Source organism: Pseudomonas sp. SWRI81 (genome assembly GCF_014268545.1).
GTDB lineage: Bacteria > Pseudomonadota > Gammaproteobacteria > Pseudomonadales > Pseudomonadaceae > Aquipseudomonas > Aquipseudomonas hamedanensis.
The window spans coordinates 1-115343 of sequence record NZ_JABWQS010000009.1 but is presented as its reverse complement, the minus strand read 5'-3'; the positions used below and the strand labels follow the sequence as shown (position 1 = coordinate 115343).

Below are 115343 nucleotides of genomic sequence, written 5' to 3'. Positions count from 1 at the left end.
ATCATCGGCATCTTCGCGCTGCTCGCAGCGCACGACTCCACCAAACCGAAAGACAGCCACAAAAGTCTTGAGGCGTTGCTGAGCCAGCCGTTCGGCTATGTACTTGTGGGTCTGGTGGTCGCCGGGCTTCTTGCCTTCGCCGCCTGGCGTGCATTACAGGCTATTCGCGACATTGATCACCACGGCAACGAACTCAAGGGCCTGGTCATTCGTGCTGGTTTGCTGGCCGGTGGTCTGGTCAATGCGGCACTGGCCTTCTTTGCCTTGAGCCTGCTGGTGAGTGGCGTTAGAAGTTCCGGCGGTTCCGGGGATGGCAAGACCAAGGATCTACTGGCGCAGTTGTTGTCGTTCGAGCACTCGAACATGCTGATTTACCTGATCGCGCTGATCCCGCTGGGTGTGGGAATCGCGCACATCATTAAAGGCTGGAAGGCCTCGTTCGAGAAGTATTTCGAGGCGGATGATGAAGTGATGCGCTATGTGCGCCCAGTGTCGCGGTTTGGGCTGATCGCCCGCGGCGTGGTGTTTATCGAGATTGCCCTGCTGATGGCTGTCAGTGGCTCGATATACCAAGCGACCCATCCTCCCGGCATGAAGGAAGCGCTTGATGCACTGCAGAATCTGCCGGCAGGCGGTGTGCTGCTGATGCTAATGGCGTTGGGCTTGATCGCGTTCTCGGTTTACAGTTTTTCCGAAGCCGCCTGGCGCAGGATCAACATGGATGTGCCGTTGTAAGCGGCGCCATTCGAGGGGGCGTACCCCCTCGACATCCAGTTATCAGGTAAACAGATCAACACCCAGTTGGAAGGCGACCCAAAGCGCCAGTCCGGTGGCAAACAGCAGCGCGATGTTTTCAAACAGGTTGTTGCGATATTGCTTGTCCAGCAGCGACTTCTGGTTGGACATGATCAGCAAGCCCAGGGAAATCACCGGCAAGCCAATGATGTTCAACGCGCTGACACCAATGGTCAGTGTCACGAAGTCCGGCATGCCCGGCAACGACCAGATCAGCGGTGTGACCAGGATGAACAGCATGAACCACTTGTGCATCGGGTCGTGATGGAACTCTTTGCCGTACTTCTCGCGACGCTCAGGGCGCACGTGCTGGAAGGCATCGGTGATCAGCATCGGGAACGCCGTGGTCTTGCCTGAAATGCTGGCAAACAACGTCGCGAACACACCGATGAAAAACACGTACCAGCCGATCGGGCCGAAGAAGATTTCCAGTGCCTTGCCCAGGTCGCCCAGGGTTCTCACCTCGATACCGTTGGGCCGCAGGATTTCCGCACCAACGATCCAGATGGCCAGGTTGATGATGATCCCGACGAATACGGCAAACAGCAGGTCGTTGCGCTGAATGCGCTTGTGCTGCGGTCCGATCCAGCCTTTCTGGCGCATGACATAGGGGTGAACGAAGTTTGCGATAGAGCCTGCAACCGCACCGATCACCGAGACGGCCACCAGCAATGCGCCATGCACACCTTCGTCAGGCGGAATGCTGAAGCCGATAGTACCTTTGATGATGCCGGTGACATCCGGGCCCGACATCACCGCCAGGGCGATGAACGCCAGGGTCATGATCGCCAGCAGCAGCTTCATCACGCCTTCGATCATTGTGTAGATGTTGCGACCCACCAACATCCAGACCGCCAGCACCACGGCCACCGAGCACAGTAATGGCTGATCGATCTTGAACAGCATCGCCAGCGACTCCCCTGCTCCCTTGATCATGTAGGCATTCATCAGATGCCCCATCAACAAGGCATAAACGAGCATGAACCAGGCAAACACCGGGTTGAGCTGGGCGTAGCCCTGGAGAATGGTCATGCCCTGGTTATTGCACAGCTGGAAGCGGGCAATGATGTTGACGATCAGGTACCTCAACAACAACGAAACCGCCAGCACCCACATCATGGCGTAGCCGTAATTCGCACCGGCCACGGAGGACGTGATCAGATCCCCGGCACCGAGCCACGACAGCACGGCGATAATGCCGGGGCCCAACAGTTTAAGCATGCGCATGAAACGGTTTTGCGGTTTCGCAGCGGCCTGATGATCGAGTGAAGGCATGCTCGTCATAGGGGTATCTCCGTTATTGTTTTTGTGAGAACGATTGCAGCTCGGCACATTAGGTACGATGTCGTACAACAACGCTAATGGGAGAGTATGTAAAAATGTTTCAAGCGTCCCTGGCCGTCGCCCTCCCCGATCATTTCTCCCAGACCAACTCAGTCACCTTATCGTTATCGCTCGAACGCAGCGGCGCGGACGGCCGACAAAATAAGCGTTGAGACATCCGTTAATCACTCATAGGATGACTGATCACAAAAACAACAAGGCTGAAATTGATGAACAAAATCGCCGTTATCGCCGCGGCTGTCGCCTCCGGTCTGTGCCTGTCTGCCAATGCGGCTACCTATGCTTACGTCTCAAGCCCCGGCGACGGTCTGATCTCGCAGTACCGCCTCGATCAGGACAACGGCGCACTCACCCTCGTGGAACAGACTCAGGCTGGTGACCAGGTCAATCCCATGGCCATCACCCCTGACGGCAAGGTGCTGTTTGCAGCCTTGCGCGTCAAACCCTTCCAGGTTCTGGGCTACCGGATCGATTCGAAGAGCGGTCACCTGACGCCATTTACCCAGGCGCCTCTGGCAGAGAGCATGGCCTATCTGTCTACCGACCGAAAGGGACGCTATCTGCTCGCTGCGTCCTACGGCGCCGATCTCGTCAGCATTCAGAAGATCGCTAAGGATTATCAACCTTCCGCCAATGTCCTCCGCTACAAGACCGGCCTGCATGCGCATTCGATCCGTACCGAGCCGAGCAATCGCTTCGCCTACGCCGGTAATCTTGGGACAGACAAGGTTCTGCAATATCGCCTGGATGCGCAGACTGGTGAACTCAGCCCGATTGGCAGCGGCTACGTCAGTGTTCCAGACAAAACCGGGCCTCGGCATCTGGCGTTCTCGCCGAACGGAAAATTCCTCTACGTGGTCGGCGAAATGAGCGGCACCGTGACCGCGTTTTCAATCGACGACACTACCGGCGCGTTGACGCAGATTGCCGATGCCAACGGCATTCCTGCGCGCTTGAAACTGGCCCACGGCGAAGTTCGTGATGCGCGCAACAACGATTTGAAAGACGACCCCACTCCGCGCATCTGGGCCGCTGACCTGCGCATGTCCCCGGATGGAAAACTTCTGTTGATGAGCGAGCGCACCAGTAGCAGCGTCTCTGCATTTGCCGTTGACCCGTCTACGGGAGGACTTGAGTTTCTCGACAACTACCCGGTACAGGAACAGCAACCGCGCAATATCGCCTTTTCCCCCGACGGTCGCTGGTTGCTGGTGACCGGCGAAAAAAGCGCCAAAGTCGGCACTTACGCCGTCAGTAAAGACGGCGCCCTGAAGCGTGTCGGTGAAGCGGCATCCGGCAAAGGCGCGTTATGGATAGAGATTCTGCAAACGCCTGATGCCTGACTATTTGCGCAGCAGCCACTGCTCTGTGCGCCGCATTTGTATCACTGTGTAGCGTTGGCTGGCGCAGATACATTCGCATGCGAAGTTCAGCCGCGCGAACACATATCTGGCACATTTAGCGCGCTAAATACCACTGTCGCTTCCATTCCTCCTTTACTCACCGACAGGACATCACCATGAACAAAGTATTCGCAACCCTCGCCCTCACTGCCGCCATGTTCGGTGCCAGCGCCGCGTTCGCCGCACAGGACAAACCCACTGTGGTGTTGGTACACGGTGCGTTCGCCGATTCGAGCAGTTGGAACGGCGTGGTCAAGATTCTGGAGAAGGATGGCTATCCGGTAATTGCCGCCGCCAACCCGCTGCGCTCGGTCAAAAGTGACGCGCAGTCGGTGGCGGATGTGCTGGCCAGCGTGAAAACCCCGGTGGTGCTGGTCGGTCATTCCTACGGTGGCCCGGTGATCAGCGCAGCCGCTTATGGCAATGCCAACGTGAAAGCTCTGGTGTACGTCGCCGCTTTTGCGCCAGAAGCCGGTGAAACGGCGGCTGAACTGTCCGGGCGTTTCCCCGGCGGCACCCTCGGCCCGACGCTCGCGGCCCCGGTTGCTTTGGCCGACGGCGGCAAGGACTTGTACATCCAGCAGGACAAATTCCATGCTCAATTCGCTGCCGACGTTTCCCCGGCTGATGCGAAGTTGATGGCCGCGACTCAACGCCCGGTGACCGTCGCCGCGCTCAATGAAGCCGCGACCGAACCCGCATGGAAAACCGTGCCGTCGTACTTCGTCTACGGCGATCAGGACAAGAACATCCCGGCGCAAGCCCTGGCGTTCATGGCCGAGCGGGCTCACGCGAAGAAGACCGTGGTGGTCAAAGGCGCGTCGCACGTGGTGATGGTGTCCAACCCGAAAGTCGTCGCCAACCTGATCGAAACCGCTGCGACGACGCAATGACCGATGGATGGGAGCGATCCTGCTCCCTTCCTTGAATTCACCGCAGAGATCATTTCACCGACTGAAACAATGGATTGCGATTTCTGGCCATTCCCTCCAAACCGACTGAAGGTCAACATGAGCTCAACTTTGGGTTTACAGCCCTTGGCAGCTCACCGGCCCGTTGCACACGAGGAGAATCAAAATGGACACAGTGTCGAAATCAGCGTCCTCGCCCTGGCACGAAGGTGAGCTGACTCTGCAGCGTGCTGTCGGCGCCGTGGACATGATGGCGGGCGTTGGCCAGCGGCAACTGGCCCGCGACTGGATGCCGGATCAGCACCGTGAGTTCTACGCGCAACTGCCCTTCGTGGTGCTCGGCGCGGTCGACAGCCAGGGCGATCCATGGACAACGATCCGCACCGGCCAGCCCGGTTTCATGGAGTCGCCGTCTCCGCAAACCCTCACGATCAGACTCGACGATCAGCCCAACGATCCGGCTCAGCCAGGTTTGCAGCCCGGCGACGCGATCGGCATGCTCGGCATCGAATTGCATACGCGTCGGCGCAATCGCATGAACGGTACGATCAGCCGTCGCGATGGCAACAGCCTTGAGATCGGCGTAACGCAGGCTTACGGCAACTGCCCGCGCTACATCAATCTGCGCCAGTACGCGTTCGTCGACGAGACCACCGACACCGCGCTCGACTTGACCGTCAGCGAACCCCTCGTGCGCGACATGATCACCGCTGCCGACTCGTTCTACGTCGCCACCTACGTTGTGCGCGACGGCCAGCGACAAGTCGATGCCTCGCATCGCGGCGGCAAATCCGGATTCGTCCATATGGATGACGACGGCACGCTCACCATCCCGGATTTCTCTGGAAATCTGTTCTTCAATACCTTGGGTAACATTCTGCTCAATCCGCGTGCCGGGCTGACCTTCATCGACTTCGAAAGCGGCGACCTGTTGCAAATGACCGGCACCGCAGAGGTGTTGCTCGACGACCCGCAAATAGCCGCCTTCCAAGGGGCCGAGCGTCTGTGGCGGTTCAAGCCGCAGCGCATCGTTTATCGTCAGGCCGCGCTGCCGTTGCGTTGGATCGATCAGCCCGAGGGCGATTCGCCCAACTCGCAAATGACCGGCAGTTGGGAGCAGACCCGCGAGCGCTTGCAGGCGCAAGCCCTGCGTAATCAATGGCGGTCATTGCAGGTGACGCGGGTTGTCGATGAGAGTCCGCAGATCCGCTCTTTTTACCTGCAAGCCAACGATGGCTTCGGCCTGCCCCGCTTCGAACCGGGGCAGCATGTGCCGATCAAGGTTTTGCTGGACGGACACGCCGCCGCGTCGATCCGCACCTACAGTGTTTCCAGCGCGCCGTCGGATGAGTTTGTGCGCATCAGCGTCAAACGCGACGGCTCGGTGTCTGCGCACTTGCACGACCGCGTTCAGGCGTTGGATCTGATCGAAGCTCGCGCGCCACAAGGCGATTTTACTGTCGATGCGACGGAGCGGCGCCCTTTGGTGTTGTTGGCGGCCGGGGTCGGGGTGACGCCGTTGCTGTCGATGCTGCGCGAAGTGGTCTATCAGGGCAAACGCATCAGCCGCATGCGCCCGACCTGGCTGATACAAAGCAGTCGCACCGTCGAAGATCTGGCCTTTCGTGAGGAAATCGATGATTTGGCAGCGCGTGCAGGCGACAAAGTGCGTGTGCTGCGGGTGGTCAGCCAGCCACCCGTCGGTACTCCTCCGCAGGGCTACGACCACGCCGGGCGCATCGACATCGCTTTATTGAAAAGCCTGCTGCCGCTGGATGACTACGACTTCTACTTGTGCGGCCCGGGCAGTTTCACCCAGGCGCTGTACGACGGTCTGCGCAAAATGCGCATCCCCGACGATCGCATTCACGCCGAGACCTTCGGCCCGTCGACATTGTTGCGCGATGTTGAAGTCAGCACCCCGGCACCGCCGCAAGCCCCCATCGCTGCGGAACCGGTCAAGGTGCTGTTCGCCGCCTCCGGCAAGGAAGCACGCTGGGCACCGGGTTCCGGCACGTTGCTGGAACTGGCCGAGGCCCGCGGTCTGAACCCTGAGTTCAGCTGTCGCGGCGGTTCGTGCGGCACCTGCAAAACCCGCTTGAGTAGCGGCCAGGTGCATTACCTCAGCCCGCCGGCCATACGCCTGGCGGACGACGAAGTGCTGATCTGCTGCGCCGCGCCGGCGCAGGGCAGCGAAACGTTGGTGCTGGATGTCTGAGTCAGCGCCAGGCTGACTAGGGTTTCGCTACCGCTACCACCCTGCCCGCCGAGCCATGCTGACGGGCAGTGACCAGACCGACGAAGGAAATAACCAGCGCCAGGCCAATGGTCGAGGACACTTCAAGCCGATGCGCCGGGGTGAACATCATCACAGCGAGGGCCGTGCAAATAAACGCGATCACCAGCCAGGTCAGCCAGGGAAACAGCCACATGCGCAAGGTCAGTTCGACCTTCTCCCTTTCCAGCCGACGGCGCATACGCAACTGCGAAATCGCGATCACCAGGTACACCAGCAAGGCAATCGCGCCGGAACTGGCGAGCAGGAACTGAAACAGCCCGGCCGGCATGAAGTAGCTGAGCAGCGTGACGCCGGCGCCGATCACCGTACTGGCAATCACCGCCGCTCTTGGCACGCCGGCCGCCGAGGTCACTTTCAGCGCGGGCGGTGCGTCACCGCGTCGGCCCAGCGAATAAAGCATGCGCGAAGAAATGTAGATCGACGAGTTCATGCAACTGGCCACGGCGATCAACACCACCACGTCGACGAGAAACTTGGCGTGAGGAATGTTCATCAGTTCGAGGGCGCGCTGGTAAGAGCCCACCGAGGCGAGCAGCGGGTCATTCCACGGCACCACGGAAATTACCACGAAGATCGAGAGTAAATAGAAAATGCCGATGCGCCAGATCACCGAACGTGTGGCCTTGGCGATGTTCTGCGCGGGATTGTTCGATTCTGCTGCGGCGATGGTCACCGCCTCAGTGCCTATGAAACTGAACATGATGGTGATGAATGCGCCGACCACGGCGGACAAGCCGTTGGGGGCGAAACCACCGTGCTGCGCCATCAGCGAACTCAAGCCACTGGCTTCCCGCTCGGGAATCCAGCCCATCAACACCGCAAAACCCAGGCCGATGAAACCGATGATCGCGATGACCTTGGCCATCGCAAACCAGAACTCGAACTCACCGTATTTCGACACGCTGAACAGGTTGGTAATCACCAACAAGACGATCGACAGCAAGGCAAACAGCCACGCGTCGACTTGGGGAAACCATTGGTTGAGCACATGCCCGGCGGCCAGCGCCTCGATCGGTATCACCAGCACCCAGAACCACCAGTAAAGCCATCCGATGGTGAACCCGGCCCAGCGACCGATCGCCTGATCAGCGTAGGTCGAAAACGAACCGGTGTCGGGATGCGCCACGGCCATTTCGCCGAGCATGCGCATGACCAATACCACCAACAGTCCGGAAAACAGATAGGCCAGCAAAACGGCTGGCCCGGCGGCGGCGATAGCGTGTCCTGAGCCGACGAAAAGTCCTGCGCCGATGATGCCTGCGATGGAGAGCATGGTGACGTGACGCGGTTTGAAACCTTGCGCCAACTGACCGGTAGAGTCCTTGGGGTTCAGGCTATTCATGGGTTCTTATTGTTCTCATGATCGACGTTTCGGGCCACTGACTGAGCGTCAGGCGATCATCATTGCTCGCCGTCGAGACCGGCGAAAGCAGCGGCGCAGACGCTTCGGCGAGGAAATGATGCGTCACCTTACGTGGCCAGGCCGCACGCTCACTAGCCTGTATGCGGCATGTCGATGCCTGATCTCGACATGCCACAGTCAGGCCATCATGGCCCAGAAGCGACAGCTAAGCCGGGTTTACAGCGTGTAGGAAATCCCCACCTGTACGGTTCTCGGTGCGCCCGGATAGGCGTAGACGTTGCCGAACGCGCCCTCTTCGTAATCACTGTCGAACAGGTTTTTTACGTCGAGATTAATCCGCACGTTGTCGTTGACCTTGTAGAAACTCAGCAGATCGACCACGGTGTAGCTGCCCATCGAAAATGCTGTGTTGGCAGTCTGCCCGGCGCGCTCGTCGACGTATTTCACACCAGTGCCCAGGCCAAGGCCTTTGAGGGTGCCGTCCTGGAATTCATAAACGTTGAGCAGGCTGAAGCTGTTCTGCGGAATGTTCAGCAAACGCGTGCCGGAACGCAACGTGTTGTCCTTGGTCACCTCGGCATCGACGTAGGCGTAACCGCCGATCACTCGCCACTCGGGGGTGAGATTGCCGGTGACATTGAGGTCCAGGCCACGGCTGCGCACCTCGCCGGCCGCCACGTTAAACGTCGAATCCACCGGATCGGTGGTCAGCACGTTGCGTTTTTCGATCTGATAGATCGCCGCCTCGACACTCAACTGCTGGTCCAGCGCCTCCCACTTCAGGCCCATTTCGTAGGACTTGCCTTTCTCCGGGGCGAAGCCACCGCCAGTGCGGCTGGCGCCGGTGTTGGGCTTGAACGAGCGTGCGGTGTTGGCGTAGACCGCCAGCGTCTCGGTCAAATCGTAGGTCACGCCGAGGCGCGGGGTTACCGCGTTGTCGCTGGCTTGCCAATTCTTGCCGCCTGGTACGTAGGTTTCGTAGTCATGTTCGAAGCGTTCGAAACGCGCCCCGGCCAGCACTTTCAGTTTGTCGGTCAACGCAACCTGATCCTGGACGAACGCAGCGTAAGTCTTCAGGTTTTCCTTGTCGTGAGTCGGCGTACGGGTCAGTGCCGGGCGTGGCTGACCGTAGACCGGATTGAAGATGTCGATCGGATAGGCCCCGACCGCGCCGCTGGAGCGCTGGATGATCGATTTGTAGTCGTAATCTTCGTATTCGATGCCGGTGAGTAAGGTGTGCTGCAAGGCCCCGGTGCTGAAATGCCCGGTGAGGTTGAGCTGGGTGTCCTTGTCGGTCCATTCCAGTTTGCGATAGTTGAAGTTGCGCCCCAGCGTGCGGCCGTCAGCGGCAATGCCGTTGGCCTCGATCGCGTCGCCCTTGAGCGAGCCGTCGAGCCACTGGAAACCGCCGCCCAGGGTCCAGTCATCATTGAGCATGTGCTCAAAACGCAGCTGCGCCATGTTGTTGTCGTTGTGCAGCTTGCCGACGTCTTTCTCACCGAAGAACGTGTCGCGCGAGGCCGTGCCAATCTGCTTCGGATAGCGCGTCAGGCCTCGGTCCAGCGGCGCGTTGTTGCGCATGAAATCGCCTTCGAATATCAGCTTGGTCGCGTCCGATGCCTGCCAGGTCAGCACCGGCGTAATGCCGTAGCGTTCGGTCTCGACGTGATCGCGAAAGGTGTCGCCGCCCTCGCCCACCACGTTCAGTCGGTACGCCAGTCGGCCTTCTTCATCAAGCGGGCCGGAGGCGTCCAGCGTGCCGCGCTTCATGCCCTGGTCGGTCAACTGACTGCCAAGAGTGACGCTGCGCTCGGGCAATGGCTGCTTGGACACCACGTTGAAGGTACCGCCCGGATCGCCACGACCATAGAGCATGGTGGCCGGGCCGCGCAGGACTTCCAGCCGTTCGATGGTGTTGGCATCTGGCATGTTCGGGTAGCCACGATTGATCGGGAAACCGTTGCGGTAGAACTCGCCAGTGGTAAAACCGCGCACGGTGAACGTGGTCAGCCCCTGCCCGCCGAAATTGTTCGCCCGCCCGACGCCGCCGGCGTAATCCAGTGCGTCCTGCAAGCGGGTGGCGCCGATGTCTTCAACGGCGTCCTTGGTCACGACGCTGATCGATTGTGCGGTTTCGTGAATCGACGTATCGGTGCGCGTCGCACTGGCCGAACGTGTCGCCCGATAACCCTGCACCGGGCCGTCTGCCCGCTCGTAATCCGCCGTGCCGACGACGTCGGTGGCCTCCAGCTCCAGCGTTGATGAGGACTTGGTTTGCTCGGCCCATGAAGTTGAAGACAACGCCTGCAGCACACAAATGGAAAGCAGAGTACGACGCATGAAGTGAAAACCTTTACGAATAGGCCAAAACGAAGGGCAAAGCCGCCAGTGAAAACGCGGCGCATGGTATACCGGCGTATTCGTAATTGAAACGTATTCTTATTTGTCATGTTGGTCAGGGTGTGCGATCACGAAGTGCCGTGTCAGGCCACTGACGCGTTGAATGACAGATCGCTTTCGCGAGCAGGCTCGCTCCCACAGAAATCGGGGAGTGAATAAATATCAATGGTTCGCCGCTATACAGTGTAGGAGTGAGCCTGCTCGCGAAGGCGGCGGGTCAGTTGATACATGAGTTGGCTGACCCACCGTTATCGCGAGCAGGCTCACTCCTACAGGGATTTCGGACACGCCGCATGATCCCTGACCTGTTACATATCCACTGTGGGAGGGGGCTTGCTCCCGAAGGCGGTGGGTCAGCTTGGACATTCATTTGCTGACAGGACGCCTTCGCGAGCAGGCTCACGCCTACAGGGGTCGCAGTGACAGGTTCAAACCCGCAACAATTGTCGGGTCATCGCCATCGAGGTCTCCAGCGACTGCCCGGTGCGTTGCAATTTGTTCAACAGACTGGCGCCGAGCCACAGCTGATACAAGGTCTCGGCCAGATGCCGCGCATCGCCCTCGGGCAGACTTTTGTCGGCCTGGCCTTGTTCGATGCACACCGTGATGCGCGCGATAATGCGTTCGGCGCCATCGCGCAGGGTCAGGCGCATCGACTCGGACAAGTCGGCGACTTCGGCGCTGAGTTTCACCACCAGGCATTCGTCGCCGTGGCCTTCCAGGGTGCAGCGGTTCTGCCAGCCCTGCCAATAATCCATCAACCGCTCGAACGCGCTCAGCCCGGGCAGCGTCAGGCGCCGCTCCATGTCTGCGAGGTAGTCGACAAAGTAATCTTCGAGCAGCGCCTGACCGTACAACTCCTTGGATTTGAAGTAGTGGTAGAACGAGCCTTTGGGCACACCGGCGGTTTGCAGGATCTCGTTGAGGCCGACACTGGTGAAGCCCTTCTCGGCCATCATCCGGTGGCCGGTGTCGAGCAGGTGTTGGCGCGTGTCGTCAAAGGTCGGCTTCATGGTGCGAATAATTCCAGGCAATAGACCAGTCGTATAATTTTTACGAACGGGAGTTTGCCATATCCATCGACCAAAAACATTTCCTGAAAAAATTACTAGACGACTGGTCTAATTGGAAACTATGCTGCGCTCCGACACACCAAATTCATGCGGTGTCGACGCCGAGCGAATCCTTCGCCTCGTGCCGATGCCTGACCAACCCAGGGTGCACTATGAAAATCTTGATGGTTTTGACTTCTCACGATCAACTCGGCAACACCGGCAAAAAAACCGGCTTCTGGCTGGAAGAGTTTGCCGCTCCCTACTACGCCTTCAAGGACGCCGGCGCCGACGTCACGCTGGTTTCGCCCGCTGGCGGCCAGCCACCGCTCGATCCGAAAAGCGATGAGCCCGGTGCCCAGACTGCGGAGACGGATCGCTTCCGCGCTGATCCCGCCGCACAACAGGCACTGGCAAACACCGGCCGCCTGGCGGATGTCCGCGCTGACGATTTCGATGCAGTGTTTTACCCGGGTGGCCACGGCCCGCTGTGGGATCTGGCCGAAGACAAAGCTTCGATTGCGCTGATCGAAGCGTTCGACCGCGCCAACAAGCCCCACGGTTTCGTCTGCCATGCGCCGGGTGTGTTGCGCCATGTTGTGCGAGCTGACGGCCAGCCAATCGTCAAAGACCGCGACGTCACCGGTTTCACCAACGCCGAAGAAGCCGCTGTCGGCCTGACTGATGTAGTGCCGTTCCTGATCGAAGACGAGTTCCAGCGTCTCGGCGGGCGCTATTCGAAAGTCGCTGACTGGCAGGTGCATGTAGTGGCCGATGGTCAATTGGTCACGGGCCAGAACCCGGCCAGTTCCGCCGCCGTGGCTGAGAGACTGCTGAAGTTGCTGGGCTGAATGCCCCCCGCTGAACCGTAGCCAACGCCGAGTGCGCAGCGCCCGGCGTTGTTTTTTTGTCTCTTTACTAGTCGACCGGTCTAATCAGGCCCGAAACAAGGTACTCCATGAATAACAGCGCTTTCTTCACGCCTGCCAAACTGGGCAGTCTCACCTTGAAAAACCGCATCGTCCTGCCGCCCCTCACCCGCCAGCGCAGCACGCAGCCGGGCAACGTCGCCAACGAACTCATGGCCGCGTATTACCAACAGCGCGCCGGTGCCGGTTTGCTGATTACCGAAGGCACGCAGATCGAACCGCGCGGCCAGGGTTACGCGTGGACACCGGGCATTCATACCCCTGAGCAAATCGCCGGATGGCGCAAAGTCACCGAGGCCGTACACGCGGTTGACGGCGTGATCTTCGCTCAGCTCTGGCACGTCGGGCGTGTCTCCCACACGGCCCTGCAACCCAACGGCGCGGCGCCGGTGTCGGCCTCTGCCGTGGCGACCGATCGGGTCAGCGTGTTTATCGAAACTGCGCCTGGCGCCGGTGAACTGGTGCCGCCGTCCGCACCGCGCGCGCTGAGCACCGATGAAGTGCAGGCATTGGTTCAGCTGTATATCCAGGCCGCACGCAACGCGATGGAGGCCGGTTTCGATGGCATCGAGCTGCACTGCGCCAATGGTTATCTGGTCAACCAGTTCATCTCGGCGCACAGCAACCGGCGCACCGATCAATACGGCGGCTCGCTGGACAATCGCCTGCGCTTCCTGCGTGAGGTGGTGGCCGGGGTCGCTGAGTGCATCGGCAAGGACAAGGTTGGCGTGCGTTTCGCGCCGCTGTTCACCACAACCGATGAAGCGCGGACTTACCTGGGCATGGTCGAAGATGATCCGCACACCACCTACATCGAAGCGATCAAGGTGTTGGAAAATGCCGGCATTGCCTACCTGTCCATCGCCGAGGCTGACTGGGACAACGCACCACAGATGCCGACGACGTTTCGCCAGGCCGTGCGCGAGACGTTCACTGGCGCGATCATTTACGCCGGTCGCTACACCGCTGAAACAGGCGCGCAACTGCTCGAATCGGGCCTGGCCGATCTCGTCGCGTTCGGCCGGCCGTTCATGGCCAATCCGGACCTGCCAGCACGGATCGCCAATGGCTGGCCGCTGAATCCGCTGAACCCGGCGACGGTGTATGGCGGTGGTGCCGAAGGCTATATCGATTACCCGACGTACCTCGCCCAAGAATCCAACACAACCTCCGTGTAGGAGTGAGCCTGCTCGCGAACGCGTCCTGTCAGCCAACGAATATTCAAGGTGACCCACCGCATTCGGGAGCAAGCCCCCTCCCACAGTGGATATGAGGCAGGTCAGGGATCATGCGGCGTGTCCGAAATCTCTGTAAGAGTGCATGGCCATGATTACAGAAACCTAGACCGCATGGCGCTGGCCAAACAAGATGTGCTGTGGCAGCGCGGGCAACGGCTGCTGGATAAACTCGATAACGGTGAGGCGTTCTGAAATGCCTCAGGCGTCTGCAGCCAAGCGATTTCGCCCTCCCGCTTTGGCGCGGTACAGCGCCTGATCGGCTGCCTCGATCATCGCAGGCACTCCGTTCAGTTGCATGCCTGAAGCTGCAGCAACACCAATGCTCACACTCACCTGGCCAAAGGGACTGCCCGGATGGGCAATGTTCGCCTGCCGCAAACGTTCGAGCATCAGTTGCGCCACCACCGTCGCGCCGGCGCTGTCGGTGGCCGGCATGATCACGGCCATTTCCTCACCGCCATAACGCGCGACCAGATCCGACGGGCGCCGCACGCAGCTTTCAAGGATCTTGCTGACCGCTTGCAGACAGGCATCGCCGGCGACGTGGCCCAAGGCGTCGTTGAATAATTTGAAGTGGTCGATATCGATCATCAGCAAGGCCAGCGAGGTTGCGTCACGCTGTGCCCGCCGCGCTTCAACCGCCAGCGTTTCATCGAAGCAGCGTCGGTTGGCCAAGCCCGTCAGCGCGTCCTTCATCGCCAGCAATTCCAGCTGTCGATTGGAGGCGAGCAACTGCTGCTGAGCATCGCGCAGCGCCTCCTCCGCCTCGGTACGCCGACGTATATCGAGGATCAAAAACCAGCCGATCAACCCGGTCAGTCCCAATAGCCCGACCACCACCACCGCCGACAACGCTGCCTCGATGCGCCACGCTGCCAGGGCTTCGTCCTTGCCCAGCGCAACGGTGGTAATCAGCGGCAGGCTTTCGCTTTTGCGGAAGGCGTAGAGCCGCTCGACGCCGTCCAGGCTGGAGGTGTACGAGGCGGTGCCGACCGAGCGGTCGACAAGGTATTTAGCGTAAATCGGCGATTTGGAAAAGTTGCGGCCCATGTCCTGCTCGCGGAACGGATAGCGCACCAGCAGCGTGCCGTCGGTGTACGACAGACCGATCGCGCCGTCCTGGCCGACGTCGAGTTTACCGAACACACGGAGAAAGTTTTCCACCCCCAGCGTCACCGAGACGACGCCGGCAAACTGTCCCTCGGCGTCGCTGAAACGACGGCTGATCGTCACAACCCATTCGAGATTGGAACGGCTCTGGATCGGCGGTCCAATGAACGGCTCGCGGCTCGGGTCGTCACGATGGTGGATGAAATAGGCGCGGTCGCTGCTGTTGGCGCCTGCGGGAATCGGCCGGTTGGAAGACATCAGCCAGTGCCCATGCCGGTCATAAATGGTGATGCCGCTGAGCTGCGGCATCAATGACTGCTGGCTGTCGATCAGGGTCTTGATGCGCTGGATCTGCGCCGGGCCGTTGCCCTCCGCTTCCAGGCGTTCGACCAGCCCGAGCAACAGCAGTGAGCTTTGCCGGACGATGCCTTCGGTGTAGGTGTTGAGCGCCTGGGTCAGGTTCAGGCCATGCACATTGACCTCGGCCAGCGCGCGCTCACGCGAGGACCAGACCTTCCAGATCGTCAGCGAAGTCAGGGAGCAGCCAATGACCAACAGCAGGAGCATTACAAGACGGGTATCACGCTTCACGACAGTACCTTAAGGAAGTCCGGTTTCCATTCCAGCCATCAATCGAACATCGGCACTGACCGCGGCCACGTGTTCCGTGGCGCAAGCATACAAGCAGTCTGAAGCGGCTGCAGCAACAGAGTGTGCAGCGGGCTGGCCGGCGCTATGCGGCGGGTGTGGCCGGGGCCGCGGGATTGAGGATTTCCACCAGGAAATCGATGAATACGTTGATTCGGCTGGAGCCACGGTGGTTGGGCAAATACAGTGCGTTGATGCAACTGCTGGCGCTGCCGGGATTGACCTCGTAGTGCTCAAGCAAGCGAGTGAGGCGCCCGGCGGCAACATCGTCGCGCACCAGCCAGTCAGCCAACAGCGTCACCCCGCCGCCACCGATGGCGGCTTCGCGCAGGATGTCGGCGTTGTTGCTTTGCAGACGCCCATGGACGTTGAGTTGAATGGGCGCTTCGTCACTCTGGAAGGTCCAGTGGTGATGACTGCCGCCGTAATCGAAACGCAGGCATTGGTGTTCGAGCAGATCCCGGGGATGAACCAATACGGCGCTGCGTGCCAGGTAATCCGGGCTGGCGACGACCCAGCGCTGGAAATGCCCGACGCGCTTGCTGACGATGTCCTCGCTGACCACCGACGAACCCAGGCGCACTGACACATCGATCTGCTCGCTGAGCAAATCGCTGACTTGATCGCTCAACGACAGGCTGATCTCCAGCCCCGGATGGCGCTCGAGCAAGCGGCTCAGGTGCGGCGCGATAAGTCGGCGACCGAACTCCACTGGCACGCTGATGCGCAATCGACCCTGTGCGTCGCTGCCGCGGTCAGCCACTACCGCATCGGCTTCATCGATGGCATCGAGAATCGCCACGGCCTTCTCGAAATAGGTCTGGCCAGCGACGGTCACGCTGGTATTGCGTGTGGTGCGATTGAGCAGGCTGGCGCCCAACTCGTGTTCCAGCCCCGCCACTTGCCGTGTCACTGAAGACGTCGAGATCCCGAGTTTGCGCGCCGCCGAGGAATAACCCCCGCAGCGCACGGTTTCAACAAACATCTTCAAGGCCAGCAACTTGTCCATAAGCGGAATCCGGTGGTGAGGGAGCACCGGTGATTGTGCATCAGCGTTGGCCACACGTCTTGTACCGTCGTGCTTGGCGGCGTCTGGCGCCATCCTGGTATACCTCAAACCTGTGGGAGCGGGCTTGCTCGCGAAGGCGGTGTGTCAGTCAACAAATGTGCCAGCTGACCCACCGCGTTCGGGAGCAAGCTCCCTCCCACAGTGGTTGTGTGGTGGGACGCGAGCAGGCGGTGCACTCGCCCCCCCTGTAGGAGTGAGCCTGCTCGCGATAGCAATCTGTCAGTTGATACGGAATTGACTGACACTCCGCCATCGCGAGCAGGCTCACTCCTACATGGGTCTTGTGCAGTTCTTGAAATTCAAGTCCGGTCAGCCTTGCGGCCCAGGAACAACGCCAGCGCCAGCGCCGGCAGCACCGCCACCAACACGGCCGACAGGTTCCAGCCAAAATGCTCGTACAGCGGACTGGCGATCAGGGAGCCGAGGGCGCCGCCGACGAAGATGCTGGTCATGTACACCGCGTTGAGGCGTGCACGGCTGTGCGGATCGAGCGCATACACCTCACGCTGGCCAAGCACCATGTTCAGTTGCACGGCAAAATCCAGCAGCACCGCACACACCACCAGCCAGACATAGCCGCTGCCCGGAAGCGCCGCGATCAACAGCGATACGGGCGCCAGCAGCAGCGCCACCAGCGTCCCGCGACGAGCATGCCCGGCATCGGCCAGACGCCCGGCAATCGGCGCCGCAATCGCCCCGACCGCACCGACCAGAGCAAAGATCGCCACCTGCGCCTGGGTAAAACCGTGATGGCGCATCAGCTCAATCGGCGCGAGGGTCCAGAACAGACTGAAGCTGGCAAACAGCAAACCCTGATACAGCGAACGCTGACGCAACAGCGGATAGCGCCGGGCCAGGGCGAACACCGAACCGATCAACGCGACGTAGGTGGCTTTGTGCGTCGGCACCCGACGCGGCAGCGCCACAGCGGTAATCAATGCGATAACGGCCATCAGTGCCGCGGCGCTGTAAAACACCCCGCGCCAGCCGAACACTTCAACCAGCAGGCTCGACAGTGGCCGCGACAACAGAATCCCCAGCAACAGGCCGCTCATGATATTGCCGACGACTCGGCCACGGCTGGCTTCCGGCGCCAGATGCGCGGCCAGCGGCACAAGAATCTGCACGGCGACCGAGGTCAGGCCGATCAGCAACGACAACAGCAGAAACAGCGACGGCGAATGGGTCAGGCCGGCGCACAACAGCGTGACGCTCGCGGCCAGGGTGAAGCCCACCACCAGACGGCGGTTCTCCATCAGATCGGCCAGCGGCACCAGTAGCAACAAACCCAGCGCATAGCCGAACTGCGTCAGCGAAACGATCAGGCTGGCATTGGCGCTGGACAGGCCGATCTGTGGCGCGATCAGTTCGACGATGGGCTGCGCGTAATACAGATTGGCCACAACCGCGCCGCAGCAGAAGGCCAGAAACGCGACCATCAGGCCGGAGAGTGAAGCAGGCTGTTCGGCCGGGGCCGCAACGGCAGGATTGCCCGTAAGCATGGTGACACCTCGTTGAGTTCGGGAAAGTTGCGCCAAGGCTACGGTCAGCCGACGGCAACGAGAATCCGTGCGCCGGGCAACGCACTGATGCGCCAGGCGCAACGTTGCTTTCGACGCAACACGCTGTTGCGTGGACCGGTGATTCTCCGCCGCAAGTGTCTTCTCTACGCTTTGGCCCCAGGCGCAGACGTCTACGTCGGTGCCCTTCCCCGGCTGCTACAAGGAGCGTTTCCATGACCCGTACTTCACTCGTCCTGCCACTGCCCGCCGCGTTTTCCTGCCGACCATGAACAGTCATTTGCTCAAATCCAGAACCCTGTGGATCAGCGTCGCCGTGCTCGCGGTGATCGGCCTGATCGGCGCCGTCGCGCTGATGTGGCGCCCGGCGATCGCACCGATCAAACGCCCTACCTCATTCGAGGCTGCACAATTGCAACGCGGCGCGCGGGTGGTCGAGGCCGGTGATTGCGCGGTGTGCCATACCCGTCCCGGCGGCGAATACCTGGCCGGCGGGCTGCCGTTGGTGACGCCGTTCGGCACGCTGTACAGCACCAACATCACCCCGGATGCGCAGACGGGTATTGGCGAGTGGTCGCTGCCGGCCTTCGAACGAGCGATGCGTCAGGGTATTGCCCGCGACGGCCATTTTCTCTATCCGGCCTTTCCCTATGTGCACTACCGGCGCATGAGCGCAGCGGACATCGCCGACGCCTACGCCTACTTGATGAGCGGCCCCGCCGTACACGCTCCGGCGCGGCAGAACCAGATGAATTTCCCGATGAACATTCGTCCGCTGGTGTCGTTCTGGAACCTGCTGTTTCTGCATGGCGAACCGTTGACGCCGATGGCCGAACACAGCGCGGCGTGGAATCGCGGACGCTATCTGGTCGACGGCCCGGGTCACTGCGCCGGCTGCCATTCGCCGCTGAACCTGATCGGCGCGGAGAAATCCTCGGAGTATCTTCAGGGCGGCAGCGTCGATGGCTGGAACGCGCCGCCGCTGGTCGGTCTGGGCCAACGCGCCAACCCGTGGAACCCTGAGCAATTGGTCGGCTACCTGCGCGCCGACGTGGTCGATGGCCACGGCACGCCGGCCGGTCCGATGCGTCCGGTCAGCCTGAGCCTGGCGCGTCTGCCGGCCAGTGAAGCCGAGGCGATTGCCGAGTATCTGCTGAGCCTGCAAAGCCCTCACGCAGTAACGGAAACCACCGCGAAAAAGCAGCCCAGTAGCCCAGCGGATCACACAACCGGCGCCCAGCTCTTCAGCAGCGCCTGCGCCGGATGCCACGCCCCCGCCGCGCCAATGCGTGAGATCGACGGACGCCCGGGCCTGCAAGACACCTCGGCGTTGCAAGCCGCCAGTTCGCGCAACTTCCTCAAGACCGTGCTCGAAGGTGTGCCCGCCATTCCCGGCTCGCCCGGCCCGGTGATGCCGCCGTTCGCCGCCAGCCTCGACAACGCCCAACTCGCCGCCCTCGCCGCTTACCTGCGCCAGCAAGCCAGAGCCGATCAGCCGTGGGCCGACCTCTCTTCCACTATTGAAGCGTTACGTCAGGAGACGAAATGAGCCAGATCACTCTCAACGTCAATGGAGCCACCCAAGCGCTGGAGCTGGAGCCGGACATGCCGCTGCTCTACGCGCTGCGCAATCACTTGAACCTCAACGGTGCCAAGTACGGCTGCGGCCTGGGCCAGTGCGGCGCCTGCACGGTGATCGTCGACGATCAACCGGTGTTCGCCTGCCTGACGCCGTGCGCAGGTCTTGAAGGCAAAAAGATTCGGACCGTGGAAAGCCTCGGCAGCGCAGAAAAACCCGGCGCATTGCAAGCGGCGTTCATCGACAAGCAGGCGGCGCAATGCGGCTACTGCATCGCCGGCATGTTGATGCGCGCACAGTCGTTGCTTGAACGCGATCCGCATCCGGATGAGCCAACCATCCGCGAGCACATGGCCGGCAATCTGTGCCGCTGCGGTACACATCTGCGCATCATCGAGGCGATCAAACAGGTGGCCGGGCACAACGGGAGCCTGTCATGAGCGAATCAAACGGCTTGAACCCCAGCCGCCGAGCCTTCCTGCGCGGTGGCGCGTTGCTCATGGCGTTCACTCTGACGCCAGTGGCGCGGCGTGCTTTGGCCGACAGCGAGGTCGACACCCTCGGCACCGTGGTGCTGGCCCCCGATCTGCCCGGCAGCCTGCGCACCAACCCATACCTCGACGCCTGGATTCGCATCGGCGCCGACGGTATCACCGTGTACACCGGCAAGGTTGAACTGGGCACCGGTGTGAAAACCGCGCTGCTGCAAATCGCCGCTGAACGTTTGCAAGTGCCCGCGAGCGCGATCAACTTGCTCACCGCCGACACCGCGCTGACGCCCAACGAAGGTTACACCGCCGGTAGCCACAGCATTTTCGACAGCGGCACCGCGCTGTACAACGCCGCCGCGCAGGTGCGCGAAATGCTCGTCGATGCCGCCGCACGCAATTGGCAAATCGATGCAGCATTGCTGAACACCCGCGACGGCGTGATCGAAGGCCCGGCCGGGCAACGGATGACTTACGCCGACGCGGTCGGCCATGTCGATGTGCACCAATACGCCAAGGCGCAGTCACCGACGATGGCGGCGGCCGACTTCAAACTGATCGGGCATAACTTGCCGCGTCTGGACATCCCGGGCAAAGTCAGCGGCGGCGCGGCATTCGTGCAGGACATGCGCTTGCCGGGCATACTGCATGCGCGGGTGATCCGCCCGCCGCGCCCGGGCTGCACGCTGCAAGCATTCGATGCAGCGCCCATCGAAGCGCTGAACGGCGTAGTCAAGGTGATCCGCGATGGCAACTATCTGGCCGTGGTCGCCCGTGATGAATGGCAAGCGATCAAGGCCATGCGCAGCGGCATTGAAAGTGCCAAGTGGAGCGGCGGCGAAGTCATTCCCGAGGCCTCCGGGATTCATGATTTGCTCAAGCGCTTGCCCTCCAAGCGCTATCCGATCAGCCATAGCGGTTCGCCCAATGGCGTGGCCGATGTGCGATTCAAGGCCCGGGTGACCAAACAATACCTGATGCACGGTTCGATCGGCCCGTCCTGCGCGGTGGCCTGGTTCAAGGACGGCGTGCTCACGGTCTGGACCCACACCCAGGGCGTCTATCCGCTGCGCGCAGGCATCGCCGAAATGCTCCGCCTGCCGCCAGAACGCGTGCGCTGCATTCATACCGAAGGCTCAGGCTGTTACGGCCACAACGGCGCCGATGATGCCGCCGCTGATGCCGCATTAATCGCCATGCGCCTGCCCGGCACGCCAGTGCGCGTGCAATGGATGCGCGAGCAGGAAAATCTCTGGGAGCCGTACAGTTCGGCGATGGTCACGGAGGTCGACGCCGGCCTCAGCCAGGGCCGTTTGCAGGATTGGAACTACGAGCTATGGACCACCCCGCACAACGAACGCATCGTCAATGCCGGGCGCCTGTTGCCAGCGCGCTTGTTGGCCAAACCATTCGCCTCGGCGCCCTCGGTGCCGATCGCCCAGCCCGAAGGTGACGGCGATCGCAACGCGGTGCCGCTGTACGATCTGGGTTCAACGCAGATCAACATGAACTTCGTCACCGAAATGCCCTTTCGCACCTCGGCCATGCGCTCGCTGGGCGCGCACATCAATATCTTCGCTATCGAGGCAAGTATCGATGAGTTGGCGATCAAGGCCGGCATCGATCCGCTGGCGTTGCGTCTCGCGCACCTGAGCGACCCGCGCGCCCGTGCGGTGATCGAGCGTGTGCGTGACGAAATCGGCTGGCCGCACAAAAGCAGCGAGCCCGGCGCCGGGATCGGTTTCGCCTTCGCCCGCTACAAAAACATCATGGGTTACTGCGCTATCGCGGTGAAGCTGTGGGTGCATCCGCAGACTGGCGACATCCGGGTCGATCATGTGGTGACGGCGGTGGACGTCGGCCAGATCGTCAGCCCCGATGGCCTGCGCAATCAGGTCGAGGGTGGCATCGTGCAGTCGGCGAGCTGGACGCTCTATGAAAAAGTCGCCTACGACGCCGGCGGCATTCGCAGCTACGACTGGAGCGGCTACCCGATTTTGCGCTTCACGCAGTTGCCGAAAAAAGTCGACGTGCACTTGCTCGATCAACCGGGACAACCCTTTCTCGGCGCCGCAGAAATCGTTCAAGGACCGATGGCCGCCGCCCTCGGCAATGCGGTTGCCAACGCCACGGGCCGGCGCTGGCTGAACCTGCCGTTGACCCGCTCCAGCCAACCCGCCTGAAGCGCGCCCGCGTTCATCGCCGATGAGCGCGGGCGCCGTTGCGCGGCGCGCAAAACAGCGTAGCGCCGGCCACGGATTATCAGCCCCGCGCCCCCCGGTTAAGTTACCTGCACTGCGAGCGGCACCTGGCTGCCGCGCTTGAACCCAACTCATCGAAATCCGGAGCTACCCATGACCCGTCGCCTGTTTCAACCGATCGCACTCGGCCCTTACACCCTTGCCCACCGCGTGGCGATGGCGCCGCTGACCCGCTCGCGCGCCGGCCAGCCGGGCGACGTGCCGACCTCGATGAACGCCGAGTATTACCGCCAACGCGCCAGTGCCGCACTGATCATCACCGAGGCCACGCAGATTTCCCAACAAGGCCAGGGCTACGCGTGGACGCCGGGCATCTACACCGATGCGCAAGTTCAGGCATGGCGTGACGTCAGCACAGCGGTGCATGAGGCGCACGGTCTGATCTTCATGCAGCTGTGGCACGTCGGCCGCGTATCGCATCCGAGTTTCCAGCCGGACGCCGGTCTGCCCGTTGCACCGAGCGCACTGCCAGTGCCGGGCAAGACCTTTATCGTCGACGACGAAGGCCATGGCGTCTGGGGCGATGTACCGGTGCCACGTGCGCTAGAAACAGCGGAAATCGCCGACATTGTCGAAGACTATCGCCGCGCCGCACGCAATGCGATGAACGCCGGGATGGACGGCGTGGAAATCCATGCCGGTAACGGTTATCTGCTCGATCAATTTCTCAACAGCAACAGCAACCAGCGCAACGATAGTTATGGCGGCAGCGTGGAGAACCGCGCGCGCTTTCTGCTCGACGTGGTTGCAGCCGTCGCTGACGAAGTCGGTGCCGAGCGCGTTGGCGTGCGCCTGACGCCGATGGGCCGCTTTATGGGCATGGGCGATGACACGCCCGAAGCGACATTCGGTTATCTGGTCGAAGCGCTCAATCAGTGGAATCTGGCGTACCTGCACCTGGTCGAGCCGGCCATGGTCGGCACGGTCAAGGACGAACACTTCGATCCGCGCTGGGACGCAATCATCGCCCAGTTGCGCAATACCTGGAACGGCGTGCTGATCCTCGCTGGCGGGTATGACGCAGCGTCCGCCGAGCAGGCGCTGATCGCCAATCGCGCCGACCTGATTGCCTTCGGCCGACCGTTTCTGGCCAATCCGGACCTGCCGCGTCGTCTGCGCGATGGCCTTGAGCTGAACACGCCGGATCCGAGCAGTTTCTTCGGCGGCGCTGAGCGCGGTTACGTCGATTACCCGTTCCACGCCTGAGGTCCGGCCTTCATAACTTTTAAGGTTTGTTTAAGGACTTTAAATGTCGCCCGCGGCCAGACTTTCCCCATCGATCAGGAGAGCCGCCATGAACCCGCAATCGGAGAAGTCAGACCCGCCCTGCCACCTGGCGCGCCCATTGGGCGCGCTGTCCGGCTGGCAGGAGCGTCGTGCCAAGGCCTACATGCTGCGCGACTTGAGCCGCAGCTTGCGCGTCAGCGAAATCGCTGAACATTGCAATCTGTCGCGCAGTCATTTTTCCCGGGCGTTCAAGATTGTCACCGGCAGCTCGCCGCAGGAATGGATGCTGAGGATGAAAATCGACAAGGCGAAGGCTTTGTTGCTGACCTCGATGGCGATTACCGACATTGTTTATGAGTGCGGTTTTTCCGATCACTCGCACTTCACGCGCACGTTCGGGCGGTTGGTGGGAATGCCGCCGAAGGTTTGGCGTCAGGCCGTGTGTAATGCGCGGCTGGCGGTGGTTGATGCCGATACGTGGCGGCTCGACGAGGGTTTGCTCAATTCGACGGTCTTGAAGCATTCGACGGAACTGCGGCCTTGATTTGATCTTCAAAGCGTTTTGTTCACTCCTCCCTTTTGGGCCGCGTTACCGCGGCCTTTTTTTTCGCTAGTCAGCCAGCACGTGCGTCGGGAGAGACTAGCGGCGTTCGAGCCTGGCACCCGATGCGAGCGGCAGCCTGAAACAAATCCGCGCACCCGCCTCGCTGTCCTCCACGCGCAACGTCCCGCCATGGGCGCCAATCACCGTCCGGCAAATCGCCAGGCCCATGCCCATTCCACTGCCCTTGGTGGTGAAGAACGCATCAAAAATCTCCTCACGCTGATGCTCGGCGATTCCCGGTCCACTGTCCTGAAAGCACACGCAGACCTGCCCATCGCTGATCGTCGATTCGATACTCAAGCGTCCGTCAGCAACGCCCTGCCCGGCCATCGCCTCCAGTGCGTTAACGATCAGGTTATAAATCACCTGCTGAATCTGCACCCGATCCCCCAACACCGGCTCAGCAGCATTGAGTTGCGTGTGCAAGGTGACGCTACGGTTGTGCACGTCGCTGGCCGTCAGTTGCACGACCTCACCAATCAACGCATCAATCGACACTGGCAGCCGCTGCAACGGCGCCTGTTTGGCCAACGCACGCAAGGCCTGAACGATCTCGGTGGCCCGCGCGCTGTCGGAACGGATGTCCTCCAGGCCCTGAATCGCTTCGGTCAGATCCGGCGTGTCGCGCTTGAGCCAGCGCAAGCTCGCCGAGGCATTGGAAGAAATCCCCAGCAGCGGCTGGCTGATTTCGTGGGCAATCGAGGCCGACAACTCGCCCATCATTTTCAGGTGCGAGTTACGCGCCAGTTCCGCCCGCGAACTGCGCAAGTCGGCTTCCATTTGCGCGCGCAAGCGGTTGTCTTCGACCAGTTGCGCGTAGAGACGCGCGGTTTGCAGCGACACCGCTGCCTGCGAGGCGAGGATTTCCAGCATGGTCAGGCGTTCGGCACCGAACAGCTTGGGCACCAGACTGTTTTCCAGGTAAACCAGGCCAATCAGCGCACCTTGCTTGAGCAGCGGCAGGCACATCATCGAGCGCGTCTGCCGCTGCTGCAGGTCGGCGCTGTAGGCTTCGGGGCAATCGGTGCGGGCATCGTCGAGCACCAGCGGCGTGCGGGTGCGCATGGTGGCGTTGAGCACTGAAACCGGCGCAATGTGCTCCAGTGAGCGGTCGTTGTCCTGACTGACCCGCACATTGCCTGCTTCCACGTGCGCAGCGGCGGCCAGTTGCAGCTCACCCTCGGCGACCAGCAGCAACGCGCCCTGATCGGCGCCGGCCTGGATCATCAAGTGATTCATCAGGGTTTCGACCAGCCGATCCAGCAACACTTCTTGCGAAACCGCGCGGGCCGCTTCAATCCCGACTTCCAGATCAAGGCGCCCGCGCGTCACCGGCGTTACGGTTTCCAGCGAGTGCTCGCGGGCGAGAAACGGGTGCAGTGCTTCGAGCTGCCGAGCCTTGGCTTCAGCCCCCCACAGTCCATAGCAATCGCGGGCGACACGCAGGTGATGATGCATACCGGAGACCAGGCCATTGAATCGGCAGACCTCGGCCAGTTGTTCATGGGCCAGTGCTTGCTCATGGATAAACCCGGCGGCGGCCGCGGCAATCTGCGACTGGTCGAAGCAGCGAATGGCAACCAGCCCCTCACCGCGAACGCGGGCCATTGCACCTTCGATCAGCAGCAGTTTGTTGCTGAATGTCGATGGATTGAGCTCAACCCACGGCAAAAAGCGCTGACGTTGCTGCGCGAGTTTCTCCAGCTTTTCGGCAACAGAACCCGGTGCCTCGGGACTGGCCAGCGCCAGGCTGTAAAACAGGTAGTATTGGGCCAGATCGATGTGCGCCGGCAACGACCAGGTCAGCGCCTCGGCGGCTTCAAAGCGTCGCAACGCATAGCGCACATCGCCGAAATAGAACGCCGACATGCCTGAGTACAACCACCGCCAGAACAGCGTGGGCTGCGAAACACGCTCACGATCGAGCGGGCCGAAGCGGTCATGTTCCAAGGTATCCAGTTCGCTGATCGAGCGAGGCTCAGGTCCGTTGCGCAAGTCACTGGCGAACGTCTGTTGCGCCAACAGAATGCGCTCAATGTCGATGTAGTGAAACTGCCGCACCCAGCGCAGGCCGAGGTCCAGCTCGTTCACCACACTGTGCAGCGGTTCGCCCATGAACAGCAGATCCGAGCCGATGTGATTACAGGCATAACACGACATGCCCAGGTCGCCACCGGCCTGGCCGCACTCAAACGCGGCGAAGGCTTTTTGCCGGGCATAGGTCATTGGCCGGGTCCACGGGCTGACCTGATCAAGCGCCACCAGCGTGCCGGCGCGCCCGGCTTCATAGCCGTGCAGGTCGGTGAGTGCCAAGGCCAGTTCGGCGAAAGCGACGCCGTCGACGTACTCGCCATAGCGGTCGGCGATCATCACGCCGTACCAGGCAAAACCATAGCCGCTACTCGGCGTGGTGCCGTGCAGCAAGGTCAGTTCGACCATCTTCGCCAAGTGCAGAAAGGCAATATCGTCCTGTACGAAGAATGAAGCGATCAGCGTGCTCAGCAGCTGCATTGCCACTTCGATTTGCGGGTCGCACGCCTTGGGCAGCGCGGTCAGGTCAGCAATGCGCCGTGCGCCGACCAATTGCCGAACCCGCTCGAACGCTTCGCCCACTTGCGCCTTCGATGGCCGACGCTGCAAGGCAATGCCCAGCAGTGCGAGCCCGTCCAGCGCTTCGCTGATCGCACCATGATAATCGGAGTCCAAGGTGCGCAGGGTCGCCCGCAGACGATAGGTTTTGGCTTGGTCCAGCGCGGTACCGGCGTGGCACAGACAGTCATCAAGGCGTTGTTGCGCACCCGGCAGATCCGCCAGCAACATCGCGCATTCGGCCGCCAGCCAGCGCGCGGCGAAGGCTTGCGGGTAGAGCTGCGACCATCCCGCGGCGCCCAACAAGCGCTCGGCAGTGCGCAAATAATCCACGGCCTGCTCGACAGCCGCGGTGTCGCGGGCGCGCTCGGCGGCCTCGACCAACAACTGAATGAAATCGGCGCGCCGGGGTTCTTGCAGCCCATCAACCTGACTGCGCTGAATCTGACTGGCAATGTCGAACACCCGCGCCTGACGCTGCTCGCCCCAGTGATCGAGCATGGCGCCGGCAATGCGCGCATGCTCGGCGGCGCGCCCCGCCGGTGCTGTCAGGGCGGCGGCCGCCTCCAGCACGCGGTCGTGGGGAAAGACCAGTTGGCCCGGTTCGCGTAGAAGAAACCCGGTGCCGACCAGATAGTCCACGTCACGCGCCCATTGCGCGGGATCGCCCGGCAGCAAACGGCGCAACAGTGCGTCGTCACAGCGGCCACCGACATAACCCGCCGTGCGCAGCACTTCCCGGGCACTGGCCGGCAGACGCTGCAAGCGCTGCACCATCAACTCGGCGACATTATCGGCGTAGCGGTAGCCGTCCACGTCACCCTGATTCCAGACCCAGTGCCGCGTCCCGGCATCAAAACGCAGCAGGCGCTCATCGACCAAGGCGCGCGCCACCTGACTGACGAACAACGGATTGCCCGCGGTTTTGAAATGCACGACAGAGGCCAGCGCCGGGAGGTTGTCGACGTCGGCATCGAGTTCGACAGCCATCAGTTGCGCGACGGCCTGCACCGACAGCGGGCCTAACTCAAGGTCGGTGACTGGCAACGCCGGGGCTGCGCGCAGCTGATCAAGCCATCCGCCCTCGCCGTTCGGCAACTCGCCTTCGCGATACGCGAGAATCAGCAGTAAATGCCGCGTTGGCCGGGCAATGAAAGCTTGGAGAAACGCCTGGGTCGAGTCGTCAGCCCACTGCACATCATCGATGAACAGCAACAGCGGATGCCCCGGTTGGGCGAAGACCTCCAGCACATCGAGCAGCGCCCGATTGACCCGATCGAGGGCATGACGCGCCGGCATGTTCGGCAGTTCGGTGGTGGCGCCGATCAGCAATTCGGCTTCTGGCGCCAGGTCCACCAGCAAACGGCCACGGCCCTTGAGGGTTTCACTCAGTTGCTCGCTGAGGGCCTGCAAGGCCAGCCCGGGCTTGGCCAACACCTGGCTGATCAGCGAGCGGAAAATCTGTGCCAGTGGCGCAAAAGGCCGGTTGTTCTGCGCCAGATCCATTTTGCCGCTGGCCCAGTAACCGGGCGCGTGCGTGCGCAGGCCTTGCTGGATCAGCGCCGACTTGCCCGCCCCCGGCGCGCCGGCAACCAGCAGCACGCGAGCAATGCCGTCGCTGCGCACGCGCTGGATCTGTTCCAGCAGTTGCGCGCGTTCGCCATCGCGGCCAAACAGCACGTCACCGCGCGTGGCCGCCGCCCGCGCATCGAAGGCACCGAGGCGGAACGGCTCGATCTGGCCCTTTCGCTGCCACTGGCGTAGACACCAGTTGAGGTCAGCGGCCAGCGATTCGAGACTCTGATAACGCGCGTCAGGCTCCTTGGCCAAGCCTTTGAGCAACACATGGCAAATGCCTTGCGGCAGTTCGGGAATATAGTCGGCCGGCGACAACGGCTCGACGGCGGCGTGCACATGCAGCCATTGCGACGCATCGCGAGCGGTCAGCGGCGGGCGACCGGTCAGGGCCTCATAGAGGATGGCCGAGAGCGCATACACATCGCTGCGCTCATCGACGTTGACGCCATCGCGCTGCAGCTGTTCCGGCGCCAGATAAGGCCAGTGCTCGGGACTTGGCAGTTCAGCGACCGGCGTTTCCTGCGCCTGAATGTGGAAGCCCATCAGCCGGACGCTGTCGTCCGCGCCGACCATCAGATGCCACGGCAATAGAAATCCCTGTGGGAGCGAGCCTGCTCGCGAAGCGGTCATTTGAGCCGACATCTCTGTTGCCAAATCCACCGCTTTCACGAGCAGGCTCGCTCCCACAGGGTTTTGCGGGGGGCCGGGATGGCGAGTGTGGGCCAGAGCAGTGGCGGCAGCGACGGCGATATTCAGCACTCGACCGAGCGGCAGCCCAGCGGCGTCGATCAGTCCAGCCAGCGGCGTGCCCCAGTGCGGATATACCAACACGGGACCGTCGGCCGAACGAACAAGCGCCAATGGGTTGATCGCCCACTGCGAGGGCAACTGCACATGGAGACCGCGCTCCAGCCGCTTGCACAGCGCCGGTCGTTGAATCGGCGCGCGCACGGCGAACCACGCCTCGCCCGAGCGGCTGTCCTGAAGGGTGAACCAGGTCAGCTCATGGTCGCGGCGCAACAGGCTGAACCGGCAACCTTCAAGCCACGCTTCATCGAGCGCCGGGGCATCGTTAGCGCAGGAAACCGCTGGCAAGGAGGTCTGGCCGGGCATACACATTCACCGCTGGAAATGGAATTCAGGCTGGTGACGAAGTATACGCAGCGGTTTTTGCAAAAGGGCCAGCCGCTGCGCCGATGTCCGTCGACGGCCTCAAGATGGCCGTCCAGAGCCTTGCACCGGTTCACGTGGTGCTCTGAAAGCGCGCGTCTTATCCCTCGGGATAATTGCTTTATCGCAAGCCGTCCCCTAGCGTACGAGCCAGATAACCCGGCGCCCCGCCTTCTCCTTTTCACCGCGACGCAGAGGCCTGCATGATCCGACTCGGCCAAGCCACGATTTCCCTGGAACGGCGCGAAGCCTTTCTCGATGGCCGGCCCCTGCGCGTGGGCGGGCGGGCGTTTGAAATACTTACGGTGCTGATGCAGGCCGACGGGCGGATCGTCAGCAAAAACGAACTGATCAATCAGGTTTGGCCGGACATCGTCGTCGAAGAGAACAATCTGCAGGTGCAGATTTCCTCGCTGCGCAAACTGCTCGGGGAAAAAGAAATCATCCAGACGGTTCCCCGTCGAGGTTACCGATTATTGAAAGACCACGAACCCAAACTGCCCGTGTTCACTGCCCTGGCCTCGGCGCCGATCGTGGCGCAGCCGCCGCCGGTCGAGGCGCACTCGGTGCCGGTATTTGTCGTCGACGATGAGGCCTGCGTGCGCACCGCGCTGAGCCGGTTGTTGCGCGCCGAAGGCATCGAGCACCGGATTTTCCAGTCGGCCGAAGAACTGCTCGAGGCCAACCTCGACAATGGCCCGGCGTGCCTGCTGCTCGACGTCAGTTTGCCCGACACCACAGGTTTGCAGTTGCAGGCGGCACTGAACGAGCGCGGCCATCCGTGGCCGGTGATCTTCATGACCGGCCACGGCACCATTCCGATGTCGGTGCAGGCCATGAAGGCCGGCGCTGTGGAGTTTCTGACCAAGCCGTTCAACGACGATGAACTGCTAGGTGTTTTGCGCAGCACCCGTCAGCATGCAGCGACGGCGTTCGATCAGTGGCAACGGGTTCAACACGTCCGGCAACTGGCGGCGCAACTGACGCCGCGTGAACGTGAGGTGCTGCCGCTGATCGTCGGCGGTCTGTCGAACAAACAGATCGCCAACCAGTTGGGCACCAGTGAAGTGACCGCCAAGGTTCATCGCAAGCACATCATGGCGAAGATGCAGACCCGCTCGCTGGTCAATCTCGTCGAACTCTACGGACTGATCAGCGCTGCGCCTTCGCCTGGCCCATCGAGCCTGTCGTGAGCGGCGTGGCAGGTCGCCCGACGGCGGCCGACAGCGCCCGCCCGACCATCGTCTGTATCGTTGACGACGACGCTTCCGTGCGCAAAAGCCTGTCGAACCTGCTGCGTTCGGTCGGCTACCGCGCGCAGGTCTATGCCAGTGGCGAAGCGTTTCTGGCTGAAGCCGATCTGGCTGACATCGCTTGCCTGCTGCTGGATCTGCGCATGCCCGGTCTTTCCGGCATCGAGGTGATGCGCGCGTTGCTCGGCCGGCCCCGACAGTTTCCGGTGATCTGTATGTCGGCCCATTGGGATGAGGCAGCACTCGCCGAGACCGGGCATTACCGGGCGTTCGAGTGTCTGTGCAAACCCTTTGACGAAGAGCTGCTGCTGGCGGCCCTCGACAGGGCACTGCATCGCCCGCACTGAAACCATCAGCTGTCTTGTGTGGCGTCTGGCGGCGATTCGACGGCCCGCAACGAAGCCGTCATTGCGGCGTGACACACCGCGAGGATTTCATCGGCCAGCGCTGAGTCGTCCGGGCACGCCCGCGAGAGCATGATCGCGCCGACTGCGCGGGCCAGCAGGTCGATCATTCTGGCTCTGCCCTCGCCTGCCGGCGCATCCGTTGCATTCGGATATTTGTCGCCGAGTGTCTGCAACGTGCGCTCGATGCCGTCGGCGAAGGCTGACTTCAAATCGCCCGACTGACGCGCCGCGTCGCCACACAGTGCCGCCATGGTGCAACCGGTGGCGCGGCCGTCACGATGCTCACGCGACACGTACATATCGATGAAATCCTGCACACTCAACGCCTCGGCGCTGGTCAGTGACCGCGCCAGGCTATTGGCCGACGCTTCGGCCATCAGATCGGCCTTGGAGCCGAAATGTTTGTAGAAACCGCCATGGGTGAAGCCAGCGGCCGCCATCAGGTCAGCCACGCCGACCCCGTCATAACCGCGTTCGCGGAACATCACTGAAGCCGTTTCGACAATGTGCTCCCGATTGGCCTGGGCCTGAGCCTTGGATACGCGCATGTTGGATACCTCGCCAGCGCTGAAAAATCATGCGTCGATGATACATAGATGTTGGCCATAATCAAAATCATTGACAGTTTAGATTTCGGTCATCATCCTAAAAGCCAGCCACATCACTTCACTCCCATGGCCGGAACAAAAACACATGAGCGACCTGAGTCTGTTTTCTTCGTACACCCTCGGCAGCCTGACACTGGTCAACCGCGCAGTCCTCGCGCCGCTGACGCGCAACCGTGCCGGCGCAGGTTTTGTACCGAGCGAATTTGCCGCGACCTATTACAGCCAGCGTGCCAGCGCCGGTCTGCTGATCAGCGAGGCCACACAGATTTCGCAGCAGGGCCAGGGCTATCAGGACACCCCGGGCATCTACACCCAGGCGCAAATCGATGGCTGGCGCAGCGTCACCGATGCGGTGCACGCCAAGGGCGGGAAGATTTTCCTGCAACTCTGGCATGTCGGCCGGGTGTCTCATGTCGACCTGCAACCGGACGGCCAAGCGCCGGTCGCTCCGTCCTCGCTGCGAGCGGCCACCAAAGTGTTCGTCAACAATCGCTTCGAGGATGTGTCCGAACCGCGCGCGCTGGAAACCGCGGAGCTGCCGGGCATCGTCAATGATTTTCGTCAGGCGGCGGTGAACGCGACGGCGGCAGGCTTTGACGGCGTGGAAATCCACGGCGCTAATGGCTATCTGCTCGATCAGTTCATCAAGGACGGGTCCAACCAGCGCACCGATGCCTACGGCGGCTCGATCGAAAACCGCGCACGTCTGCTGCTGGAAGTAACCGCCGCCGTGGTCGCCGAGATCGGCGCCGATCGCACCGGCATTCGCTTGTCTCCAGTGTCGCCGGCCAATGGCGTGTCGAGCAGCGGCCCGCAAGCGCAGTTCGACTACATCGTTGACCAACTCAACGCACTGGACATCGTTTACCTGCACGTTGTCGAAGGCGCCACCGGCGGGCCACGCGACATAGCCGCGTTTGATTTTGAATCCCTGCGCCAGCGTTTCCAGAACACCTACATCGCCAACAACGGCTATGACCTCGATCTGGCCAATTCGCGCATCGCTCAGGACAAGGCTGACCTGATCGCCTTCGGCCGTCCGTTCATTGGCAACCCGGATCTGGTCGAACGCCTGCAAATCGGCGCGCCGCTGGCCGCTTTCGACCCCGCCACACTCTACGGCGGCGGCGCGGCGGGCTATATCGACTACCCGACACTCGCTGAATCCAACGCTCGCTGAACCTGCTGTTTCCCTATCCCCTGAAAAAGAGCTGACATCATGACTACCCGCCCTACTGTTCTGATCACTGGCGCTTCCACCGGCATCGGCGCGGTCTATGCCGCACGTTTCGCCCAACGCGGTCACGATCTGGTGCTGGTCGCCCGCGACCAGTCGCGACTGGACACACTCGCCGCCGGCCTGCGCGCCGAGCACAACGTCAACGTTGAAGTGCTGCCGGCCGACCTGACCCAACTCAGCGACCTGCACACCGTCGAAGCGCGTCTGCGCGATGACGCGCGCATCGGCATCCTCGTCAACAATGCCGGCGCGGCGCAGTCCGGAACGTTCATCGAACAAAGCACCGACAGCGTGGCGCAACTGGTGGCACTCAACACCACCGCGCTGGTGCGTCTGGCCAGTGCCATTGCCCCGCGTCTGGCCAGGGCTGGTGACGGCGCGATCATCAACATCGGCTCGGTGGTGGGCCTGGCACCAGAGTTCGGCATGTCGGTGTATGGCGCGACCAAAGCGTTCGTGCTGTTCCTTTCCCAAGGCCTGAGCCTGGAGCTGTCGCCACAGGGCGTATATGTGCAAGCCGTACTGCCCGCCGCGACCCGCACGGAAATCTGGGACCGCGCTGGCATCGACATCAACACCCTGAGCGACATCATGGAGGTCGACGATCTGGTCGATGCCGCGCTGGTCGGTTTCGACCGTCGCGAAGTCGTGACCATTCCGCCGCTGCACGAAGGCGAGCGCTGGGACGCTTTGCAAACTGCGCGTCAGGGCCTGTTGGGGCAGATTCGTCAGTCGGCCGTCGCGCAACGTTATCTGACTCAAGCCTGACCTTATCCGGACCCGCCGATATCGCGGCGGGTTCCAACCGACAAGAGCCTGTGCAATGAAAGCATTTTTTATCGAGCGCTACGGCAAGCAGAACGGCCGGATTGGCGACCTGCCCGACCCGACGGTCGGAGCGCATGACGTATTGATTCAGGTGCACGCCAGCAGTGTGAACCCGCTGGACCTGAAGATTCGCACTGGCGAATTCAAGATGATCCTGCCGTACCAAATGCCCTTGGTATTGGGCAACGATGTAGCCGGAGTGGTGGTCAGCACCGGTACAGCGGTCACGCGTTTCAAGCCGGGTGACGAGGTTTATGCGCGCCCGCCGGAATCGCGGATCGGTACGTTTGCCGAACGCATTGCCGTCGACGAAAACGCCCTCGCGCTGAAGCCTTCCAACCTGGACATGAAAGAAGCGGCGTGTATGCCTTTGGTTTCGTTGACCGCATGGCAGGCGCTGGTGGAGATCGCTCAGGTAAAGAAGGGCCAGAAGGTTTTGATTCACGCCGGCTCCGGTGGCGTCGGCACCGTCGCAATCCAGCTTGCCAAACACCTCGGCGCCTTCGTCGCGACCACCACCAGCACGGCGAATGTCGAGTGGGTCAAAGCGTTGGGCGCTGATGTCGTGGTCGATTATAAGCAGCAGGATTTCGCCAACGAACTGCGCGACTACGACGTGGTGCTCAACAGCCTCGGTGGCGATGTGCTGGAAAAATCGCTGAAGGTGCTGAGACCGGGTGGGCTGTTGATTTCCCTGTCCGGGCCGCCGACCGCGCAGTTTGCTCAGGAGCAGGGTTTATCTTGGGTGCTCGGGCTGATCATGCGCCTGCTGAGCAGCGGCATTCGTCGCCAAGCGCGCAAACACGGGGTGCGTTACAGTTTTTTGTTCATGCGCGCCGATGGCATTCAATTGCAGAAAATCACCGCGTTGATCGAGGCTGAGCTGATCAAGCCAGTGATCGACCGCAGCTTTTCCTTTGACCAGATCGCCGAGGCATTGCGCTACGTCGAACAGGGTCGAGCCAAAGGCAAGGTCGCCGTCACGCTCGGCCAGGCATCGTAAGCAATGCCAGCCGATGAAGCCCGGGCGGACGAACAACTGCCTCGCGAGACCGAAGCCGATCCGCCACCCGCGAATGATCCGCAGCCGCTGCAACCTCCGCTGATCGAATGGCGCCCCCTGTTGCTGGAGCCGTGACAAGTCCCGTTCCGACTTGCGTTTTGCTCATCCTGCACCACGCTTGATTCTCAGAAGTGCACGGTTTCATGGCAAAACTGCGGTTAACTGAATGGTTAGTTACCGCTATAATCCCGCGCTTCATTCAAACGGGACTTTCAATGTGAACCACAGTCAACGCGTCTCAGGCGTTTCAACGTTCATTCTGGTCGGTCTTGGCGTGGTCATCGCCCTGCTCGGTCTCGCGCTCGCGGCCGGCGGTGTGAAGCTGGTCAGCCTGGGCGGTTCCTGGTACTTCCTGATCGGCGGTCTGGCGATGACCGTTGCCGGTCTGCTGATCGCGCTGAAGAAAACTGCCGGCGCCTGGCTGTTCGCCGCGTTTCTCGTGGCCACCGCGATCTGGGCGGTGGTTGACGCCGGTCTGGTGTTCTGGCCGGTTTTCTCGCGGTTGTTCATGTTCAGCGCAATCGGTCTGGTCGTCGCACTGGTTTATCCACTGCTGGCCCGCGCCAATGGCCGCGCTGCCGGTCGTGGCGCCTATGCGGTCGCGGCAGTACTGGCGGTCGGTCTGGCGGTTGCTGCCGGCAACATGTTCGTCGCGCATCCAACGGTTGCCTCCACTGGCACTGGCCCGGGCCTGACCCCGGTCGAGCCGGCCAAGGCGCAGAAAGACTGGGCGCATTATGGCAACACCGAAGGTGGCAGCCGCTTCGCCGCGCTCGATCAGATCAACCGCAACAACGTCGACAAGTTGAAAGTCGCGTGGACTTACCACACCGGTGACGTCGCCGAAAGCGATGGCAACGGCGCCGAAGACCAGCTCACCCCGCTGCAGGTTGGCAACAAGGTGTTCATCTGCACCCCGCACAACAACCTGATCGCCCTCGATGCCGACACCGGCAAAGAGCTGTGGAAGAACGCGATCAACGCACAATCGAAAGTCTGGCAGCGATGCCGTGGCATGGCTTATTTCGACGCCACCGCCACCATCGCTCAGCCGAGCAACTCTTCGATCATCGAAGCCAAACCGGCTCCGGCCGCCAACTGCCAGCGTCGCCTGCTGACTAACACCATTGATGCGCGCCTGATCGCAGTCGATGCTGACACCGGCGAGTTCTGCCAGGGTTTTGGCAACAACGGCCAGGTCGATCTGAAGGCTGGTCTCGGTGACGTCCCGGACAGCTACTATCAATTGTCGTCCGCGCCGTTGATGGCCGGCACCACCGTTGTGGTGGGCGGTCGCGTCGCTGACAACGTGCAGAGCGACATGCCTGGCGGCGTGATTCGTGGTTTTGACGTGATCACCGGTGCCATGCGCTGGGCATTCGATCCGGGCAATCCGCAGGATCGCAACGCGCCGGCTGACGGCAGCACCTACGTACGCAGCACGCCAAATAGCTGGGCGCCAATGTCCTACGACGCGGCGACCAACACGGTGTTTCTGCCGATGGGCAGTTCGTCCACCGACATCTATGGTGTCGAGCGCAGCGAACTGGACCACAAATACGGCGCCTCGATTCTCGCGCTGGACGCCAGCACGGGTGAAGAACGCTGGGTGTTCCAGACCGTGCACAACGATCTGTGGGACTTCGACCTGCCGATGCAGCCGAGCCTGATCGACTTCGACAAGGACGGCCAAAGCGTTCCGGCGCTGGTCATCGGCACCAAGGCCGGGCAGATCTACGTGCTCGACCGCGCTACTGGCAAACCGTTGACCGAGGTTAAAGAAGTACCGGTCAAAGCGGCCAACATCCCTAACGAGCCGTACTCGCCGACCCAACCGAAATCCGTGGGCATGCCGCAGATTGGCGCGCAACACCTGACCGAATCCGACATGTGGGGCGCCACGCCGTACGATCAATTGCTCTGCCGCATCGACTTCAAGAGCATGCGTTACGACGGTCTGTACACCGCGCCGGGTACTGACAAGTCGCTGAGCTTCCCGGGTTCGCTGGGCGGCATGAACTGGGGCAGCATCTCCACTGACCCGGTGCACGGTTTCATCTTCGTCAACGACATGCGTCTGGGCCTGTGGATCCAGATGATCCCGTCGCAGAACAAAGGCCAGGCCGCTGGCGGTGGCGAGGCGTTGAACACCGGCATGGGCGCTGTACCGCTCAAGGGCACGCCGTACGCAGTGAACAAGAACCGCTTCCTCTCGGTGGCCGGCATTCCGTGCCAGGCGCCGCCGTTCGGCACTCTGACCGCGATCGACATGAAGACTCAGAAAGTCGCGTGGCAGGTTCCGGTTGGCACCGTTGAAGACACCGGTCCCCTGGGCATTCGCATGCACCTGCCGATCAAGATTGGTCTGCCGACCCTCGGCGGCACCCTGTCGACTCAAGGTGGCCTGATCTTTATCGCCGGCACTCAGGATTTCTACCTGCGTGCGTTCAACAGCGGCAACGGTGAAGAAGTCTGGAAAGCGCGTCTGCCGGTCGGCAGCCAGGGCGGCCCGATGACTTACGTTTCGCCGAAGACCGGCAAGCAGTACATCGTCGTCACCGCGGGCGGCGCTCGTCAGTCGACCGATCGCGGCGATTACGTGATGGCGTACGCCTTGCCGTAAATCGCTTCGTTTACTCAGTCAGCAACCCCATGCGCGCGGTGCCTCAGGGCACCGCGTCGTTGTTTTATCGCGTTGAAGATTTCAGCAGGAAGGATTCACATGTTATCGGCTGTTCGCTTTTCCCGTTCCGGGCTTTTCACCGGCCTGCTGTTGGGCCTGTGCTGTATCACCGCCCTCCCCGCGCTGGCCGCCAGCGACTCCGATCCGCTGACACGCAGCACCCTCACCGGCGACTGGGGCGGCTTGCGTCATCAGCTCAATGAAGACGGCATCAAGTTCACCGGCGATTACAGCGGCGAAACCGCTTACAACGCTGACGGCGGCCTGCACCGTTCGGCGCGCTACTCGCAGAACATCAAGCTCGGCGTGCAGTTTGATCTGAGCAAACTGTATGGCGTCGACAATGCCGGCAAGGTCCAGTTGACGATCAACGACCGGCGCGGCAACAGCGCCTCGCAAGACCTGGTCGGCAACCGCTTGCCGATTCAGGAAAATTACGGCGGGCTGTACACACGCCTGACCGAGCTGAGTTATGAGCGCAGCCTGTTCACCCCGGCGCTGAATGTGAAGCTCGGTTACATGGCCATGGGCAACGATCTCGGTGGCCTCGACGGCGGCATTTTGTGCAACTTCATGAACGCTGGTTTCTGTGGGCATCCGCTGAACATGTCCGGTGGCAGTGGCTGGACCAATTACCCGAATGCGCATTTGGGTGTGCGGGTGAAATACGACCTGTCGCCGTCCTGGCAACTGCGTGTGGCGGCGTTCAACGTCGACCCCGAGAGCAACGGCAATTCCAGCCGCGCCTGGCATCTGGGGCCGAAACACACCACCGGCACCGTGGTGCCGATCGAACTGGTGTACAAGCACGCCGGCGAGCTGCCCGGCGAGTACAAGGTTGGCTATTACTACGACAGTTCAGATGTGCAGCGCATTGGCAGCGACGATGAAGTGTCCGGTCGCGGCGGCCATTATCTGCTGGTCGATCAGGCCGTTTGGCGCTCGCCGACTTCCGAGGGCCGTAGCCTGCATGCGTTCGGCCAGTATTCGGCCGCCAGTCAAGCGGCTTCGCCGTTCAGCAAGTGGTACGGCACCGGGTTGGTGCTGTACAAACCGTTCGAAGGCCGCCCGCACGACACCCTCGCTCTGGGCTATGGGCGCGCCGTCCCCAACCCGCGCAGCCGCGACGTGCAGCCGGACGCCGCGCTCGCCAATGGCGCAGCGTTCCCCAACCTGGACAGCGCCGAACAACTGATCGAGTTTGGCTACGGCTATCAGGCAACCCCGTGGCTGACCCTGCGCCCGAATGTGCAATACATCATCGAACCGGGCGCGTTTTCCGGGCAGGACATCGACAATGCCCTGGTCCTGGGCCTGCAAGTCAAAGCCTCACTCTGACCGACGCCTGCTCGCGAAGGCGCCGGGTCAGTGAAATCGATGCTGACTGACCCACTGCCTTCGGGAGCAAGCCCCCTCCCACAATTGGTTTTGTGGCAGGCAGTAATAACTCTGATGTACCCCAAACCTGTGGGAGCGAGCCTGCTCGCGAAGGCGCCGGTCAGTGAAATCAATGCTGACTGACCCACCGCCTTCGGGAGCAAGCTCCCTCGCACAATTGGTCTTGTGGTGGTCAGTAATAACTCTGGTGTACCCCAAACCTGTGGGAGCGGGCTTGCTCGCGAATGCGCCAGTCCAGGCACAGCAATCCTCAATGCTTTACCGCCAACTCCACCAGATGATCCTCAACTTCCTGCGGCTTGAGCACCAGCACATCGCTTTCCAGCGCATCCAGTACCGCTTCGGCGGTGTTGCCGATCAATGCGCCTGACAAGCCGCTGCGTGCCACTGTGCCTATCACCGTTACCGCCGCCTGCAGTTTGTGCGCTATGAACGGAATCAACACATCGGCCGGGCCTTCCTCGATGTGCAAGTGTTCGTCATCGACATCAAATTCTGCCTGGAACGCCCGGCATTGCTCGCGATAACGCGCCTGGATGGTTTCCTTGAGCTGAAACGTCGGGTCCGCTGCCGACAGCATCGGCGAGGGATGCGCGGTGATGACGTGCAAATGCGCCTTGGCCAGGCTCGCTATGTCGTAGCCATGATCGATGATGGTGGTATGCAGATGCCGGTGCTCGCCGTCGGCATTGCCGACATCGACGGCGGCGAGGATCACCTTGTCTTTCCACGACCCCGAGGTTTTCACCAGCAGCACCGGAGTAGGGCAATGGCGCAGCAGTTTCCAGTCGGCCGGGGTCAGCAGGGCTTTTTTCAGCGAACTGTCGGGAAAGTGCTGTTTGATCACCAGCCCGCAACCTTCGGCCTGCTGCACGTCGATGATGGTTTCGTGGAGGCTGTCGTTCCACGCCTGTTCGGTGGTCACGCTGTAACCCTCGGCAAGCAACGCGGCCTTGAGCACGCTGAGCAGGCCGGCGTGGTCGTGCTTTTTGTCGCACACCAACAGATGCAGATGGGCCTGGGTCACGCCCGCGATCAATTTGGCCCGCTTGAGCGCCAGGCTCTCCGAATGTTCGGGGTCGATAACCACCAGAATGCTGCGAATGGCTTGCATGAGCGGAGTCTCCAGCAAAGAAAAGGCACGGCGTTGCACAACTATAGTTGCTGCGCGATCAATCGTGACTTGATACATATCAACGCTGGCGACTGGTGGTCTGCGGGCAGGCCGGTATAATCGGCGCCCTTCGCTCGAACACCTTTACCGTGAGCCCCATGATCCTTCCCGAAATCCACGAATTCCTCGGCTGCCGCACGCCCGACGCCTGGGTCCAGGCGGCACTGGCCAATCAGGAAACCCTGCTGATCGACCACAAGAACTGCGAGTTCAAGGCCGCCAGCACCGCGCTGAGCCTGATTGCCAAGTACCATTCCCACGTCGACCTGATCAACATGATGTCGCGTCTGGCCCGGGAAGAGCTGGTGCACCACGAGCAGGTCATGCGCATCATGAAACGCCGCAAGATCGAGCTGCGCCAGCTTCACGCGGGGCGTTATGCCTCGGGCCTGCGCAAGGTGGTGCGCAGCCATGAGCCGGTGAAACTGGTGGATACGCTGGTGGTCGGCGCGTTTATCGAAGCGCGCAGTTGCGAGCGCTTCGAAGCGCTGGTGCCGCACCTGGACGAAGAGTTGGGCAAGTTCTATTTCGGCCTGCTGAAAAGCGAGGCGCGGCACTTTCAGGGCTATCTGAAACTGGCTTATCAATATGGTGAGGCGAAGGATGTCGCTCAGGTGATCGAGCGCGTCCGCGCCGCCGAGCAGGCGCTGATCGAGTCGCCTGACGAGGAGTTCCGCTTCCACAGCGGTGTCCCGGCCGCCGCATGATCGGGTAGGCGCTGCATCGCAAATCCAGTCCTTAATGTCTGATTGTTAAAAACTCTTGTGAGTATGAAAGTTCTCCGAAAACGGTCCGAGGGCAGGCTCGCCCCCGTGGTTTTTCGGACGAGGCCGTCCATCCGTCGACTGCGCTGAACCTCCTCGCGGCTGATTCTTTCTATCGGGTATGTCCTTCAGGAGATACCCCTATGTCCGATCAGCTAAAAAAGGCGTTACTGGCGGCCTGGCGCAAACGGGCAGGGCAAACCGAGGCCGACGTCGATCCGGAAGATCAATATGACGAACTGCTCAAGGCTGCCGACCACATGGAAGAGCAAGGGCTGATCACCAGTGCCGAGTGGCGTCAATTGGTGCGCGAAGCCGGCAATCTGTTCACCCTGAACGAACAGCAGCCCCACCGCTGAACACTGCCTACGGAGGAATAGCCCATGCTCAGTTATCTGTTTATCGGTGCCAACGACGTGGAGCGTTCGGCGGCTTTCTATCACGCAATCCTGACCCCGCTGGGTTATCAACACGACCGCGAAGAGCACGACTGTTTCTATCTGCCCGGTACCGCGGACAAGTCCAACGGCCCCGGCAGCGTTCACATCGCTAAACCGTTCAATGGCCAGCCGGCAACCGCGGGTAACGGCATGATGCCGGCGTTTCGCGCCGAGTCCCGGCAGCAGGTCGATCAGGTGCATAAAGCCGGGCTAAGCCATGGCGGCACCGACGAAGGTCCACCCGGCACCCGCGAGGCGTACACGCCGGATTTCTACGTGGCCTATCTGCGCGACCCCGAAGGCAACAAGCTTGCGGTGTTCTTCAGCGGCTGAATGCCTGCATGGAGCCCGTCGATTCCGCCCTGATGGCGGCGCGCGCGCAGTTCGCGATCACGATCAGTTTTCATATCGTGCTGGCGGCGTTCAGCATCGGTCTGGCGAACTTCCTCATGGTGCTGGAAGCGTTGTGGTTGAAGAGCGGGAGACAGGTCTATCTGGATGTTTATCGCTACTGGCTGAAAGTGTTCGCGCTTAATGTGGCGGTGGGGACGGCCTCCGGGTTGATTCTGGAATACCAGTTCGGCCTGAACTGGTCGCGGCTGGCGGTGCAGGCCGGCGATATTCTCGGTCCGTTGATGTTCTACGAGGTGCTGGCGGCGTTTTTCATCGAAGCGGGGTTTCTCGGCATCATGCTGTTCGGGCAGAAAAAGGTCGGCCCGCGTTTGCATTTCTTCGCCACCTGCGCGGTGGCGGTGGGGTCGCTGATCAGCGCGTTCTGGATTCTCTCGGCCAACTCGTGGATGCACACGCCCGTCGGCTATTCGGTGGGCGCCGACGGGCGTTTTATCGCCGAGGATTGGTGGGCGATCATCTTCAATCCATCGTTTCCCTATCGCCTGGCGCACATGACTTTGGCGGTGTTGCTTGGCACTGCCAGTCTGGTCGCGGGCATCAGTGCCTGGCAGTTGCGCAAGGCCTCTGACAACCCACGGGCACGCCTGCAATTTTCCATGGCGCTTTGGGTGATTGTCGTGTTGGTGCCGGTGCAGATGCTGGTCGGCGATTTGCACGGTCGGCACACCCTGCACAGCCAGCCGGCGAAAGTCGCCGCCATCGAAGGTTCGTGGACCCGCCCTGCCGAGGGCGCGGGGGAGCCGTTGCGCCTGTTTGCCTGGCCGGACAACGAGGCGCGCGGCAATCATTGGGAAGTCGCGATTCCACGGCTCGGTTCGTTGTACCTGCATCACGACTTGACCAGCACCATCGCCGCACTCGATGAATTCCCCGCGCAGAACATTCCCCCGGTGGCGCCGGTGTTTTTCGCGTTCCGGCTGATGGTCGGGCTGGGGCTACTGATGCTGGGGCAGGGCGTGCTCAGCCTGATCCTGCGACGGCGCCAACGCCTGTACAGCGCGCGCTGGTGGCTGGGCGGCTGCGTGCTGCTGGCCCCGGCGGGTTTTCTGGCGATGCTCAGCGGCTGGGTCGTCACTGAAATAGGGCGCCAGCCGTTTACCGTGTATGGATTGATGCGTACGGCGGACAGTCTGTCGTCGGTTTCCAAGGCTCAAGTCGTCGGATCGACCTGGCTGATTTTGCTGTTTTATCTGCTGATTTTCGGGATCGGCCTGTGGGTGTTGCTGCGCCTCTTGCGTGAGCCGCCGCAGCAGGATCAAGCGGGGCCGCAGCCGACGCTGGCCGACGAGACCGGGCACTGAGCAATGGCCGGCATGGACACCGATTGGCTGACCCTGCTGTGTGCCGCTGCGCTGGTCTTCTCGGTGCTCAATTACGTATTGCTCGACGGCACTGATCTGGGTGTGGGCATGCTTATGGGCCTGACGAACTGCAGCCAGCAGCGCCGGGCCATGGCGGTTACGATTTTGCCTGTCTGGGACGCCAACGAAACCTGGCTGGTGCTCGGCGGCGGTGGACTGCTTGCGATGTTTCCGCTGGCGTACGCCATCCTGCTGCCGGCGCTGTATGTGCCGTTCATTGTGATGTTTCTGGCATTGATCGCACGCGCCATGGCCTTGGAGTTTCGCGATTACGCCGCGAACGAGCAGCGCAAGCGCGCCGTCGATAGCGTGTTGGCGCTTGCTTCGCTGGTCAGCGGATTTGTGCAAGGCATGGTACTCGGCACGCTGGTTCAGGGCGTTGCGCATCAGGGCGGTCAGTACCACGGCGACGGTCGCGACTGGCTAAGCCCGTTCCCGTTGTTCTGCGGTCTGCTGCTGGTGCTCGGCTACGTTTGGCTGGGCACGTGCTGGCTGTATTGGCGCACCCTGGATGAGTTGCAGCGGCGCGCCGCCCGCCAGGCGCGTGGCTTGGCGCTGGTTATCGTGGTGTTGCTGCTGGTGCTGATTGCCTGGACGGCGACGTTGCAGCCGCAATACGCCCGGCGGCTTATGGATGTTCGGCTAGGATTGCCGGCGGGATTGTTGCTTGGCGTTTTAGCAGCGGTATTCGCTAGAGGTTTTCGCCGCCGCGTCGACTGTGTGCCGCTGTTCGCCGCGCTGGGCGTATTCGTGCTGGCGTTTGCCGTGATGCTGGTCGCCGTGTATCCCTACATCATCCCGCCAAACTTGACCTTGGGCGAAGCAGCCGCCAGCCCGAACAGTCAGATCTTCATGCTGGTCGGTTTCGCGGTGTTGGTACCGATCACGCTGGCTTACAACACCTTCGGTTTCCGGGTCTTCAGCGGCAAGGTACGTGTGGGCAAACACACCTGAAGGTCATGTCACCCGACCCTTTTTGCCCGCCGCTGACAAGCGCGAAGCCCGCAACAAGTCGGCGAAGGCTGCCTTGTCGATCGGCCGGCTCATGAAATAACCCTGCACCTCGTTGCATTGATCCTTGCCGAGAATCGCCAGTTGCTCTTCGGTCTCGACCCCTTCAGCGGTAACCGTCAGGCCCATGGCTTTGCCCAGACCGATGATCGCTTGCACCACGGCACGGTCATTGGTGCCGCTGCTGATCGAGGCGATGAAACGTTTGTCGATCTTGATCCCGTCGAACGGATAGGCGCGCAGATAACCGAGGGACGAATAGCCGGTGCCAAAGTCGTCCATGTTCAGGCGCACGCCGAGTTCTTTCAGCGAATTCATGGTAGTCAGCGCACCGTCGGTGTCGTTGAGCATGACGTTTTCGGTGATTTCCAGTTCCAGTCGACTGGCCGGGAAACGCGTTTGCACCAGCACATCACGAACATCCTCGACCACGTCACTCAAGGCAAATTGCGCGGGGGACAGATTGACCGAGAGCAGAACATCCTGCGGCCACTCCAGCGCGGTTTCGCAGGCCTCGCGCAGCACCCAGCGGCCGAGCGGGACGATCAGGTCGGTCTGCTCGGCCAGCGGAATAAACACGTCCGGCCCGAGCAAACCCTGGGTCGGGTGTTGCCAGCGCACCAGAGCCTCGACCGAAACGATCTGTTTGCCATCGACCTTGTAGCGCGGCTGATAGTGCAGGACGAACTCGTTGTGTTTGAGCGCACGGCGCAGATCATCCTCCATCTGCCGCCGGGTCTGGATCTGGTCGCTCATGTGCGCTTCGAAATAGCACCAGGTGTTCTTGCCGTCGGACTTGGCCTGATACAACGCGATGTCGGCGTAGCGGATCAGGTCGCTGGCGACAAAGCCGTGACGGCGGCTGAGGGCGATGCCGACACTGGCGCCGATGTGCAGCGGATGCTGTTCGTAGAGGACGGGCTGATGCAGGCTGTCGATCAGGCGGGTGCAGAACTTGTCGATCTCGTGGTGGCTGTCCATGCCGTTGAGCACCACGACGAATTCATCGCCACCGAGGCGGGCGACGATGTCATGTTCACGTGTGCATTCGCGCAGGCGCGCGGCGACTTCTTGCAGTACGGCGTCGCCGGCCGGGTGCCCGAGGGAATCGTTGATCGGTTTGAAATTATCGAGATCGATCATCAGCAGCGACAGCGCCGGCGCGTGTTCCTTGAGTTGCAATGCGTCGTCCAGGTAACGCGCCAGCTTATTGCGATTGGGCAGGCCGGTCAGGGCATCGTGCATGGACAGGTGCTGAATCTGCGCGTGGGCGGCGACTTCATCGGTGATGTCGCTGGCGGTGCCGCGATAGCCGATAACGCGATGCCTGTCGAAGATCGGCCGAGCAGAAAGCCGGCAGTGCCGGGGCTGCCCGGACTGGTCACGATAGGTGCAGCGCAGATCGCTGCTATTGGCTTCTTCGGTGAGTTTCTTCAGCCACAGCTCAAGGGGCGTGGTGTCGCAGGACAGCAACGCACCGATCGCTTTGCCCAGCCACAGGGCTTGCGGGTAACCGGTGACCTCGCTGAAACGCGCCGACAGATAAGTCAGCGACAAGTCGCCATCGACTTCCCAGATCCAGTCCGAAGCCGCCTCGGCGACAGCCCGGAAACGCTCCTCACTGGCCTCGAGCGCATGGTTGGCCGCTTCAAGCGCCAGATTCGACGCTTGCATCGCGTGGATGCTGTTGTCGACGTATTGCGAGGAGCGCAACGCGTGGCGGAAAAAGTACGCGGTCAGCAGCATCAGCACGACCATCGTCGCGCCGAGTGGCGGAACCAGTGACCACAACAGTTGCTGGCCGGGCCGCTGCAGATCGGCGATCAGGCTGTAGCCGGTGCTGTCGAGCGGCACCCGTGGCTGCGCGGCGTCAATGGTGTCGTCCGGGGCCAGGGTCAGATTCGTCAGGCCATAGCCGCTACCGATCTTGCGCAGTTTGGTCGGCGTCAGCTTGTCGACGAACACCAGCACTGAAGCGTTTTTCAGCTCATCCAGCGGGCGATCATCATTGGGAATGATCGCGGCGGCAGTGATCAGCGCCGGCCAGCCTTCGAACAGTGAATAAGTGGCGACAGGTTTGGTCAGGTCGGGCTGGCTCAGCACTGGGTCCAACAGCGCGGCGGCGGGCACCTGGAGCACCGCAGAGACATCGGTTTGCACCATTTGCCCGCGTATCACCGCGTATTTGGTGGCATTGCGGTCCAGCACAAACACGCCGTCGTAACCGTCGCTGGTGAACAAGGTCTTGCCCATGTTCTGCTCGGTGTAGGCCCAGTTGATGTCGACTGGCCCGCTCAGTGCCTCATAGGCGGTGGTCCAGTAGGCGTAACTGGTGATGTAGTTCTTCGAGGTGGTAATGCGATTTTCCAAGGCACGCGCCGAATAGAAGCGGTTTTGCTCGACATCCTGGCTGTCCAGCTGACTGGCGATGCTCAGCAGGGCGCTGATGGCGGCGATGACCCCGGCGACGAACAGTGCGCCGACTGCAATGGCCAGGCGTCGGGTGACTGCGCGTTGCGGGCTGGGCTGGGGTGGCGCGGAAACGGAATCGGCCATGTGCTCGTCCTTGATCCGGTGTCTACTGAATCTAGAACAATGGCGCGGGCACAATGTTCAGATTGATGTCGGGATCGCGTGGTCTGCAATTGATCGAAGTGTAGCGAATTTGCCGAAAATCCCAGCGGCACCGGCCGGCGGTCATTCCCGAAAGGGCGAGACTTCCCGCGCAAAAACCGGATAATGGCCGCCATTCGTTTAGCCGTATTCTGGTAATCCCGCATGGAAATCAAGGTCAACTTTCTCGACAACCTTCGACTTGAAGCCAAGTTCGACGACTTCACGGTGATCGCCGATCAGCCCATCCGTTACAAGGGCGATGGCTCGGCGCCGGGGCCGTTCGACTACTTCCTCGCGTCGTCGGCCTTGTGCGCGGCTTACTTCGTCAAGTTGTACTGCGACACACGCAACATCCCGACAGAGAACATTCGCCTGTCGCAAAACAACATCGTCGACCCGGAAAACCGCTACAACCAGATCTTCAAGATCCAGGTCGAATTGCCCGCCGATATCTCCGACAAGGATCGCCAGGGCATCCTGCGTTCGATCGACCGTTGCACCGTGAAGAAGGTGGTGCAGACCGGCCCCGAGTTCATCATCGAAGAAGTCGACAACCTCGACGCCGACGCCCAGGCGCTGCTGATGCCGCACTCCGGTTCGGAGGGGGGCACCTTCATCGCCGGCAAGGACCTGCCGCTGGAGCAGACCATCGCCAACATGTCGGGGATTCTTGCCGACCTCGGGATGAAGATCGAAATCGCCTCGTGGCGCAACATCGTGCCTAACGTCTGGTCGCTGCATATTCGCGATGCGCATTCGCCGATGTGCTTCACCAACGGCAAGGGCGCCACCAAGGAAGGCGCGCTGGCCTCGGCGCTGGGCGAGTTCATCGAGCGCCTGAACTGCAACTTCTTCTACAACGACCAGTTCTGGGGCGAGGAAATCGCCAACGCCGAATTCGTCCATTACCCGGACGAAAAATGGTTCAAGCCGGGGCCGAAGGACGAATTGCCAAGCGAAATCCTCGACGACTACACCCTCGGCATTTACAACCGCGACGGCGAACTGCGTGGCTCGCACCTGTTCGACACTAACTCGGGCAACACCCAGCGCGGCATTTGCTCGCTGCCGTTCGTGCGCCAGTCGGACGGTGAAGTGGTGTACTTCCCGTCGAATCTGATCGAAAACCTCTACCTGAGCAACGGCATGAGCGCCGGCAACACGTTGGCCGAAGCGCAGGTGCAGTGTTTGTCGGAAATCTTCGAACGTGCGGTCAAGCGCGAAATCCTCGAAGGCGAAATGGCCCTGCCGGACGTACCGCAGGAAGTGCTGGAGAAATACCCGAGCATCCTCGCCGGCATCAAAGGCCTGGAAGAGCAGGGCTTCCCGGTCCTGGTCAAGGACGCCTCGCTGGGCGGTGAATTCCCGGTGATGTGCGTGACCCTGATGAACCCGCGCACCGGCGGCGTCTTCGCCTCGTTCGGCGCCCACCCGAGCCTGGAAGTCGCCCTGGAACGCAGCCTGACCGAACTGTTGCAGGGCCGCAGTTTCGAAGGTTTGAACGACTTGCCGCAGCCAACCTTCTCCGGTCAGGCCGTCACCGAGCCGAACAACTTCGTCGAGCACTTCATCGACTCCAGTGGGGTGGTGTCATGGCGCTTCTTCAGCGCCAAAGCGGACTTCGAATTCGTCGAGTGGGATTTCTCCGGCGAGGGCGAAAACTCCAATGCCGAAGAGGCCGCGACCCTGTTCGGCATCCTCGAAGACATGGGCAAAGAAGTCTACATGGCGGTCTATGAGCACATCGGCGCCAAGGCATGCCGCATTCTCGTGCCGGATTACTCGGAGATCTACCCGGTCGAAGACCTGATCTGGGACAACACCAACAAAGCCCTGCAATTTCGCGCCGACATCCTTAATCTGCACAACCTCAGCAAAGTCGGCCTGCGTAACCTCGTCCAGGGTCTGGAACGCAGCGAGCAGGACGATTACACCGACATCACCACGCTGATCGGCATCGAGTTCGACGACAACACGCCGTGGGGCAAGTTGACGATTCTGGAACTGCGTTTGCTGATCTACCTCGCCTTGCAGAAGTTTGACGAAGCCAAGGACTTGGTTGAGGCGTTCCTGCAGTACAACGACAACACGGTTGAGCGCGGCTTGTTCTATCAAGCCGTCAACGTCGTGCTGGAGATGGAACTGGACGAGGATCTGCAACTGGAAGATTACGAAGCCAACTTCCGCCGGATGTTCGGGGACGAGCGTATGGATGCGGCGATTGGTTCGGTCAACGGCAGCGTGCGGTTTTACGGCCTGACCCCGACGAGCATGAAGCTGGAAGGGCTGGACCGGCATCTGCGCTTGATTGAGAGCTATAAGAAGCTGCATGCGGCGCGGGCGAATGTGACGGTCTGACCGTCAACTGTGGCGAGGGATTGCTCCCGCTGAGGTGCGCAGCAGGCCTGTTTTCGTGATGACGAAGAGAGGGCTGCTTCGCAGCCTGGCGGGAGCAAGCTCCCTCGCCACAGGGGTAGCGCCGTAGCCCGGCTAACGGCCGTGCGCCGCATCTGCCAATTGCCCCGTATCCACCCGCACAAACACCGAATCGCCCACCGCCGTCAGCACTTCCCCCGCATACACTTCGCAAATCACCCGCGTCTTGCGCCCGACATCGCCTTCGACACGCGCGCGCAGAATCAGCGGCACGCCCATCGGCGTCGGCTTGATGAACTTGATCCCAAGGTTGCCGGTGACGCAGTCGATGCGCGGCAGACTGCCGGCTTCTCGGTGTTCGGCGCGGTAGTGCCAGGCCATGGCTGTCCAGTTCGAATGACAGTCGACGAGCATGGCGATCAACCCGCCGTAGACCAGATCTGGCCAGCCGCAGTAACGGGCGTCGGGCAGGTGTTCGGCTATGACGTGCACGCCGTCGTCGTCCCAGCGGCTTTTGACGTGCAGGCCGTGCGGATTGCGGCCGCCGCAGCCGTAGCAAACGCCTTCGGGGGCGGCGAGGTCTTGCAGGGGAATGTCGAGGCTGGACATGAGCGTGGTCATCCTGAAGTAGAAGAGTGCGGTCAGGCGGGCGTCAGCCAGGTATCGACGACGCGGCGATCCAGCTCTTCCCAGTACGCCATGCCCAGCACGCGGGTGGTGTTCAGCCCGCGCAGGTAGCCGCGCAATTGATGGGCGGTGTCTTTGACGAGCTGCGGATCGCGGGTGTTTTTGTCCAGCAGGACGGTTTCGTACTGGACCAGGTACTCCGCCACGCGGTCGCGGAAGTCAGGCAGTACGGCGTCACGGATCAGGTCGAACGTTCTCAAGGCGAGATCCTCGGTTGATTTTTCTGCTTGTTGTGAGTGTGCCTCAGTCTGTTCGGCAGGCAACTATTGCTAGAAGTAATAGTGACCATCAAGAAACGCAAGTTCTGCTTTGCCGGCAACAGGCGGAAAATCGCCTCCATCGAATACGCAGCTCAAGGAAATGCGCGATGAAGACGCTGACACGACTGGCTTTGATCGCCCTGCTGATGGGCGGGGTGGTTGCCACTGCACCGGCTTACGCAGACGCCGCCACGTCGTGCCACTTGCAACCCATCGCCGGCAGTGCGTCGACGTTGCAGCACACGCAGACCGTGGGTGTGCTGTTGAGCGAGAACACTCTGCAGAATCTGCAATACCTGGAGCGTTACCACGACATGGCGCTGAACGGCGCGAAAGACGCACTGGATTCGCGGATTCGTGAGGCCTTTGTCGGCAGCTCCGACCCGGAGCTGGCCATGGATTGGTTGCTCAGTTCGTTGCAGCAGCAGTTTGTCTCGGTGACCGTCTACGACAATCTCGATGCATTGGTGCAGGCGCATCCGGACATCGTGGTCAAGCTTGATACGTTCAACCGTCTGCTGACGCAGCGCAACAGTCTGGTCGAGGCGCGGTTTTCCGCGCGGTTCTACGACGCTGACCTGCAATACATCGGCAAGGCTGAAGGGGCGATCGAGCAACAACTGCCCTCGGTCTGGGTGCATGACCAGGCGGCGCCGCAGATCGCTGCGCGGATCAATCAGCAACGTGACCTGCAACTTGACGCCTTGAAGCAATTCGATGTGTCGCTCAAAGCGCTGGTGGCGTCGAGCTGATCACTAAAACGTAAATGGCAACGGCGGCTCCGTGAGGCTGGACCGTTGCCGGTTGAACCGAACCTTTATTTTTCAGGATTACCCCGATGCGTCCTTTATTTGTGCCTGTGATGGCTTTTGCTTCGTTGCTGCTTGCTGGCTGCGCCTCTGCGCCGAACGATCCGACCCTGACGTTGCAGACGAGCAAGACGCCGGCGCAGTACGCCGAATGCGTGGTGCCAAAGTTGCAGGGCAGTGCGTTGAACCCGACGGTTTCTCAGAGCCAGCGCAGTTACCGGATTGTGGTGCCGAGCAAGGTCGCGGCGGATAACGTGCTCGAGGCATATAAAGACGGGAAGGGCGGCAAGGTGTTTATTTATGAGCGGCATTTGCTGGCGTCGAATTTGTTGCCGTCGAGTTTTGAGCGGGCGGCTCAGGATTGCATTTGATCTGAGCGCCTGGATGGGTTTTTGACAGAGCTCCTTTGGTTGGCCGCAACCAACCAATTTTTTTGCCCCACACCGGTTGTTGGTTGTGGGGCTTTTTTTTGGGACTTGGCGGCCTTTGGGCCGACCAGGTTTTGGGCGGTTTGGGGGGTATATCCGTTGCTGCGGTAACGGCTGCTTGGGGTTCCGCCCTGACGGCGGGTGACTTTGGGGGCCCAAAGTAACCAAAGGCCTTTTGCCCTGACGTGCGGCCCCTCGCCTAGGCTCGGGGTGCCTTCGCTGCGGGATCGATCCGGGCGCAGCGTCTCCGGTTTGCTTCGCTGCACCTCCTCTCGCTGTGTACGACTTCGTCGTACGGTCGCTGCGCTCCCACGCCCGGATCAATCCCTCCGCTCAGCCTTCCGACGGGCGCCGTGCATCAAGATCAAGAGCGTTACTCGAGCTAACGCTCATTGTGTTGAGTGGTTAGAAGCCAACGCGCTTTGCTTTGCTTTTGCTTTTCTGTGGGAGCGAGCCTGCTCGCGAAGGCGGCCTGACAGCCGACCTTTTTTCACCGGATGCACCCAATCCAAACTGTAGGAGTGAGCCTGCTCGCGATGGCGTCAGGCCGGGCAACTTATCGGTGACTGACCTGGCGCTATCGCGAGCAGGCTCACTCCTACAGGGGGATCTGTGTGCGGATGAATTCCAGCAAACCACGAAACCTGTTGGAGCTGGCTTGCCAGCGAAGGCGCCTGCCAGCCGACCAATTTTCACCGGATGCACCCAATCCTACAGGGGGATCTGAGTGCTGGTGAATTCCAGCAAGCCACGAAACCTGTGAGCTGGCTTGCCAGCGAAGGCGCCTGACAGCCGACCAATTTTCACCGGATGCACCCAATCCAAACTGTAGGCGCGAGCCTGCTCGCGAAGGCGGTGTGTGCCGCAATTGTGAACGGCGCTCTATTACGCATTCACCCCGTCACACACCCAACCGGCACTTTCCCCGCAAACGTATCTACCAGACTCGCCACCACCATTTCCCCCATGCGCGTGCGGGTCTGCAAGGTGGCGCTGGCCCGATGCGGTTGCAGCACCACCTGTTCGTTGCCAAACAACACTTGCGGCACGTTTGGTTCATCGACAAAAACATCCAGCGCGGCCCCGGCAATTTCGCCGGCAGAAAGCGCCGCAACCAGATCGGCTTCGTTCACCAGTTTGCCCCGCGCCACGTTGATCAGATAACCGTCCTTGCCCAACGCATGCAGCACTTGCGCATCGATGATCGCTTCGCCCTTGTCAGCCGCAGCGGCGAGGATCAGCGCATCGCTGTCGCGCGCCAGTTGCTTGAGGTCGGCGACGAAGGTGTGCGGTACGTCGCTCATCGGTTGCAAGTCGGTGTAGCTGATCGGGCAACCGAAGGCGGCGGCGCGTACGGCGATGGCGCGGCCGACGCGGCCCATGCCGACGATGCCGATGCGCATGCCCGATACCTGGCGGGCCAGGGGCAGCGGGGCCAGCGGTGTCGGGCTGTGCGGCCATTGGCCGGAGCGCACGTAGCGGTCGCTGGTGCACAGGCCGCGGCACACCGAGATCAGCAGGCCGATAGCGAGGTCGGCGACGTCTTCGGTGAGGGCGCCGATGGTGGCGGTGACGCGGATGCCGCGGTCGCGAGCGTAGGCCAGGTCCACGGCGTCGGTGCCGACGCCATTGACGGCGACCACTTCCAGGTTCGGCAGTTGCGCCATCAGCGTCTGGGTGATGCCGGTGTGTCCGCCGGTGATGACGCCGCGAATGTTGGCGCCGTGTTCTTCTATATACGCGGGCTTGTCCGTTTGCTGGAAGTAGCGACGCACGGTGAACAGTTCGTCCAGGCGCGTATTGATTTCGGGAATCAGGATCGGGCTCAGTTGCAGGATTTCTGGCTTCATGGCTTCCTCGTTACGCAATAAAAAGGCCGGCTCAACCGCGGCCGGCAAACGGCATGGCGCTGGCCATGACGGTCATGTTCAGGACGTTGGCCGACAGCGGCAGGCCGGCGATGTAGCGCACGGCGTCGGCGACGTGTTTGACGTCGACCATCGGCTCCACGGCGATGCTGCCGTTGGCCTGGCGTACGCCTTGGGTCATGCGCACCGACATTTCCGTCAGGGCATTGCCGATGTCGATCTGGCTGCAGGCGATGTTGAATTCGCGACCGTCGAGCGCCAGGGATTTGGTCAAGCCCAGCACGGCGTGTTTGCTGGCGGTATAGGCGCTGCTGAACGGGCGGGGGGTGTGCGCAGAAATCGAACCGTTATTGATGATCCGTCCGCCCTGTGGCTGCTGCTTGCGCATTATCCCGAAGGCGCCGCGAGCGCAGAGGAACACCCCGTTCAGGTTGGTATCGATCACGTTGCGCCACTGCTCGAACGTCAGTTCATCCAGCGGCACGGCGGGTGCGTTGACCCCGGCGTTGTTGAAGACCACGTCGAGGCGGCCATAGACCTCGGCAACGGTGGCGAACAGAACGTCGACACTGGCCGGGTCGCGCACGTCGGTGGGCACCGCCAGCGCCGTGTGTCCTTGGCTTTGCGCCAATTCGACCAGCGCGTGCAAGGGCTCGGGCCGGCGTCCGGCGAGCACGAGAGTGAAGCCGTCGGCCATCAGGCCCAGCGCCACGGCGCGGCCAATGCCACTGCCGGCTCCGGTCACCAACGCGACTTTCAAAGGGGGGGTCATTTTATTGTTCTCCTGTTTTCAAAGGCCGACGGATCAGGTCCGTGGGCCGACGCGCATTTCCAGTTGGCCGATGCCGTCGATGCCGGCGTTGATCACATCGCCTGGTTGCAGCCCATCGACGCCCGCCGGGCTGCCGGTCATGATCAGGTCGCCGGCGCGCAGTGCCACGGATTGCGAGATGCGGCTGATCACTTCACTGACTGACCAGATCTGGCTGTCGAGGTTGTCGCGCTGGCGTTCTGCACCATTAACGTTCAGCCATAACTCGCCCTCGGGATGGCCAGAGCGGCTTACCGGAACGACGGCGGTCATCGGCGCGGCACCGTCGAACACCTTGGCGCCTTCCCACGGCAAACCGTTGCTTTTGGCGGCGCGCTGCACATCGCGGCGGGTCAGGTCGAGGCCGGCGGCGTAGCCCCAGACGTAGGCCAGCGCCTGTTCCTCGGGAATGTTGGCGCCGCCTTCGCCGATGGCCACCACCAGTTCGATTTCGTGAACGAAGTCCTCGCACAGCGTGGGGAAGGCCACGTCGCCGACGGCATCGACTACACAGCTTGCCGGTTTCATGAAGAACACCGGTGGCTGGCGCGACTGGCCCTGGCTGTCGGGCCACGGGTAGTTGCGGCCGACGCAAAACACCCGGCCGACGGGGAAGCGTTGGTCAGTGCCGAGCACCGGCAAGGTCACGGGCAGATCCGGAGTAAAGACGTATTCGGTCATGTTCATCCTGCGGGGCATCCTGTTTGAAGTAGCAGCGTACGGCGGCTGGCGTCGGCGAAGTTGGACGAAAGCCGCCTGCGTTTGGAGAAAACGGGGTTTTTTGCCTCAGCGCACTTTCAGCTCGATGCGGTACAAGCGTCCGAGCAGCAACGAGTAGGAGAGGGTGCCGATCAGCGCCACACCGCCGATGAACCAGAAGGCATAAGCGAAGGTGCCGGTGGCATGGACAATGGCGCCGATTACGATCGGGGTGACGATGCCGCCGATGTTCGCGGCGAGGCTGGTGACGCCGCCGGTCAGTCCGATCAGCTCTTTGGGCGCCACTTCCGACACCGCCGCCCACGACGAGGACGCGATGCCCTGGGCGAAGAAGGCGATGGTCAGCACGGCGATGCAGATCAGGTTCGAATCGGTGAAGTTCACCAGCACGATGGACATGCCCAGCATCGAACCGACCACCAGTGGCAGCTTGCGTGCGAAGGACATCGAGTAGCCGCGACGGATCAGCAAATCCGAGACGATGCCGGCCAGCAAAATCCCCACCGTGGCGCCCACGAACGGCAGTACGGCGAAGATCCCGGCCTTGATCATGGTCAGCTTGCGTTCTTCGATCAGGTAGGTCGGGAACCAGGTCAGGAAAAAGTACAGCGCCGAGGTGCTGGCGAACTTGCCGATGCAGATCGCCCAGACCTGCCGATAGCTGAACAGTTCGGCAACCTGCCGCCAGTTGAAACGGGTGCGTTGCTGGCTGCTTTTGACCAGACCGCCGCCGGTTTCGATGTACTGCAATTCTGCCTGGCTGACCTTTTTGCAGTTCAACGGATCGCGATACAGATACAGCCACAACACACCGAACACGATGCCGAGTGCGCCGGTGCTGTAGAACACATGGCGCCAGTCGAAAGTGGTCGCCAGCCAGAGCAGCGCACCGGTGAACAGCGCGGTGCCCAGGTATTGGCCGCAGACGTAAATGCTGCTGGCCAGCCCGCGTTCTCGCGCCGGAAACCACACAGTGACCGCACGACTGTTGGCCGGAAAGGCCGGAGCTTCCATGGCGCCGACGGCCAGGCGCAGGCCGAACAGCGAGGCAAACCCGGTGGCGAAACCCTGGCAGACGGTGACGGTCGACCAGCTGATCAGCGAAACGCCGTAGGTAAAGCGCGAGCCGAAACGGTCGGCGATGAAACCGGCCGGCACCAGCGCCAGGGCGTAGGTCCAGGCGAAGGCGGAGAAGATCAGGCCCATCTCGATCTTGTCCAGGCCAAGATCCTTGGCCATGAAGGGTGCGGCAATCGAGATGTTCACACGGTCGATGTAATTGATGATCGTCGCAATCAGCAACAGCGACAGCATGAACCAGCGCCGCCGGGTTGGCAGCCGCTGTGCCGAGACGGCATCGCGTGAACCGGCAATCACCGGCGGCACGGTAGCACTGGAAGAATGAGAGTTGGACATGCGGAGACCTCGTTATTGTTAGAAGAATCGAGATTTTTCGAGCAGCCGACCGCGTTGCCCACAATGTGTGGGGCAAGACAATCGAACGTGAAGCGGGCGTGGCTGAAGCGCAGGCTTCAGACGTTCAACAACGTCGGTCTGCGACTGTCATCAAGGTGAGGTCGAGAGGGGTGGCGAGGGGGAATAGCAGGATCATGACGTGCGCACCTTTGATTGTTTTTGAAAGAGGTTGGGCTGCGTTGGTCATTACAGTGGTCGTACGACATCGCTAAATCAACCGAGGTGTTAGAACGTTTTTTCTTGAGGGAAACAACTTTGGCTAACCTGTCCAAAAACATAAATCTGAATATCATTGGCGGTCCGACCTGCTAAACAGTGATAACTGTTTGATTAATAAGGACCTGTCAGGAATTAAAAAGAATCTTGTTTTTGGACACGCGCATTGCCACTCAGCAGGGGAAATAGTTGCCGAGCGTTGATGTCGTCGTATGACTTGTTGCCGCCCTCAGCCCAACCCTGCAAGATGACTGACGCCACCTCACTGCCCGGAGGACTCCCCACCCATGTCGTCACTCAGCCGTATCCCGACCTACGTCATGCAGCAACGCAGCGAATTGACCGATTTCTATATTCGCGACAAAAAGGGCCGGCGCGCCGAGACCAGTCCTCACCGCCATGAGTATTTTCAAATTCAGATCAACCTCGGTGGCGACACCGTTCAGCACATCGGCAGCGTGCAACGGCCATTCCCGCGTAACACTCTGGCCTTCATCCTGCCCCATCGCGTACACGTCATTCCGCACCCGGCGGACAGCAATTTCATCGTGATCAACTTTTCCCAGACCTTTCTGTTGCCGCATTTGCAGTGCGACCCGATGGATCTGGAAGAGGTCTCGATTCTGCTGGCGCCGGAGCTGTCGCCGTTCCGCTTTCAGGAGCATCTGGACTTCATCCTTGGCGACGAAGATTTCACTCAGGTGTGCGGTTTGATCGAGCAGATGCGCACCCTCGATGAAAACCGTCAGTTCGGCACACGGGAGATGCTCAAGGGCTTGTTGCTGCAACTGATTGGCAGCGTGTGTTTTCTCTACGCCGAACCACTCAAGCGTCTGGCGGAGGAGAATGCTGCGGAGAACAGCCGTCGTGATGCTCTGAGCCGGATGTTCGAATACTTGCGCAAGAACATCGCCGATCCCGATCTCAACCTGATCAAGGTCGCTGCCGCGACGTATCTGTCACCGACTTACCTGACGCACTGGCTGCGCAAGGAAATCGGCAAGACATTCACCGAACTGGTGCTGGAGCGGCGCATGCACGCCGCACGCAACTTTCTGCTCAACAGCACGCGCTCTGTGGGCGAGGTCGCGCGCTTGTGCGGGTTTGCCGACGAGGCGTATTTCTCGCGCCGTTTTCGCCAGATCCATGGCCAGCCGCCCGGGCAGTTTCGCCGCCGCCAGCTCAATCCGGATACGCCGCAAACGCCGCTCGACACTTGAACGGCTCAGCCGCCCTGTTGCAGACGATAGCTGCCGGCGTTGGCGAGGGCCATGTCGTTGTACATGCGGGTTGCGGGGTGAAAATGTCGGTGTAGCTGGCGTACACAATTGGATTTGGCGCATCCCGCAAGCGAATGTTCTGGGGAGAATGTGGGAGCGGGCTTGCTCGCGAAGGCGGTGGGTCATTCAACGAACAGGTTGTCTGGCACACCGCCTTCGCGAGCAAGCCCGCTCCCACAGTTTTTTATCTCACTTCAAATCCTGTGCCTGATGCCGCTCCGGCACCTGACTCTCTTCATCGCCCCAGGTACGATTCACCCGCTGTCCGCGAATAACCGCCGGCCGCTGAGCGATTTCCTCCGCCCAGCGCTGCACGTGGGTGTATTCATGCGCCGCGAGAAACTCCGCCGCCGAATACACGTTGTTGCGCACCAGTTGCCCGTACCACGGCCAGACCGCGATGTCGGCGATGGTGTAGCTGTCGCCGGCCAGGTAACGGTTATCGGCGAGACGGCGATTCAGTACGTCCAGCTGCCGCTTGGCTTCCATGGTGAAGCGGTTGATCGGGTATTCGAGCTTCTCCGGCGCGTAGGCATAGAAATGCCCGAAACCGCCGCCCAGATACGGCGCCGAGCCCATTTGCCAGAACAGCCAGTTGAGGGTTTCGGTGCGCCCGGCCGGATCCCTGGGCAGCAGGGCGCCGAATTTTTCCGCCAGATACAGCAGGATCGAACCGGACTCGAACACCCGGATCGGCGGTTCGATGCTGCGATCGAGCAGTGCGGGGATCTTTGAGTTCGGATTGATCTCGACGAAGCCACTGGAGAACTGATCGCCTTCGCCAATGCGGATCAGCCACGCGTCGTACTCGGCCCCGCTGTGCCCGAGCGCGAGCAATTCTTCAAGCAGGATGGTGACTTTGACGCCGTTGGGCGTGGCCAGCGAATACAACTGCAAAGGGTGTTTGCCGACCGGTAGCTCCTTGTCATGGGTCGGCCCGGCGACCGGGCGGTTGATGCTGGCGAAGTGGCCGCCGGAAGGGGCTTCGTGTTTCCAGACCTTGGGCGGAACGTAAGACGTTTTGCTCATGAAACGGACCTCGTCGATGCTGGGATGGCGTAGGTAGACACCGTAGGGAAAATTGCCCGCCCATGCCAGCCCCCACAGATTTCCCTGTCAACCCAAACCCCCTTGTAGGAGTGAGCCTGCTCGCGATAGCGGTGTGTCAGGCAAATAATGTATTGACTGGTACACCGCTATCGCGAGCAGGCTCACTCCTACAGGGTTATGTGTTGAACCATCAATGCCAGTATTGGGCTAACGCGCCACCGTTTCCTTGCACCGGATCTGTCTCAGGAAATGCAAGCTTCGCAATATGCGCCAACTGCTCTTCACTCGCCGCATCCCGGCAAATATCCGCTTGCTGCCCCGGCGGATACGCCCCCACCACCAGAAAATCTTCACTCGACCACAGGTTGCAATGCCCGGTCCCGACCGGCAGTAACAGCGCATCCCCGGCATTGACCTCGACTGCGTGGCCATCGGGCCCGCCCAGCATCAACCGCGCTTTACCTGCCGCTACGCCAAGCACTTCATGGCCTTCGGTGTGGTAGTGGTGATAGTCATAGACCCCGTAGCGCCACTGCGGCGGCCAGCCATTGGCGCTGAAAACCTGCTCGAAGCGCACCGCCGGGTCGTCGCCCTCGATGGCAATCGCGTTGCGATAGATCAACACCGGCAGACGCGGATTGTTTGGCACCCAGTCGTTGCGTTCGAGCAACAAGGTTTGTACTTCAGTCATGACGAATCCTCCGATCATTCATTAATCGACCGCAGGGCAGGGTGCTCGCCTCAATAAATTCGTCAATGGCTGCCCTGGCGCCGTGCGCAGTTCCGGTACGGGTGCAATCCATCGAAACTTCGTCGCGCACCTCACTGTCCAGACCCTTACACATCCATGCAGCGGTGAAAGGCGAGGATCGAGATGACGATGACGGTAGGCGATTTTCTGGTCGAGCGGCTCAGCGAGTGGGGCGTTACGCGGATTTTTGGATACCCGGGCGACGGTATCAATGGCGTCTTCGGCGCCATGGCCCGGGCGAAAGGCAAGATCGAATTCGTACAGGCGCGACATGAGGAAATGGCCGCGTTCATGGCCTCGGCGCACGCCAAATTCACCGGTGAGCTGGGCGTGTGTATCGCCACCTCCGGCCCCGGCGCTTCACACCTGATCACTGGTCTTTACGATGCGCGCATGGATCACATGCCGGTGTTGGCCATTGTCGGTCAGCAGGCGCGCACGGCGCTGGGCAGTCATTACCAGCAGGAACTGGACTTGGTGTCGATGTTCAAGGACGTCGCCGGCGCGTTCGTGCAGCAGGCTTCGGCGCCGGCACAGGTGCGCCATCTGCTCGACCGCGCCGTGCGCACGGCTGTGGGCGAGCGCCGCGTCACTGCGCTGATTCTGCCCAACGATTTGCAGGATCTGCCTTACGAACAACCACCCCGCGCTCACGGCACCGCGCACTCCGGCGTCGGCTACAGCAAGCCGAAAGTCGTGCCGTACGACGCCGATTTGCAGCGCGCCGCCGAGGTCCTCAATCGCGGCGAGAAAGTCGCGATTCTGGTCGGTGCCGGGGCGCTGGAAGCGACCGACCAGGTGATCGCCGTGGCGGAAAAACTCGGCGCCGGCGTCGCCAAGGCTTTGCTCGGCAAAGCCGCGTTGCCCGACGATCTGCCGTGGGTCACCGGCAGCATTGGCCTGCTCGGCACCGAACCCAGCTACAAGCTCATGAGCGAATGCGACACCTTGCTGATGGTCGGCTCGGGCTTTCCCTATTCCGAATTCCTGCCCAAGGAAGGCCAGGCGCGTGGCGTGCAGATCGATTTGCAACCGGACATGCTCAGCCTGCGTTATCCGATGGAGGTCAATCTGGTCGGCGATTCAGCCGAAACCCTCGCCGCGCTGTTGCCTTTGCTCGAGCAGAAAACCTCAAACAAGTGGCGCAAAAAAGTCGAAGGCTGGCGTAGCACCTGGGAGAAAACCCTGGAAAAGCGCGCCATGGTCAAGGCCAAGCCGATCAATCCGCAACGCGTGGTGTTCGAGCTGTCACCGCGCTTGCCCGATCAGGCGATCATCACCAGCGACTCCGGCTCCTGCGCCAACTGGTACGCCCGTGACTTGAAAATCCGCCGCGGGATGAAATGCTCGCTGTCCGGTGGCCTGGCCTCGATGGGGGCTGCGGTGCCCTATGCGATCGCGGCCAAATTCGCTTTTCCGGAACGCCCGGTCATTGCCCTGGTCGGCGACGGCGCGATGCAGATGAACAACATGGCCGAGCTGATCACCGTCGCCAAATACTGGCGGCAATGGGCGAGCCCGAAATGGATCTGCGCAGTGTTCAACAACGAGGACCTCAACCAGGTGACTTGGGAACAGCGGGTGATGGAGGGCGATCCGAAGTTCGAGGCGTCGCAAAGCATCCCCGATGTGCCCTATCACCTGTTCGCCATTTCCATCGGCCTCAAGGGCATCTTTGTTGATCGCGAGGAAGACGTGGCAGCGGCCTGGGAGCAGGCACTGGCCTCGGATGTACCCGTGCTGATCGAGTTCAAGACCGACCCGAACGTGCCGCCGTTGCCACCGCACATCAAGCTGGAGCAGGCAAAGGCATTCGCCACGACCCTGCTCAAAGGCGATCCGGACGAGGCGGGGGTGATCGTGCAAACGGCCAAGCAAGTGCTTGGCGCCGTGCTGCCGCGCAAGAAATGATGCCAGGCGCTTGAACGAACCAGCGATTTTAATCGGTTGCGCGGGCTGGAGCCTTGGCCGCGAGCACTGGCCGGCCTTCCCGGAGGAAGGCACGCATCTGCAACGCTATGCGGCGCGTTTCAACTGTGTGGAAATCAACAGTTCGTTCTATCGCCCGCATCGTCGGCAGACCTATGAGCGTTGGGCCGATTCGGTTCCGCCAGGCTTTCGCTTCGCAGTCAAAGTACCCAAGCTCATCAGCCATGAGCAGCGTCTGGCGGGCAGCGCGGCTGCGCTTGATGAGTTTCTCGGACAGTGCGAAGGTCTGGGTGAAAAACTGGGCTGTCTGCTGCTGCAATTGCCGCCGAAACTGGCGTTCGATGCGCCCGCTGCCGAGGCGTTTTTTCGCGTCTTGCGCGAACGTTTCCAAGGCGCCGTGGTGCTGGAGCCGCGACACGAATCGTGGACCGGCGCCGAGGCGCTGTTGCAGGATTTGCAGATTGCCCGGGCGGTGGTCGATCCGTCGCGGATCAGCACCGACGCGGCGCCGGGCGGCTGGCGAGGCCTGCAATATTGGCGCCTGCACGGATCGCCGCGCATCTATCACAGCGCCTACGACTTGGCTTATCTCCAGCGCCTTGCTCAGGTCCTGCAAAGCGCGAGCGGCGTGGGCAAAGACACTTGGTGCATCTTCGATAACACCGCCAGCGGCGCTGCCACCGCCAATGCGTTGGCATTGAGCGCGCTGACCGAAGTCAGCGAGCGCTGATACGAAGGCCTCAAGGCCGCTATCGCAACCCACACAAACCGTCCGGCTACAGGTAAACTCCGCGCACTTTTTCAAGGAGTTCACATGAGTTACTACCAGCCGGGCATCCTCGCCACCCCTGTTCCTGCGCAAGCACGTCATCTGTTTTTCGCCCTGGCGTCGGTTGAAGCCTTGCCGCAAGCGATCGACAACCTGCTGATGCTGGTGGATGGCAAGTCGGCGGTGGTTGGCTTTGGTGAGGCGTTGACCAATGCGCTGAATGTAGAAATCGACGGCCTGCGCAGTTTCCCGGCAATGACCGGCGTCGGCGTGAACAACCCGTCGACCCAGCACGCGCTGTGGGTCTGGCTGCACGGCGTCGACCGCGGTGAACTGCTCAACCGTTGCGACGCCTTCGAAGCCGCGCTGGCGCCGGCCTTGCGCCTGGTGCAGGTGCAGGAAGCCTTCCGCCACATGGACGGCCACGATCTCACCGGTTACGAAGACGGCACGGAAAACCCGCACGATGACGCCGCCATTGCCGCCGCTTTGCAAAGCACTGGCGCTGATGGCTTGATCGGCGGCAGCTTCGCCGCCATCCAGCAGTGGCAGCACGACCTCAAGGGTTTTCAGCGTTTATCTGCCGAGGCCAAGGACGACATCATGGGCCGCCGTCTGAGCGATAACGAAGAAATCGACGACGCGCCGATTTCCGCTCACGTCAAACGTACCGCCCAGGAAAGCTTCGCGCCGGAGGCGTTTGTCGTGCGCCGTTCGATGCCATGGATCGAAGGTGATCGCGCGGGTTTGATGTTTCTGGCTTTCGGCTTCTCGCTGGATGCCTTCGAAGCGCAACTGCGGCGCATGAGCGGTCTGGAAGACGGCATCACCGATGGCCTGTATCGCATCAGCCGACCGATTACCGGCGGCTATTACTGGTGCCCGCCGCTCAAGGACGGTCACCTCGATCTGCGCGCTCTGCGCATCGGCTGAGGACCTGGTCATGAACGTGGTGCGCTGGGGCATGATCGGTTGTGGCAGCGTGGCGGAACGCAAGAGCGGGCCGGCCTTTTACAAGGCGCCCGGTTCGGCGCTGGTGGCGGTGATGGGCCGTCGCCTGGAAGCGGTGAGCGATTACGCTGCGCGTCACGGCATCGAACGGGTCTACACCGAGGTCGATGCGCTGATCAACGATCCGCAAGTGGACGCGGTGTACATCGCCACACCACCCGACAGCCACCACGCCTACAGCCTGAAAGTCGCCGCCGCCGGCAAGCATTGCTGTGTGGAAAAACCCATGGCGCTCAACGCCGGGCAGAGCCGCGAGATGCAGCAGGCGTTTGCCGCTGCCGGTCTGCATTTGTTTGTCAGCTATTACCGTCGCTCGCTACCGCGCTTCGCGCAAGTGCGCCAGTGGCTGGAGGAAGGGCGTATCGGCGAGGTCCGCCACCTGAGCTGGACACTGACCAAAGCGCCGTCGCCGGCGGATCTGGAGGGCCGTGACAATTGGCGCACCGATCCGGCGGTGGCGGGCGGTGGTTATTTCGCCGATCTGGCCAGCCATGGTTTGGACTTGTTCCAGTATTTGCTCGGCGACATCGTTGAAGTCGCCGGTTTCACCGCACGGCAGGCGGGTCTGTATGCGGCGGAAGATGCGGTCAGTGCCAGTTGGCGGTTTGCTTCGGGAGCACAGGGCATGGGCTGCTGGAATTTCGTTGCGGACCGGCGCGAAGACCGCGTCGAAATCATCGGCAGCCAGGGGCGGATCGGCTTTTCGGTGTTTGACGAGGATCCGCTGCACTTGTTTGCCGATGAGCAGATCAGTCTGGAGATTGCTCATCATGAGCATATTCAATGGCATCACGTGCTCGGGATGAATGCGCACATTCGTGGCGAATCCCGCCATCCCGCCGTGGCCGAGCAAGCCGTCAAAACCGACTGGGTCATGGACCAGATCCTCAAGCGCTGACCGCACAGATTCCCCCTGTAGGAGTGAGCCCGCTCGCGATAGCGGTCTGTCAGCCACATCAATTTCAACTGACACACCGCTATCGCGAGCAGGCTCACTCCTACAAAGGGCGATTCTGCGAAGCATCTAAGGTTATGCCCAAACAATATTTCTCAACTTTGTCATCCCAACCCTAAGATCACGTCATAACTCGTTATAACAAGTGATCCCGTGATGACCGATAACGTTCTCTCCCTCAGCAGCGTCCCGCTGCATACCCAACTGCGCGATGTGTTGCGTGCGCGCATTCTTGATGGTGAATACCCGCAAGACAGTCAGATGCCGTCCGAAAGCGAACTCGGCACGCTGTTCAAAGTCAGCCGCATCACCGTGCGCCAGGCGCTGGGCGATTTGCAGAAGGAAGGGCTGATCTTCAAGATCCACGGCAAAGGCACGTTCGTCGCCAAGCCGAAAACCTTTCAGAACGTCAGCAGCCTGCAAGGTCTTGCCGAGTCCATGACCGGGCGCGGCTACGAGGTGATCAACCGCCTGCGCAGCTTCAAATTCATTGCTGCCGACAAGCGTGTCGCCAAGCGTTTGCAGGTCGCCGAAGGCGAGATCGTCGCGCAGATCAAACGCGTGCGGCTGATCAACCGTGAGCCGATCTCACTGGAAATCACCTACCTGCCCAAAGCCATCGGCGAGCGGCTGGAAAAGGCCGATCTGGTCACCCGCGACATTTTCCTGATCCTCGAAAACGACTGCGGCATCGCCCTCGGCCACGCCGATCTGGCGATCGACGCGGTGCTGGCGGACAGCGACCTGACCCAGGCGCTCAACGTCGAGGCCGGCTCGCCGATCATGCGCATCGAGCGCCTGACCCACGACGCCCGGGGCCAGCCGCTGGATTTCGAACATCTCTACTACCGTGGCGATGCGTTTCAGTACCGCCTGCGGATCGACCGGCACAAAGGGGAGCAGGCATGACGCGCAACACGCTGGAACAGGAATACGACATCGTCGTTATTGGCGGCGGCACCGCAGGTCCCATGGCGGCGATCAAGGCCAAAGAGCAAAACCGCGACCTGCGCGTGCTGCTGGTCGACAAGGCCAACGTCAAACGCAGCGGCGCGATCAGCATGGGCATGGACGGCCTGAACAACGCGATCATCCCCGGCCATTCGACGCCGGAGCAGTACACCAAGGAAATTACCATCGCCAACGACGGCATCGTCAATCAAGCCGCCGTTTACGCCTATGCCACGCACAGTTTCGAAACCATCGAACAGCTCGACCGTTGGGGGGTGAAGTTCGAAAAGGACGAAACCGGCGATTATGCGGTGAAAAAAGTCCATCACATGGGCGCCTACGTGCTGCCGATGCCGGAAGGGCACGACATCAAGAAGGTCCTTTATCGCCAGTTGAAACGGGCGCGGGTGAGCATCACCAATCGCCTGGTCTGCACGCGTTTGCTGACCGACGAGGAGGGCGCGGTCAACGGTGTGATGGGCTTCGATTGCCGCACCGCCGATTTCCATGTGATCAAGGCCAAGGCTGTGATTCTGGCGTGTGGCGCTGCCGGTCGTCTCGGCCTGCCGTCGTCGGGTTATCTGATGGGCACTTACGAAAACCCGACCAATGCCGGCGATGGCTACGCGATGGCCTATCACGCCGGCGCCGAGCTGGCCAATCTCGAGTGCTTCCAGATCAACCCGTTGATCAAGGATTACAACGGCCCGGCCTGCGCCTACGTGACCGGCCCGCTGGGCGGCTACACCGCCAACAACAAGGGTGAACGCTTCATCGAGTGCGACTACTGGAGCGGGCAGATGATGTGGGAGTTTCACCAGGAACTGGAAAGCGGCAACGGCCCGGTGTTCCTCAAACTCGATCACCTGGCCGAAGAAACCATCCAGAACATCGAGGAAATCCTGCACAGCAACGAGCGCCCGAGCCGGGGTCAGTTCCACGCCAATCGCGGCACCGACTACCGCACGCAGATGGTCGAAATGCACATCTCGGAAATCGGTTTCTGCAGTGGTCATTCGGCGTCTGGCGTGTGGGTCAACGAACGCGCCGAAACCTCGGTGAAAGGTTTGTACTCGGCGGGCGACATGGCCGCCGTGCCGCACAATTACATGCTTGGCGCGTTTACTTACGGCTGGTTTGCCGGGCACAACGCCGCGGAATTTGTCGCCGGCCGCGAGTTTTCGGCGTTGGATGCCGAGCAGATTGCCAAGGAAAAAGCCCGAGTCTACGCACCGCTGGATCGCGAACACGGCCTGCCGCCGGCGCAGGTCGAGTACAAGCTGCGGCGCTTCGTCAACGACTACCTGCAACCGCCGAAAGTGACCAAAAAAATGCAGATCGGCCTGCAACGTTTCAGCGACATTGAGCGCGACCTGGAACAGATGAAAGCCAACAACGCCCACGAACTGATGCGCGCGATGGAAACCAGCGTGATCCGCGACTGCGCGGAAATGGCCGCCCGCGCCTCGTTGTTCCGCGCCGAAAGCCGCTGGGGCCTGTATCACTATCGCGTCGATCATCCACAACGCAACGACGCCGAGTGGTTCTGCCATTGCCATCTGAAAAAGGGCGAGGACGGGCGCATGACCAGTTTCAAAAAAGCCGTCGAGCCTTACATCATCCCGCTCGACGCCGAAGAAATGCAGGCCTACGACCGACTGCGGGTCGGCTCTTTCGCCGCTTGATGCACGACTGAAAAGAGAGTCCGAACCATGGCTTATCAAGCTCAGGAAATCTTCTTCCGCTCCAACGCCCCGGTCACCGTCGATGAGGACAAATGCATCGCCGAAAAGGGCTGCACCGTGTGCGTCGACGTCTGCCCGATGGACCTGCTGGCGATCAACCCGGCCACGCAAAAGGCCTACATGGCATTCGACGAATGCTGGTACTGCATGCCGTGCGAAAAGGATTGCCCGACGGGTGCCGTCAAAGTCGACATCCCGTATCTCCTGCGTTGAAACCCGGTCCCTGTAGGAGTGAGCCTGCTCGCGATAGCGCTGGATCAGATGTAGATGTGTTGACTGACACACCGCTATCGCGAGCAGGCTCACTCCTACATTGGATGTGTGACAAACCAAAGCCATCCGGTGAACCCCGGACGCTGAATTGAAAAATACCCCTCGTTTCCCACCGCGCCCTGATCGCGGCGGAGACGAACTTCAATCAATGATTCGAGGGGACACACTCATGTTGCGTGCAGCACTCGCCGGTCTGGTACTGGCTTCATTTACCGTGTCGGCCTCGGCCGAAACCATCCGCATTGCCATCGGCACCCAGGACACCACCATCAACTGCGCCGCCGGTGGCCTGTTGATCCGTGAACTCGGCTTGCTCGACAAATACCTGCCCCGCGATGGCGCCTATAAAGATGCGAAGTACGACGTGCAATGGAAAAACTTCACCAGCGGCGCGCCGCTGACCAACGAGATGGTCGCCGGCAAACTCGACTTCGGCGCCATGGCCGATTTCCCCGGGGCATTCAATGGTGTGGCGTTCGAAACCGCCGGCAAGCACAGCCTGTTCATCAGCGTGTTGTCGGGCAGCATCAAAGGCAGCGGCAACGGCATTGTTGTGCCGAGCGCATCCAGCGTGCAGTCGTTGGCTGAGCTTAAAGGCAAGACCATTTCCGTGCCGTTCGCCTCCACGGCCCATGGCATGTTGCTGCGCGCCGTGGCAGAACAGGGCTGGGATCCGCTCAAGGATGTGAACATCATCGCCCAGCCGCCGGAGGTCGCAGGCTCGGCGTTGCAGGCCGGCAAGATCGACGCCCACGCCGACTTCGTGCCGTTCGCCGAACTGTTTCCCAGCCGTGGTTTCGCCCGCAAGATTTACGACGGCGCCCAGGCCAACGCACCGACCTTCCACGGTGCGCTGGTGGATCAGGCCTATGCGAAGAAATACCCGGAGATTGTCGTCGCCTATCTGCGCGCCAGCATCGAAGCCAATCAATTGCTCGCAGCCGAGCCGGAGAAGTACAGCGAGCTGATCGCCAAGGTCTCTGGCGTCGACGCCGAGGTCAACTACCTGTTCCATGGCCCGCTCGGCGTGCAGACCCGCGACCTGAGCTGGAAACCGGAGTACCGCCAGGCCGTCGGCACCGCCATCGATACGCTGAAGCTGCTGAAAAAGGCTGATCGCGGCCTCGATCTCGACACCTTTATTGACGACCAATACATCCGCGCGGCTTTCAAGGCGTCGAATCTCGATTACGCCGCGCAATTGGCTGACTACGCGCAGACGCCTTTACCCGGGGTGGATGCAGCAACAGGCCAGGCCATCACCGATGTCAGCCACGTCGCGGAAATCTGGGTACGCGGCGAGGCAAAAGTGCGCCGTTATGGTTCGGCTGAAGCGGCGTTCAGCGCACTGGCTGCGTTGAAGCAGGAGGGCAAAAACATCCGGGCGGTGTATGCGCAGGCCAGCGACAGCGGCATCAAGTTGTTGGCCGAACAGGCATGGTTTGCCAGCGATGCCAAGGGTCGCCTGAGTGCTTTCCTGCTCAAGGGCCAGGCCCAGCAATACGCCACGGCGCAGGGCGGCAAAGTCTTCGACTTCAGCGATGCCACCGCGCAAGTCGTCGCCGTGCGCTAACCCCAAAAACACCGCGCTCCCCTGTAGGAGTGAGCCTGCTCGCGATAACGGTGTGTCAGGTGTCGATGTGATGTCTGATACACCGCTATCGCGAGCAGGCTCACTCCTACAGGGATCTGGTTGAGAGGCATTATTGTGTATCGATCCTGTTTGCGTTGGGTGCCGAGAGGCGCCTCGCTGCTGCTGTGCTTGCTGTTCTGGCAACTCGCCGCCAGCCATCACTGGAACCTGGGCCTGGTGACCTTCGCCAACGTGCCAACCCCCGTGGCCGTGATAGAAGCCGCGCTGGGCCTGGGCGATTCCGGCAAACTCTGGCAGCACCTGAGCAGCAGCCTGGGCCGCGTCTTTGCCGGCTACCTCGCGGCACTGCTGATCGGCATCGCCCTTGGCCTGTCCATCGGCCGCTCGAAATGGGCTGAAGACCTGCTGCTGCCACCGCTGGAAGTGCTGCGCCCGATCCCCGCCGTGGCGTGGATTCCTCTGGCAATCCTGATGTTCCCGTCGTCGGAATTGTCGATGGTCTTCATCACCTTTACCGGCGCGCTGTTTCCGATCCTGCTCAACACCGTGCACGGCGTCGAGACCGTCGACCCACGTCTGATCGCCTCGGCAAAAAGCCTCGGGGCAGGGCGCCGGGCGATTCTGCAGGAAGTGATCCTGCCGGGCGCTGCGCCGAGCATCATCACCGGCCTGGCGATCGGCATGGGCACGTCGTGGTTCTGCCTGGTGACGGCGGAAATGATCTCCGGCCAGTTCGGTATCGGTTATTACACCTGGGAGTCCTACACCCTGCAGAACTATGCCGACATCGTCGTCGGCATGCTCCTGATCGGTGTGTTGGGCATGGGCAGCAGTTGGCTGATCAAACGCCTGGGCGGGTGGCTCACGCCCTGGCATCGACCGCGAGGAAAAGCCTGATGAGCGTGATGCAAACCCCGCAAGGGCGGATCGACATTCGCCAGTTGTCCATCGTCCTTGGCAGCGGTCGTGAAGCGTTCGAAGCCGTGCAGGGCCTCGATTGCCAGATCGAACCCGGCCAGTTCGTGTGCATTCTCGGCCCGTCCGGTTGCGGGAAATCGACCTTGCTCGGTGCCTTGGCCGGGCATCTGAATGCGCAGACCGGCAGCCTCAAGGTGGACGGCGCAGTGGTATCCGGCCCGTCGCCACAACGCGGCATGGTCTTTCAACATCACACATTGTTCCCGTGGCGAACGGTGCGTGACAACGTCGCCTTCGGCCTGAAAATGCGTGGCATCGGCAAGGCTGAACGCCATCGTGCCGCCGATGAAATCCTTGAGCTGGTCGGCCTCGACGGCTTTGCCGAACACTGGCCCGATCAGCTCTCCGGCGGCATGCAGCAGCGGGTGGAGATCGCCCGGGTGCTGGTCAACCGTCCGCGGCTGTTGCTGATGGACGAACCGTTCGGCGCACTGGATGCGCTGACCCGGCTGAACATGCAGGAACTGCTGCTGGACATCTGGACGCGGATTCGCACCACCGTGGTGTTTGTCACCCATGACATCGATGAAGCGCTGTTCCTCGCCGACCGCCTGTTGGTCATGAGCGCACGCCCGGGGCGAATCATCGAAGAATTGCGCCTGGATTTCCCTCGTCCACGCACCACTGAGCTGGTCACCAGCCCCGCGTTCGCCCGCCTCAAGCGTCACTGCCTCGACCTGCTGCGCCACGACAACGACCGACCGCTGCCACGCCTCAATCCGCTCGGTCTGCCACCAGAAAACCCTTTGCCGCGATTTGCCCTATGACTTCTATTTTTGCTGTAACCGACAACGATGAAATCCTCGCCCTGCAACCGCGTCTGACGGCTGAAGATGCCGGCGTGCGACGTATTGCCCTGATTGAACTGGCGGATCTGGAAGAGCCGGACGGTTTGCTCTGGCTGGTTGATCGCCTCAGGCAGGATCCCGCCGAGGAGGTGCGTGCCGAAGCCGCACGGCTGTTGGAGGCGTGGGAGGACGAGCCGGTCGTGCAAGCCTTGTGCGAAGCGCTGACGGATCCGTCGCCAGCCGTGCAAGCGGCCGCCGCGCAAAGCCTGAGCCTGCTCAAGTCGGCAGCGGCGGGGCGGGTGATTCTGCCGTGGACCGGGCACACCGATGTCAGTGTGCGGATCGCCGCGTTTCGAGCGCTGCGTGAGTTGCGTTTTGCCGACGCCGCCACCGCGGCCATTACCGCGCTGAACGATGCTGACGCACATGTGCGTCGCGAAGCGGTCGGGGTGCTCGGCTGGCTCAAACAGCTCGATGCGTTGCCGGCGCTGGCCCGTCTGGCCAGCGCTGATCCGGACACCGAAGTGCGCCGCGCGGCCACCGGAGCGCTGGGCCTGGCCTCTGGCGCCGAAGTGCTTCCGGCTCTGCGCCAGGCCTTGCAGGACAGTGCCTGGCAAGTACGCGAAGAAGCCGCGACCACCCTGGGCAAAGTCGGCCATCGCGATGCGGGGCCGGCCCTGGTCGAAGCCTTGAGCGACGACTATTGGCAAGTGCGCCTGCGCGCCACCCGCAGCCTTGGTCGCCTGCGTTTCGCCCCGGCGCTGGACGCGCTGGTCGACACCCTTGGTCATCGCATCAGCAATCTGCGCAAGGAAGCGGCGCTGGCCTTGGGCGAACTGAATGATCGCGGTGCCGTGGCGGCGTTGCAGGCTGCGCAGGATGACGGTGATCCAGAGGTGCGCAAAGCCGTGCGCATCGCCTTGAGCCAGTTGCAATGAACCCGCTGTCGGTCGGTAATTCGCAGAGCGAACGGACGCTGCGCCTGAGCTGGCCGGGAGGCCGCGAGCAGCAACTCAACCACGCCGAACTGCGCCGCCAGTGCCCATGTTCGCAATGCCGCGCGCTGCGCCTGCGCGGCCTGACGCCGCTGGTCGATGATCGGGTGCGTCTGATCGAACTCAACCCCCAGGGCTATGGCGTGCAACTGGTGTTCAGCGACGGCCATCAACGCGGTATCTATCCATGGACTTACCTGGCACAACTCAATGCCTGACCCAGCGAAAGTTCATGTGGGAGCGCTGAACCCCGCATATCGAGCCGAATCATAAATCCCCTGTGGGAGCGGTTATCAGAAAGATTTGCTGACGCTGACGACAACGGTCGCTACGCAGACGTCTTTGAAGCCCCAGTTGCTCAGGCATTGCGTTTGCGAGAGGTCAGTGTCGATATAGCTGAGGCCCAGCACCACGCCGCCCAGGTTGTGGGTGACTTTTACCTCCCACTCCCGATAACTGTCCTGCGCCTGCCCGGACGCCGAGTACAGGTACGGGTCCTTGAAATCCATACGGCCGTAGCGCAGTGCCAACGCCGAATCGAAAGGCAATGGCGTTTCATAACTGACGTAGGTGTACAGCGAGTTCTGCTGACTATCGATGCCCGGCGCATCGCTGGAGTAGTACGCCGCCACGCTGACGCCGTACGCGCCGAAAATCGCGTAGACCTCGCTCTGGTTGAACTGGCTTTCCCTGGGGTAGGCATACTTGAGATAGCCCAGGTCCAGACTGACATCCTCGCTCGCCTGCCATAGCCAACCGGCGTAGTAATCGACTTCCTGACGGGTCTTCAGGCCACCGCCGAAATCGACGTTGGAACTCCACGCGCCCAGATACAGACCGCTGCTGTGCGCCAGGGTCAGGCCGGCCTGCGCGGCAGGGTCATTTTGAGTTTGGGAAATGCCGCGGGTGCGGTAATCACTGGCAAGGGTCAGATCCACCAGCACGGCGAAGTCGTCGTTCAACGCGATCGCGTGGCTGCTCAAGGGCAGCCCACTCAAGAAACTCAGGGCGAACAGGGGCAAGGCTTTCATGTGAAGTCCCGATGTTGTGTGATTATTGTTGGGCAGTACGAAAACTGTGGAGGGAATGCAATCTCAGCCACCCCAAAAGACCCTGTAGGAGTGAGCCTGCTCGCGATAGCGGTGTGTCAGACAACACATTGACATCTGATACACCGCTATCGCGAGCAGGCTCACTCCTACAAAGGGCGATGGTGTTGTTATTGAGAGGCGGTGTAGACCTTGCGACCAGCAAACCAGGTCTGCAACACCTGGGTGTCGTGCAGGGCTTTGTCATCGACGCTGAACACATCGCGATCCAGAACAATGAAGTCCGCCTGCTTGCCCGGGGTCAGCGAGCCAATCTGCCGGTCCAGACCGATGGCTCGCGCGGCGTTGGCGGTGTAGGCATAGAACAGGGTTTCGCGGTCCAGGCGCTCGTCGGCATTGAGCACGCCCAACGGGCCGACGCGAGTGATCGCCTGGGCCATGGCGTTGAACGGGTTCGGCGATGACACCGGCCAGTCACTGGCGCCGGCAATCGTCGCGCCCTGCTTGAGCAGTGAGTGCGCCGGGTATTGATAGCGAAAGGCGAGGGCGCTGACGTAGGGCTTGATCATCTCGGTGGTGTAATCGTCGGCGCTGGCCCAGAGCAGTTGCATCGAGGCGATAACCTCAAGCGGCTTGAAGCGGGCGAATTCTTTCGGGTTGACCATCTGCAGGTGAGTGATCGAGTGGCTGACACCGCTCTGGCGATCCTTGCGCGCCTGAGCGATGCCGTTGAGCGCTTCGCGCACCGCACGGTCGCCGATGGCGTGGATGTGCACCCGCCAGCCGCGCTGGTCGATGGCGCTGACCAGTTCGCCGAAGTGCTGCGGATCGATGAGCAATTCGCCCTGCTTGTGCGAGTTGCTGTAGGGGTCAATCATCGCCGCGCTTTGCGCCGGAAATTCGATCACGCCGTCGGCGAAAATCTTCACCCCTGGCAGGGTCAGGTTGGGTATGCCTTGAAACTGCTGGCGCACCTTGTCCAGCGTATCAAGATCGGCCGGAACACTTTTCGGATTGGCGACCAGCAGCGCGGCGACATGCACGCTCATCTCGCCACTTTCGGCCAGTGCCTTGTAGGCCGGCAGCACACCGACGGACTTCTCGGTGGGTTTGAGAGCGAACACTGCTTCACCCGGTGCGGCGTTGGCCGCCGGGTCCATCCATGCCGTGATGCCCAGACTGTTGTTGTAGCGCACGGCTGATTTGGCGGCGCTGAGCATGTCGGCAGGGCTTGGCACCGGCATCTTCGAGGCGACCCGATCCCAGCCAGCGTCGACCACAAAGCCGTTGGGCTCGCCATTGGCCAGTTTGCCAATGGTGTCTTTCTCGGCCTCTGGCAAGGATTGCAACAGCGCGGCGTCGATGCCGGCGCGTTTGAGCATGACGTTGTTGGCCCACGCGGTGTGGTGATCGCTGCCGACGAACACCACCGGCACGTCGGCCCATTCGCCGCGGTTGAAGGTCTGGCCCAGGGCTTCGGCCTGCGCCCAGTACACCGAACTCATGCCGGCAATGCTCAGCACGTCGCCGTGTTTTGCCTTGCCGTCTTCGCGCCAGCCACGCAGGCGTTTTTGCAGTTCATCGAGACTGACGACTTCGTCAGCCATGTTCGCCGAGACCATTTCCAGCCCGCCGAAAATGGCGTGGGAATGGCTGTCGACCAGCCCCGGCATCAGGGCTTTACCTTGCAGATCGATGACTTGGGTGGCGGTCTCGATCAGCGCTTTGATCTGTGCATCGGTGCCGACTTGCAGCACTTTGCCCTGTCCCACGGCAAGCGCCTGGACCTTCGGTTGCGTGCGGTCGGCAGTGAAAATCTTGCCATTGAGCAACACCAGATCGGCAGCGGCCATGGCTTCCATCGAGGCAAAACTTACAGCGGCAACCAGCAGCTTGGGAATGAATCTTTTCATTGAAGATTTCCTTTTTATTGCGTCTGATGGCCAGATTACCGGCTGCAATCGGCCGACAGAACGCTTCCCTCACGAAAAACGTTTTTGCCTGAATGGAAAAAGCATGGACAAGCTGGGTGCACTGAAAATGTTCGTGGTCACCGCGCAGCTCGGCAGTTTCAGCCGCGCCGCCGAGCAATTGGGCAAGACCCCGTCGGCCTTGACCAAAGCGGTCAATCACCTGGAGTCGGAGTTGGGTGCGCGGCTGTTCGAGCGCAGCACGCGGCGAATTCTGCTGACCGAGATCGGCCGGGTGTACCTGGAAACCGCGCGGCTGGTATTGCAGCGACTGGACGAGGCAGGGGAGGAAATCGAACAGTTGCAGCACGGCCTGCGCGGCAGTCTGAAAATCACCGCACCGCTGGCCTATGGTCGGGCTTTTCTCGATCAGGTGTGCGACGGCTTTTTGCAGCAGTACCCGCAGATCAGCCTGCAAGTGGACCTGTGCGACGCCTTCGTCAATTTGCTGGAAAGCGGCTATGACCTGGCGCTGCGTGAGGGGCATGACGATTTGCCGGGGTTGATCGCGCGGGTGGTCGGCAGCAATCGCCTGGCCTTGTGTGGCAGTCCGCAATACCTGGCGCGCGCAGGTTTGCCGGTCAATCCGCAAACCCTCGAACAGCATGAATGGCTGTGGTATCAGCATCCATTGCTCAGCCGCGAATTCTGGTGGGCCGAGCGCGATGGCCAGCGCCTGAGCCTGGCCCAACCGACGGCGCCGCGGTTGCGCAGCGACAATTACGATCTGCTGCTGGCCAGCGCCCTGGCCGGTCGCGGTTTATTGCATACGCCGTTGTGGAGCGCCGCGCCGTACCTCGCGGACGGGCGACTGGTGCGGGTCATGGCTGATTACGCGATCGACCCCGACACCTTCGGCCCGCACATTCTTGCGGTGTATCCGAGCCATCGGCGGGCGACGGCGAAAGTGGTGGCGTTTATCGATTACATCGCAGGGTTTCTCGCCGAACGTAGGCTGAACTGACGGACATTGATCGCTCCCACGCGCAGCAAAGGAATGCAGTCCGTGACGCTCCGCGCCACTGGACGCGGAGCGTCCCTTGAGGCATTCCTTTGCTGCGCGTGGGAATGATCAAATGTGTGTGTCGGCCTGGGCCGACTGGCGGTTCTTGTCAGGAAAATCCTACAGGAGTACAAATGTACTCCATGACAAACCTGACTCCCCGCCGTACCGCCATCCTGACCTTTATCCGCGAACGCATCGCCGAACACGGTCAGTCCCCAAGCCTCGCTGAAATCAGCGAGGCTTTTGGTTTTGCCTCCCGCAGCGTGGCGCGCAAGCACGTGCTGGCGCTCACCGAGGCCGGATTTATCGAGGTCAATGCGCATCAGGCCCGGGGCATTCGCCTGCTCGGACAACCGGCGCGCCCCGAGCTGCTCGACATCCCCGTGCTCGGTCGCGTGGCCGCCGGCGCGCCGATTGGCGCCGATGCCGACATTCATAGTCGCTTGATGCTCGACCCGGCACTGTTCTCCCGCACCCCAGACTACCTGCTGCGGGTGCAGGGCGATTCGATGATCGAGGACGGCATTCTCGACGGCGATCTGGTCGGCGTGCGGCGCAATCCCGAGGCACTCAATGGGCAGATCGTGGTGGCACGGCTCGACGGCGAAGTCACCATCAAGCGCTTCGAACGTGTCGGCGCAGAGGTGCGGCTGTTACCGCGCAACCCGGCGTATCAGCCGATTGTCGTGCGCGATGATCAGGACCTGGCCATCGAAGGGGTGTTCTGCGGTCTGGTGAGGCAAGGCTGATGGGCGCCGTCGTAGCATTGGATACCCTGTTCAATGGCGGCCAGGTCTGGAGAGGCCGGCCTGCGCCACCGGCCGCCAGCCCACAGCCGACCGGCCACGCCGCGCTGGACGCGGCACTGCCCAGCGGTGGCTGGCCGGAAGCGGCGCTGAGTGAAATCCTCTTGGCCGGTCCCGGTGTCGGTGAGTTGCAACTGGTCTGGCCGACGCTGGCGCGATTGGCCGCGGCCGGCGAGCGCATCGTGCTGGTGGCGCCGCCGTTCTTGCCGTACCCGCAAGCGTGGGAAAACGCCGGGGTCGATCTGCGTCAGTTGTCGGTGATTCAGGCCAGCGAGCGCGATGCCTTGTGGGCGGCGGAGCAATGTTTGCGTTCGGGCAGTTGCGGCGCGGTGCTGTGCTGGCCAAACAAGGCCGATGACCGCGCATTGCGGCGTTTGCAAGTGGCGGCGGAAACCGGCCAGACCCTCGCGTTTGCCTGGCGACCGTTGAGCGAAGCCGTCAACCCGTCACCGGCAGCGCTGCGTATTGCCATCGACGCCAGGCCTGCACAACTGCGCGTACTCAAATGCCGTGGCGGGCTGGCGCGGACGACGCCGATTGCCTTTGCCGTGGGTCACTGAGGCCGCCATGCGCTGGGTGTGTATCGTGTTTCCGCAACTGGCCCTCGACGCCGTGCTGCGCCAGCGCCCCGATGCCGCTGAGCCGTTGGTCTTGCTCAGCGGTCCGGCTCAGCGCCGGGTGTTGCAAGCGGTGAATCCGGCGGCGCGCCAACTCGGCTTGCGTTCCGGCATGTCGATGACTGCCGCCCAGGCCATGAGCAAAGGCTTTGCCACCGCCGATTATGAGGTGGCCGAGGTCGAACACTGGCAGCAGTTTCTCGCCGCGTGGGCCTACCGTTTCAGTGCGCAGGTCAGCGTGCATTACCCGCGTACCGTGGTGTTCGAGATCGAATCGAGCCTGGGGCTGTTCGGCACCTGGGCGCAGTTCGAGGCACGCCTGCGTCAGGAACTGACCGACCTGGGCTTTCGGCACCGCATCGTCGCGGCGCCGAACCCGGCAGCGGCGCGGGTGTTGGCCAATGCGTATGACGGTCTGGTGGTGCCGGACGGCGAGGCTTTGCAACATCACCTGGGGCGATTGCCTGTCGACCGCGTCGGACTGGAGCCGAGCGTGGCCACGGCGTTGACGCGCATGGGCCTGCGCACGCTCAATCAAGTGCAGAGCCTGCCGCGTCAGGCCCTGGCCCGGCGGTTCGAAGCGCAGATGCTCAAGCACCTCGACACCTTGTTCGGCGCGCGCCCACTGGCGCTGGAGTTTTACCTGCCGCCGGACCGTTTCGACGTGCGCATCGAGCTGAATTTCGACGTGCAATCCCATCAGGCGCTGCTGTTCCCGCTGCGCCGTCTGACCGGCGATCTGTCGGCATTCCTTTGTGGACGCGACAGCGGCGTGCAGCGCTTCGACCTGTTGCTGGAACACGCCGGTCTGCCGGACACGGTGATCAAGGTCGGCCTGCTCAGTGCCGAGCGTGATCCGGCGATGCTCTTCGAGCTGGCCCGTGGACGTCTGGAGCAGGTGCAGGTCGAGGCACCGGTGCGCGGCTTTCGCCTGCGCGCCGAGGACCTGCCGAGTTTCGTCCCGCAGTTTCAGCAATTGTTCGATGAGCGTACGCAACAGACCTTGCCCTGGGAGCAATTGCGCGAGCGCCTGCGCGCCCGGCTGGGCGATGACGCGGTGCAAGGGCTGCGCTTTCAGGCCGACCACCGGCCCGAGCGCGCCTGGCAGCACGGCGTCGACAAACAGCGTTGCAGCGGTTTGCCCAACGTCCTGCGTCCGGGCTGGCTGCTCGACGAACCACAGAGCGTGCCGCACGGCTCGGCGCGAATTCTCATGGGGCCGGAGCGCATCGAATCCGGCTGGTGGGACGGTGAGGATGTGCGCCGCGATTACTACCTGATCCAGAATCGCGCCGGCCAGCAGGGCTGGGCCTGGCGTGCGGTGGGCGAGGACGGCCCCCTGTGGCTGCAGGGCTGGTTTGCATGAGCGCCGGTTATGCCGAACTGCACTGCCTGTCGAACTTCAGTTTCCAGCGCGGTGCCTCCAGTGCCCTGGAACTGTTTCAGCGCGCAAAAAAGCACGGCTATCACGCCTTGGCAATCACCGACGAATGTACCTTGGCCGGCATCGTTCGCGCCTGGCAAGCGGCGAAAGCCGTTGAACTGCCGCTGATCATCGGCAGCGAAATACGCGTCGACAACGGCCCGAAACTGGTGCTGCTGGTGGAGAACCTTGCCGGTTATCAGGCGTTGTGCGGCTTGATCACCCGCGCCCGGCGCCGCACGCAAAAAGGCCAGTATCAGGTGCTTCGCGAGGACTTCGACGAGCCGTTGCCGGGATTGCTGGTGTTGTGGGTGCCGGATTCGCCCGATCAAGGAGAAGAGGGCGCCTGGCTGAAACAGACGTTCGGCGCGCAACTGTGGCTGGCGGTGCAGTTGCATCGCGGGCAGGACGATCAGCAGCGGCTGGCAGCGTTATTGAGTCTGGCGGCGCAGTGGCAGATTCCGGCGGTCGCCAGCGGCGATGTGCACATGCACGCCCGTGGCCGCCGTGCCTTGCAGGACACCATGACGGCGATCCGGCACCACGTCCCGGTGGCCGAGGCAGGCTTGCGCCTGCATCCCAATGGCGAGCGGCACTTGCGCAGTGTCGAGATGCTGCAAGCGCTGTATCCGCCGGCCTTGCTGGACGAATCGGTAAAACTGGCCCGGCGCTGCACCTTCGATCTGGGCGAATTGCGTTATCAGTATCCCAAAGAGCTGGTGCCCGAAGGCCACAGTGCCAGTTCGTGGTTGCGCCATCTGACAAAACAGGGCATTGCCTGGCGCTGGAAAAAAGGCGCGCCCTTCAAGGTGCTGAGGCAGATCAACAAAGAATTGAAACTGATCGCCGAACTTGGCTACGAAAGCTATTTTCTCACCGTGCACGACGTGGTGAATTTTGCCCGCAAGCAGGAAATCCTCTGCCAGGGGCGTGGTTCGGCGGCCAACTCGGCGGTGTGCTTTGCCTTGGGCATCACCGAAATCGACCCGGACCGCACCACCTTGCTGTTCGAACGTTTCATGTCCAAAGAGCGCAACGAGCCGCCGGACATTGATGTCGACTTCGAACACGAGCGTCGCGAAGAAGTCCTGCAATACGTGTTCAATCGATACGGCCGGCGGCGCGCGGCACTGACCGCCGTGGTCAGCACCTATCACGCCACCGGCGCGGTGCGCGATGTGGCCAAGGCCCTGGGCCTGCCGCCGGACCAGATCAACGCATTGGCCGATTGTTGTGGTCGCTGGAGCGATGAAGTGCCGCCGCTGGAACGCTTGCGCGAAGGCGGCTTCGACCCCGACAGCCCGCTGCTGCGCCGCGTCTTGAGCCTGACTGGGCAACTGATCGGTTTCCCCCGGCACCTGTCGCAGCACCCCGGCGGTTTCGTGATTTCCGAGCAACCGCTGGACACCCTGGTACCCGTTGAAAACGCAGCGATGGCCGATCGCACCATTATCCAGTGGGACAAGGACGACCTCGATGCAGTCGGTCTGCTCAAGGTGGATATTCTGGCGTTGGGCATGCTCAGTGCGATCCGCCGCTGTTTCGACCTGCTGCGCCGCCACCGCGATCTGAATTTGACTCTGGCGACAATCCCGGCCGAAGACAAACCGACCTACGACATGATCAGCCGCGCCGATACCGTCGGCGTGTTCCAGATCGAATCGCGCGCGCAGATGTCGATGCTGCCGCGCTTGCGCCCGCAGACGTTCTACGATCTGGTCATTCAAGTGGCCATCGTCCGGCCGGGACCGATTCAGGGCGGGATGGTCCATCCGTACCTGCGCCGGCGTAATAAAGAAGAAAAAGACAGCTACCCGTCGCCGGAGCTGGAAGTGGTGCTCAAGCGCACCCTCGGCGTGCCGCTGTTTCAGGAGCAAGTCATGCAGATCGCCATTGTCGCCGCCGACTACAGCCCCGGCGAGGCCGATCAGTTGCGCCGCTCCATGGCCGCATGGAAACGTCACGGCGGACTGGAACCGCACAAGGAACGACTCGCTGCCGGCATGAAGAAGAACGGCTATACACCGGAATTCGCCGCGCAGATTTTCGAGCAGATCAAGGGCTTTGGCAGTTACGGTTTCCCCGAGTCCCACGCCGCCAGTTTTGCCTTGCTGACCTACGCCAGTTGCTGGCTCAAATGCCACGAACCGGCGGCGTTCGCCTGTGCGCTGATCAACAGCTGGCCGATGGGCTTCTACAGCCCGGACCAGATTCTTCAGGACGCGCGCCGCCATCAATTGCAGATCCGTCCGGTGGACGTGCGCGCCAGCGATTGGGATTGCAGCTTGGAAACCACCACCGGGGCACAGCCGGCGATTCGCATGGGTTTGCGCATGATCAAGGGCTTTCGCGAGGACGACGCCCGGCGCATCGAAGCGGCGCGCCAGCGCGGGGCGTTTGCCGATGTCGCCGACCTGGGCGAGCGGGCGGCCCTCGACAGCCGGGCGCAAGCGCTGCTCGCCGATTCCGGAGCGCTACGCGGTCTGGCCGGGCACCGCCATCGGGCGCGCTGGGAAGTGGCGGGGGTGCAGAAACAACTTGGCCTGTTTGCCGGGCTGCCCAGCGAGGAAGAGGTGCAAATCGTGCTGCCCAAACCCAGTGTGGGTGAAGACCTGCACGCCGATTACGCCACGTTGGGTACCACGCTGGGGCCGCATCCACTGGCGCTGTTGCGCGGCGAATTGAAAGCGCGACGTTGCCGCAGTTCGCGGGAGTTGCAGGATATTGAACATGGCAGACCGGTGAGCATCGCCGGATTGGTCACCGTTCGGCAACGCCCCGGCACGGCCAGCGGCGTGACGTTCGTGACCCTGGAAGACGAGTTCGGCAACGTCAACGTGGTGGTCTGGCGCGACCTGGCCGAGCGTCAGCGGCAAGTGCTGGTCGGTGCACAATTGCTCCGGGTCGATGGCCGCTGGGAGCGCGAAGGCGACGTGCGCCACCTGATCGCCGGCCGCCTGAGCGACCTCAGCCCGCTGCTCAGCGGTATTCGTGTGCAAAGCCGGGATTTCCACTGATCACGCATCCCCCTGTAGGAGTGAGCCTGCTCGCGAAAGCGGTTTGTCAGTCATCATTTTCGTAGCAGATGCGCCACCATCGCAAGCAGGCTCACTCCTACAGGGAATTCGGGCTGTAGCCTCAATCTGCGCGATACCGCCGAGCCATGGACGGCTAGTCATTTCACTGGCGTCAAAAAAATCTGTCATCAATGATGGCACTTTGTCATAATGCCGCGCCTTTCTGCTCCCGCCGCTGCCGCGTCGGGACACCGCCGTTTTTAAAAAGGAATACTCAGTGAGAATGATCTCTCGGATGTTGGTCTCAGGCGTGGCGATTGCCGTGCTCGGCACGCTGGCTGGCACACTCGCCGGTTGCGCCACCGAAAGCTCCCGTGCGTTGCCGGTGGCCAAGGTTGAAAGCGCCACGCAGGTCTGGACCGGCGTTCGCGTGCCGATGGCCGTGGGCAAGTTTGATAACCGCTCCAGCTACATGCGCGGGATCTTTTCCGATGGCGTCGACCGTCTCGGCGGTCAGGCCAAGACCATTCTGATCACCCACTTGCAGCAGACCAACCGGTTCTCGGTGCTGGATCGCGACAACATGGGCGAAATCCAGCAGGAAGCGGCGATCAAAGGCCAGGCCCAGCGTCTCAAAGGTGCTGATTACGTGGTCACCGGTGACGTCACCGAATTCGGCCGCAAAGAAACGGGCGACCACCAGTTGTTCGGCATTCTCGGCCGCGGCAAGACCCAGGTCGCGTACGCCAAGGTCAACCTGAACATCGTCAACATCAGTACGTCGGAAGTGGTCTATTCGACTCAGGGCGCCGGCGAGTACGCCTTGTCCAACCGCGAAATCATCGGCTTCGGCGGCACCGCTGCCTACGACTCCACCCTCAACGGCAAAGTCCTCGATCTGGCCATGCGCGAGGCGATCAATCGCCTGGTCGATGGCATGAACGCCGGTGCCTGGAAACCGGGCAACTGATCGTCGCCCACTGCAAGGAGCAACACCCATGAATCTGACTCTGTCGCGCGCGCTGCTGGCGCTGACGCTGGCCGCCAGCACGTTGCTGGCCGGTTGTGCCGCCCCGAAAACCCTGTACCAGTGGGAAGGCTACGAACCGCAGGTCTACGAATACTTCAAAGGCGAAGAGCCGAAAGAAGCCCAGGCCGAAGCACTGGAGCGCGACCTGCAAAAAATCCGCTCCACTGGCAAAGCCGTACCGCCGGGCTACCATGCGCACCTGGGCCTGCTCTATCTGAGCCTCGGCAAGGACGATCAGATGGTGCAGCAGTTCAACACCGAAAAGGCGCTGTTCCCCGAGTCCGGCACGTACATGGATTTCCTGCTTAAAAACGCCAAGAGCGGAGACGTCAAATGATCTCGCGTACTTTGAAAATGCTCGTTGCCGGTCTCGCACTGACCGTGCTGGGTGGCTGTGTCGCGCCCAAGACCGTGGATTATTCAGCGTACAAGCAGGCGCGACCGAAGACCATTCTGGTGCTGCCACCGCTGAACACCTCGCCGGACGTGAAAGCGTCGTACAGTCTGCTGTCGCAAGTGACCTTTCCACTGGCCGAGGCCGGCTATTACGTGCTGCCGATCACCCTGGTGGACGAGACGTTCCGCCAGAACGGCTTGACCACCCCGGACGATATCCATCAGGCCCCGCCGGCCAAGCTGAAGGAAATCTTCGGCGCTGACGCGGCGCTGTACATCACCGTGACCGAATACGGTACGCGCTATATGGTGATCAGCAGCGAAACCGCAGTGACCGCAACGGCGAAACTGGTCGACCTGAAGAGCGGCACCACGCTGTGGACCGGCGCGGCGCGGGCGTCGAGTGAAGAGGGCGGCAACAACGGTGGCGGCGGCCTGATCGGCATGCTGATCACGGCGGCGGTGAAGCAGGTCATCAACAGCGCCACCGATGCCGGTTATCCGATTGCCGGCGTGGCGAGCAATCGCCTGCTGTCGGCCGGGCATCCGGCGGGCTTGCTGTATGGGCCGCGCTCGCCGAAGTACGGCACTGACTGAGTTATCGATTACCCCTGAAAACCCTGTAGGAGTGAGCCTGCTCGCGATAGCGGTGTGTCAGATACATTGAAGTGACTGACACACCGCTATCGCGAGCAGGCTCACTCCTACAAGGGGAATGCGTTTTCTGTTGGTTTACTTGGCGGCCGGCCAAAACCGCTCGCCGCCCCCCGGCGCTTCCGTCCACGCTTGCAACGAGCGGGTCGGCAAATCGAAGTAGTCGCGGGTTCGCGCATAGCCGTGGCCACCCATGCGTCCGATTGCATCCAGCGCCAATTGATCGATGTACAGCGTTCTCGGGTCGATCAACTCATCGCGCACATGCGCCATCAGCACTTCACCAAAAATGATTTCCCGCGACTGACCGATATTCAGCGCCATCATCCGTCGGCATTCCAGGGCCACCGGGGCCTCGCCGATGCGCGGGCATTTGACGGTGGTGCCGCCGACGGCGGTCAGGCCCGCAGCCGTCAATTCATCGAAACCCGGCGCGAACGGTACCGCGCAGACGTTCATCGCTTCCACCAGGGCATCGCTGACGATATTCACGGTGAACTCCTGATTCAGCTGGATATTGCGCGTGGTGTCCTTGGGGCTCTGGTCGCCATAGTTCTCGACGCCCAGCGCCAGGATCGGCGGATCGGCTGACAACGCATTGAAGAAACTGAAGGGCGCGGCATTGACCCGACCCTCGCCATCTATGGTGGTTACCAGCGCGATCGGGCGAGGCACGACGCTGCCGATCAGGATCTTGTATTTTTCCCGCGGGCTGAGTTGGCTGAAATCGAAACTGTGCATGGCAGGTCTCTCTAGGAAAGTGGGTCGATGGCGCTCAATGGCGCGGCGGCGCTGTAGTCGTCGGCGAAGGGAATGGCCGGCTGGAACAAGGTCTTCCAGTCCGGTCGGGCAAACGCGCGATCGCTGTGGCTGCGCATCAGTTTTTCGTATTGGCGTTGGGCCTGGCGTTGCAGGGCGGGGTAGTCGACGCCGTTGACCTGAGCGTCGTGCATCACACAACGGCCGTCGATGTAACTGGCGATGCAATCGTCGCCACGCCCGGCCAGCAGGAGGTTTTTCAGCGGATCGAACAACGGCCCCAGATGCAGGCCGCGCAGGCTGAACACGGTGATGTCGGCCTTGGCGCCACAGGCCAGACGTCCGAGATCGTCACGCCCCAGCGCCCGCGCCCCGCCGAGGGTGGCGGCGTTGTACAGGTCGAGGCTGCGGGTCAACGCCGTGCCGCCTTCCATCAGTCGGGCGATGTTCAAGCCGTGGCGCATGTTTTCCAGCAGATCCGCCGGCCAGGTGTCGGTGCCGAGGGCAAAGTTGACGCCCTGGGCGAGGTAGCGGCCGAATGAGTTCAATGCCTCGCCGTCACGGGCGAACACCAGCGGGCAGTGAACCAGGCTCGCGCCGCCATCGATCAGGCGGCGCAGGTCGTCATCGCCTGCGGTGTAGAGGCCGTGGGGCAGGACGCTGCGCGGAGTCAGCAGGTCCAGTTGTTGTAACCAGCCCAACGGTGAAGTGCCGCGCAGTTGCTCAACCATTGCCACTTCGCTGAGCGCCTGACAGCAATGCAGGCGCACCGGTGCGTCCAGTTCGCGGCTCAGTGCCGAGGTGCGTTGCAGCAGCGTTGGCGTACATGTCTGAATGCGATCGGGCAGCAGCGCACCGCGAATCAAACCGCCGTGGCTACCATCGAAATCCTTGAAAAACCGTTCCGCCGCAGCCAGGCCGGCCAACCCTCGCGGCTCATCCCAGTGATGGGCGAGGCTGCCGTCGGCGCGCCAGTAGCTCATGCCGCTCATGTAACACGGGCCAAGATAAGTGCGCAGACCCAGTTCTGCCGCGACGCCCGCGACCGCTGCAAACTCGTCGTAGGTTTCCGCCCACTCGCGGTAGTACATCGACGTGATCGGCATGGCGGTGGTGATGCCATTACGGATCAACTGAGTGAAGGCGTAGCGGTATTTGAAAACTTCTTCTTCGGCGCTGTAAGTCTCGCGCGGGCCGGCCGCCAGATACTCCGCCGACCCCATGCGGCCCATGGCGCGCTCGTCGCCGTTATCGAGGGTCAACACCGTGGAATCGAGATCGCCGAGGGCGTCCAGGTCGATGAAGCCAGGGCCGATCAACGCGTTGCCGTAGTCGATCCATTGATCCACCGGGCCTGAATAACCGCGACCGACAAATTCGATGCGCGACCCTTCAAACACCACCTCGCCGTCACGCCACAGCACATGCTGCGTGCCGTCGAAACCGACCACGCAACTGGCCTTCAAGCCGATCCGTTTCACAAGCGGCTGCTCAGCAAGCGACCGCCGCTGGCAATCAATTCGCCGCCGCGATAGACCTCACGCAACGGGCGCGCCACCACGGCCTCGCCAAGGGTTTCCACGGGCATCAACAAAAAGTCTGCAGGGCGCCCGAGGCCCACGCCGTAGCCGTCGATACCCAGCGCCCGAGCGCCGTTGACCGTGGCCGCGTCAAACACCGCCGCCAGCTCATCGTCCTTGCCCAGGTCGAAACGAAACGCCAGCAGCATCGCCCGCTCGAGCATGTCGCCATTGCCCATCGGCGACCACGCATCGCGGATGCCGTCCGAGCCAAGGCACAGGTTGACGCCGGCTTCACGCAGGGCCAGAAACGGCGGCACTGCGCAGTCGGCCGGCGCCGAACTCATCAGCGAAATGCCCAGCGCGGCCAAACGCTCGGCCACCGGTTTGACCTGGCTCCACGGCAACATGCCAAGGCAATAGGCGTGGCTGATCATGACGCGATTGTGCAAAGCGAAACGCTCGGTGTAGTCGGCGATGAGCGCGATCTGCCACAGCCCCAGTTCACCTTTGTCATGCAGATGAATGTCCACGCCTCGGCCAAATTCCGCCGCCAGTTCGAAGACGAAATCCAGCTGGGCAATCGGGTCGTTATCGATCCCGCACGGGTCGAGGCCACCGACGTTTTCCACCCCCAGCGCCATGGCTTCGCGCATCAGTTCGGCGGTACCGGGGCGGCTGATCAGCCCGGTTTGCGGGAACACCACCAGTTGCAGGTCAATCAGGTCCCGATAGCGTTCGCGCAATTGCTGCATGGCCTGGACGTGGCGCAGGCCGAACTCCGGGTCGATGTCGACGTGGCAGCGCATCGTCAGCGAGCCTCGGGCGATGCAGTTTTCCAGCAGCGCGCCGGCGCGTTCGCTGATAGGCGCCTGGACCTCACGCAAGACGCGGCGCTCGTTGCTGATGTAATCCTTGAGCGTCGGCACGGCGCTGTTTGGGCGCCAGGGTTGGCCGTAGAGGGTTTTGTCGAGGTGGACGTGACTTTCCACCAGGGCGGCGGTGAGCAATTGGTTACGACCGTCGATGTCGCTGGCGGCCACGGGCGTGCCGCAGGCCGGGCGGCGCTGGGTGAACAGGCCGTTTTCGATCAGCAGATCTTCGGCGGGAGCGCCGTAGGGGCGCACGTTGCGGAGCCAGTGTGGCTGGGTCATACAAACCTCATTCAGGTTTTATTTTCGTGTTGGCTGTGCGGGCCTCTTCGCGAGCAGGCTCACTCCCACAGGGGAATGCACTCCAATGTAGGAGCGAGCCTGCTCGCGAAAGCCGCGCCTCGGCTTCAAGTCAGGCGATCAACCCTTGAGCTTGGACCAGATCCGGTCCTGCAGCTCGCGGGCCTTGTTGCTGCATTCTTTCTCGGGTCGCAGGCGCGAAGCGTATTCCTCGGGCATGTTGATCGCGTCCATGACTTTCCACTTCGGATCGAGCAAGGCGTCGCTCTGAATCCCGTTGGCGTAGGCGATCGCATTGGACACGGCTGCGGCGTTCTCGGGCTTCATCATCCAGTTGATGAAGATTTTCGCGTTGCCCGGGTGTGGCGCGCTTTTCGGCACGGCGAAGTTGTCCTGGAACATCGCCAGGCCTTCGCGGGGATAGACGTACTTGATCGTGCTCTTTTGCAAGGTGGCGCGGGCGGTCGAGCCGTTCCAGTTCTGCATCATGATCACCTCGCCCGAGGCCATACGGTCGACGGTGTTGTCGGAGCTGTACATCTTCAAAAACGGTTTTTGCTTTTGCAGCAGTTCAAGGATGCGTTTGGCGTCCTGCGGGTTTTCGCTGCATTCGTCGACATTGAGGTAATGGCTGGCGGCGTTGATCACGCTGCTCGACGTATCCAGCGCGGCGAGCTGGCCTTGCAGTTCCTTGCGCGGTTCGAAGAATTCTTTCCACGAATCATCCAGCTTGCCGCCCGGCACCCGCGCGCTGTCGTAGGAAAACCCGGTGGTGCCCCACAGATAGGGCGCGGAAAACTGGCGGCCCGGGTCGAAGACAGGGTCACGGAACGGCGCTTTGACGTACTGGAAGTTGCTCAGGCCCGGCGCGTCGATGGGCAGCAGCAGGTCCTGCTTGATCAGCGTTTGCATGATCGACTGCGAGGGCACGATCACGTCATACGCCGCGCCACCGGCCTGCAACTTGGCGAGCAGGGTTTCGTTGCTGTCATAGCCGTCCATCGTCACCTTGATGCCGGTTTCCTTTTCGAATTTGCTCAGCAGTTCGACCGGGTAGTAGTCGGTCCAGTTGTAGAAAAACAGTTCTTTCGGTTCGGCGGCGTGGGCGCTGAACGCGGTGAAACAACTCAGGGCCAGACCGGACATTGCCAGACGCATGCGTTTGCTTTTCATGAACAGAGCGCTCCAGGTTTATTGTTGTTTACCGCGTTGGCCCAGCCAGAAGGCCAGCACCACCAGGACAATCGAGATCACCAGCATCAGTGTCGAGATCGCATTGATCTCCGGGGTGACGCCGGCCTTGATCGCCGAGAAGATGTACACCGGCAACGTGGTCGATCCGGGGCCGGCGACGAAGAAGGTCATGATGAAATCGTCGAGACTGACCACGAACGCCAGCACCGCACCGGACAGCACCGCCGGCCACAGCAGCGGCAGGGTCACGCGGCGGAACACCTGCCACGGATTGGCGTAGAGGTCGTTCGCCGCTTCCAGCAGGCTCTTGTCCAGATCGTTGAGGCGCGCACGGATCGGCAGGTAAGCGAAAGGAATGCAGAAGCCGATGTGCGCGACGATCACCGTCAGCAAACCGAGCTTGATCCCCAGCGCCATGAACAGCAGCAACGTCGCCACTGCGGTGACGATTTCCGGCAGGATCAGCGGCAGGTTGATCCCGCCCTCGACCATTTTCTGTCCGTAGAACGGCCGGTAGGTTGCCAGCGCCGCCAGCAGGGCAATGGCCGTGGCGCACACCGTGGCGATCGTCGCGACGATGATCGAATTCAGCGCCGCGGTTTGAATCGACGGGTTGGCCAGGATCCGTCCGTACCAGGCGAACGAAAATTCGCTCCACACCGTTGCCGAACGGTTGGCGTTGAAGCTGTAGACGATCAGCACCAGGATCGGCAGGTACAGATAGGCGAGGACCAGCAGGCTGATTTCGCGGGTCGCCGGCAGTTTTTTCAGGTGCAGAGAGATCATGGCCGGGCTCCACGGTTAAGGGTTTTTGCCGCACGGCGGCTGTAGAGCGCGTAGAGCACCAGCGACACCAGCAGAATCGCCAACAGCAGGAACGACAGCGAACTGCCCAGCGGCCAGTTGCGCGCGGTACCGAACTGTTGCTGGATCAGGTTGCCGATCATCAGGGTCTTGCCGCCGCCGAGAATCGCCGGCGTGATAAAGGCACCGAGGCTCGGCACGAACACCAGCAGCGCGCCGGCAATCACGCCGGGCATCGACAGCGGCAAAATGATCCGCCGCAGCGCGTGCCAGCGGTTGGCGCCGAGGTCATACGCGGCTTCCACCAGACGCCAGTCGAGTTTTTCCAGGGTCGAATAGATCGGCAGGATCATGAACGGCAAAAAGCTGTAAACCAGACCGACACTCACCGCGAAGTCGTTGTAGAGCAGGGTGATGCCGCCGGCACTGGGGAACAGCGCGTTGAGGCTTTGGGCGACCCAGCCGTGTTCGCGCAGGATGATCAGCCACGCGTAGTTGCGGATCAGCAGGTTGGTCCAGAACGGGATGGTGATGAGCAGCACCATCAGGTTGCGCCGGCGCGGGGTCAGACTCGACATCCACAACGCCACCGGGAACCCGAACAGAAAGCACAACAGCGTGGTGCCGCCGGCCTGCAGCACCGAGCGCAACAGGGCTTGGGCGTAGACCCAGTTCAACTCCAGTTCGCCGTCGAAACCTTCCTGGAAAAACAGCTGCACATAGCTGTGCAGTTGCCATTCGGCCTGCCAGTCGACGCCGCCGTAAGTGTTGCGCGGCAGCAAGCTGATGTAGCCCATGATGCCCAACGGAATGGCGATCAGGGCAAGCAGGGTCAACACCACCGGGCTGAGTAACAGCGCGCGGTTGAGCGCGGGGGACGTGCTGCTGACGCTCATCTCAGGCCTCCATCAACAGGCAGGCGTGCGGCGGCAGGTGCACGGCGACGCCTTCGCCGACGGCACGGCCACGGCTCAGGCCTTCGTTGTTTTCGCGCAGCATGACTTTGATGTCGTTGTTCAGGCGGCACTGGTACAGCGTGGCAGTGCCGACATACAGCACCGCCTCGATCACCCCGCGCAGGTGATGCGGTTCACTGGCCTCGACCAGCCGCGAGCGCTCCGGACGGAACGCCAGTTGCACGTTGCTGCCAGCGAAGCCTTGCGGCTGGCAAGGGATCTCGACGGGCAGGCCGTTGGGCACAAACAGTTTTTCGTTGTGCGCGCCGTGCTTGAGCTGGCCGGGAATGAAGTTGATATCGCCGATGAACTGCGCGACAAAGCGGTGTTGCGGGTGCTCGTAGATCTCGGTCGGCGTGCCGATCTGGAGGATTCTGCCGGCGGACATCACCGCGATCCGATCCGACAGGGTCAGCGCTTCTTCCTGATCGTGAGTGACGAAAATAAAGGTGATGCCGGCTTCTTTCTGCACGCGCTTGAGTTCGACCTGCATTTCCTTGCGCAACTTCAGGTCCAGCGCCGACAGCGGTTCATCAAGCAGCAGGACTTTTGGTTTCGGCGCCAAGGCCCGGGCCAGCGCCACGCGTTGCTGTTGACCGCCGGACAGTTGCGCCGGTTTACGCGCCGCCAGCGCTTGCATTTGCACCAGCGCGAGCATCTCGTCGACACGATCGGGGATCGACTTGCGATCAAGACCCTGCATCTCCAGGCCGAAGGCGATATTCTGCGCAACACTCATGTGCGGAAACAGCGCGTAGCTCTGGAACACCGTGTTGACCCGGCGCTTGAACGGTGGCAGATGATTGACCGCTTCGCCCGCCAGGCGAATCTCGCCTTCACTGACGTGTTCGAAACCGGCAATGGTGCGCAGCAGGGTGGTCTTGCCGCAGCCGGAAGGGCCGAGCAGGGTGAAAAATTCGTTATCGGCGATGTTTACCGAAACGTTGTCGAGGGCCGGTGCGAGGCCGGGATCATCGGAGTACCGTTTTGAAACATTGCGCACTTCAATTGCTTTTGGTTGACCCATAATGGTGCAATCCTCTAATTATTGTATGCAATATCTGAATGCAATTTAGAAATACCCGGATTAATCTGCGTGTGCAACCCCCTTTTTCCATAGCCAGGCATCGCCAGGGGCTGGTTGCCCGACGCTAAAGGAGTGTTGCAATGACCGAGAAGAAGCTGGAAACCACGGTCGACCGCGTCTACCAAGGGGTTTACGAGGCGATCAGCAAGCGTTCGTTGCGCCCGGGGATGAAACTGGGCGAGGCCTCGCTGGCCGAATTATTTAATGTCAGCCGCACGTCAGTGCGAGCGGCCTTGAAGCAATTGGAGGCCGACGGACTGGTCACCACCGAGCCCAATAAGGGTGCGTCGGTGTCGCTGCCGAGCAACGAAGAGATCCGGTCGCTGTTCGAAACCCGGCGCCTGATCGAGATCGGCATCGTTACCGAGCTGTGCCGACGCAAGGACAGTGCAGCCATGCAGGACCTGCGCGAGCACCTGTTGCTCGAAGACGAGGCGCATGCCGCTGGCGATCACGAGCGACTGATTCACCTGCTCGGCGAGTTCCACATCAAACTCGCCCGCAGCCTGAACAATCCGGTGTTGCTCGACTGGTTCCAGAAGCTGATTTCCCGTGCGTCGCTGTACGCCGCCGCACTGGACGACGACAGTCACGAAGTCTGTCGTGACGACGAGCATTTGCGCCTGATCGAATACATCGAGGCCGGCAATCAGAGCGCTGCCATCGAGCTGACCTGCATGCACCTGAACGGCATCGAGAAGGCCATTCTTGACGTCGCCGCCAAAATGAAAACCGGCTACCACCCCCTGAAACACCTGATTGGGGTCTAGTCGTCGCGCGCAGTTGAAATCAGCTATACCTCGTATGAAACCAATACGAATGCAGACGCTCGAAACAGACGGGCGTCGCGTCGTGCCGGCGTCGCGATTTGTCAGCCAACCACCACAGGACACCGAGTCAATCGATGCAGTTTTTATCCGATAGCTACGGGTGTGACGGCTGGAAAGGCGAAATGGCCGCACGGATCTGTACGTTCGACTGGAGCCGCACCGAGCTGGGCCCGCTGGATACCTGGCCTGCCAGCCTGTGCAGCACGGTGCAACTGATGCTCGCCTCGCAAATGCCGATGGTGATGCTCTGGGGGCGCGCCGGGTACATGATCTACAATGACGCCTATTCGCAGTTCGCCGGTGGCCGCCACCCGTCGCTGTTGGGGTCGCCAGTGGAACTGGGCTGGCCGGAAGTCGCCGATTTCAACCGCAACGTGGTCGACACCTGCCTGGCGGGCGGCACCTTGTCGTATCGCAACAAAGTCCTGGTGCTATGGCGCGACGGCGTTCCGGAGGACGTCTGGCTTGACCTCTATTACAGCCCCGTGGCCAATGACGAGGGCGTCCCTGCCGGCGTCATGGCGATGGTGGTGGAAACCACCGAGTTCGTACTCTCCGAACGCCTGCGCCAGGAAGCGGAGAACGCTTACCGGGCCGATAACGAACGGGTGCGGCTGGCGCTGAATGCCGGGGCCTTGCTTGGCTCCTTTGTCTGGGACATCAAGCACGACACGTTGTCGGCCGATGAACGCTTTGCCCGTACCTTCTCCTACCCGCGGGATCAGGACCTGAGCAACCTGGCGCAGGACGTTGCCGAGTCGCGCATCCATGCCGATGACCGCGCCTGGGTGAAGGAACGTATTGCCAGGGCTGTGCAGACCGGCGAGCCGTATAATGCCGAATACCGCGTGCTGCGCAGCGATGGCAGTTATCTATGGGTACTTGCCAGCGGTGCGTGCGAGTTTGACGAACACGGCGAGCCGTTGCGTTTCCCCGGGGTGTTGCTCGACATCCATGAGCGCAAAAACGCCGAAGAATCCCTGCTCAAGTTCACCCGCAACCTTGAACAGCGTGTCGCTGAAGAGGTCGACGCGCGGCTGGCGGCGGAAGAGCAGTTGCGCCAGTCGCAGAAGCTCGAAGCCATCGGCGGCCTGACCGGCGGCGTCGCTCACGACTTCAACAATCTGCTGCAAGTGATCGCTGGCAACCTGCACTTGCTGGCCCGGCATGAACCGGATAACGCCAACGTGCAACGCCGGGTCGGTGCGTCGCTGGCGGCGGTCGAGCGAGGCGCCAAGTTGTCCTCGCAACTGCTCGCGTTTGCCCGCCGACAACCGTTGTCACCGGCGGTGTGCAATCCGCGGCAAATCTTCGACGGTGTCGGTGAGCTGCTGCAACGCGCACTGGGCGAAACCATTCAGATCGACGTGCAACTGCCGTCGCAACCGTGGCATGTTTATGTCGACCGCAACCAACTGGAAAACGCCATCCTCAATCTGGCGATCAACGCCCGCGACGCCATGAAAGGCGAGGGCACCATTGGCCTGAGCGCTGCCAACGTTCGCCTCGACCACCAGTTCTGTCACGGTAAAGGTATCGCCGCCGGCGACTTCGTGCGGGTCGCGGTCAGTGACACCGGCGTCGGCATCGCGCCGCAGATGCTTGAGCAAGTGTTCGAACCGTTTTTCACCACCAAGGCCGATGGCCAGGGCACCGGCCTGGGGTTGAGCATGGTGTTCGGTTTCGTCAAACAGAGCGGCGGTCACGTCGAGATCGACAGCGCGGTGGGCGAGGGCACACGGGTGCAGCTGTACTTCCCGCGCAGCTTGCGCCCGATCCTCGATGACGCGCCCAACCTGCAACGCCAGCAGAGCGGCGGTCACGAGACGCTGCTGGTGGTCGAGGACAACGACGCGGTGCGGGCTTCGGCGGTCGAACTCCTGCGCGAGGAGGGGTATCGCGTACTGACTGCCGCCAACGGCGACGCGGCGATGCAGATGTTGCTGGAGGGTGTCGAAGTGGACCTGATTTTCACCGACGTGGTCATGCCGGGGCTGATCAAAAGTTCCGACCTGGCCGGCTGGGCCAAGGTCCAGGCGCCACCGGTGCCGGTGCTGTTCACTTCCGGGCATACCCGCGACATCATCTCGCGCAATCACCAGTTGAGTCCCGACACGCACCTGCTCGGCAAACCGTATAGCCCGCAAGCGATGTTGCAGATGATCCGCGCGGTCCTCAGTGCCTGATGCATGGCCCTCGGCGGTGGCGCTCTCATCGCCACCGGTTTCGCGCGTGATCCCTTTTTTCCGATCAAGGCCGGCCCATGACTTCCAAGCGTAATTCCACAGCACCCAGCGGCATGGTTCGAGTGCGCGGTGCCCGTGAGCATAATCTGAAAAACGTCGACGTCGACATTCCCCGCGATGCGCTGGTGGTGTTCACCGGAGTGTCCGGTTCGGGCAAATCATCCCTGGCGTTTTCCACCCTGTATGCCGAAGCCCAGCGCCGCTACTTCGAGTCCGTGGCGCCCTATGCCCGGCGTCTGATCGATCAGGTCGGCGTGCCGGATGTCGACTCCATCGAAGGTCTGCCGCCTGCCGTCGCCCTGCAACAACAGCGCGGCACGCCGAGTACGCGTTCGTCGGTGGGCAGCGTGACCACGTTGTCGAGTCTGATCCGCATGCTCTATTCACGTGCCGGCGGTTATCCGCCGGGGCAGCCGATGCTGTACGCCGAGGATTTTTCGCCAAACACGCCGCAGGGCGCGTGCCCTGACTGTCACGGGCTTGGACGCGTCTATGAGGTGACCGAGGCGCTGATGGTGCCGGATCCGAACCTGACCATCCGGCAACGCGCCGTGGCTTCCTGGCCGCTGGCGTGGCAGGGCCAGAACCTGCGCGACATCCTCGTGACCCTGGGCATCGATGTCGACATTCCCTGGAAGAAGCTGCCGAAAAAACAGCGCGACTGGATTCTCTTCACCGAAGAAACGCCGACGGTGCCGGTGTACGCCGGGCTGACCCCGGAAGAAACCCGCGTGGCGCTCAAGCGCAAGCTGGAACCCAGCTATCAGGGCACCTTTACCGGCGCCCGACGGTACATTCTGCATACCTTCACCCACTCGCAAAGTGCGCTGATGAAGAAGCGTGTTTCGCAGTTCATGCTCGGCAGCCCTTGTCCGCTGTGTGACGGCAAACGCCTGAAACGCGAGGCGCTGTCAGTGACCTTTGCCGGCTACGACATCGGTGAACTGTCGCGGATGCCGTTGCTGCAAGTGGCCGAAGTATTGAGGCCCGTCGCCACGGCGAGTTACCTGGAACTGGCCGAAGAACCCACGCAAACCCTGAGCCCGGCGCAGACGCGCGAAGCCCGCCAGCAGCGCGCAGCCCATGGCGCCAGCGCCCACGCCAATGCCCCGGATGTGCGTCACACGCCAAACCTGTCGCTGGAAAAACGCCTGGCGGCGCAGCGTATCGCCGAGGATTTGCTCGAGCGTGTCAGTACCCTCACCGATCTGGGCCTGGGGTATCTGGCGCTGGAGCGCAGCACGCCGACCCTGTCTTCGGGCGAGTTGCAGCGCTTGCGCCTGGCGACGCAATTGGGTTCGCAACTGTTCGGCGTGATCTATGTGCTCGATGAGCCGTCTGCCGGGCTGCATCCGGCCGATGGCGAAGCGCTGTTCGAGGCGCTGCAATGCTTGAAGGCTGACGGCAATACACTGTTTGTGGTCGAGCATGACGTGGAAACCATGCGCCGCGCCGACTGGCTGATCGATGTCGGTCCGGCGGCGGGCGAGCAGGGCGGGCAGGTGTTGTACAGCGGTCCGCCCGCTGGCCTGGCCGAGGTTGAGCTGTCGCAGACGCGGGCGTATCTGTTTGCCGAATCGCCGCGCCAGGCCCGCACGGCGCGCAAACCGACGGCCTGGCTGAAGCTGGAGGGCATCACCCGCAACAACCTGGACAACCTCAGCGCCGAGTTTCCCCTGGGCTGCTTTACTTCAGTGACCGGCGTGTCCGGGTCCGGCAAATCGAGTCTGGTCAGTCAGGCCTTGCTGGAGCTGGTCGGCGCACAACTGGGGCGGCCGACGGTGGAGGCCGAGCCTGACGAACTCAGCCTTGAAGACGAAGCACCGAAGGTCAGCACGGGGCAGGTCACGTCCGGGCTGGAGTCGATCAAACGCCTGGTACAGGTCGATCAGAAACCCATCGGCCGTACGCCGCGCTCCAACCTGGCGACCTACACCGGGTTGTTCGACAACGTACGCAAGCTGTTCGCCGCCACTGAGCAGGCGCGGGCTGCCGGCTACGATGCCGGGCAGTTTTCCTTCAATGTCGCCAAGGGCCGTTGTGCCACCTGCGAGGGCGAAGGTTTCGTCAGTGTCGAGTTGCTGTTCATGCCCAGCGTGTATGCGCCATGCCCGACTTGCCATGGCGCGCGGTATAACCCGCCGACACTGGCGATCATGTGGAATGGCCTGAGCATCGCCCAAGTGCTGCAACTGACCGTCGATCAAGCGCTGCCGGTGTTCGCCGAGCAACCGGCGATCCGCCGCGCGCTGGAGGTGCTGCGCGACATCGGCCTCGGCTACCTGCGGCTGGGACAACCCGCCACGGAATTGTCCGGCGGCGAAGCGCAGCGCATCAAACTCGCCACCGAACTGCAGCGCAACCAGCGCGGTGCAACCTTGTACGTGCTGGATGAGCCGACAACGGGCCTGCACCCGCGCGATGTCGATCGTTTGCTGGAGCAACTGGATACCTTGGTGACGGCGGGGCATACGGTGATCGTCGTCGAGCATGAAATGCGCGTGGTGGCGCAAAGTGACTGGGTCATCGATATCGGCCCGGGGGCGGGCGATCAGGGTGGCAGGATAGTCGTGGCCGGCACACCGCAGACAGTCGCGGCGAACAAGCACAGCAAGACGGCGCCGTTCCTGGCACGCGCCTTGAGCCGATAATGGGCGAGGCGGCGACCACACATTCGGGAGCGAGCCTGCTCGCGAAAGCGGCCTGTCACCCACAGCTGAGCTGACTGACCCGACGCCTTCGCTGGCAAGCCAGCTCCCACAGGTTTTGATGCTGCGCTCGAGATAGCGGCCCGACACAAATCCACTGTGGGAGCGAGCCTGCTCGCGAAAGCGGACTATCAGCCACAGCTGCACTGACTGACCCGACGCCTTCGCTGGCAAGCCAGCTCCCACAGGTTTTGATGCTGCCCTCGAGATAAGCGGCCCCACACAAATCCACTGTGGGAGCGAGCCTGCTCGCGAAAGCGGACTGTCAGCCACAGCCGAGCTGACTGACCCGACGCCTTCGCTGGCAAGCCAGCTCCCACAGGTTTTGATGCTGCCCTCGAGATAGCGCCCCACACAAAACCACTGTGGGAGCGGGCTTGCTCGCGAAAGCGGACTGTCAGCCACCGTTGAACTGACTGACCCGACGCCTTCGCTGGCAAGCCAGCTCCCACAGGTTCTGGCGCTGTGCCCGCCATTTCGGCCATACACACCAAACCCACTGTGGGAGCGAGCTTGCTCGCGAAATCGGACTATCAGCCACAGCTGAGCTGACTGACCCGACGCCTTCGCTGGCAAGCCAGCTCCCACAGGTTTTGATGGTGTTCCCGAGATAGCGGCCCCACACAAATCCACTGTGGGAGCGAGCCTGCTCGCGAAAGCGGCCTGTCAGCCACAGCTGAGCTGACTGACCCGACGCCTTCGCTGGCAAGCCAGCTCCCACAGGTTTTGATGGTGTCCCCGAGATAGCGGCCCCACACGAATCCACTGTGGGAGCGAGCCTGCTCGCGAAAGCGGACTATCAGCCACCGCTGAGCTGACTGACCCGACGCCTTCGCTGGCAAGCCAGCTCCCACAGGTTTGGGCGCTGTTCCCAAGACAGCTGTCGCGAGAACTGGTGTGGCAACAGGCTTGGAAAAATCCGGCGGAATGATCAGCGCTCCGAGCGGTCAACCGGCAATAACGTCACGAGATCACGCCATGTCCGTTGCCGAAGATACTGTTGAATACCTGCGTCAGCACTCCCTGATCATCACTACCGCCGAATCCTGCACCGCCGGGCAGATCGTCATGCTCTTGTCGCAAGTGCCCGGCAGCGGTGAACGCATTGAATGCGGCTACGTGGTCTATTCACCGCAGGCCAAACAGCGCTTGCTGCGGGTCAGCCCGTATACGCTTGAAACCTTCAATCTGACCAGTGTCGAGGTCGCCCGTGAAATGGCGCTCGGAGCCTTGCGTGACAGCACCGCCACCGTGGCGGTGGCGACCACGGGCATCCTTGGCCCTGACGATATGGACGGCATCAAGGCCGGCACGGTGTGCTTCGCCTGGGCGTTTCAATTCGATGGGCAGCACTTCGTGTTTACCCGTCAGCAGTGGTTCCCCGGGGCGCGCAGCGAGGTTCAGCTCCATGCTTCGGAGTTTGCCTTGCAGCAACTGGCGCAGTTTCACCGGCGTGCCTTGCGCGGTGAAGGAGGCTGGAGCCGATGAGCCGCGACGCCGACCATCCGGACCTGCACAGCCGGCAGATCCCGATACGCGAGGACATGGCTTATCAGCGCAAGGTCTGGCGCTTCGAGCGCTGCGGTTGGTATGCGCTGGTGCTGTGCATGGTGCTCGGGCTGCTGGGGTTGTTTTCCCGCGGGCCGATCAGTTCGCAGGATGTGCGCAGCGCTGACGGTGCGGTCCGCGTGGAGTACGACAGGTTTCACCGCAACGGCTCGACCAACCCGATGAAAGTCAGCGTGCGCGGCGCGCCCCAGGCCACGGTGGAAGTGGAGTTGAACGGCGAGTTGCTGGAGGGCTTCAGCGTCGAAACGATGCAGCCGCCACCCTTGCGCGCGCGCAGTGCGGCGCAAGGTCTGCACCTCTGGCTGCAAGCCGATACGCAGGGCCAGGCCACGCTTTACCTGACGTTGCGCGGCGACGGCCTGGGTCTGTATCGCAGCACGGTCAAAGCGGCTGGCGCGGAGTCGGTCACCCTCACTCAATTCATTTTTCCATAGGTGCCCCATGGACTCGGTCTTGCGTGCAGTCGCGATGTATCTGGCACTGATGGTGCTGTTCAAAATCGCCGGGCGGCGGTCGCTGGCGGAGCTGACGACGTTTGACTTCGTCTTGCTGATGATCATTGGCGAAGCCACGCAACAGGCGCTGCTGGGCGATGATTTTTCCCTGACCAATTCGATTCTGGTGATCGTCACACTGATTGCCATCGACGTCGGCTTTTCCCTGCTCAAGCAACGTTCGCGCTGGGTCTCGCGCTTGATCGACGGCGAACCGACGATCATCGTCGAAAACGGCAAGCTGCTGCACCGCCGCCTGCGTCACGCGCGGCTGGTGGAGGCCGATGTGATGGAGGCTGCGCGTTCCAGCCAGGGCATCGAGCGGATCGAGCAGATCAAGTTCGCGATCATCGAGCGCAACGGCAAGATATCGGTGATACCGCGAGACGATGAAAACGGCTGAGCAATGCGCGCAATAGCTCATTGGGCACCGACCGTTGGTCCGTCGCGGGCGTTTCCCATGAAACCTTGCGGCGCTTACGCCTCTCCATTTAGCAGGTCCTGTGGATCACTGTGTGTCGACACAACGTTAGTCAGGAGACCGTCATGAAACGATTCTGTGTATGCCTGGGGCTCTGCTCGATGTTTTTGCTGCAGGGCTGTTTTGACTCCAACGACGCCCCCAACCAGGAGGGCGACAAGAGCAAGGCCTCGCTGCAAATCCAGAAGGACAAGGCAGCAGAAAGCCAATAAACCGACCTGCCGTTTGGTCCGTGTCAGTCGTCCGTCAGCGCCTGCATCAGCCAATACAACAGGGCGACGGCGCTGATGGCCGCACCCAGCACGCAGACGGCTGCCCAGCCGAAATGTGCGTAGGTGTACGTCGCCGCGACGGCTCCGAGGCCACTGCCCACCGAATAAAAGCACATGTAGGCGCCGACGAGACGGCTTTGCGCATCCGGCCGGGCGGCAAAGATCAGGCTCTGATTGGTGACATGCACCGCTTGCACAGCAAAATCGAGCAGGATCACGCCGATGACCATCGCCAGCAACGAATGCTCGACCCAGGCGATGGGCAACCAGGACAGCGTCAACAGTGTCAGCGCCATGCCCGTGGTGCGATTGCCCTGTCCACGATCAGCCAGACGTCCGGCCCGTGCGGCAGCCAGCGCACCCGCGACGCCGGCGAGTCCGAACAGGCCGATCTGGGTGTGCGACAGTGACAACGGCGGCGCACTGAGCGGCAACACCATCGAGGTCCACAACACGCTGAAAGCGGCAAAAATCAGCAGCGCGAAAATACCTCGGACCCGCAAGACGCGCTCACTCAGAAACAACGGCAGCACCGATCGCAGCAACTGCCAGTAACTGCCGTGGGCGGGCGGTCTGGCGGAGGCGGGCAGGGTGCGCCATAGCACCAGCGCCATGCCGACCATCAAGGCCGCCGAGACAAAGTAAACACCGCGCCACCCCGCCAGATCCGCCACAACGCCCGACACGAAACGCGCCAGAAGGATGCCCAGCACCACGCCACTGGTCACCGTGCCCACGGTTGCGCCGCGCTGCTCGGGACTCGCCAGCGCCGCGGCATAGGCGACTACCACTTGCACCAGAACCGCCATCAGCCCCACCAGTGCCATCGCGCCGAGCAGCGTGACCCAATCCTGCGCCATGGCCACAGCGCACAACGCCGCAGCCGACAGTAACAACTGGCTGAGGATGAGTTTTTTGCGATTGAGCAAATCCCCCAGCGGAACAATCAGCAGCAAGCCCAGCGCATAGCCGGCCTGGGTCGCGGTGACGACCACACCAATCGTGCCGGACGAAACCCCGAGGCTGGCGGCCATCGACTCCAGCAGCGGCTGGGCGAAATAGACGTTGGCCACCGCCATGGCACAGGTAATAGCGAAGAGGAAAGTCTGATAACGGCTCAAGGCCGACGCGGCTGAACCCTGAGGAGCGCGCGAATAGCCAGCGCTCGCCTGTTCAGCATCGGCGTCCTGTTTTACCGGGTGATGAGGCGGATAAGGCATCGTTCCATCCTTGGCTATGTTGGTTTTGAAAAGAAACCGATGCGTTGATTTTTATCCGCTCAGGTTGTTAAATGCAACCGGATTTTCCCGCCGATCCTTCGGCGTTCTTTTCATTGATCTGCGCCTGGAGCGACATGGCCAAGCAGAAACTACTGGCCCAAAGCGAATGCCCGGTGGCCCGCGCACTGGAGGCCATCGGCGATCGTTGGGCGTTGATGATCATTCGTGATGCGTTCGACGACGTGCGCCGCTTCAGTGAGTTCCAGAAGCGTCTTGGCCTCGCCAGGAACATCCTCACGGTCAAACTGAAAATGCTCGTCGAGTTGGGAGTGTTTGAGATTCAGCCAGCGTCCGACGGCAGTGCCTACAAGGAATACGCCCTGACCGGACGGGGCCGCGCGCTGTTTCCCATCATTGTCAGCCTGCGCCAGTGGGGCGAGCGCTATCTGTTTGACAGCGGCGAACAGTGCTCGATATTGCTCGACAACGAACGCTCCGAACCCGTCGAAACCCTCGCTGTGCGCTCGCGTGGTGGCGAGCTGTTGAGTCCGGCGGATTGTCACCGCCGGGTTGTTACGCGGTAGGGCGATCAGTCATTGGCAGGCGCGCGATGCCAGGCAAGACGATCACAGCCGCTGACCCACATCCGGCTGCGCCGTTGTCAGCTCGGCGTCAGCCATTGAAAGCGCTTTTCACCTCAGCACTGATCAAGTCCGCAAGCATTCGTACCGGCTCGGACAAGGACTGTCGTGAGCGGTGCACCAGACCGATGTCGCGGTGAAAGGTGTGATCGCCGAGGTCGACTGCCCGCACTCCGGCCGGCCATTGCGGTTCGCGCGCGGTTTGCGGCACCAGCGCCACGCCGACGCTTTTTTCGACCAGTTTGATGATGGCTTCCAGTTCGTCCAGCTCGCACACCTCGCGCGGGGTGAAATGCATCTGCCGCAGAAACCGATCGACTTGTCGACCGCCGAACGAAGAGCGGTCATAGCGGATGAACGGCTGGCTTGACAATAATCCCGCCCAGTCGTCGCCTTGCACGTCGCGCGGCACGATCAGCCGATAAGGCTCAAGCGCCAGGGTCGTCCAGCGCAGATCACTTTGCAGCGAGAAGGGCGGTCGGATGATCACCGCCATATCGATCTCGCCAGCGTCCACCAGGTTGACCATTTCCATCGACAAACCGGGAACCACCCGCGTCCTGCAGTGCGGGCATTGCTGATGGAATCTGGCCAGGGCATCCGGCAGATAGGAACGTTGTACCGAGGCGATGGCGCCAAGGGTCACTCGAACGTTCGCCGGGGTTCCTGTGGTGGTTGAGCCCAGATTGTCGTAAAGGCGCAGTAGGTCGTGCGCTTGCATCAGGACCTGCTGACCCATTTTGTTCAGGTGTGCCGTGCGGCCCTTGCGGTCGAATATTTCAAATCCCAGCTCCGCTTCCAGGCGCTGAATCTGTGCGCTGACAGCGGCCTGAGTCAGGCCGATTTTATGTCCCGCAGCAGCGAAAGTGCCTTCCCGGGCCACGGCGATAAGGGTTTTCAGTTCTTTGATCATTCACAAAGATTAGTTGTGTTTCTAAGAAATATATATTGATTTTTCTGTTCGGTGATTCCGCCTAGGATGTCTTCTGTCCCCGGCCAGCAGCCTTGCGCCGCAGCCGTTTTCTTGAAGACAACGCCATGGAGTCGCTGATGAGCCTTTCGCCTTTCCACCTCGCTATCCCGGTTTACGACCTCGCGGCCTGCCGTCGCTTCTACGGCGAAGTGTTCGGTCTGGAAGAGGGTCGATCCAGCGCGCAATGGGTCGACTTCAACTTTTATGGCCACCAGTTGGTGATTCACCAACAGCCGCAGACGGCAGCTCAAGAAAGTGTTCACAGCAACCCCGTCGACGGCCACGACGTCCCGGTCCCGCACTTCGGGATCGTTCTGCAATGGGAACAATGGGAAGCACTGGCCGAGCGTTTGAAGTCCTTCGCTACGCCGTTTGTGATCGAACCTTACATTCGATTCAAAGGGCAGGTGGGCGAACAAGCCACGATGTTTCTCTTGGACCCCTGTGGCAATGCGCTGGAGTTCAAAGCGTTCAAGGACATGAGCCAGCTGTTTGCCAAATAACCCAATCCCCCATGCCCGCCGATCTGCGGCGGGTCATTTGCTCCATTCAGGAAAACTCATGACTTCACCTACTTACGTTCAGGAATACAGCGCCATCGTTGGCGTGCTCAATCACTACATCAAAGGTTGTACGCAGGCGAACAGCGCGTTGATGAAACCTGCTTTCCACGAGCAGGCCACGATGTTTGGCGTTAACGGCGACGCGCTGGCGGGTGGCGCGATTGATAATCTGTTTGGCGTGATCGACAAAGACTTCCGCCCATCCCCCGAAGCCCGCGCGGTGATCGGGCGTATCGACATCGTCGGTACCGCCGCCAGTGCCCGGGTCGATACCGACGACGTGTCCGGGTTTTGCTTCACCGACTTCTTCCACCTGCTGAAAGTGGCTGGCCGATGGACCATTGTCAGCAAGATTTATCACACCCACTCGGCGGCCTGAGTTGAAGCAGTGACCCGCCGCCATACGGCTTGATTGTTCCCGCGCGCTCGCGTGGGAACAATCTGCGCAATGCCCCATCCCTGACTAAGCATCCGTCCACTCAAGCGCCGCCGTCTCGCGCCACTTCACGCCCGTGATGCCGTAGCGCTCGGCCTGGGGTTTCGAGACCACTTTCAACGGCGGTTTACCCGGCTTCGGAATCGGCGCAATCCCCGCATCGCAGCTTGCCCAATGCCAGGCATCGGCGTTGCGCATGCTCTTGGCGCGGATAACGAATGATTTGGGCTGGTCGTGCAGTTTGTACTCGATGACGAAAAGATCAGTGTTACGCATGAGTTCCTCCTTACGCTCATACGCAAAGGAGTTTGTCCGACAAAAAAAATTCAAAGCTTTTGCGCCAGGGCCGATCAGTGCCGCAAACGCTGATTTTTTCTGAAGCCGCGAAGGTTCATCAGGAACAGGCAAATCTGCAAAACGATCAACGCATAGGCGCCGGAATACGCCCCCCAGATCACCCACAGCAGATTGCTCAAACTGAAACACACGAAGCCGCTCATGCGCCGTTGCGGTTGCTGCGAACCGATCAGCCAGGCGGCCAGTACGGTGACCAGCATCGCCGGCCATTGCACCCAATCCAGATACGCCAACGTTCTGCCCTCTGCACAGATTTTGTCAGTGCATGAGTCTTACACAGCAACCGGTGGCCGGTCACTGCTCAGGCGTTTCAGGCTTGTTCTCTAGAAAAAAATATTCATCCCCATTCTGCCTATGAGAAACACCAGCAGGATCAGGAAAAAAATTCTGATAAAGCCACTGCCATAACGTAATGCCAAAAAAACTCCCGTCAGCGAACCGGCCATGTTGCACAACGCAACCACACCGCCAATCGCCCACAAAACATTACCTGTGGGAATAAAGAACAAAAGCGCAGCGCTGAACGTCCCCAGATTGACCAACTTGGCCGAGGCAGACGCATTCAAGAAATCAAAGCCAAAGACCTTAACGAAAGTGAACAGCAGCAGGCTACCACTGCCCGGACCGAATACACCGTCGTAAAAACCGATGACGCCACCAAAGAACACCCCCAGGGCAATATCTGTCGTCCCGAAGTGTCTGTCTCGTCCGGCCAGCCCCAGGTTTTTCTCCATAAAGGTATAGATGGCCATGGCTATCAGTACGAAGAACACTACGACCTCCATCAGTCTCTTCGGGACAACGGAAACTGAGAGGGCGCCCAAAAACGAAAATACAAACGCAGCGAGCAGGGTAGGAAGTATTAGCTTCCAATGAATTTTTATTCGCTTCAGATAACCGGATATGGAGGAAAGGTTGCCCGCCAGAACCGCGAGTTTATTGGTTCCGAAAACAGCGGCGAGGCTGTGCTGGGGCAGGGCGTGGAGAAGCGCTGGCACTTGTACCAGACCGCCGCCGCCGACCGCCGCATCTATCAACCCGCCGCAAAATGCGAAAAAGCCCAGTGCAAAGACAGCGTGTTCAATATCCACGTAACGGGTCCTTGCGGTTTGATTTCTGGGAGAAGGTCGGGGTGGGATGAAAACTAACGGCGTTGATGGCTTGTAACAAGTAACTTATTCTGCGCGAATCATTCACTTTTAGTGAGCAATGCCATGGAGTTGTCACAGCTGCTGATGTTCAAGACGGTGGCCGAACAAGGGAGCATCGTTCGCGCTTCTGAACAGTTGCACTGTGTGCCGTCGAACATCACCAACCGAATCAAACTCCTGGAGTGTGAGTTGGGAGTAGGTTTGTTCATCAGGAAAGGCAGAGGGTTGGTGATCAGCCCTTGCGGAAGGCTATTTCTAGATTACGCCAACAAAATCCTGTCTTTATGCGAAGAATCACGCAGAGCACTTGATCCCTCGGCGGCGCCATCAGGCACCTTGACCATCGGCGCGATCGAGTCGGCAGCCACAGGCAGATTGCCCAAAGTGTTATCCAGGTACCATCAACGCTATCCCTCAGTGCAGATGCAATTCACTACAGGGGGCTGGACGCAGTTATCCAATGATGTCGTCAGTCATAAGTTGGACGGGGCCATTGTTGCGGTTAGACCTGAACAGTCGAACGTTGAAAGTATCGAGATTTACAAGGAAGAGCTGGTGCTGATGGCCTCTGCTTCTGCGGGCCCTATTTGTCAACCACAGGATTTGCATGATGCCGACGTCTTCATGTGGCCCGAAGGATGCCCCTACAGGCAGGCGTTAGTGAACTGGCTGGAACTTCATAAAGTGACCTGTCGCATAACAAGCATCGCCAGTTACGGCACGATTCTGGGTTGCGTGAGTTCTGGGGCGGGTGTCTCGCTGGTGCCGAGTGGCATATTTGAGCAATTCAACCGGGTCGGCACCATCAAAGGATATGCTTTTGAGGATTTACTGCCGGTGCAAAATTATTTCATCTGGAACAGGACCGTCGAGTTTCATCGCGCGAAAGACAAGTTTGCCGAGTTATTGAGAGAAGAGTTCAAGCCTTTGTGAGGTGGATTGGCATCCGCTGCGCCGTATGAAGATCTTCTCTTAAGGTTACGGCGCGGGGCTGATCATCAAAAGTGACGGCGGGGCGCGGTCACTCCCGCCAAGACACAAAACCTTGCCACCACTGGGTCGTTAAATGTTGAAGTGAGGCAGAAGCCGGTCTCGGCCCGCTTCTGTCATCCGTAATCAAACCGGCTGCGTCGCCTCCTCAGCGGCAATCGCGGCCTGCACGCTTGGACGCGCTTCTACGCGCGCCATGAACGCGTCCAGCGCTGGCCAGTTCTTGATATCGATGTTGAAGAACGGCAACCACTTCAGGACAGTGAACAGGTAAGCGTCGGCCAGGCCGAAGGTGCCCAGCAGATAGTCTTGGTGCACCAGACCGTCGTTCAGGTAATCCAGGCGCTTGAACAGTTTCTGACGGAAGATCTCTTTTACCGGCTCAGGGATGTCCGGATTAAATAGCGGTGCGCTGCCACCGTGGATTTCCGAGGTGATGAAGTTGAGCAATTCCTGCAGCCGCGCACGTTCCCAGGTGCCGTTTGCCGGGGCCAGTGAGTTGCCCGGTACCTGATCGGCGAGGTATTGAACGATGGCCGGCCCTTCGGTCAGTACCTGGCCGTTGTCCAGCACCAGTGCGGCGACGTAGCCCTTGGGGTTGATGTCGCGAAAGTCCCGGTTGTCTGCCGTGGCTTTGGTCTTGTTGTTGACCCGGATCAATTCGAAAGGCAGACCGAGTTCGCGCAGCACGATGTGCGGCGACAGCGAGCAGGTCATGGGGGCGAAGTACAGCTTCATGTGCATCTCCTTTTAGTGGGCAACGCGTACCCGAACGTGGGGCCATTCCTGGCCTGAAACGTCTGTGAATTTGTTCCTCGAACCCCTGTGGATGGGCGTATCGATTGCAGACAATGAAAGTCTATCCATGGCGGTCGTTTCTTTATAACCCATTGAGGGCCCTTGCTGGCGCATCGATAAATCAGTGTCGGTCGCGGTCCGGATTCTGAAACGTGGTGTATTGACATATCTAAGAATCTCGATATCCTCGGCGCATGGAACTGATCGAAATATTCAAAGCCCTCTCGAACCCGACACGCCTGAAGATTCTCGAAGGCTTGAAGGATCCCGTGAAAAATTTTCCCCCGCAGGACGAGGGCGATGTTTTCATCGAGGGCGTCTGCGTCAGCAGCATTCAGGAAGGGATCGGCCTGTCACAGTCTACGGTGTCGAGTTATCTCGCCACGTTGCAACGCGTAGGGCTGGTTGAAGTGCGGCGCATCGGTCAATGGACCTACTACAAACGCAATGAGGCAGCCATCAGCGCGCTTGCAGAGATCATAGGGAAAGAGCTGTAGATTTTTTTACTACAGGATATCGGAATATCTCGATATCCCTTTTTATCGATACGAGGTTTTGCCATGAAAGCGATGATTCTCAAAGCATTCGGCGGTCCTGAATCTTTTGAACTCAGCGACGTGCCCAAGCCAGTGCCGCAAGCGGGGCAAGTCCTCGTCCGGGTGCACGCCACCTCCATTAATCCGCTGGATTATCAAGTGCGGCGTGGTGACTATCCCGAGCTGGTGCCACTGCCTGCCATCACCGGCCACGATGTCTCCGGCGTTGTCGAAGCTGTCGGGCCGGGTGTCACAGCTTTCACGCCGGGCGATGAGGTCTGGTACACCCCGCAGATATTCGACGGGCAGGGCAGTTATGCCCAATACCACGTGGCGGCTGAAAGCATCATCGCTCGCAAGCCTGCCTCACTGAGCCACCTTGAGGCGGCGAGTCTGAGCCTGGTGGGTGGCACAGTCTGGGAGGCTTTGACCGTGCGCGCGGTGCTGCGAGTAGGCGAAAGCATTCTGATCCACGGCGGTGCGGGCGGTGTCGGTCATGTGGCGATCCAATTGGCGAAAGCCATTGGCGCCAGAGTGTTCACGACCGTGCGTGAGGCCAACGCCGACTTCGCGCGAAGCATGGGTGCCGACGTGGTTATCGACTACACCCAAGAGGATTACGTCGAAGCAATCATGCGTGAGACCGCGGGCCATGGCGTTGATGTGGTATTCGACACCATCGGCGGCGATACCCTGACGCGCAGCCCCGACGCGCTCGCTCAGTTGGGCCGCATCGTTTCCATCGTAGACATCACGCAGCCACAAAACCTCGTTCAAGCCTGGGGCAAGAATGCCAGCTATCACTTCGTGTTCACTCGCCAGAACCGCGGCAAGCTCGATGAATTGAGTGCACTGGTCGATCGCGGCCAGCTTCGGCCCCACGTAGGCGCCGTCTATTCGCTGGCCGACATCCCACTCGCCCACGCCCGCCTGGAGAGCCCCAACAACGGTTTGCTGGGCAAAATCGCCATTGCCGTCGAGCCTTCGCTCATCGCTTGAATGCGCTCTGCATTCACGTCATTTGGAGAAACGTCATGGTTTATGAGATCGCTGTGCTGCCCGTTCACCTGGAACGCACCGAAGCCTTCAAACGCGCATTTAGCCAGGTCGAGTCGTTGCTCACCCGCGCCGAGGGATATGACGGCCACTTACTGGCGCAAGGCATCGAAAGCCCCGAACAATTCAACCTGATCGTGCGATGGCGATCACTGAAGGACCACTCGCCGGGGTTCGAGCAGAGTGACGACCATCAGCGGTTCATGCAGGGACTGGAGGCCTATTTTTCAGCGGAGCCGAACGTCTACCACGTTGAGGGTGGTGCTTTTCCTGGCTTTTGAGCCTGATCAACCCTGCAACCGATAAGCATACGGCGTTGGATCGGGCAGGCCGTGGCTTGAGCAGTTGAGTCGCCGGCCGCTTGTGACGGGTGCTTTGGTGGTAGGCTGCGAGGCGCCGGCCCTGCTGGCGTCTACACAGCCCCCTTCAGGATCACCCGACATGCGCCTGCCAGATTTCATTCTTGAGAACCTTGAGCCGATTCTGCAGGCCTGGGAAGACTTCGCCAGAACCATCGAGACGCCGGGGGCGGAGCTCGACAGTGCGGCGTTACGCGACCATGCCGAGCAGATGTTGCAGGCCATTGCCCTGGATCTGCGGACCCGGCAAACGGTGCGCGAACAAGTGGCCAAAGCCCAGGGGCTGGCACCGCGAGACGAACGCGAGACCGCCGCCGAGACCCATGCGGTGACGCGCCTGATGGCCGGTTTCACCATCGATCAGATGGTCTCGGAATACCGCGCCTTGCGCACCAGTGTGCTGAATCAGTGGATGAGTCAAGTCAAGCAAGGCAAGTCGATCGATATCGACGACATGACTCGCTTCCATGAAGCCATCGATCAGGCGCTGGCGGAGTCGATTGCCAGTTATTCCCGAGCGGTTGAAGCCTCCCGCAACGTGTTTTTGGGCATCCTGGGGCATGACCTGCGCACACCGCTGGGCGCGATCCTGTTGGGTGCCGATCTGCTGAGGCGTTCCAAGACCGGCGACGCCCGGTCGAGCAAGGTTGCCAACCAGATATATTCCAGCGTGCAGCGAGCGAGCCAGATCGTCGGCGATCTGCTGGACTTGACGCGCTGCCAGATGGGCCCTGGCATTCCGGTGAAAAAGACACGGATCGATCTCACGCCGCTGTGCGAGCGCGTTGTCGAGGAAATCCGCGCCTTTCATCCTCAAGCCAACGTGGTGTTTGAAGCGAGGGCTGCGGTGGCGGGCGAGTTTGATGGCGCCAGGATGGAACAGGTGTTTTCCAACATCGTCAGCAATGCGGTGACGCATGGCGACAATCGAATCCCGGTCACCGTCGAGCTGGACCTGTCCGAGCACTGCGCGGTGTTCAAGGTGCACAACGGCGGTGAGCCGATACCCGAGGACGTCCTGCCGTTTATTTTCAATCCGATGGGGCGGTTTTCGCAGCGTTCGGCGATTGATCACGGGCCGGTCGAGGGACTGGGGCTGGGCCTGTTCATCGCGTCGGAAATTGTCGCCTCACACGCCGGCTCGATTGATGTCAGCTCTGACCTGGCGGGCGGGACGATTTTTCTCGTGCGGCTGCCGATCGCTCTTGCCGAGTCCTAGCCGATGCGCGGCGCCGGCGCACGTCAGGGTGTGTCGGTGACCGGCGATCAAGTCGAAACCGTTCGTCGCCGAGCTTTTGCTGACGTTGCTCGCTCATCAACCTCTTTGAACTCTCCAGCACCCAGCCTCGTCCCTTTTTATGTGGGGGCTCAGGGCAACGTTGCCGTGTAGTCCCGTTTTCAATGAGAAGGCGAGGGACCACATGAATACTTCAGACAGCAGGTCAGGGTTTGAATCAGGCGATCCGAAGGGCCAGCCTGAGCAGGGTTTTCAGCATTTGAAGGATGACGTCAGCGAAGCGCTGGGCGGGGCGCGGCAGCAGGCCGATGCGCAATTCGGTCAGTATCGCGACACCGCCGCCGAGCAAATCGAAGCGCTGGCGCAGGGTGCGAAAAGTTTCGTCTCCGAGCTGCCGGACAGCGACACGCTGGGCATGTCCGATTACCTCAACGACATGGCCGAGTCGATGACCGGGCTGGCCGATAACCTGCGCGGCAAGAGTGCCGAGCAGCTGTTGCACGATGCGGCCAGTCTGGCCCGCAGCAATCCCGCGCTGTTCATTGCCGGCAGCGTCGCCATCGGTTTCGGTCTGTCGCGGTTTCTCAAGGCGGGCACCGCGGCGGCGGCCACGGTCAGTGCCGAGCAAGATCCAGCGGCCGGCACCTCGACGCCACCGGCCGGCGGCTTTGGCGCCCAGCGACCTTATGAGTCCTCGATGGCGTCTGCGACCGATCCCGGCCCGGGACTCGCCACCGGCATCACGCCGACCTCTCCCAACGAACACGATCATCCGTCTGACGCCGCGGGCGCTTTCGTGGCGCCTGCAACCGACCGCAAAGGAGAACTGTGATGAACAGAGACGAATCCGATCTGACCGGAGCACGCTCCACTGGCCAACCGGACGATGCATCGGTGGTAGGCCTGTTACGGCAACTGTCCCGGGAAGTGCCGGCATTGTTCACCAAGGAACTCGCGCTGGCCAAAGCCGAACTGCAGGCCAGCCTCACCACCCTCAAGGCCGGGATGGCCGCGGTCGCCGGTGGCGCGATCGTTTTTCTGGCCGGTTTCATCATCCTGCTGTTGGCGGCGGTCTATGGCTTGAGCCTGTTCATGGCGCCCTGGCTGGCCGCGCTGATCGTCGGCGTGGTGGTGATGATCATCGGCTTCGCCATGTTGCAGTCGGGGAAAAAACAATTCGAGCCGTCCCATTTCAAACCTGATCGCACCCTGGATGCGTTGAACAAAGATCAAGAAGCGTTGCGGAGGAAAGCCTCATGAAAAGCGAACTGGATACCGAAGCGCAAAAGCGCCCTGAGCAGATCGAGCGGGAAATCGATGCGCAACGCGCGAGCATCGGCAACATCGTCGATCAACTGGAAAGCAAATTCACCCCCGGCCAGATGATCGATCAGGCGTGGGGCATGATGCAGAACAACGGTTCGATGTTCTTCACCAACCTGGGCACGAGCGTGCGCAACAATCCAGTGCCTGCGGTGCTGACGTCGGTGGGCCTGCTCTGGCTGATGATGAGCCAGAATCGTCCGCCGGTGCCGCAACCGACGTACCGCACCGGGCCGGATCAGGACCAGGCCGGCGAGTGGGCAGATGGTCTGGCGGACGGTATCGACAGCGCCCGCGAGCACTTGCATCACACCGGCGATTCTCTGAAGCAGGGCTACCAGTCGTTCAGAGGCAAAGCCGGGCACCTGGGGGAAAACGTCGGCGCTGCCAAGGAACATCTCAGCCATGCGATGCATGGTGCCAGTGATCGGCTTTCGCACAGTTCCCAGGCCTTGGGGCAACAGTTCAATCAAATGCTCAAGGAGCAACCGCTAATGGTCGCTGCCGCGGGTGTCGCCTTGGGTGCCTTGCTCGGCGCGGCCTTGCCGACGACGTCGACCGAACAGCGCTACATGGGCCGGGCCAGCGCCGGGATGGTCGACAAAGCAAAACAGAAAGCCCAGGAGGGTTACGACGCGGTGCGCGATACGGTGACGCGAACCACTGAACACAAGGAGCCGGCAACACAAGCGGAACCGCCGAAAAACTCATCTTCGGACCTGTCCGAAGGCTTGGGCACCTCCTGAACTGAGTGAAAAAGGCGAGGCTGTAGAGATGGGCTTGCTCGCGAAAGTGGTGTGTCATTCGACCTGGGTATACCTGACATGGCCCCTTCGTGAGCAAGCCCACTCCCACAGTATTTTGTGGCGGTCCGCAAATTGAGTGCCCAACGCTAAGCCCTGTGGGAGCGAGCCTGCTCGCGAAGGCAGTGTTCAACTTGGATAAACCTTGGCCCGGCCCCTTCGCGAGCAAGCTCACTCCACAGCGATTTTTGAGGGGCTGACGTCACGGCAGACAGCCTGATGACGCAGCGCGCTCGCTCAGCTATCCGTATTGTTGGCAGTCGCTTGCACGGCGGCTTCGGCTTCCAGTTTCAAGCGATCCGCCTTGGAAATGTACTTGGGCTTTTTCGGCGCGAGTTTGGCGTTGGCCTTTTTGGCTTTTTCCTTGAACAACTGCTGCAGCTTTTTCTGACGATTCATGGCCGTTTCAACCGGGGTGGGGAAGGGGGCGAATCCTGACGCAAGCCGATGTGCCCAGCAAGAAAAAAAGCACCAGGCCGAACACAAACGCCTATGCTTTAAAGCACCCCCGAACTGAAGGAACCGCACATGAAAAAAGCTCGCAGACTGGTTACAGCGCTGTCCTGCCTTGCGCTGGTAGTAGGCAGTGTCACGGCGCTGGCGGACCCTGGTAACGGAAAAGGCCAGGGCGGGCAGGGCAATCAGGGCGGCCAGGGTAACGGCAAGGGCAAGCCGCAGAACATGCAGGACCACGGCAATCAAGGGTCGGGCAACAAAGGGCAAAAATCCTCCGGTAACCACGGCGGCGGACCGAGTGTCGATCGTGGCAACATCCTCGGCGTCATCGGCGGCTATCGCGGCGAATACTGGAATCCCGGAAAGCCCTTGCCACCGGGCATTCAAAAGAATCTGGCGCGCGGCAAACCGCTGCCACCGGGTATCGCGAAAAAACTCGACGGGCGTTTGCTCGGCCACTTGCCGCACTATGACGGCTATGAATGGCAGCAGGTGGGCACGGACCTGATCCTCGTCGCGCTGGCCACCGGGTTGATCTACGAAGTGCTCAACGGCGCTTTTGATTAAACCTGCCGCATGCGGCGGCAGCCGTTCAGTCTGCCGCCCAGTCAGTCATTTTCCCTTTCACTCTGATTGTTTGCACTGGCGGTGCTGCGTCGCTATAGCTGCAACTGGTGCAGCAATGAACTGCAAATAGCGTGGCTTGTTCGTCCAGGCTTGAGCTTTCACACTGGGTTCAACGGTTAATGACTGAACGGAGATAAGCATGGCGAGCGCAATCCGCTTTACCGAAACGGGCAACCCCGAGGTCCTGCACCTGCACACCGTGAGCGTGCAAACGCCAGGGCAGGGTGAAGTCTGGCTTGACCAAGAGGCGGTGGGCGTCAACTTTCTCGACGTCACCCAGCGCAAAGGCGCGGTGCCGGTGGCGTTGCTTTCGGGCCTTGGCCTGGAAGGCGCGGGCCGTGTCGCCGCGGTCGGTGAGGGGGTCAGCCACGTGCGCGTCGGGGATCGCGTTGCCTACGCCACCGGGCCTTTGGGCGGTTATGCGTCGGCGCGGTTGTTTCCGGCGGATCGATTGGTGAAGATTCCTGATGAACTGTCCTTCGATGAGGCTGCGGCAGTGCTGTTCAAAGGCATTACTGCGCAGTATCTGTTGAAGTCGACGTATCCGGTGGGGCCGGGGACGACGATGCTGCTCTATGGCGTCGCGGGTGGTCTGGGGGAAATCATGGTGCCGTGGGCCAAACACTTGGGCGCCACGGTGATTGGCGTGGTATCGAAACCAGCCAGTGTCGGCAAGGCGCGGTCGATCGGCTGCGATGAGGTGCTGGTATTCGAAGCTGAAACCCTGGCCGCCGAGGTGGCGCGAATCACCGACGGGCGCAAGGTCGACGTGGTGTACGACCCGATTGGCCGGGTGTCTTTCCAGGCCTCGCTGGACAGCTTGCGTCCCCGCGGCTTGATGGTCTCGTTCGGCGCGCAGAGCGGTGCGCCGTCAGCGGTGGAACTGGCGACACTCAATGCCAAGGGTTCGCTGTTTCTCACGCGTCCGTCACTGGCCGCGCACACTGCAAGCGCTGCTGAGTATCAGGAGCGTGCACAAGATGTGCTGGCCGCCGTCGCCGCCGGTATTATCACGCCGCGGATCTGGGCGCGCTATCCACTGGCCGATGCCGCCGCCGCGCACGCCGAGCTGGAGTCGGGGCGATCATCGGGAGCGATCATTCTAAAACCATGAATCTTGATGTTCTGAGCAATCAACACAGCGATGAGATCGCTGCCTTTCTGGCCGTCGCCGCGCAAGGGTCGTTTGTCGCGGCCGGTCGCTTGTTGCAGCGTCATCCCACGATCGTTTCGAAACGCTTGGCGGCGATGGAAAAACGCCTGGGGGTTCGCCTGGTGGAGCGCTCGACGCGCCAGGTGCGTATCACCGAGGCCGGTGCTCAACTGGAACAGCGCCTGCGTGCAGCCGTTGCGCTGATGAACGAGGCGCAGCAGCAAGCGGTGCAGGGCGCCAACGAAGTGCGCGGCACCTTGCGCCTCGCCTTGCCGGCCGCGATGGGCCGGTTGTGGCTCGGGCCGCTGTTGCCGGAGTTTCTCAAGGCTTATCCGCAGGTCTCGATTGTTGCCGACTACAGCGAGGGCCTGGTCGACATCATCGAGCAGGGTTTTGATGCGGCGATCCGTATCGGCGAGCTGGACGACAACCGCCTGACCGCGAAAAAACTCAGCGATCATCGACGGATTTTGTGCGCATCGCCGGCGTACCTCGATGCTCACGGAACACCGCAAACACCGCAGGATTTGCTCCAGCACAATTGCCTGCGCTTCAGCGGCCTGGCGTCATTCCCGTTATGGCGACTGCATCGCGGCGATGAGCTGCAAACCCTCACGCCCAAGGGCAACCTGACCGCCAGCGACAGCGAATCGCTGCTCGCCGCCGCCCGCGCCGGAGCCGGTATCCTCGGCGCCGGCGACTGGCTGATGAGCCGCGACCTTGCCGCCGGAACGCTGACTCAGGTGCTGCCGGACTGGCAACTGGATACGGCCGGCGGCGTCTACCTGGTCCGGCCCTCGGCGAGGTTTCCGGCAGCGGCGGTGGTGGCCTTCAAACAGTGGCTCGAAGCGAAGTTTGACCCCGCGCCACCGTGGGCGGTTTGATCGCGACAAACTGATAACCCGATTCCCTGTGGGAGCGAGCCTGCTCGCGAAAGCGCCGGATCAGCCAACACTGTCCTGGCTGACAGCCCCCGGTGTCAGGATAGTTGTCGCCTCTGCGAATTCTTAAACGCATTCCGGGGGCGGCAAGAGTATGGTCATGTCC

At 61.4% G+C, this 115343-nt stretch carries 105 protein-coding genes (1 of these 105 running past the window's edge); 70 read left to right on the top strand and 35 right to left on the bottom strand.

What is annotated here, in order from left to right; translation table 11 throughout:
• Positions 1–735, top strand: partial view of a DUF1206 domain-containing protein gene (locus tag HU765_RS08550; RefSeq protein WP_186619785.1) — the 3' portion only. Its footprint begins 69 nt before the window's first position; the window shows 735 of its 804 coding nt (coding positions 70–804); its start codon lies beyond the left edge, outside the window; its stop codon occupies positions 733–735.
• 42 nt (positions 736–777) lie between these two features.
• On the opposite strand, the gene HU765_RS08545 is transcribed toward HU765_RS08550, so the two are convergent.
• Positions 778–2079: an Nramp family divalent metal transporter gene (locus HU765_RS08545; RefSeq protein ID WP_186619744.1), complete on the bottom strand. Its 1302-nt coding sequence runs from the start codon at positions 2077–2079 to the stop codon at positions 778–780.
• A 269-nt stretch (positions 2080–2348) separates the two neighbouring features.
• Here HU765_RS08545 and HU765_RS08540 point away from each other — a divergent pair, with 269 nt between their 5' ends.
• The 3 genes from HU765_RS08540 to HU765_RS08530 all read left to right on the top strand — a co-directional run bounded on the left by HU765_RS08540 (position 2349) and on the right by HU765_RS08530 (position 6671).
• Positions 2349–3482, top strand: a complete 1134-nt coding sequence (locus tag HU765_RS08540) for a lactonase family protein (RefSeq protein ID WP_186619743.1) — start codon at positions 2349–2351, stop codon at positions 3480–3482.
• A gap of 176 nt (positions 3483–3658) precedes the next feature.
• On the top strand, positions 3659–4435 hold the full coding sequence (locus HU765_RS08535; protein ID WP_186619742.1) for an alpha/beta hydrolase: 777 nt from the start codon (positions 3659–3661) through the stop codon (positions 4433–4435).
• Between the two features lie 184 nt (positions 4436–4619).
• Positions 4620–6671, top strand: a complete 2052-nt coding sequence (locus tag HU765_RS08530; RefSeq protein ID WP_186619741.1) for a pyridoxamine 5'-phosphate oxidase family protein — start codon at positions 4620–4622, stop codon at positions 6669–6671.
• Between the two features lie 16 nt (positions 6672–6687).
• Here HU765_RS08530 and gabP read toward each other — a convergent pair whose 3' ends face one another.
• The 3 genes from gabP to HU765_RS08515 form a co-directional block, all read right to left on the bottom strand.
• Complete coding sequence (gene gabP / locus HU765_RS08525) at positions 6688–8094, bottom strand: GABA permease (RefSeq protein WP_186619740.1); 1407 nt, start codon at positions 8092–8094, stop codon at positions 6688–6690.
• Between the two features lie 237 nt (positions 8095–8331).
• Complete coding sequence (locus tag HU765_RS08520) at positions 8332–10455, bottom strand: TonB-dependent siderophore receptor (protein WP_186619739.1); 2124 nt, start codon at positions 10453–10455, stop codon at positions 8332–8334.
• Between the two features lie 488 nt (positions 10456–10943).
• Positions 10944–11528, bottom strand: a complete 585-nt coding sequence (locus HU765_RS08515; protein WP_186619738.1) for a TetR/AcrR family transcriptional regulator — start codon at positions 11526–11528, stop codon at positions 10944–10946.
• Between the two features lie 212 nt (positions 11529–11740).
• Between HU765_RS08515 and HU765_RS08510 the strand changes: the two genes are divergently transcribed.
• From HU765_RS08510 to HU765_RS27010, 3 genes are all read left to right on the top strand, one after another.
• Positions 11741–12418: a type 1 glutamine amidotransferase domain-containing protein gene (locus tag HU765_RS08510; RefSeq protein WP_186619737.1), complete on the top strand. Its 678-nt coding sequence runs from the start codon at positions 11741–11743 to the stop codon at positions 12416–12418.
• Positions 12419–12525: 107 nt separating this feature from the next.
• Positions 12526–13674, top strand: coding sequence for an alkene reductase (locus tag HU765_RS08505; RefSeq protein ID WP_186619736.1), 1149 nt, complete (start codon positions 12526–12528; stop codon positions 13672–13674).
• Positions 13675–13791: 117 nt separating this feature from the next.
• Positions 13792–13926: a hypothetical protein gene (locus HU765_RS27010; protein ID WP_272973798.1), complete on the top strand. Its 135-nt coding sequence runs from the start codon at positions 13792–13794 to the stop codon at positions 13924–13926.
• A gap of 6 nt (positions 13927–13932) precedes the next feature.
• On the opposite strand, the gene HU765_RS08500 is transcribed toward HU765_RS27010, so the two are convergent.
• The 3 genes from HU765_RS08500 to HU765_RS08490 all read right to left on the bottom strand — a co-directional run bounded on the left by HU765_RS08500 (position 13933) and on the right by HU765_RS08490 (position 18063).
• Positions 13933–15435: a diguanylate cyclase gene (locus HU765_RS08500; protein WP_186619735.1), complete on the bottom strand. Its 1503-nt coding sequence runs from the start codon at positions 15433–15435 to the stop codon at positions 13933–13935.
• Positions 15436–15577: 142 nt separating this feature from the next.
• A complete protein-coding gene (locus HU765_RS08495; protein ID WP_186619734.1) occupies positions 15578–16501 on the bottom strand; it encodes a LysR family transcriptional regulator in 924 nt (307 codons plus the stop codon).
• Between the two features lie 359 nt (positions 16502–16860).
• The gene (locus HU765_RS08490) at positions 16861–18063 is read right to left on the bottom strand and encodes an MFS transporter (RefSeq protein ID WP_186619733.1); all 1203 of its coding nucleotides are present in this window, start codon (positions 18061–18063) and stop codon (positions 16861–16863) included.
• 286 nt (positions 18064–18349) lie between these two features.
• Here HU765_RS08490 and HU765_RS08485 point away from each other — a divergent pair, with 286 nt between their 5' ends.
• The 5 genes from HU765_RS08485 (at position 18350) to HU765_RS08465 (ending at position 24180) form a co-directional block, all read left to right on the top strand.
• Positions 18350–19630, top strand: coding sequence for a c-type cytochrome (locus tag HU765_RS08485; protein ID WP_186619784.1), 1281 nt, complete (start codon positions 18350–18352; stop codon positions 19628–19630).
• Positions 19627–20100, top strand: coding sequence for a (2Fe-2S)-binding protein (locus tag HU765_RS08480; protein ID WP_186619732.1), 474 nt, complete (start codon positions 19627–19629; stop codon positions 20098–20100). The genes HU765_RS08485 and HU765_RS08480 overlap by 4 nt, the downstream gene beginning before the upstream one ends.
• The gene (locus HU765_RS08475; RefSeq protein ID WP_186619731.1) at positions 20097–22331 is read left to right on the top strand and encodes a molybdopterin cofactor-binding domain-containing protein; all 2235 of its coding nucleotides are present in this window, start codon (positions 20097–20099) and stop codon (positions 22329–22331) included. The genes HU765_RS08480 and HU765_RS08475 overlap by 4 nt, the downstream gene beginning before the upstream one ends.
• Positions 22332–22502: 171 nt before the next feature.
• Positions 22503–23615, top strand: a complete 1113-nt coding sequence (locus HU765_RS08470) for an alkene reductase (protein WP_186619730.1) — start codon at positions 22503–22505, stop codon at positions 23613–23615.
• 43 nt (positions 23616–23658) lie between these two features.
• Positions 23659–24180, top strand: a complete 522-nt coding sequence (locus HU765_RS08465) for an AraC family transcriptional regulator (RefSeq protein WP_238344669.1) — start codon at positions 23659–23661, stop codon at positions 24178–24180.
• A gap of 96 nt (positions 24181–24276) precedes the next feature.
• Here HU765_RS08465 and HU765_RS08460 read toward each other — a convergent pair whose 3' ends face one another.
• Positions 24277–29520 carry an AAA family ATPase gene (locus HU765_RS08460; protein ID WP_238344668.1) on the bottom strand — a complete coding sequence of 1748 codons (5244 nt, stop codon included), beginning with the start codon at positions 29518–29520 and terminating at the stop codon, positions 24277–24279.
• Positions 29521–29780: 260 nt separating this feature from the next.
• Here HU765_RS08460 and HU765_RS08455 point away from each other — a divergent pair, with 260 nt between their 5' ends.
• Positions 29781–30770 carry a response regulator gene (locus tag HU765_RS08455; protein WP_186619729.1) on the top strand — a complete coding sequence of 330 codons (990 nt, stop codon included), beginning with the start codon at positions 29781–29783 and terminating at the stop codon, positions 30768–30770.
• Complete coding sequence (locus HU765_RS08450; RefSeq protein ID WP_346727515.1) at positions 30767–31177, top strand: response regulator; 411 nt, start codon at positions 30767–30769, stop codon at positions 31175–31177. The genes HU765_RS08455 and HU765_RS08450 overlap by 4 nt, the downstream gene beginning before the upstream one ends.
• Before the next feature lie 5 nt (positions 31178–31182).
• Here the strand turns inward: HU765_RS08450 and HU765_RS08445 are convergent, their stop codons facing one another.
• Complete coding sequence (locus tag HU765_RS08445; RefSeq protein ID WP_186619728.1) at positions 31183–31785, bottom strand: TetR family transcriptional regulator; 603 nt, start codon at positions 31783–31785, stop codon at positions 31183–31185.
• A 145-nt stretch (positions 31786–31930) separates the two neighbouring features.
• Between HU765_RS08445 and HU765_RS08440 the strand changes: the two genes are divergently transcribed.
• From HU765_RS08440 to HU765_RS08420, 6 genes are all read left to right on the top strand, one after another.
• A complete protein-coding gene (locus tag HU765_RS08440; protein WP_186619727.1) occupies positions 31931–33025 on the top strand; it encodes an alkene reductase in 1095 nt (364 codons plus the stop codon).
• Between the two features lie 39 nt (positions 33026–33064).
• Positions 33065–33853 carry an SDR family oxidoreductase gene (locus HU765_RS08435; RefSeq protein ID WP_186619726.1) on the top strand — a complete coding sequence of 263 codons (789 nt, stop codon included), beginning with the start codon at positions 33065–33067 and terminating at the stop codon, positions 33851–33853.
• A 55-nt stretch (positions 33854–33908) separates the two neighbouring features.
• The gene (locus HU765_RS08430) at positions 33909–34916 is read left to right on the top strand and encodes an NADP-dependent oxidoreductase (RefSeq protein ID WP_186619725.1); all 1008 of its coding nucleotides are present in this window, start codon (positions 33909–33911) and stop codon (positions 34914–34916) included.
• 3 nt (positions 34917–34919) lie between these two features.
• The gene (locus HU765_RS27005) at positions 34920–35051 is read left to right on the top strand and encodes a hypothetical protein (protein ID WP_272973773.1); all 132 of its coding nucleotides are present in this window, start codon (positions 34920–34922) and stop codon (positions 35049–35051) included.
• 142 nt (positions 35052–35193) lie between these two features.
• Positions 35194–37599: a membrane-bound PQQ-dependent dehydrogenase, glucose/quinate/shikimate family gene (locus tag HU765_RS08425; RefSeq protein WP_186619724.1), complete on the top strand. Its 2406-nt coding sequence runs from the start codon at positions 35194–35196 to the stop codon at positions 37597–37599.
• Positions 37600–37698: 99 nt separating this feature from the next.
• On the top strand, positions 37699–38997 hold the full coding sequence (locus HU765_RS08420; RefSeq protein ID WP_186619723.1) for a carbohydrate porin: 1299 nt from the start codon (positions 37699–37701) through the stop codon (positions 38995–38997).
• 310 nt (positions 38998–39307) lie between these two features.
• Here HU765_RS08420 and HU765_RS08415 read toward each other — a convergent pair whose 3' ends face one another.
• Positions 39308–40171 (bottom strand): universal stress protein, encoded by an 864-nt coding sequence (locus tag HU765_RS08415; protein WP_186619722.1) that lies wholly within the window; start codon positions 40169–40171, stop codon positions 39308–39310.
• A 158-nt stretch (positions 40172–40329) separates the two neighbouring features.
• Between HU765_RS08415 and miaE the strand changes: the two genes are divergently transcribed.
• The 5 genes from miaE to cydB all read left to right on the top strand — a co-directional run bounded on the left by miaE (position 40330) and on the right by cydB (position 44164).
• Positions 40330–40938: a tRNA isopentenyl-2-thiomethyl-A-37 hydroxylase MiaE gene (gene miaE, locus HU765_RS08410; RefSeq protein WP_186619721.1), complete on the top strand. Its 609-nt coding sequence runs from the start codon at positions 40330–40332 to the stop codon at positions 40936–40938.
• A gap of 200 nt (positions 40939–41138) precedes the next feature.
• Positions 41139–41354: a hypothetical protein gene (locus tag HU765_RS08405; RefSeq protein ID WP_186619720.1), complete on the top strand. Its 216-nt coding sequence runs from the start codon at positions 41139–41141 to the stop codon at positions 41352–41354.
• 24 nt (positions 41355–41378) lie between these two features.
• Complete coding sequence (locus HU765_RS08400) at positions 41379–41768, top strand: VOC family protein (RefSeq protein WP_186619719.1); 390 nt, start codon at positions 41379–41381, stop codon at positions 41766–41768.
• A gap of 8 nt (positions 41769–41776) precedes the next feature.
• Positions 41777–43150, top strand: coding sequence for a cytochrome ubiquinol oxidase subunit I (locus tag HU765_RS08395; protein WP_186619718.1), 1374 nt, complete (start codon positions 41777–41779; stop codon positions 43148–43150).
• 12 nt (positions 43151–43162) lie between these two features.
• Positions 43163–44164, top strand: coding sequence for a cytochrome d ubiquinol oxidase subunit II (gene cydB / locus HU765_RS08390; protein ID WP_238344667.1), 1002 nt, complete (start codon positions 43163–43165; stop codon positions 44162–44164).
• 3 nt (positions 44165–44167) lie between these two features.
• On the opposite strand, the gene HU765_RS08385 is transcribed toward cydB, so the two are convergent.
• Positions 44168–46777 carry an EAL domain-containing protein gene (locus HU765_RS08385; RefSeq protein ID WP_186619716.1) on the bottom strand — a complete coding sequence of 870 codons (2610 nt, stop codon included), beginning with the start codon at positions 46775–46777 and terminating at the stop codon, positions 44168–44170.
• A gap of 222 nt (positions 46778–46999) precedes the next feature.
• Between HU765_RS08385 and HU765_RS08380 the strand changes: the two genes are divergently transcribed.
• Positions 47000–49195 (top strand): OsmC domain/YcaO domain-containing protein, encoded by a 2196-nt coding sequence (locus HU765_RS08380; RefSeq protein WP_186619715.1) that lies wholly within the window; start codon positions 47000–47002, stop codon positions 49193–49195.
• 132 nt (positions 49196–49327) lie between these two features.
• Here HU765_RS08380 and HU765_RS08375 read toward each other — a convergent pair whose 3' ends face one another.
• Complete coding sequence (locus tag HU765_RS08375; RefSeq protein ID WP_186546677.1) at positions 49328–49822, bottom strand: PaaI family thioesterase; 495 nt, start codon at positions 49820–49822, stop codon at positions 49328–49330.
• Between the two features lie 32 nt (positions 49823–49854).
• Positions 49855–50100 carry a hypothetical protein gene (locus tag HU765_RS08370; RefSeq protein WP_186546676.1) on the bottom strand — a complete coding sequence of 82 codons (246 nt, stop codon included), beginning with the start codon at positions 50098–50100 and terminating at the stop codon, positions 49855–49857.
• 167 nt (positions 50101–50267) lie between these two features.
• Between HU765_RS08370 and HU765_RS08365 the strand changes: the two genes are divergently transcribed.
• Positions 50268–50912 (top strand): class II glutamine amidotransferase, encoded by a 645-nt coding sequence (locus tag HU765_RS08365; protein ID WP_186619714.1) that lies wholly within the window; start codon positions 50268–50270, stop codon positions 50910–50912.
• A gap of 86 nt (positions 50913–50998) precedes the next feature.
• The gene (locus HU765_RS08360; protein WP_186619713.1) at positions 50999–51340 is read left to right on the top strand and encodes a hypothetical protein; all 342 of its coding nucleotides are present in this window, start codon (positions 50999–51001) and stop codon (positions 51338–51340) included.
• 950 nt (positions 51341–52290) lie between these two features.
• Here the strand turns inward: HU765_RS08360 and HU765_RS08355 are convergent.
• From HU765_RS08355 to HU765_RS08340, 4 genes are all read right to left on the bottom strand, one after another.
• Positions 52291–53247, bottom strand: coding sequence for a 2-hydroxyacid dehydrogenase (locus HU765_RS08355; protein ID WP_186619712.1), 957 nt, complete (start codon positions 53245–53247; stop codon positions 52291–52293).
• Between the two features lie 31 nt (positions 53248–53278).
• Positions 53279–54037: an SDR family oxidoreductase gene (locus tag HU765_RS08350; protein ID WP_186619711.1), complete on the bottom strand. Its 759-nt coding sequence runs from the start codon at positions 54035–54037 to the stop codon at positions 53279–53281.
• 33 nt (positions 54038–54070) lie between these two features.
• Positions 54071–54763: a fumarylacetoacetate hydrolase family protein gene (locus tag HU765_RS08345; protein WP_186546671.1), complete on the bottom strand. Its 693-nt coding sequence runs from the start codon at positions 54761–54763 to the stop codon at positions 54071–54073.
• Positions 54764–54862: 99 nt separating this feature from the next.
• Positions 54863–56212 carry an MFS transporter gene (locus tag HU765_RS08340; RefSeq protein WP_186619710.1) on the bottom strand — a complete coding sequence of 450 codons (1350 nt, stop codon included), beginning with the start codon at positions 56210–56212 and terminating at the stop codon, positions 54863–54865.
• A gap of 563 nt (positions 56213–56775) precedes the next feature.
• Here HU765_RS08340 and HU765_RS08335 point away from each other — a divergent pair.
• The gene (locus tag HU765_RS08335; RefSeq protein WP_186619709.1) at positions 56776–57708 is read left to right on the top strand and encodes an AraC family transcriptional regulator; all 933 of its coding nucleotides are present in this window, start codon (positions 56776–56778) and stop codon (positions 57706–57708) included.
• A 249-nt stretch (positions 57709–57957) separates the two neighbouring features.
• Here the strand turns inward: HU765_RS08335 and yghU are convergent, their stop codons facing one another.
• Positions 57958–58797: a glutathione-dependent disulfide-bond oxidoreductase gene (gene yghU, locus HU765_RS08330; RefSeq protein WP_186619708.1), complete on the bottom strand. Its 840-nt coding sequence runs from the start codon at positions 58795–58797 to the stop codon at positions 57958–57960.
• Positions 58798–59008: 211 nt separating this feature from the next.
• On the bottom strand, positions 59009–59509 hold the full coding sequence (locus HU765_RS08325) for a cupin (RefSeq protein ID WP_186619707.1): 501 nt from the start codon (positions 59507–59509) through the stop codon (positions 59009–59011).
• A 183-nt stretch (positions 59510–59692) separates the two neighbouring features.
• Here HU765_RS08325 and HU765_RS08320 point away from each other — a divergent pair, with 183 nt between their 5' ends.
• The 12 genes from HU765_RS08320 to HU765_RS08265 all read left to right on the top strand — a co-directional run bounded on the left by HU765_RS08320 (position 59693) and on the right by HU765_RS08265 (position 71775).
• Positions 59693–61480, top strand: a complete 1788-nt coding sequence (locus tag HU765_RS08320) for a thiamine pyrophosphate-requiring protein (RefSeq protein WP_186619706.1) — start codon at positions 59693–59695, stop codon at positions 61478–61480.
• A 10-nt stretch (positions 61481–61490) separates the two neighbouring features.
• Positions 61491–62228: a DUF72 domain-containing protein gene (locus HU765_RS08315; protein WP_186619705.1), complete on the top strand. Its 738-nt coding sequence runs from the start codon at positions 61491–61493 to the stop codon at positions 62226–62228.
• A gap of 84 nt (positions 62229–62312) precedes the next feature.
• Entirely contained in the window at positions 62313–63200 is an 888-nt protein-coding gene (locus HU765_RS08310; protein ID WP_186619704.1) for a Dyp-type peroxidase, read from the top strand.
• Positions 63201–63210: 10 nt separating this feature from the next.
• On the top strand, positions 63211–64176 hold the full coding sequence (locus HU765_RS08305) for a Gfo/Idh/MocA family oxidoreductase (protein WP_186619703.1): 966 nt from the start codon (positions 63211–63213) through the stop codon (positions 64174–64176).
• Positions 64177–64389: 213 nt separating this feature from the next.
• Entirely contained in the window at positions 64390–65142 is a 753-nt protein-coding gene (locus tag HU765_RS08300) for a GntR family transcriptional regulator (protein WP_186619702.1), read from the top strand.
• Positions 65139–66869, top strand: a complete 1731-nt coding sequence (locus HU765_RS08295) for a fumarate reductase/succinate dehydrogenase flavoprotein subunit (RefSeq protein WP_186546657.1) — start codon at positions 65139–65141, stop codon at positions 66867–66869. Before HU765_RS08300 ends, HU765_RS08295 begins: the two co-directional genes overlap by 4 nt.
• 27 nt (positions 66870–66896) lie before the next feature.
• Positions 66897–67142: a ferredoxin family protein gene (locus HU765_RS08290; RefSeq protein ID WP_003225615.1), complete on the top strand. Its 246-nt coding sequence runs from the start codon at positions 66897–66899 to the stop codon at positions 67140–67142.
• 208 nt (positions 67143–67350) lie between these two features.
• The gene (locus HU765_RS08285) at positions 67351–68775 is read left to right on the top strand and encodes an ABC transporter substrate-binding protein (RefSeq protein ID WP_186619701.1); all 1425 of its coding nucleotides are present in this window, start codon (positions 67351–67353) and stop codon (positions 68773–68775) included.
• A gap of 135 nt (positions 68776–68910) precedes the next feature.
• Positions 68911–69693, top strand: a complete 783-nt coding sequence (locus HU765_RS08280) for an ABC transporter permease subunit (RefSeq protein ID WP_186619700.1) — start codon at positions 68911–68913, stop codon at positions 69691–69693.
• On the top strand, positions 69693–70541 hold the full coding sequence (locus tag HU765_RS08275; protein WP_186619699.1) for an ABC transporter ATP-binding protein: 849 nt from the start codon (positions 69693–69695) through the stop codon (positions 70539–70541). The genes HU765_RS08280 and HU765_RS08275 overlap by 1 nt, the downstream gene beginning before the upstream one ends.
• On the top strand, positions 70538–71500 hold the full coding sequence (locus HU765_RS08270; RefSeq protein WP_186619698.1) for a HEAT repeat domain-containing protein: 963 nt from the start codon (positions 70538–70540) through the stop codon (positions 71498–71500). Before HU765_RS08275 ends, HU765_RS08270 begins: the two co-directional genes overlap by 4 nt.
• On the top strand, positions 71497–71775 hold the full coding sequence (locus HU765_RS08265; protein WP_186619697.1) for a DUF971 domain-containing protein: 279 nt from the start codon (positions 71497–71499) through the stop codon (positions 71773–71775). The genes HU765_RS08270 and HU765_RS08265 overlap by 4 nt, the downstream gene beginning before the upstream one ends.
• Positions 71776–71850: 75 nt before the next feature.
• On the opposite strand, the gene HU765_RS08260 is transcribed toward HU765_RS08265, so the two are convergent.
• Both HU765_RS08260 and HU765_RS08255 read right to left on the bottom strand, forming a co-directional pair.
• Entirely contained in the window at positions 71851–72588 is a 738-nt protein-coding gene (locus HU765_RS08260; protein WP_186619696.1) for a TorF family putative porin, read from the bottom strand.
• Positions 72589–72776: 188 nt separating this feature from the next.
• Positions 72777–74519 (bottom strand): amidohydrolase, encoded by a 1743-nt coding sequence (locus HU765_RS08255; protein ID WP_186619695.1) that lies wholly within the window; start codon positions 74517–74519, stop codon positions 72777–72779.
• Positions 74520–74622: 103 nt separating this feature from the next.
• Here HU765_RS08255 and HU765_RS08250 point away from each other — a divergent pair, with 103 nt between their 5' ends.
• The 8 genes from HU765_RS08250 to HU765_RS08215 all read left to right on the top strand — a co-directional run bounded on the left by HU765_RS08250 (position 74623) and on the right by HU765_RS08215 (position 83468).
• Positions 74623–75540, top strand: a complete 918-nt coding sequence (locus HU765_RS08250; RefSeq protein WP_186619694.1) for a LysR family transcriptional regulator — start codon at positions 74623–74625, stop codon at positions 75538–75540.
• 173 nt (positions 75541–75713) lie between these two features.
• On the top strand, positions 75714–76331 hold the full coding sequence (gene lexA, locus HU765_RS08245) for a transcriptional repressor LexA (protein ID WP_186619693.1): 618 nt from the start codon (positions 75714–75716) through the stop codon (positions 76329–76331).
• Positions 76331–76948 carry a translesion DNA synthesis-associated protein ImuA gene (imuA, locus tag HU765_RS08240; RefSeq protein ID WP_186619692.1) on the top strand — a complete coding sequence of 206 codons (618 nt, stop codon included), beginning with the start codon at positions 76331–76333 and terminating at the stop codon, positions 76946–76948. Before lexA ends, imuA begins: the two co-directional genes overlap by 1 nt.
• Before the next feature lie 7 nt (positions 76949–76955).
• Positions 76956–78371 (top strand): DNA polymerase Y family protein, encoded by a 1416-nt coding sequence (locus tag HU765_RS08235; protein WP_186619691.1) that lies wholly within the window; start codon positions 76956–76958, stop codon positions 78369–78371.
• Positions 78347–81445 carry an error-prone DNA polymerase gene (locus HU765_RS08230; RefSeq protein WP_346727513.1) on the top strand — a complete coding sequence of 1033 codons (3099 nt, stop codon included), beginning with the start codon at positions 78347–78349 and terminating at the stop codon, positions 81443–81445. The genes HU765_RS08235 and HU765_RS08230 overlap by 25 nt, the downstream gene beginning before the upstream one ends.
• Positions 81446–81728: 283 nt before the next feature.
• On the top strand, positions 81729–82415 hold the full coding sequence (locus HU765_RS08225; protein ID WP_186546704.1) for a CsgG/HfaB family protein: 687 nt from the start codon (positions 81729–81731) through the stop codon (positions 82413–82415).
• A 28-nt stretch (positions 82416–82443) separates the two neighbouring features.
• Entirely contained in the window at positions 82444–82812 is a 369-nt protein-coding gene (locus HU765_RS08220; RefSeq protein WP_186546632.1) for a DUF4810 domain-containing protein, read from the top strand.
• Positions 82809–83468 carry a DUF799 domain-containing protein gene (locus HU765_RS08215; protein ID WP_186619689.1) on the top strand — a complete coding sequence of 220 codons (660 nt, stop codon included), beginning with the start codon at positions 82809–82811 and terminating at the stop codon, positions 83466–83468. Before HU765_RS08220 ends, HU765_RS08215 begins: the two co-directional genes overlap by 4 nt.
• Positions 83469–83603: 135 nt before the next feature.
• On the opposite strand, the gene HU765_RS08210 is transcribed toward HU765_RS08215, so the two are convergent.
• The 7 genes from HU765_RS08210 to HU765_RS08180 all read right to left on the bottom strand — a co-directional run bounded on the left by HU765_RS08210 (position 83604) and on the right by HU765_RS08180 (position 90957).
• The gene (locus HU765_RS08210; protein WP_186619688.1) at positions 83604–84266 is read right to left on the bottom strand and encodes a flavin reductase family protein; all 663 of its coding nucleotides are present in this window, start codon (positions 84264–84266) and stop codon (positions 83604–83606) included.
• An 11-nt stretch (positions 84267–84277) separates the two neighbouring features.
• On the bottom strand, positions 84278–85765 hold the full coding sequence (locus tag HU765_RS08205; RefSeq protein WP_186546627.1) for an amidohydrolase family protein: 1488 nt from the start codon (positions 85763–85765) through the stop codon (positions 84278–84280).
• The gene (locus HU765_RS08200; protein ID WP_186619687.1) at positions 85762–86958 is read right to left on the bottom strand and encodes an amidohydrolase family protein; all 1197 of its coding nucleotides are present in this window, start codon (positions 86956–86958) and stop codon (positions 85762–85764) included. Before HU765_RS08200 ends, HU765_RS08205 begins: the two co-directional genes overlap by 4 nt.
• A 138-nt stretch (positions 86959–87096) precedes the next feature.
• Complete coding sequence (locus HU765_RS08195) at positions 87097–88149, bottom strand: extracellular solute-binding protein (protein WP_186546624.1); 1053 nt, start codon at positions 88147–88149, stop codon at positions 87097–87099.
• Between the two features lie 18 nt (positions 88150–88167).
• Positions 88168–88956, bottom strand: coding sequence for an ABC transporter permease (locus HU765_RS08190; RefSeq protein ID WP_186546622.1), 789 nt, complete (start codon positions 88954–88956; stop codon positions 88168–88170).
• Positions 88953–89870, bottom strand: coding sequence for an ABC transporter permease (locus HU765_RS08185; protein ID WP_186619686.1), 918 nt, complete (start codon positions 89868–89870; stop codon positions 88953–88955). The genes HU765_RS08190 and HU765_RS08185 overlap by 4 nt, the downstream gene beginning before the upstream one ends.
• 1 nt (position 89871) lies before the next feature.
• Positions 89872–90957 carry an ABC transporter ATP-binding protein gene (locus tag HU765_RS08180; protein WP_186619685.1) on the bottom strand — a complete coding sequence of 362 codons (1086 nt, stop codon included), beginning with the start codon at positions 90955–90957 and terminating at the stop codon, positions 89872–89874.
• A gap of 140 nt (positions 90958–91097) precedes the next feature.
• On the opposite strand from HU765_RS08180, the gene HU765_RS08175 reads away from it, so the two are divergent.
• The 7 genes from HU765_RS08175 (at position 91098) to HU765_RS08145 (ending at position 99557) form a co-directional block, all read left to right on the top strand.
• The gene (locus HU765_RS08175) at positions 91098–91787 is read left to right on the top strand and encodes a GntR family transcriptional regulator (protein WP_008085895.1); all 690 of its coding nucleotides are present in this window, start codon (positions 91098–91100) and stop codon (positions 91785–91787) included.
• Positions 91788–91921: 134 nt separating this feature from the next.
• On the top strand, positions 91922–94033 hold the full coding sequence (locus HU765_RS08170; RefSeq protein ID WP_186619684.1) for an ATP-binding protein: 2112 nt from the start codon (positions 91922–91924) through the stop codon (positions 94031–94033).
• Positions 94034–94110: 77 nt separating this feature from the next.
• On the top strand, positions 94111–96744 hold the full coding sequence (locus tag HU765_RS08165; protein ID WP_186619683.1) for an excinuclease ABC subunit UvrA: 2634 nt from the start codon (positions 94111–94113) through the stop codon (positions 96742–96744).
• 1035 nt (positions 96745–97779) lie between these two features.
• Entirely contained in the window at positions 97780–98289 is a 510-nt protein-coding gene (locus HU765_RS08160; RefSeq protein ID WP_186619682.1) for a CinA family protein, read from the top strand.
• Entirely contained in the window at positions 98286–98804 is a 519-nt protein-coding gene (locus tag HU765_RS08155) for a hypothetical protein (RefSeq protein WP_186619681.1), read from the top strand. The genes HU765_RS08160 and HU765_RS08155 overlap by 4 nt, the downstream gene beginning before the upstream one ends.
• 7 nt (positions 98805–98811) lie before the next feature.
• Positions 98812–99267, top strand: a complete 456-nt coding sequence (locus tag HU765_RS08150; RefSeq protein WP_186546609.1) for a YetF domain-containing protein — start codon at positions 98812–98814, stop codon at positions 99265–99267.
• A gap of 143 nt (positions 99268–99410) precedes the next feature.
• Complete coding sequence (locus tag HU765_RS08145; RefSeq protein WP_186546607.1) at positions 99411–99557, top strand: hypothetical protein; 147 nt, start codon at positions 99411–99413, stop codon at positions 99555–99557.
• Between the two features lie 23 nt (positions 99558–99580).
• On the opposite strand, the gene HU765_RS08140 is transcribed toward HU765_RS08145, so the two are convergent.
• Positions 99581–100837, bottom strand: coding sequence for an MFS transporter (locus HU765_RS08140; RefSeq protein WP_186619680.1), 1257 nt, complete (start codon positions 100835–100837; stop codon positions 99581–99583).
• A 134-nt stretch (positions 100838–100971) separates the two neighbouring features.
• Here HU765_RS08140 and HU765_RS08135 point away from each other — a divergent pair, with 134 nt between their 5' ends.
• Positions 100972–101421 (top strand): helix-turn-helix domain-containing protein, encoded by a 450-nt coding sequence (locus HU765_RS08135; protein WP_186619780.1) that lies wholly within the window; start codon positions 100972–100974, stop codon positions 101419–101421.
• 88 nt (positions 101422–101509) lie between these two features.
• Here HU765_RS08135 and HU765_RS08130 read toward each other — a convergent pair whose 3' ends face one another.
• Positions 101510–102391 (bottom strand): LysR substrate-binding domain-containing protein, encoded by an 882-nt coding sequence (locus HU765_RS08130; protein WP_186619679.1) that lies wholly within the window; start codon positions 102389–102391, stop codon positions 101510–101512.
• Positions 102392–102528: 137 nt separating this feature from the next.
• Here HU765_RS08130 and HU765_RS08125 point away from each other — a divergent pair, with 137 nt between their 5' ends.
• Together HU765_RS08125 and HU765_RS08120 are read left to right on the top strand one after the other, a co-directional pair.
• Positions 102529–102954 carry a VOC family protein gene (locus HU765_RS08125; protein WP_186619678.1) on the top strand — a complete coding sequence of 142 codons (426 nt, stop codon included), beginning with the start codon at positions 102529–102531 and terminating at the stop codon, positions 102952–102954.
• Positions 102955–103012: 58 nt separating this feature from the next.
• A complete protein-coding gene (locus tag HU765_RS08120; RefSeq protein ID WP_186619677.1) occupies positions 103013–103393 on the top strand; it encodes a nuclear transport factor 2 family protein in 381 nt (126 codons plus the stop codon).
• Between the two features lie 84 nt (positions 103394–103477).
• Here the strand turns inward: HU765_RS08120 and HU765_RS08115 are convergent, their stop codons facing one another.
• The 3 genes from HU765_RS08115 to HU765_RS08105 form a co-directional block, all read right to left on the bottom strand.
• Positions 103478–103726 (bottom strand): DUF6555 family protein, encoded by a 249-nt coding sequence (locus HU765_RS08115; protein WP_186546597.1) that lies wholly within the window; start codon positions 103724–103726, stop codon positions 103478–103480.
• Positions 103727–103800: 74 nt separating this feature from the next.
• The gene (locus tag HU765_RS08110) at positions 103801–104040 is read right to left on the bottom strand and encodes a hypothetical protein (protein WP_186619676.1); all 240 of its coding nucleotides are present in this window, start codon (positions 104038–104040) and stop codon (positions 103801–103803) included.
• A 90-nt stretch (positions 104041–104130) separates the two neighbouring features.
• A complete protein-coding gene (locus tag HU765_RS08105; RefSeq protein ID WP_186619675.1) occupies positions 104131–104898 on the bottom strand; it encodes a TSUP family transporter in 768 nt (255 codons plus the stop codon).
• A gap of 123 nt (positions 104899–105021) precedes the next feature.
• Here HU765_RS08105 and HU765_RS08100 point away from each other — a divergent pair, with 123 nt between their 5' ends.
• A complete protein-coding gene (locus HU765_RS08100; protein WP_186619674.1) occupies positions 105022–105891 on the top strand; it encodes a LysR family transcriptional regulator in 870 nt (289 codons plus the stop codon).
• A gap of 183 nt (positions 105892–106074) precedes the next feature.
• Here the strand turns inward: HU765_RS08100 and gstA are convergent, their stop codons facing one another.
• Positions 106075–106686: a glutathione transferase GstA gene (gstA, locus tag HU765_RS08095; protein ID WP_186619673.1), complete on the bottom strand. Its 612-nt coding sequence runs from the start codon at positions 106684–106686 to the stop codon at positions 106075–106077.
• A 254-nt stretch (positions 106687–106940) separates the two neighbouring features.
• Between gstA and HU765_RS08090 the strand changes: the two genes are divergently transcribed.
• From HU765_RS08090 to HU765_RS08060, 7 genes are all read left to right on the top strand, one after another.
• Positions 106941–107243, top strand: coding sequence for a metalloregulator ArsR/SmtB family transcription factor (locus tag HU765_RS08090; protein ID WP_186546582.1), 303 nt, complete (start codon positions 106941–106943; stop codon positions 107241–107243).
• A 63-nt stretch (positions 107244–107306) separates the two neighbouring features.
• Positions 107307–108281, top strand: coding sequence for a zinc-dependent alcohol dehydrogenase family protein (locus tag HU765_RS08085; RefSeq protein ID WP_186619672.1), 975 nt, complete (start codon positions 107307–107309; stop codon positions 108279–108281).
• A 35-nt stretch (positions 108282–108316) separates the two neighbouring features.
• Positions 108317–108619: an antibiotic biosynthesis monooxygenase gene (locus tag HU765_RS08080; RefSeq protein WP_186619671.1), complete on the top strand. Its 303-nt coding sequence runs from the start codon at positions 108317–108319 to the stop codon at positions 108617–108619.
• Positions 108620–108779: 160 nt separating this feature from the next.
• Entirely contained in the window at positions 108780–109916 is a 1137-nt protein-coding gene (locus tag HU765_RS08075) for a sensor histidine kinase (RefSeq protein WP_186619670.1), read from the top strand.
• A 202-nt stretch (positions 109917–110118) separates the two neighbouring features.
• Positions 110119–110766: a hypothetical protein gene (locus HU765_RS08070; protein WP_186546574.1), complete on the top strand. Its 648-nt coding sequence runs from the start codon at positions 110119–110121 to the stop codon at positions 110764–110766.
• A complete protein-coding gene (locus tag HU765_RS08065; protein WP_186546572.1) occupies positions 110766–111194 on the top strand; it encodes a phage holin family protein in 429 nt (142 codons plus the stop codon). The genes HU765_RS08070 and HU765_RS08065 overlap by 1 nt, the downstream gene beginning before the upstream one ends.
• Positions 111191–112003 carry a DUF3618 domain-containing protein gene (locus HU765_RS08060; RefSeq protein WP_186619669.1) on the top strand — a complete coding sequence of 271 codons (813 nt, stop codon included), beginning with the start codon at positions 111191–111193 and terminating at the stop codon, positions 112001–112003. The genes HU765_RS08065 and HU765_RS08060 overlap by 4 nt, the downstream gene beginning before the upstream one ends.
• A 294-nt stretch (positions 112004–112297) precedes the next feature.
• Here the strand turns inward: HU765_RS08060 and HU765_RS08055 are convergent, their stop codons facing one another.
• A complete protein-coding gene (locus tag HU765_RS08055; protein ID WP_186619668.1) occupies positions 112298–112459 on the bottom strand; it encodes a DUF2986 domain-containing protein in 162 nt (53 codons plus the stop codon).
• A 129-nt stretch (positions 112460–112588) separates the two neighbouring features.
• Here HU765_RS08055 and HU765_RS08050 point away from each other — a divergent pair, with 129 nt between their 5' ends.
• From HU765_RS08050 to HU765_RS08040, 3 genes are all read left to right on the top strand, one after another.
• Complete coding sequence (locus tag HU765_RS08050) at positions 112589–113083, top strand: anti-virulence regulator CigR family protein (RefSeq protein WP_186619667.1); 495 nt, start codon at positions 112589–112591, stop codon at positions 113081–113083.
• Between the two features lie 199 nt (positions 113084–113282).
• Complete coding sequence (locus HU765_RS08045; protein WP_186619666.1) at positions 113283–114257, top strand: quinone oxidoreductase; 975 nt, start codon at positions 113283–113285, stop codon at positions 114255–114257.
• On the top strand, positions 114254–115180 hold the full coding sequence (locus tag HU765_RS08040; protein ID WP_186619665.1) for a LysR family transcriptional regulator: 927 nt from the start codon (positions 114254–114256) through the stop codon (positions 115178–115180). Before HU765_RS08045 ends, HU765_RS08040 begins: the two co-directional genes overlap by 4 nt.
• The last annotated feature ends 163 nt before the right edge of the window (positions 115181–115343 follow it).

Coding starts and splice junctions, on each gene's coding strand:
- HU765_RS08545 (WP_186619744.1), bottom strand. CDS start 2,079: ATGACGAGCATGCCTTCACTCGATCATCAGGCCGCTGCGAAACCGCAA.
- HU765_RS08540 (WP_186619743.1), top strand. CDS start 2,349: ATGAACAAAATCGCCGTTATCGCCGCGGCTGTCGCCTCCGGTCTGTGC.
- HU765_RS08535 (WP_186619742.1), top strand. CDS start 3,659: ATGAACAAAGTATTCGCAACCCTCGCCCTCACTGCCGCCATGTTCGGT.
- HU765_RS08530 (WP_186619741.1), top strand. CDS start 4,620: ATGGACACAGTGTCGAAATCAGCGTCCTCGCCCTGGCACGAAGGTGAG.
- gabP (WP_186619740.1), bottom strand. CDS start 8,094: ATGAATAGCCTGAACCCCAAGGACTCTACCGGTCAGTTGGCGCAAGGT.
- HU765_RS08520 (WP_186619739.1), bottom strand. CDS start 10,455: ATGCGTCGTACTCTGCTTTCCATTTGTGTGCTGCAGGCGTTGTCTTCA.
- HU765_RS08515 (WP_186619738.1), bottom strand. CDS start 11,528: ATGAAGCCGACCTTTGACGACACGCGCCAACACCTGCTCGACACCGGC.
- HU765_RS08510 (WP_186619737.1), top strand. CDS start 11,741: ATGAAAATCTTGATGGTTTTGACTTCTCACGATCAACTCGGCAACACC.
- HU765_RS08505 (WP_186619736.1), top strand. CDS start 12,526: ATGAATAACAGCGCTTTCTTCACGCCTGCCAAACTGGGCAGTCTCACC.
- HU765_RS08495 (WP_186619734.1), bottom strand. CDS start 16,501: ATGGACAAGTTGCTGGCCTTGAAGATGTTTGTTGAAACCGTGCGCTGC.
- HU765_RS08490 (WP_186619733.1), bottom strand. CDS start 18,063: ATGCTTACGGGCAATCCTGCCGTTGCGGCCCCGGCCGAACAGCCTGCT.
- HU765_RS08485 (WP_186619784.1), top strand. CDS start 18,350: ATGAACAGTCATTTGCTCAAATCCAGAACCCTGTGGATCAGCGTCGCC.
- HU765_RS08480 (WP_186619732.1), top strand. CDS start 19,627: ATGAGCCAGATCACTCTCAACGTCAATGGAGCCACCCAAGCGCTGGAG.
- HU765_RS08475 (WP_186619731.1), top strand. CDS start 20,097: ATGAGCGAATCAAACGGCTTGAACCCCAGCCGCCGAGCCTTCCTGCGC.
- HU765_RS08470 (WP_186619730.1), top strand. CDS start 22,503: ATGACCCGTCGCCTGTTTCAACCGATCGCACTCGGCCCTTACACCCTT.
- HU765_RS08465 (WP_238344669.1), top strand. CDS start 23,659: ATGTCGCCCGCGGCCAGACTTTCCCCATCGATCAGGAGAGCCGCCATG.
- HU765_RS08460 (WP_238344668.1), bottom strand. CDS start 29,520: ATGCCCGGCCAGACCTCCTTGCCAGCGGTTTCCTGCGCTAACGATGCC.
- HU765_RS08455 (WP_186619729.1), top strand. CDS start 29,781: ATGATCCGACTCGGCCAAGCCACGATTTCCCTGGAACGGCGCGAAGCC.
- HU765_RS08445 (WP_186619728.1), bottom strand. CDS start 31,785: ATGCGCGTATCCAAGGCTCAGGCCCAGGCCAATCGGGAGCACATTGTC.
- HU765_RS08440 (WP_186619727.1), top strand. CDS start 31,931: ATGAGCGACCTGAGTCTGTTTTCTTCGTACACCCTCGGCAGCCTGACA.
- HU765_RS08435 (WP_186619726.1), top strand. CDS start 33,065: ATGACTACCCGCCCTACTGTTCTGATCACTGGCGCTTCCACCGGCATC.
- HU765_RS08430 (WP_186619725.1), top strand. CDS start 33,909: ATGAAAGCATTTTTTATCGAGCGCTACGGCAAGCAGAACGGCCGGATT.
- HU765_RS27005 (WP_272973773.1), top strand. CDS start 34,920: ATGCCAGCCGATGAAGCCCGGGCGGACGAACAACTGCCTCGCGAGACC.
- HU765_RS08420 (WP_186619723.1), top strand. CDS start 37,699: ATGTTATCGGCTGTTCGCTTTTCCCGTTCCGGGCTTTTCACCGGCCTG.
- HU765_RS08415 (WP_186619722.1), bottom strand. CDS start 40,171: ATGCAAGCCATTCGCAGCATTCTGGTGGTTATCGACCCCGAACATTCG.
- miaE (WP_186619721.1), top strand. CDS start 40,330: ATGATCCTTCCCGAAATCCACGAATTCCTCGGCTGCCGCACGCCCGAC.
- HU765_RS08405 (WP_186619720.1), top strand. CDS start 41,139: ATGTCCGATCAGCTAAAAAAGGCGTTACTGGCGGCCTGGCGCAAACGG.
- HU765_RS08400 (WP_186619719.1), top strand. CDS start 41,379: ATGCTCAGTTATCTGTTTATCGGTGCCAACGACGTGGAGCGTTCGGCG.
- HU765_RS08395 (WP_186619718.1), top strand. CDS start 41,777: ATGGAGCCCGTCGATTCCGCCCTGATGGCGGCGCGCGCGCAGTTCGCG.
- cydB (WP_238344667.1), top strand. CDS start 43,163: ATGGACACCGATTGGCTGACCCTGCTGTGTGCCGCTGCGCTGGTCTTC.
- HU765_RS08385 (WP_186619716.1), bottom strand. CDS start 46,777: ATGGCCGATTCCGTTTCCGCGCCACCCCAGCCCAGCCCGCAACGCGCA.
- HU765_RS08380 (WP_186619715.1), top strand. CDS start 47,000: ATGGAAATCAAGGTCAACTTTCTCGACAACCTTCGACTTGAAGCCAAG.
- HU765_RS08375 (WP_186546677.1), bottom strand. CDS start 49,822: ATGTCCAGCCTCGACATTCCCCTGCAAGACCTCGCCGCCCCCGAAGGC.
- HU765_RS08365 (WP_186619714.1), top strand. CDS start 50,268: ATGAAGACGCTGACACGACTGGCTTTGATCGCCCTGCTGATGGGCGGG.
- HU765_RS08360 (WP_186619713.1), top strand. CDS start 50,999: ATGCGTCCTTTATTTGTGCCTGTGATGGCTTTTGCTTCGTTGCTGCTT.
- HU765_RS08355 (WP_186619712.1), bottom strand. CDS start 53,247: ATGAAGCCAGAAATCCTGCAACTGAGCCCGATCCTGATTCCCGAAATC.
- HU765_RS08350 (WP_186619711.1), bottom strand. CDS start 54,037: ATGACCCCCCCTTTGAAAGTCGCGTTGGTGACCGGAGCCGGCAGTGGC.
- HU765_RS08345 (WP_186546671.1), bottom strand. CDS start 54,763: ATGAACATGACCGAATACGTCTTTACTCCGGATCTGCCCGTGACCTTG.
- HU765_RS08340 (WP_186619710.1), bottom strand. CDS start 56,212: ATGTCCAACTCTCATTCTTCCAGTGCTACCGTGCCGCCGGTGATTGCC.
- HU765_RS08335 (WP_186619709.1), top strand. CDS start 56,776: ATGTCGTCACTCAGCCGTATCCCGACCTACGTCATGCAGCAACGCAGC.
- yghU (WP_186619708.1), bottom strand. CDS start 58,797: ATGAGCAAAACGTCTTACGTTCCGCCCAAGGTCTGGAAACACGAAGCC.
- HU765_RS08325 (WP_186619707.1), bottom strand. CDS start 59,509: ATGACTGAAGTACAAACCTTGTTGCTCGAACGCAACGACTGGGTGCCA.
- HU765_RS08320 (WP_186619706.1), top strand. CDS start 59,693: ATGACGATGACGGTAGGCGATTTTCTGGTCGAGCGGCTCAGCGAGTGG.
- HU765_RS08310 (WP_186619704.1), top strand. CDS start 62,313: ATGAGTTACTACCAGCCGGGCATCCTCGCCACCCCTGTTCCTGCGCAA.
- HU765_RS08305 (WP_186619703.1), top strand. CDS start 63,211: ATGAACGTGGTGCGCTGGGGCATGATCGGTTGTGGCAGCGTGGCGGAA.
- HU765_RS08300 (WP_186619702.1), top strand. CDS start 64,390: ATGACCGATAACGTTCTCTCCCTCAGCAGCGTCCCGCTGCATACCCAA.
- HU765_RS08295 (WP_186546657.1), top strand. CDS start 65,139: ATGACGCGCAACACGCTGGAACAGGAATACGACATCGTCGTTATTGGC.
- HU765_RS08290 (WP_003225615.1), top strand. CDS start 66,897: ATGGCTTATCAAGCTCAGGAAATCTTCTTCCGCTCCAACGCCCCGGTC.
- HU765_RS08285 (WP_186619701.1), top strand. CDS start 67,351: ATGATTCGAGGGGACACACTCATGTTGCGTGCAGCACTCGCCGGTCTG.
- HU765_RS08275 (WP_186619699.1), top strand. CDS start 69,693: ATGAGCGTGATGCAAACCCCGCAAGGGCGGATCGACATTCGCCAGTTG.
- HU765_RS08270 (WP_186619698.1), top strand. CDS start 70,538: ATGACTTCTATTTTTGCTGTAACCGACAACGATGAAATCCTCGCCCTG.
- HU765_RS08265 (WP_186619697.1), top strand. CDS start 71,497: ATGAACCCGCTGTCGGTCGGTAATTCGCAGAGCGAACGGACGCTGCGC.
- HU765_RS08260 (WP_186619696.1), bottom strand. CDS start 72,588: ATGAAAGCCTTGCCCCTGTTCGCCCTGAGTTTCTTGAGTGGGCTGCCC.
- HU765_RS08255 (WP_186619695.1), bottom strand. CDS start 74,519: ATGAAAAGATTCATTCCCAAGCTGCTGGTTGCCGCTGTAAGTTTTGCC.
- HU765_RS08250 (WP_186619694.1), top strand. CDS start 74,623: ATGGACAAGCTGGGTGCACTGAAAATGTTCGTGGTCACCGCGCAGCTC.
- lexA (WP_186619693.1), top strand. CDS start 75,714: ATGTACTCCATGACAAACCTGACTCCCCGCCGTACCGCCATCCTGACC.
- imuA (WP_186619692.1), top strand. CDS start 76,331: ATGGGCGCCGTCGTAGCATTGGATACCCTGTTCAATGGCGGCCAGGTC.
- HU765_RS08235 (WP_186619691.1), top strand. CDS start 76,956: ATGCGCTGGGTGTGTATCGTGTTTCCGCAACTGGCCCTCGACGCCGTG.
- HU765_RS08225 (WP_186546704.1), top strand. CDS start 81,729: ATGATCTCTCGGATGTTGGTCTCAGGCGTGGCGATTGCCGTGCTCGGC.
- HU765_RS08220 (WP_186546632.1), top strand. CDS start 82,444: ATGAATCTGACTCTGTCGCGCGCGCTGCTGGCGCTGACGCTGGCCGCC.
- HU765_RS08215 (WP_186619689.1), top strand. CDS start 82,809: ATGATCTCGCGTACTTTGAAAATGCTCGTTGCCGGTCTCGCACTGACC.
- HU765_RS08210 (WP_186619688.1), bottom strand. CDS start 84,266: ATGCACAGTTTCGATTTCAGCCAACTCAGCCCGCGGGAAAAATACAAG.
- HU765_RS08200 (WP_186619687.1), bottom strand. CDS start 86,958: ATGACCCAGCCACACTGGCTCCGCAACGTGCGCCCCTACGGCGCTCCC.
- HU765_RS08195 (WP_186546624.1), bottom strand. CDS start 88,149: ATGAAAAGCAAACGCATGCGTCTGGCAATGTCCGGTCTGGCCCTGAGT.
- HU765_RS08190 (WP_186546622.1), bottom strand. CDS start 88,956: ATGATCTCTCTGCACCTGAAAAAACTGCCGGCGACCCGCGAAATCAGC.
- HU765_RS08185 (WP_186619686.1), bottom strand. CDS start 89,870: ATGAGCGTCAGCAGCACGTCCCCCGCGCTCAACCGCGCGCTGTTACTC.
- HU765_RS08180 (WP_186619685.1), bottom strand. CDS start 90,957: ATGGGTCAACCAAAAGCAATTGAAGTGCGCAATGTTTCAAAACGGTAC.
- HU765_RS08175 (WP_008085895.1), top strand. CDS start 91,098: ATGACCGAGAAGAAGCTGGAAACCACGGTCGACCGCGTCTACCAAGGG.
- HU765_RS08170 (WP_186619684.1), top strand. CDS start 91,922: ATGCAGTTTTTATCCGATAGCTACGGGTGTGACGGCTGGAAAGGCGAA.
- HU765_RS08165 (WP_186619683.1), top strand. CDS start 94,111: ATGACTTCCAAGCGTAATTCCACAGCACCCAGCGGCATGGTTCGAGTG.
- HU765_RS08160 (WP_186619682.1), top strand. CDS start 97,780: ATGTCCGTTGCCGAAGATACTGTTGAATACCTGCGTCAGCACTCCCTG.
- HU765_RS08155 (WP_186619681.1), top strand. CDS start 98,286: ATGAGCCGCGACGCCGACCATCCGGACCTGCACAGCCGGCAGATCCCG.
- HU765_RS08150 (WP_186546609.1), top strand. CDS start 98,812: ATGGACTCGGTCTTGCGTGCAGTCGCGATGTATCTGGCACTGATGGTG.
- HU765_RS08145 (WP_186546607.1), top strand. CDS start 99,411: ATGAAACGATTCTGTGTATGCCTGGGGCTCTGCTCGATGTTTTTGCTG.
- HU765_RS08140 (WP_186619680.1), bottom strand. CDS start 100,837: ATGCCTTATCCGCCTCATCACCCGGTAAAACAGGACGCCGATGCTGAA.
- HU765_RS08135 (WP_186619780.1), top strand. CDS start 100,972: ATGGCCAAGCAGAAACTACTGGCCCAAAGCGAATGCCCGGTGGCCCGC.
- HU765_RS08130 (WP_186619679.1), bottom strand. CDS start 102,391: ATGATCAAAGAACTGAAAACCCTTATCGCCGTGGCCCGGGAAGGCACT.
- HU765_RS08125 (WP_186619678.1), top strand. CDS start 102,529: ATGAGCCTTTCGCCTTTCCACCTCGCTATCCCGGTTTACGACCTCGCG.
- HU765_RS08120 (WP_186619677.1), top strand. CDS start 103,013: ATGACTTCACCTACTTACGTTCAGGAATACAGCGCCATCGTTGGCGTG.
- HU765_RS08115 (WP_186546597.1), bottom strand. CDS start 103,726: ATGCGTAACACTGATCTTTTCGTCATCGAGTACAAACTGCACGACCAG.
- HU765_RS08100 (WP_186619674.1), top strand. CDS start 105,022: ATGGAGTTGTCACAGCTGCTGATGTTCAAGACGGTGGCCGAACAAGGG.
- gstA (WP_186619673.1), bottom strand. CDS start 106,686: ATGAAGCTGTACTTCGCCCCCATGACCTGCTCGCTGTCGCCGCACATC.
- HU765_RS08090 (WP_186546582.1), top strand. CDS start 106,941: ATGGAACTGATCGAAATATTCAAAGCCCTCTCGAACCCGACACGCCTG.
- HU765_RS08085 (WP_186619672.1), top strand. CDS start 107,307: ATGAAAGCGATGATTCTCAAAGCATTCGGCGGTCCTGAATCTTTTGAA.
- HU765_RS08080 (WP_186619671.1), top strand. CDS start 108,317: ATGGTTTATGAGATCGCTGTGCTGCCCGTTCACCTGGAACGCACCGAA.
- HU765_RS08075 (WP_186619670.1), top strand. CDS start 108,780: ATGCGCCTGCCAGATTTCATTCTTGAGAACCTTGAGCCGATTCTGCAG.
- HU765_RS08070 (WP_186546574.1), top strand. CDS start 110,119: ATGAATACTTCAGACAGCAGGTCAGGGTTTGAATCAGGCGATCCGAAG.
- HU765_RS08065 (WP_186546572.1), top strand. CDS start 110,766: ATGAACAGAGACGAATCCGATCTGACCGGAGCACGCTCCACTGGCCAA.
- HU765_RS08060 (WP_186619669.1), top strand. CDS start 111,191: ATGAAAAGCGAACTGGATACCGAAGCGCAAAAGCGCCCTGAGCAGATC.
- HU765_RS08055 (WP_186619668.1), bottom strand. CDS start 112,459: ATGAATCGTCAGAAAAAGCTGCAGCAGTTGTTCAAGGAAAAAGCCAAA.
- HU765_RS08050 (WP_186619667.1), top strand. CDS start 112,589: ATGAAAAAAGCTCGCAGACTGGTTACAGCGCTGTCCTGCCTTGCGCTG.
- HU765_RS08045 (WP_186619666.1), top strand. CDS start 113,283: ATGGCGAGCGCAATCCGCTTTACCGAAACGGGCAACCCCGAGGTCCTG.
- HU765_RS08040 (WP_186619665.1), top strand. CDS start 114,254: ATGAATCTTGATGTTCTGAGCAATCAACACAGCGATGAGATCGCTGCC.